This is a genomic window from Gordonia sp. NPDC003422, assembly GCF_053588675.1.
Map to the genome: position 1 here is coordinate 1 of NZ_JBSFQL010000020.1, position 110,938 is coordinate 110,938.

Annotated in this window: 104 protein-coding genes, 1 tRNA gene, 3 pseudogenes and 1 riboswitch; of the genes and pseudogenes, 51 read left to right on the top strand and 57 right to left on the bottom strand. The window is 66.4% G+C overall.

The window, feature by feature from the left end:
* The 3 genes and pseudogenes from ACWDTF_RS16950 to ACWDTF_RS16960 form a co-directional block, all read left to right on the top strand.
* A pseudogene (locus ACWDTF_RS16950) lies at window positions 1-348 on the top strand (hypothetical protein); the annotation flags it as partial.
* 38 nt (window positions 349-386) lie between these two features.
* Entirely contained in the window at window positions 387-635 is a 249-nt protein-coding gene (locus ACWDTF_RS16955) for a hypothetical protein (RefSeq protein WP_449754710.1), read from the top strand.
* 38 nt (window positions 636-673) lie between these two features.
* A complete protein-coding gene (locus ACWDTF_RS16960) occupies window positions 674-829 on the top strand; it encodes a hypothetical protein (protein ID WP_240856074.1) in 156 nt (51 codons plus the stop codon).
* Between the two features lie 23 nt (window positions 830-852).
* Here ACWDTF_RS16960 and ACWDTF_RS16965 read toward each other — a convergent pair whose 3' ends face one another.
* From ACWDTF_RS16965 to ACWDTF_RS16980, 4 genes are all read right to left on the bottom strand, one after another.
* Window positions 853-1,986 (bottom strand): glutamate--cysteine ligase, encoded by a 1,134-nt coding sequence (locus ACWDTF_RS16965; protein ID WP_240856075.1) that lies wholly within the window; start codon window positions 1,984-1,986, stop codon window positions 853-855.
* Window positions 1,987-2,013: 27 nt separating this feature from the next.
* On the bottom strand, window positions 2,014-2,676 hold the full coding sequence (locus tag ACWDTF_RS16970; protein ID WP_240856076.1) for a superoxide dismutase family protein: 663 nt from the start codon (window positions 2,674-2,676) through the stop codon (window positions 2,014-2,016).
* Window positions 2,677-2,760: 84 nt separating this feature from the next.
* Window positions 2,761-3,246 (bottom strand): LytR C-terminal domain-containing protein, encoded by a 486-nt coding sequence (locus tag ACWDTF_RS16975; protein WP_240856077.1) that lies wholly within the window; start codon window positions 3,244-3,246, stop codon window positions 2,761-2,763.
* 89 nt (window positions 3,247-3,335) lie between these two features.
* On the bottom strand, window positions 3,336-3,692 hold the full coding sequence (locus ACWDTF_RS16980; protein WP_012832574.1) for a DUF3263 domain-containing protein: 357 nt from the start codon (window positions 3,690-3,692) through the stop codon (window positions 3,336-3,338).
* 273 nt (window positions 3,693-3,965) lie between these two features.
* Here ACWDTF_RS16980 and ACWDTF_RS16985 point away from each other — a divergent pair, with 273 nt between their 5' ends.
* From ACWDTF_RS16985 to ACWDTF_RS17005, 5 genes are read left to right on the top strand one after another with little or no spacing between them, the layout of a single operon-like run.
* Entirely contained in the window at window positions 3,966-4,571 is a 606-nt protein-coding gene (locus ACWDTF_RS16985; RefSeq protein WP_449754711.1) for a peptide deformylase, read from the top strand.
* 11 nt (window positions 4,572-4,582) lie between these two features.
* Entirely contained in the window at window positions 4,583-5,560 is a 978-nt protein-coding gene (locus ACWDTF_RS16990; protein WP_433257745.1) for an N-acetylglutamate synthase, CG3035 family, read from the top strand.
* Window positions 5,560-6,111, top strand: coding sequence for a ribonuclease domain-containing protein (locus ACWDTF_RS16995; protein ID WP_240856080.1), 552 nt, complete (start codon window positions 5,560-5,562; stop codon window positions 6,109-6,111). Before ACWDTF_RS16990 ends, ACWDTF_RS16995 begins: the two co-directional genes overlap by 1 nt.
* Window positions 6,108-6,596, top strand: a complete 489-nt coding sequence (locus ACWDTF_RS17000; protein ID WP_449754712.1) for a barstar family protein — start codon at window positions 6,108-6,110, stop codon at window positions 6,594-6,596. The genes ACWDTF_RS16995 and ACWDTF_RS17000 overlap by 4 nt, the downstream gene beginning before the upstream one ends.
* 2 nt (window positions 6,597-6,598) lie before the next feature.
* On the top strand, window positions 6,599-7,384 hold the full coding sequence (locus ACWDTF_RS17005; protein WP_240856082.1) for an exodeoxyribonuclease III: 786 nt from the start codon (window positions 6,599-6,601) through the stop codon (window positions 7,382-7,384).
* A 189-nt stretch (window positions 7,385-7,573) separates the two neighbouring features.
* On the opposite strand, the gene ACWDTF_RS17010 is transcribed toward ACWDTF_RS17005, so the two are convergent.
* From ACWDTF_RS17010 to ACWDTF_RS17060, 11 genes are all read right to left on the bottom strand, one after another.
* Window positions 7,574-8,395, bottom strand: coding sequence for an ABC transporter permease (locus ACWDTF_RS17010; RefSeq protein WP_240856083.1), 822 nt, complete (start codon window positions 8,393-8,395; stop codon window positions 7,574-7,576).
* On the bottom strand, window positions 8,392-9,207 hold the full coding sequence (locus ACWDTF_RS17015; protein WP_240856085.1) for an ABC transporter permease: 816 nt from the start codon (window positions 9,205-9,207) through the stop codon (window positions 8,392-8,394). The genes ACWDTF_RS17010 and ACWDTF_RS17015 overlap by 4 nt, the downstream gene beginning before the upstream one ends.
* Window positions 9,204-10,202 (bottom strand): ATP-binding cassette domain-containing protein, encoded by a 999-nt coding sequence (locus ACWDTF_RS17020; protein WP_449754746.1) that lies wholly within the window; start codon window positions 10,200-10,202, stop codon window positions 9,204-9,206. The genes ACWDTF_RS17015 and ACWDTF_RS17020 overlap by 4 nt, the downstream gene beginning before the upstream one ends.
* A gap of 63 nt (window positions 10,203-10,265) precedes the next feature.
* Complete coding sequence (locus ACWDTF_RS17025; protein WP_308221007.1) at window positions 10,266-11,438, bottom strand: acyl-CoA dehydrogenase family protein; 1,173 nt, start codon at window positions 11,436-11,438, stop codon at window positions 10,266-10,268.
* Window positions 11,435-13,081 (bottom strand): long-chain-fatty acid--ACP ligase MbtM, encoded by a 1,647-nt coding sequence (gene mbtM / locus ACWDTF_RS17030; protein WP_449754713.1) that lies wholly within the window; start codon window positions 13,079-13,081, stop codon window positions 11,435-11,437. The genes ACWDTF_RS17025 and mbtM overlap by 4 nt, the downstream gene beginning before the upstream one ends.
* Window positions 13,075-13,845, bottom strand: a complete 771-nt coding sequence (locus tag ACWDTF_RS17035) for an alpha/beta fold hydrolase (RefSeq protein ID WP_449754714.1) — start codon at window positions 13,843-13,845, stop codon at window positions 13,075-13,077. The genes mbtM and ACWDTF_RS17035 overlap by 7 nt, the downstream gene beginning before the upstream one ends.
* Before the next feature lie 6 nt (window positions 13,846-13,851).
* Entirely contained in the window at window positions 13,852-15,039 is a 1,188-nt protein-coding gene (locus tag ACWDTF_RS17040; protein WP_240856088.1) for an acyl-CoA dehydrogenase family protein, read from the bottom strand.
* A 1-nt stretch (window position 15,040) separates the two neighbouring features.
* Window positions 15,041-16,189 (bottom strand): acyl-CoA dehydrogenase family protein, encoded by a 1,149-nt coding sequence (locus ACWDTF_RS17045; RefSeq protein ID WP_449754715.1) that lies wholly within the window; start codon window positions 16,187-16,189, stop codon window positions 15,041-15,043.
* Entirely contained in the window at window positions 16,186-16,473 is a 288-nt protein-coding gene (locus tag ACWDTF_RS17050; protein ID WP_355273064.1) for a phosphopantetheine-binding protein, read from the bottom strand. The genes ACWDTF_RS17045 and ACWDTF_RS17050 overlap by 4 nt, the downstream gene beginning before the upstream one ends.
* A complete protein-coding gene (locus tag ACWDTF_RS17055) occupies window positions 16,470-18,050 on the bottom strand; it encodes an AMP-binding protein (protein WP_449754716.1) in 1,581 nt (526 codons plus the stop codon). The genes ACWDTF_RS17050 and ACWDTF_RS17055 overlap by 4 nt, the downstream gene beginning before the upstream one ends.
* Window positions 18,051-18,075: 25 nt before the next feature.
* Entirely contained in the window at window positions 18,076-19,746 is a 1,671-nt protein-coding gene (locus ACWDTF_RS17060) for a (2,3-dihydroxybenzoyl)adenylate synthase (protein WP_449754717.1), read from the bottom strand.
* 432 nt (window positions 19,747-20,178) lie between these two features.
* On the opposite strand from ACWDTF_RS17060, the gene ACWDTF_RS17065 reads away from it, so the two are divergent.
* From ACWDTF_RS17065 to ACWDTF_RS17115, 11 genes and pseudogenes are all read left to right on the top strand, one after another.
* On the top strand, window positions 20,179-20,793 hold the full coding sequence (locus ACWDTF_RS17065) for a GNAT family N-acetyltransferase (protein WP_449754718.1): 615 nt from the start codon (window positions 20,179-20,181) through the stop codon (window positions 20,791-20,793).
* A complete protein-coding gene (locus ACWDTF_RS17070) occupies window positions 20,790-22,613 on the top strand; it encodes an IucA/IucC family protein (RefSeq protein WP_449754719.1) in 1,824 nt (607 codons plus the stop codon). The genes ACWDTF_RS17065 and ACWDTF_RS17070 overlap by 4 nt, the downstream gene beginning before the upstream one ends.
* Window positions 22,603-24,138, top strand: a complete 1,536-nt coding sequence (locus ACWDTF_RS17075) for a pyridoxal phosphate-dependent decarboxylase family protein (protein ID WP_240856101.1) — start codon at window positions 22,603-22,605, stop codon at window positions 24,136-24,138. Before ACWDTF_RS17070 ends, ACWDTF_RS17075 begins: the two co-directional genes overlap by 11 nt.
* Entirely contained in the window at window positions 24,131-25,558 is a 1,428-nt protein-coding gene (locus ACWDTF_RS17080; protein WP_240856103.1) for a lysine N(6)-hydroxylase/L-ornithine N(5)-oxygenase family protein, read from the top strand. Before ACWDTF_RS17075 ends, ACWDTF_RS17080 begins: the two co-directional genes overlap by 8 nt.
* Before the next feature lies 1 nt (window position 25,559).
* Window positions 25,560-29,075: an amino acid adenylation domain-containing protein gene (locus ACWDTF_RS17085; protein WP_449754720.1), complete on the top strand. Its 3,516-nt coding sequence runs from the start codon at window positions 25,560-25,562 to the stop codon at window positions 29,073-29,075.
* A complete protein-coding gene (locus ACWDTF_RS17090) occupies window positions 29,075-30,520 on the top strand; it encodes a condensation domain-containing protein (protein WP_449754721.1) in 1,446 nt (481 codons plus the stop codon). Before ACWDTF_RS17085 ends, ACWDTF_RS17090 begins: the two co-directional genes overlap by 1 nt.
* Entirely contained in the window at window positions 30,517-32,856 is a 2,340-nt protein-coding gene (locus tag ACWDTF_RS17095; RefSeq protein ID WP_433257723.1) for a penicillin acylase family protein, read from the top strand. The genes ACWDTF_RS17090 and ACWDTF_RS17095 overlap by 4 nt, the downstream gene beginning before the upstream one ends.
* Window positions 32,853-34,340 (top strand): condensation domain-containing protein, encoded by a 1,488-nt coding sequence (locus ACWDTF_RS17100; RefSeq protein WP_449754722.1) that lies wholly within the window; start codon window positions 32,853-32,855, stop codon window positions 34,338-34,340. Before ACWDTF_RS17095 ends, ACWDTF_RS17100 begins: the two co-directional genes overlap by 4 nt.
* Window positions 34,341-34,351: 11 nt before the next feature.
* A pseudogene (locus tag ACWDTF_RS17105) lies at window positions 34,352-34,621 on the top strand (acyl carrier protein); the annotation flags it as partial.
* On the top strand, window positions 34,618-35,940 hold the full coding sequence (locus tag ACWDTF_RS17110) for a wax ester/triacylglycerol synthase domain-containing protein (RefSeq protein WP_355273084.1): 1,323 nt from the start codon (window positions 34,618-34,620) through the stop codon (window positions 35,938-35,940). The pseudogene ACWDTF_RS17105 and the gene ACWDTF_RS17110, both read left to right, overlap by 4 nt.
* Window positions 35,941-35,990: 50 nt before the next feature.
* On the top strand, window positions 35,991-37,016 hold the full coding sequence (locus tag ACWDTF_RS17115) for an ABC transporter substrate-binding protein (protein WP_449754723.1): 1,026 nt from the start codon (window positions 35,991-35,993) through the stop codon (window positions 37,014-37,016).
* 79 nt (window positions 37,017-37,095) lie between these two features.
* Here the strand turns inward: ACWDTF_RS17115 and ACWDTF_RS17120 are convergent.
* Window positions 37,096-37,850 (bottom strand): annotated as a pseudogene (locus tag ACWDTF_RS17120) (siderophore-interacting protein).
* Between the two features lie 255 nt (window positions 37,851-38,105).
* Entirely contained in the window at window positions 38,106-38,453 is a 348-nt protein-coding gene (locus ACWDTF_RS17125) for a GNAT family N-acetyltransferase (RefSeq protein ID WP_355273088.1), read from the bottom strand.
* A gap of 229 nt (window positions 38,454-38,682) precedes the next feature.
* Window positions 38,683-38,796, top strand: a riboswitch (TPP riboswitch).
* Between ACWDTF_RS17125 and thiC the strand changes: the two genes are divergently transcribed.
* The 3 genes from thiC to ACWDTF_RS17140 all read left to right on the top strand — a co-directional run bounded on the left by thiC (window position 38,788) and on the right by ACWDTF_RS17140 (window position 41,701).
* A complete protein-coding gene (gene thiC / locus ACWDTF_RS17130) occupies window positions 38,788-40,476 on the top strand; it encodes a phosphomethylpyrimidine synthase ThiC (protein WP_449754724.1) in 1,689 nt (562 codons plus the stop codon). It overlaps the preceding riboswitch by 9 nt.
* Window positions 40,473-41,327: a bifunctional hydroxymethylpyrimidine kinase/phosphomethylpyrimidine kinase gene (gene thiD / locus ACWDTF_RS17135; RefSeq protein ID WP_449754725.1), complete on the top strand. Its 855-nt coding sequence runs from the start codon at window positions 40,473-40,475 to the stop codon at window positions 41,325-41,327. Before thiC ends, thiD begins: the two co-directional genes overlap by 4 nt.
* Before the next feature lie 29 nt (window positions 41,328-41,356).
* Window positions 41,357-41,701 carry a VOC family protein gene (locus tag ACWDTF_RS17140; RefSeq protein WP_449754726.1) on the top strand — a complete coding sequence of 115 codons (345 nt, stop codon included), beginning with the start codon at window positions 41,357-41,359 and terminating at the stop codon, window positions 41,699-41,701.
* Window positions 41,702-41,711: 10 nt separating this feature from the next.
* On the opposite strand, the gene ACWDTF_RS17145 is transcribed toward ACWDTF_RS17140, so the two are convergent.
* From ACWDTF_RS17145 to ACWDTF_RS17160, 4 genes are read right to left on the bottom strand one after another with little or no spacing between them, the layout of a single operon-like run.
* Window positions 41,712-43,397 (bottom strand): ABC transporter substrate-binding protein, encoded by a 1,686-nt coding sequence (locus ACWDTF_RS17145; protein WP_433257712.1) that lies wholly within the window; start codon window positions 43,395-43,397, stop codon window positions 41,712-41,714.
* The gene (locus tag ACWDTF_RS17150) at window positions 43,394-45,448 is read right to left on the bottom strand and encodes a dipeptide ABC transporter ATP-binding protein (RefSeq protein ID WP_433257710.1); all 2,055 of its coding nucleotides are present in this window, start codon (window positions 45,446-45,448) and stop codon (window positions 43,394-43,396) included. The genes ACWDTF_RS17145 and ACWDTF_RS17150 overlap by 4 nt, the downstream gene beginning before the upstream one ends.
* The gene (locus ACWDTF_RS17155) at window positions 45,445-46,431 is read right to left on the bottom strand and encodes an ABC transporter permease subunit (RefSeq protein ID WP_433257708.1); all 987 of its coding nucleotides are present in this window, start codon (window positions 46,429-46,431) and stop codon (window positions 45,445-45,447) included. Before ACWDTF_RS17155 ends, ACWDTF_RS17150 begins: the two co-directional genes overlap by 4 nt.
* 1 nt (window position 46,432) lies before the next feature.
* Complete coding sequence (locus ACWDTF_RS17160; RefSeq protein ID WP_240856137.1) at window positions 46,433-47,416, bottom strand: ABC transporter permease; 984 nt, start codon at window positions 47,414-47,416, stop codon at window positions 46,433-46,435.
* A 132-nt stretch (window positions 47,417-47,548) separates the two neighbouring features.
* On the opposite strand from ACWDTF_RS17160, the gene ACWDTF_RS17165 reads away from it, so the two are divergent.
* Window positions 47,549-48,343, top strand: a complete 795-nt coding sequence (locus ACWDTF_RS17165; protein WP_240856138.1) for an HAD-IIA family hydrolase — start codon at window positions 47,549-47,551, stop codon at window positions 48,341-48,343.
* 650 nt (window positions 48,344-48,993) lie between these two features.
* On the opposite strand, the gene ACWDTF_RS17170 is transcribed toward ACWDTF_RS17165, so the two are convergent.
* Window positions 48,994-49,374 (bottom strand): SHOCT domain-containing protein, encoded by a 381-nt coding sequence (locus ACWDTF_RS17170; RefSeq protein WP_240856139.1) that lies wholly within the window; start codon window positions 49,372-49,374, stop codon window positions 48,994-48,996.
* 149 nt (window positions 49,375-49,523) lie between these two features.
* Here ACWDTF_RS17170 and ACWDTF_RS17175 point away from each other — a divergent pair, with 149 nt between their 5' ends.
* A complete protein-coding gene (locus ACWDTF_RS17175; protein ID WP_240856140.1) occupies window positions 49,524-50,570 on the top strand; it encodes an LLM class flavin-dependent oxidoreductase in 1,047 nt (348 codons plus the stop codon).
* Here the strand turns inward: ACWDTF_RS17175 and egtD are convergent.
* The 3 genes from egtD to ACWDTF_RS17190 form a co-directional block, all read right to left on the bottom strand.
* Entirely contained in the window at window positions 50,557-51,513 is a 957-nt protein-coding gene (gene egtD / locus ACWDTF_RS17180; protein ID WP_240856141.1) for an L-histidine N(alpha)-methyltransferase, read from the bottom strand. The genes ACWDTF_RS17175 and egtD overlap by 14 nt on opposite strands.
* Window positions 51,510-52,784: an ergothioneine biosynthesis protein EgtB gene (egtB, locus tag ACWDTF_RS17185; protein ID WP_240856142.1), complete on the bottom strand. Its 1,275-nt coding sequence runs from the start codon at window positions 52,782-52,784 to the stop codon at window positions 51,510-51,512. Before egtB ends, egtD begins: the two co-directional genes overlap by 4 nt.
* 200 nt (window positions 52,785-52,984) lie before the next feature.
* Window positions 52,985-53,482 (bottom strand): DUF5709 domain-containing protein, encoded by a 498-nt coding sequence (locus ACWDTF_RS17190; protein WP_449754727.1) that lies wholly within the window; start codon window positions 53,480-53,482, stop codon window positions 52,985-52,987.
* 136 nt (window positions 53,483-53,618) lie between these two features.
* On the opposite strand from ACWDTF_RS17190, the gene ACWDTF_RS17195 reads away from it, so the two are divergent.
* Complete coding sequence (locus ACWDTF_RS17195) at window positions 53,619-54,188, top strand: hypothetical protein (RefSeq protein ID WP_240856144.1); 570 nt, start codon at window positions 53,619-53,621, stop codon at window positions 54,186-54,188.
* A gap of 94 nt (window positions 54,189-54,282) precedes the next feature.
* Here the strand turns inward: ACWDTF_RS17195 and ACWDTF_RS17200 are convergent, their stop codons facing one another.
* The gene (locus ACWDTF_RS17200; RefSeq protein ID WP_449754728.1) at window positions 54,283-54,714 is read right to left on the bottom strand and encodes a DoxX family protein; all 432 of its coding nucleotides are present in this window, start codon (window positions 54,712-54,714) and stop codon (window positions 54,283-54,285) included.
* Window positions 54,715-54,953: 239 nt separating this feature from the next.
* Here ACWDTF_RS17200 and ACWDTF_RS17205 point away from each other — a divergent pair, with 239 nt between their 5' ends.
* Both ACWDTF_RS17205 and ACWDTF_RS17210 read left to right on the top strand, forming a co-directional pair.
* Window positions 54,954-56,324, top strand: a complete 1,371-nt coding sequence (locus tag ACWDTF_RS17205) for a M1 family metallopeptidase (RefSeq protein WP_240856146.1) — start codon at window positions 54,954-54,956, stop codon at window positions 56,322-56,324.
* Between the two features lie 41 nt (window positions 56,325-56,365).
* Window positions 56,366-57,634, top strand: a complete 1,269-nt coding sequence (locus tag ACWDTF_RS17210; protein ID WP_355273120.1) for a lipopolysaccharide biosynthesis protein — start codon at window positions 56,366-56,368, stop codon at window positions 57,632-57,634.
* 3 nt (window positions 57,635-57,637) lie between these two features.
* On the opposite strand, the gene ACWDTF_RS17215 is transcribed toward ACWDTF_RS17210, so the two are convergent.
* Window positions 57,638-58,480: a glycosyltransferase family 2 protein gene (locus ACWDTF_RS17215; protein ID WP_449754729.1), complete on the bottom strand. Its 843-nt coding sequence runs from the start codon at window positions 58,478-58,480 to the stop codon at window positions 57,638-57,640.
* A gap of 44 nt (window positions 58,481-58,524) precedes the next feature.
* Here ACWDTF_RS17215 and ACWDTF_RS17220 point away from each other — a divergent pair, with 44 nt between their 5' ends.
* Both ACWDTF_RS17220 and ACWDTF_RS17225 read left to right on the top strand, forming a co-directional pair.
* The gene (locus ACWDTF_RS17220) at window positions 58,525-59,223 is read left to right on the top strand and encodes a glycosyltransferase family 2 protein (RefSeq protein ID WP_449754730.1); all 699 of its coding nucleotides are present in this window, start codon (window positions 58,525-58,527) and stop codon (window positions 59,221-59,223) included.
* A 4-nt stretch (window positions 59,224-59,227) separates the two neighbouring features.
* Complete coding sequence (locus ACWDTF_RS17225; protein WP_355273129.1) at window positions 59,228-59,581, top strand: DUF2304 domain-containing protein; 354 nt, start codon at window positions 59,228-59,230, stop codon at window positions 59,579-59,581.
* Between the two features lie 114 nt (window positions 59,582-59,695).
* Here ACWDTF_RS17225 and ACWDTF_RS17230 read toward each other — a convergent pair whose 3' ends face one another.
* The 4 genes from ACWDTF_RS17230 to rfbA form a co-directional block, all read right to left on the bottom strand.
* The gene (locus ACWDTF_RS17230) at window positions 59,696-60,001 is read right to left on the bottom strand and encodes a protealysin inhibitor emfourin (RefSeq protein WP_355273132.1); all 306 of its coding nucleotides are present in this window, start codon (window positions 59,999-60,001) and stop codon (window positions 59,696-59,698) included.
* A gap of 15 nt (window positions 60,002-60,016) precedes the next feature.
* Window positions 60,017-61,063 (bottom strand): M4 family metallopeptidase, encoded by a 1,047-nt coding sequence (locus ACWDTF_RS17235; RefSeq protein ID WP_449754731.1) that lies wholly within the window; start codon window positions 61,061-61,063, stop codon window positions 60,017-60,019.
* Window positions 61,064-61,265: 202 nt separating this feature from the next.
* Complete coding sequence (locus ACWDTF_RS17240) at window positions 61,266-61,883, bottom strand: dTDP-4-dehydrorhamnose 3,5-epimerase family protein (protein WP_449754732.1); 618 nt, start codon at window positions 61,881-61,883, stop codon at window positions 61,266-61,268.
* Entirely contained in the window at window positions 61,883-62,758 is an 876-nt protein-coding gene (gene rfbA, locus ACWDTF_RS17245) for a glucose-1-phosphate thymidylyltransferase RfbA (protein ID WP_449754733.1), read from the bottom strand. Before rfbA ends, ACWDTF_RS17240 begins: the two co-directional genes overlap by 1 nt.
* A gap of 37 nt (window positions 62,759-62,795) precedes the next feature.
* On the opposite strand from rfbA, the gene rfbB reads away from it, so the two are divergent.
* Entirely contained in the window at window positions 62,796-63,800 is a 1,005-nt protein-coding gene (gene rfbB / locus ACWDTF_RS17250; RefSeq protein WP_449754734.1) for a dTDP-glucose 4,6-dehydratase, read from the top strand.
* Here the strand turns inward: rfbB and ACWDTF_RS17255 are convergent.
* The gene (locus ACWDTF_RS17255; RefSeq protein ID WP_449754735.1) at window positions 63,790-64,683 is read right to left on the bottom strand and encodes an alpha/beta hydrolase; all 894 of its coding nucleotides are present in this window, start codon (window positions 64,681-64,683) and stop codon (window positions 63,790-63,792) included. The two genes, rfbB and ACWDTF_RS17255, sit on opposite strands and share 11 nt — an antisense overlap.
* 205 nt (window positions 64,684-64,888) lie before the next feature.
* Between ACWDTF_RS17255 and galE the strand changes: the two genes are divergently transcribed.
* Window positions 64,889-65,908, top strand: a complete 1,020-nt coding sequence (gene galE / locus ACWDTF_RS17260) for a UDP-glucose 4-epimerase GalE (protein WP_449754736.1) — start codon at window positions 64,889-64,891, stop codon at window positions 65,906-65,908.
* Between the two features lie 17 nt (window positions 65,909-65,925).
* Here the strand turns inward: galE and ACWDTF_RS17265 are convergent, their stop codons facing one another.
* Complete coding sequence (locus tag ACWDTF_RS17265; protein WP_449754737.1) at window positions 65,926-66,249, bottom strand: cupin domain-containing protein; 324 nt, start codon at window positions 66,247-66,249, stop codon at window positions 65,926-65,928.
* A gap of 148 nt (window positions 66,250-66,397) precedes the next feature.
* Here ACWDTF_RS17265 and ACWDTF_RS17270 point away from each other — a divergent pair, with 148 nt between their 5' ends.
* Entirely contained in the window at window positions 66,398-67,660 is a 1,263-nt protein-coding gene (locus ACWDTF_RS17270; protein ID WP_449754738.1) for a hypothetical protein, read from the top strand.
* Window positions 67,661-67,739: 79 nt separating this feature from the next.
* Here the strand turns inward: ACWDTF_RS17270 and ACWDTF_RS17275 are convergent, their stop codons facing one another.
* Genes ACWDTF_RS17275 through ACWDTF_RS17285 form a run of 3 tightly spaced genes read right to left on the bottom strand, consistent with a single transcriptional unit; the run spans window position 67,740 to window position 71,779 of the window.
* Window positions 67,740-69,827, bottom strand: coding sequence for a DUF6541 family protein (locus tag ACWDTF_RS17275; RefSeq protein WP_449754747.1), 2,088 nt, complete (start codon window positions 69,825-69,827; stop codon window positions 67,740-67,742).
* A gap of 42 nt (window positions 69,828-69,869) precedes the next feature.
* On the bottom strand, window positions 69,870-71,132 hold the full coding sequence (locus tag ACWDTF_RS17280) for an MFS transporter (protein WP_449754739.1): 1,263 nt from the start codon (window positions 71,130-71,132) through the stop codon (window positions 69,870-69,872).
* Window positions 71,129-71,779 carry a GntR family transcriptional regulator gene (locus ACWDTF_RS17285; protein WP_240856310.1) on the bottom strand — a complete coding sequence of 217 codons (651 nt, stop codon included), beginning with the start codon at window positions 71,777-71,779 and terminating at the stop codon, window positions 71,129-71,131. Before ACWDTF_RS17285 ends, ACWDTF_RS17280 begins: the two co-directional genes overlap by 4 nt.
* A gap of 111 nt (window positions 71,780-71,890) precedes the next feature.
* Between ACWDTF_RS17285 and ACWDTF_RS17290 the strand changes: the two genes are divergently transcribed.
* On the top strand, window positions 71,891-73,111 hold the full coding sequence (locus ACWDTF_RS17290) for an NAD(P)-dependent malic enzyme (protein ID WP_449754740.1): 1,221 nt from the start codon (window positions 71,891-71,893) through the stop codon (window positions 73,109-73,111).
* An 88-nt stretch (window positions 73,112-73,199) separates the two neighbouring features.
* On the opposite strand, the gene ACWDTF_RS17295 is transcribed toward ACWDTF_RS17290, so the two are convergent.
* Window positions 73,200-73,871 carry a VOC family protein gene (locus ACWDTF_RS17295; RefSeq protein ID WP_240856160.1) on the bottom strand — a complete coding sequence of 224 codons (672 nt, stop codon included), beginning with the start codon at window positions 73,869-73,871 and terminating at the stop codon, window positions 73,200-73,202.
* A 64-nt stretch (window positions 73,872-73,935) separates the two neighbouring features.
* Between ACWDTF_RS17295 and ACWDTF_RS17300 the strand changes: the two genes are divergently transcribed.
* The 7 genes from ACWDTF_RS17300 (at window position 73,936) to ACWDTF_RS17330 (ending at window position 78,581) form a co-directional block, all read left to right on the top strand.
* Window positions 73,936-74,517 carry a hypothetical protein gene (locus tag ACWDTF_RS17300; RefSeq protein ID WP_449754741.1) on the top strand — a complete coding sequence of 194 codons (582 nt, stop codon included), beginning with the start codon at window positions 73,936-73,938 and terminating at the stop codon, window positions 74,515-74,517.
* Window positions 74,518-74,524: 7 nt separating this feature from the next.
* On the top strand, window positions 74,525-74,980 hold the full coding sequence (locus tag ACWDTF_RS17305) for a helix-turn-helix domain-containing protein (RefSeq protein WP_240856162.1): 456 nt from the start codon (window positions 74,525-74,527) through the stop codon (window positions 74,978-74,980).
* Window positions 74,981-75,040: 60 nt separating this feature from the next.
* A complete protein-coding gene (locus ACWDTF_RS17310; RefSeq protein WP_240856163.1) occupies window positions 75,041-75,472 on the top strand; it encodes a VOC family protein in 432 nt (143 codons plus the stop codon).
* A gap of 351 nt (window positions 75,473-75,823) precedes the next feature.
* A complete protein-coding gene (locus ACWDTF_RS17315) occupies window positions 75,824-76,621 on the top strand; it encodes an esterase/lipase family protein (RefSeq protein WP_449754748.1) in 798 nt (265 codons plus the stop codon).
* Window positions 76,622-76,685: 64 nt separating this feature from the next.
* A tRNA-Thr gene (locus ACWDTF_RS17320) sits at window positions 76,686-76,761 on the top strand.
* 48 nt (window positions 76,762-76,809) lie between these two features.
* Window positions 76,810-78,042 carry a multidrug effflux MFS transporter gene (locus ACWDTF_RS17325; RefSeq protein WP_240856164.1) on the top strand — a complete coding sequence of 411 codons (1,233 nt, stop codon included), beginning with the start codon at window positions 76,810-76,812 and terminating at the stop codon, window positions 78,040-78,042.
* A gap of 38 nt (window positions 78,043-78,080) precedes the next feature.
* Window positions 78,081-78,581 carry a hypothetical protein gene (locus ACWDTF_RS17330; RefSeq protein ID WP_240856165.1) on the top strand — a complete coding sequence of 167 codons (501 nt, stop codon included), beginning with the start codon at window positions 78,081-78,083 and terminating at the stop codon, window positions 78,579-78,581.
* A gap of 4 nt (window positions 78,582-78,585) precedes the next feature.
* Here the strand turns inward: ACWDTF_RS17330 and ACWDTF_RS17335 are convergent, their stop codons facing one another.
* The 3 genes from ACWDTF_RS17335 to ACWDTF_RS17345 all read right to left on the bottom strand — a co-directional run bounded on the left by ACWDTF_RS17335 (window position 78,586) and on the right by ACWDTF_RS17345 (window position 80,974).
* A complete protein-coding gene (locus ACWDTF_RS17335; RefSeq protein ID WP_449754742.1) occupies window positions 78,586-79,494 on the bottom strand; it encodes a cation transporter in 909 nt (302 codons plus the stop codon).
* Window positions 79,495-79,512: 18 nt separating this feature from the next.
* Window positions 79,513-80,550, bottom strand: coding sequence for an alcohol dehydrogenase AdhP (adhP, locus tag ACWDTF_RS17340; protein WP_355273224.1), 1,038 nt, complete (start codon window positions 80,548-80,550; stop codon window positions 79,513-79,515).
* Between the two features lie 97 nt (window positions 80,551-80,647).
* Window positions 80,648-80,974, bottom strand: a complete 327-nt coding sequence (locus ACWDTF_RS17345; RefSeq protein WP_449754750.1) for a hypothetical protein — start codon at window positions 80,972-80,974, stop codon at window positions 80,648-80,650.
* 104 nt (window positions 80,975-81,078) lie between these two features.
* On the opposite strand from ACWDTF_RS17345, the gene ACWDTF_RS17350 reads away from it, so the two are divergent.
* Complete coding sequence (locus ACWDTF_RS17350; protein ID WP_449754743.1) at window positions 81,079-81,993, top strand: LysR family transcriptional regulator; 915 nt, start codon at window positions 81,079-81,081, stop codon at window positions 81,991-81,993.
* Here the strand turns inward: ACWDTF_RS17350 and ACWDTF_RS17355 are convergent.
* A complete protein-coding gene (locus tag ACWDTF_RS17355; protein ID WP_449754744.1) occupies window positions 81,990-83,276 on the bottom strand; it encodes a DNA polymerase III subunit delta' in 1,287 nt (428 codons plus the stop codon). The two genes, ACWDTF_RS17350 and ACWDTF_RS17355, sit on opposite strands and share 4 nt — an antisense overlap.
* A gap of 271 nt (window positions 83,277-83,547) precedes the next feature.
* Here ACWDTF_RS17355 and ACWDTF_RS17360 point away from each other — a divergent pair, with 271 nt between their 5' ends.
* Window positions 83,548-85,008 (top strand): adenylate/guanylate cyclase domain-containing protein, encoded by a 1,461-nt coding sequence (locus ACWDTF_RS17360; RefSeq protein ID WP_449754749.1) that lies wholly within the window; start codon window positions 83,548-83,550, stop codon window positions 85,006-85,008.
* A 29-nt stretch (window positions 85,009-85,037) separates the two neighbouring features.
* Here ACWDTF_RS17360 and topA read toward each other — a convergent pair whose 3' ends face one another.
* The 3 genes from topA to ACWDTF_RS17375 all read right to left on the bottom strand — a co-directional run bounded on the left by topA (window position 85,038) and on the right by ACWDTF_RS17375 (window position 89,217).
* Entirely contained in the window at window positions 85,038-88,061 is a 3,024-nt protein-coding gene (gene topA / locus ACWDTF_RS17365) for a type I DNA topoisomerase (protein ID WP_240856170.1), read from the bottom strand.
* A gap of 282 nt (window positions 88,062-88,343) precedes the next feature.
* Entirely contained in the window at window positions 88,344-88,922 is a 579-nt protein-coding gene (locus ACWDTF_RS17370) for a hypothetical protein (protein ID WP_240856313.1), read from the bottom strand.
* Window positions 88,923-89,013: 91 nt separating this feature from the next.
* The gene (locus ACWDTF_RS17375; protein ID WP_004022110.1) at window positions 89,014-89,217 is read right to left on the bottom strand and encodes a cold-shock protein; all 204 of its coding nucleotides are present in this window, start codon (window positions 89,215-89,217) and stop codon (window positions 89,014-89,016) included.
* A 340-nt stretch (window positions 89,218-89,557) separates the two neighbouring features.
* Here ACWDTF_RS17375 and ACWDTF_RS17380 point away from each other — a divergent pair, with 340 nt between their 5' ends.
* Window positions 89,558-91,885 (top strand): DEAD/DEAH box helicase, encoded by a 2,328-nt coding sequence (locus tag ACWDTF_RS17380; RefSeq protein ID WP_240856171.1) that lies wholly within the window; start codon window positions 89,558-89,560, stop codon window positions 91,883-91,885.
* The gene (locus ACWDTF_RS17385) at window positions 91,878-92,432 is read left to right on the top strand and encodes a hypothetical protein (RefSeq protein ID WP_355279837.1); all 555 of its coding nucleotides are present in this window, start codon (window positions 91,878-91,880) and stop codon (window positions 92,430-92,432) included. The genes ACWDTF_RS17380 and ACWDTF_RS17385 overlap by 8 nt, the downstream gene beginning before the upstream one ends.
* A 6-nt stretch (window positions 92,433-92,438) precedes the next feature.
* On the opposite strand, the gene ACWDTF_RS17390 is transcribed toward ACWDTF_RS17385, so the two are convergent.
* From ACWDTF_RS17390 to ssd, 7 genes are all read right to left on the bottom strand, one after another.
* Window positions 92,439-92,798 (bottom strand): Rv3654c family TadE-like protein, encoded by a 360-nt coding sequence (locus tag ACWDTF_RS17390; RefSeq protein WP_355279839.1) that lies wholly within the window; start codon window positions 92,796-92,798, stop codon window positions 92,439-92,441.
* Entirely contained in the window at window positions 92,795-93,178 is a 384-nt protein-coding gene (locus ACWDTF_RS17395; protein ID WP_355279842.1) for a TadE family type IV pilus minor pilin, read from the bottom strand. Before ACWDTF_RS17395 ends, ACWDTF_RS17390 begins: the two co-directional genes overlap by 4 nt.
* A gap of 65 nt (window positions 93,179-93,243) precedes the next feature.
* The gene (locus tag ACWDTF_RS17400) at window positions 93,244-93,465 is read right to left on the bottom strand and encodes a DUF4244 domain-containing protein (protein WP_240856176.1); all 222 of its coding nucleotides are present in this window, start codon (window positions 93,463-93,465) and stop codon (window positions 93,244-93,246) included.
* Between the two features lie 380 nt (window positions 93,466-93,845).
* Window positions 93,846-94,466, bottom strand: a complete 621-nt coding sequence (locus ACWDTF_RS17405; RefSeq protein ID WP_240856177.1) for a type II secretion system F family protein — start codon at window positions 94,464-94,466, stop codon at window positions 93,846-93,848.
* Window positions 94,463-95,287: a type II secretion system F family protein gene (locus tag ACWDTF_RS17410; RefSeq protein ID WP_240856178.1), complete on the bottom strand. Its 825-nt coding sequence runs from the start codon at window positions 95,285-95,287 to the stop codon at window positions 94,463-94,465. Before ACWDTF_RS17410 ends, ACWDTF_RS17405 begins: the two co-directional genes overlap by 4 nt.
* Entirely contained in the window at window positions 95,284-96,453 is a 1,170-nt protein-coding gene (locus tag ACWDTF_RS17415; RefSeq protein WP_449754745.1) for a TadA family conjugal transfer-associated ATPase, read from the bottom strand. Before ACWDTF_RS17415 ends, ACWDTF_RS17410 begins: the two co-directional genes overlap by 4 nt.
* Window positions 96,450-97,511: a septum site-determining protein Ssd gene (gene ssd, locus ACWDTF_RS17420; RefSeq protein ID WP_355279755.1), complete on the bottom strand. Its 1,062-nt coding sequence runs from the start codon at window positions 97,509-97,511 to the stop codon at window positions 96,450-96,452. Before ssd ends, ACWDTF_RS17415 begins: the two co-directional genes overlap by 4 nt.
* Window positions 97,512-97,930: 419 nt before the next feature.
* Here ssd and ACWDTF_RS17425 point away from each other — a divergent pair, with 419 nt between their 5' ends.
* Window positions 97,931-98,803, top strand: a complete 873-nt coding sequence (locus ACWDTF_RS17425; protein ID WP_374246069.1) for an HAD family hydrolase — start codon at window positions 97,931-97,933, stop codon at window positions 98,801-98,803.
* Between the two features lie 529 nt (window positions 98,804-99,332).
* On the opposite strand, the gene ACWDTF_RS17430 is transcribed toward ACWDTF_RS17425, so the two are convergent.
* The gene (locus tag ACWDTF_RS17430) at window positions 99,333-100,211 is read right to left on the bottom strand and encodes an alpha/beta fold hydrolase (protein WP_240856182.1); all 879 of its coding nucleotides are present in this window, start codon (window positions 100,209-100,211) and stop codon (window positions 99,333-99,335) included.
* 82 nt (window positions 100,212-100,293) lie between these two features.
* Here ACWDTF_RS17430 and ACWDTF_RS17435 point away from each other — a divergent pair, with 82 nt between their 5' ends.
* Entirely contained in the window at window positions 100,294-100,920 is a 627-nt protein-coding gene (locus ACWDTF_RS17435; protein ID WP_355279750.1) for a winged helix-turn-helix transcriptional regulator, read from the top strand.
* A gap of 5 nt (window positions 100,921-100,925) precedes the next feature.
* On the opposite strand, the gene ACWDTF_RS17440 is transcribed toward ACWDTF_RS17435, so the two are convergent.
* Window positions 100,926-101,681, bottom strand: a complete 756-nt coding sequence (locus tag ACWDTF_RS17440) for a Fic family protein (protein ID WP_240856184.1) — start codon at window positions 101,679-101,681, stop codon at window positions 100,926-100,928.
* Window positions 101,682-101,945: 264 nt separating this feature from the next.
* Between ACWDTF_RS17440 and acs the strand changes: the two genes are divergently transcribed.
* The 3 genes from acs to ACWDTF_RS17455 all read left to right on the top strand — a co-directional run bounded on the left by acs (window position 101,946) and on the right by ACWDTF_RS17455 (window position 105,569).
* Window positions 101,946-103,904 carry an acetate--CoA ligase gene (acs, locus tag ACWDTF_RS17445; protein ID WP_240856185.1) on the top strand — a complete coding sequence of 653 codons (1,959 nt, stop codon included), beginning with the start codon at window positions 101,946-101,948 and terminating at the stop codon, window positions 103,902-103,904.
* A 162-nt stretch (window positions 103,905-104,066) separates the two neighbouring features.
* Window positions 104,067-104,558 carry a phage holin family protein gene (locus ACWDTF_RS17450; protein ID WP_240856186.1) on the top strand — a complete coding sequence of 164 codons (492 nt, stop codon included), beginning with the start codon at window positions 104,067-104,069 and terminating at the stop codon, window positions 104,556-104,558.
* A gap of 18 nt (window positions 104,559-104,576) precedes the next feature.
* On the top strand, window positions 104,577-105,569 hold the full coding sequence (locus ACWDTF_RS17455; RefSeq protein ID WP_240856187.1) for an alpha/beta fold hydrolase: 993 nt from the start codon (window positions 104,577-104,579) through the stop codon (window positions 105,567-105,569).
* A gap of 389 nt (window positions 105,570-105,958) precedes the next feature.
* Here the strand turns inward: ACWDTF_RS17455 and ACWDTF_RS17460 are convergent, their stop codons facing one another.
* The 4 genes from ACWDTF_RS17460 to nth are packed head-to-tail and all read right to left on the bottom strand — an operon-like array spanning window position 105,959 to window position 109,417.
* On the bottom strand, window positions 105,959-107,164 hold the full coding sequence (locus ACWDTF_RS17460; RefSeq protein WP_355279396.1) for a MarP family serine protease: 1,206 nt from the start codon (window positions 107,162-107,164) through the stop codon (window positions 105,959-105,961).
* A complete protein-coding gene (locus tag ACWDTF_RS17465) occupies window positions 107,161-107,931 on the bottom strand; it encodes an NUDIX hydrolase (RefSeq protein WP_355279401.1) in 771 nt (256 codons plus the stop codon). Before ACWDTF_RS17465 ends, ACWDTF_RS17460 begins: the two co-directional genes overlap by 4 nt.
* 56 nt (window positions 107,932-107,987) lie before the next feature.
* Window positions 107,988-108,731, bottom strand: a complete 744-nt coding sequence (locus ACWDTF_RS17470; RefSeq protein WP_240856189.1) for a TlpA family protein disulfide reductase — start codon at window positions 108,729-108,731, stop codon at window positions 107,988-107,990.
* On the bottom strand, window positions 108,731-109,417 hold the full coding sequence (nth, locus tag ACWDTF_RS17475) for an endonuclease III (protein WP_240856315.1): 687 nt from the start codon (window positions 109,415-109,417) through the stop codon (window positions 108,731-108,733). Before nth ends, ACWDTF_RS17470 begins: the two co-directional genes overlap by 1 nt.
* A 195-nt stretch (window positions 109,418-109,612) precedes the next feature.
* Here nth and ACWDTF_RS17480 point away from each other — a divergent pair, with 195 nt between their 5' ends.
* Both ACWDTF_RS17480 and ACWDTF_RS17485 read left to right on the top strand, forming a co-directional pair.
* Window positions 109,613-109,906, top strand: a complete 294-nt coding sequence (locus ACWDTF_RS17480; RefSeq protein ID WP_240856190.1) for a hypothetical protein — start codon at window positions 109,613-109,615, stop codon at window positions 109,904-109,906.
* A 182-nt stretch (window positions 109,907-110,088) separates the two neighbouring features.
* Window positions 110,089-110,763 carry a Crp/Fnr family transcriptional regulator gene (locus ACWDTF_RS17485; protein ID WP_240856191.1) on the top strand — a complete coding sequence of 225 codons (675 nt, stop codon included), beginning with the start codon at window positions 110,089-110,091 and terminating at the stop codon, window positions 110,761-110,763.
* Window positions 110,764-110,938 lie beyond the last annotated feature (175 nt).

Consider the following 110,938-nt stretch of genomic DNA (forward strand, 5'->3'; position numbering starts at 1 on the left):
TACGGGGTGATCGACCCCGCCCACGCGCGTGCACTCGCCGAGGATGCCACCTGGACCGGCATGTACCGCGAAAGCCAACGGTTTCTGCATCGCAGTGACCCCACCGACACCGACCCCGATGGTCGGGTCAGCATGTTGCGCGCCGGACGACCCCGCAAGGCCGGCCGTGTTCAGTACCCGCCCACCTGGCCGGCAGCTCGCAGACGGGTTCGGCGCTGGTCCGGGTGCTTTCCCGCCCACCCAACCCGGCGCCGATCGACCCCACCGGACACGGTGGGCTACTCGTACCCCCGGTCGGGGCGTTGGACTACGAACCAACAGACGCACAGCGGCGCGCGATCGCGCTGACTGACCACCACTGCCGCGGACCCTACTGCGGACGACCCGTGGAACAGTGCCAACTCGACCACGTCAAGCCCTACAACCATGCCCACCCGATCGACGGCGGCTGGACCATCACCGACGATCTGATCCCGCTCTGCATCCCCTGCCACCAGTTCAACCCTTCGAGACGCTCGCAAGCTCGCTCCTCAGGGCGGCGCCACCTCGACATCTGGATACCCACCCTGGCCGAAGGCCGCGCAGTCATCTGGCAGCACGCAGCCACCGGCAAAACCATCATCACCTGGCCGTGAAAGCGGATACCTGCAGCGCAGCACTGCATACTCAATACATGAACAAGCACGTTCGGATCGCTTCTGATGACGACGAACCTCGGCAGTCGCAGGCCCGAAAACTGGCTGCCGTCCGAAACGCTCTCACGTACGAGTTTCCGACCGGTGACATCGACCAGATTCTCAGCGAGACCGAGGTTGGCTACCGGGAATGAGCCCCGGCCATGTTGACTGACAACTACGAAACCGGTTGCGCCAGTTCCTCGACCACCGACGCGACCACGTCGCGCATACTGCCGGTGCGTGCGTACACGGCACGCTGGCGCTGATAGCTGGCCCCACGCTCGATGATTCGTGAGACACCCGCCAACTCGTCGACGCACTCGAGGTCGCGTGCGATCGGCGCCAGCCGCTCCAGAACGTTCGATAGGTCCTCGGTCACCAGCCGTTCGGTGCAGTCCGAGTCGAGGATGACGATGGCCTCGAGGCCGTAACGTGCTGCGCGCCACTTGTTCTCCTGAACCAGCCACGGCGCCATCGTCGGCAGCGCCTCTCCCGCGGTCAGCCGCCGATCCAGATCGACGACGAGACAGTGGATCAGCGCGACCACCGCCGACAGGTCGGCCACGTTGGTCATCCCGTCGCACACCCGCACCTCGATGGTGCCCAGATGCGGCGACGGCCGGATGTCCCAACGGATTTCGTTGATGTGGTCGATGATGCCGGTGGTCTTCTGGTCGCCGACGAACGCCTCGAACTCCGACCACGTCGCAAACTGGAAGGGCAGACCCGCCGTCGGCAACTGCTGGAACATCATTGCACGGTTGCTGGCGTAGCTGGTGTCCTGCCCGGCCCACATCGGCGAAGACGCTGAGATCGCCAGCAGGTGCGGATAGTAGTTGAGCAGGGCGTCGAGGATCGGTAACACCTTGTCGCGGTGGCTGATACCGACATGCACGTGCAGACCCCAGATCAACATCTGGCGTCCCCACCACTGGGTCCGCTCGATCAGCTCCGCATACCGGTGCCCCTCGGTGAGCAGCTGCGTCGACCATTCGGCAAACGGATGCGTACCCGCGCCGTACAGGTCGACGCCCAGTTCGTCGGCGATCCTGCGCACCACCGCCAATGTCCCGGTGAGGTCGTCGACCGCCTCGGCTGTGGTCCGACAGATACCGGTCACCAGCTCGACGGTGTTGCGCAGCAACTCCTTGTGGACCTGCCCGGTCCGCTCGGGGTGCTGCTCGGCGACGGCCGCAAACAACGCCGCAGCCGAGTTCGAGAGGTCACCTGTTTGCTTGTCGGTGAGTGCGAACTCCCATTCGACGCCGAGCGACGGGGTCGGGGATCCCTGAAACGGGATGGACGTCACCACGTCTGGCCTCGGGGGTTGGTATCGCTACGCGCCGAGCTCGATGACGCCGCAGGCCAGACGAGCGCCCGCATCGCCGGTCTTGAGGGTGTTGGGGCTCGGGTTGGGCACGTTGCCGAAGTTGTCGGGCTTCTCGTGGATGATGATCGACTTGCCGATGATCTGCTGCAGGGTCACGGCGTCGGTGACGGTCACCGTCTCGCCGGTGCCGTCCTTGAGGATGTTCATCGAGATCAGGTCGCCACTGGACGGATGCGCGTTCGCGTCTCCGACCTGCAGGTGACCGCCCGCCGCGCTGAAGGCCTCACCGTCGGGGCCCGGCGCACACTGGCCGTTGGTGTGGATGTGCATGCCGTGGAATCCCGCCGGGATGTCACCACCGGTGACCTTCACGGTCACGGTCACCGGACCGCCCGCCCCGCGGGCCACGAACGTCGCCTCACCGACCCGGTCGCCGTCCTCGTTCTTGATCTCGGCCTTCGCCTGCTGTCCGGTCGGGACGTTGTCCTGGTTCTCGACCGAGCCCGGAGGCAGTGGGACGTCAGAGATCACCGGGGGCGTGGTGCCCTTCACGTCCGACACCGGCTCGTCGGGGGTACAGCCCGCCAGCACGACGCCGAGCGCACCCGCCGAGGCCAGTGCCGCGGCGATGCGCAGGGTGGTCGGACGAGATTTCCTACTGCCGGTCATGTCACTCCTTGGTCGATCCTGGTGAGGGCTGCGGGCGGCACCGTGGTGCGTGTTCGTATCGGGCCGCAATCGTACCGGGTCCGTTCATTCGGACCGCTCGAAGGCGATGACGGGGATGCCGTCCTCACATCGGCCGGCAAACGCGGGTGCACGTTCTTCCACGACGTAGCTGCCACCGAGTGCCGCGGCGATCTGGTCGGCCTGCGCCTTGGACGCGGCGTCGTCGTAGAAGATGGTGTTCTCGCTGAAGGTGCCGTCGGTGTAGGTCTGCGGCGCACGGGTCTGGAAACCCTTGGCCTTGAGCTCGTTGGTGACCTCGCGGCCGAGACCGTTGATGCCACCGGCGTTGTAGACGCACACAGGCTTTGCGGCGGCCGCCGCCGTGGTCGAGGTGGGTGCCGCCGACGTCGTGGTCTGGGTCTTGTTCGCAGCTTCCAGCGCTGCCTCCGGGTCGTCGGACGACGTCGCTGCCGAATGCCATCCCAGACCGATGAAGACCACGGCGACAGCGAGCAGCAACATGGCCCCGGCACGCAACGGAAGGCGATTGGGCTCACGATCTGCATTCATCAACGACGACCTTAACGCACTTCGCGAGGTGGCCCGGCGTCAGACGTCAGTGATATCCGCGGCACGCATTGAGAGCTCGCAGCCACGCATCACGTGATCTCGAAGCCCAGCCGACGGGCCGCGCGGGCCTTCTGCCGGGAGGCCCGAAGCCGACGCAGGCGCTTGACCAGCATCGGGTCTGCAGCCAGCGCTTCGGGACGGTCGACGAGCGCGTTGAGTACCTGGTAATAGCGGGTCGCCGACAGGCCGAACAGCTCTTTGATGGCTTCTTCCTTGGCTCCCGCGTACTTCCACCACTGACGTTCGAACGCCAGGATGTCGTGTTCGCGCCGCGACAACCCGTCGGCCCCGACCTCATGCGGGTCCACCGCTGACTGGTCGGCGGCAGCGTTCTCGGGGGTGGGTTGATCGCCCTGCTTCTGGCTACGCGCAGCTGCGCCGTCCATCTCGCTCCCTCACGATTCGCCCGTCGATCCAGCCCTACCGTCGATCCGCACAACCATCGTGGTGGGCAGCTCTGCCGGGAACACTTGGCCCGCTCGCTTCGCTCCCGGCGCCGCCGCCAAATCACAATGGTGTGGTTCGTAATCATCTAACCACGCACCCCAACCTCGAACGCGGTGTGACTCGCCCGGTTCGTGCGGCATCAATTCTCTCCCAGGTCGGCGCGATGCGGGCGACGAGAAGGGACTCCGAACCCACCCAGTAATCTGAGCCGCATGGCCATTCTCCCGATCTGCATCATCGGCGAGCCGGTGTTGCACGAGCCCACGGCTCCCGTGGCGCTCGACGATGCCGGCAAGCCGTCGGCCGAGACGATCACCCTGCTCGACGACATGTACGACACGATGGACGCCGCACACGGTGTCGGTCTGGCGGCCAATCAGGTCGGAGTCGGGCAGCGGATGTTCGTCTTCGATTGCCCCGAGGGTGAACGTTACGAAGCCCGACGCCGCCGCGGCGAGGTGATCAACCCGATTCTGGAGACCTCCGAGATCCCGGAGACCATGCCCGACCCGGACGGCAACGACGAGGGCTGCCTGTCGGTCCCCGGCGAACAGTTCCCCACCGGACGCGCCGACTGGGCGCGAGTCACCGGCGTCGACCGCACCGGCGCCGAAGTCGTGGTGGAGGGCACCGGGTTCTTCGCCCGCATGCTGCAGCACGAGGTCGGCCATCTCGACGGCTTTCTGTACGTGGACGTGCTGATCGGGCGCAACGCCCGCGCGGCCAAGAAGTCCATCAAGAAGCACAAGTGGGGTGTGCCCGGTCTGACGTGGATGCCCGGCGAGGTCGAGGATCCGTTCGGCCACGACGACGACTGACCACGCCCACGGTGACCGAGCCAGCCGACCTCTTTGCGGGCGACCGTGTCGTCGTGCGCTATCGGCTCGGCGAGGCCACCCCTGCGGACTGGCGCGGTGATCGGGACGCGGCACGCTCGGATGTGACGGGCTTCCTCGTCGACGACGCGGACCCGCTCGTTCTCGAACGCGACGGCACACGCGAATCCATCCCCCGCTCGGCTGTCACCTCGGTGCGGCTGCTCTCGGCAAAGCCGGTACGCAACAGCGAGATTCGCAACCTCGAGCATGCCGCCGCGCTCGCCTGGCCCGGTGTCGAATCGGCGTGGATCGACGGCTGGCTCCTCCGGGCCGGCGGCGGATTCACTCGACGCGCGAATTCCGCACTGCCACTGGAGCCTTCGGCCCGATCGGCGCAGAGCCTACCGCAGATCGCGGCGTGGTATCGGCGTCGCGACCTGCCGGTCCTGCTGTCGTTGCCGGACCGCCTGATGACCGCCGGGGTGATCGACGGCGAACGCGGCGTCGAGGTGCAGGTCCTGACCGCCGACCTCGAAACATTGCTGGCGCGTGGAGCCTCCATGCCGAACCTCGAGATTCGCCTCGATGACGAACCATCGGATCAGTGGCTGCACGCCTACCGCCCCGACGCCGACGTTGAGCTCGCCCGGAGGGTGACGACGGCCGCCCGCGGACCGGTCAGGTTTGCGACGATCGGCACCGATGACATCTCGGCGATCGGGCGGGCCGCGGTCACCGCTGGGCCCGACGGCGTTGCACGGCTCGGTCTCACCGCGTTGTGGACCGCCCCGGACCGACGACGCTCCGGACTGGCCGGCGCAGTCGCGAGACGTCTGGTCGAGTGGGGTGCCGCAGAGGGCGCCGCGTCGGCCTACGTGCAGGTCGAGACCACCAATCGTGTTGCCGGCGCGTGGTATCGGCGCTGGGGCTTTGCCCTGCACCACACCGCGCACTACCTGACCCCGACCATCGAAGGAAACGCGATCTGATGCCACGATCGGCTCCGACTGCCGCGGCCCGACGACGCCAGGCACTCATCACCGCCATCGCCCTCGTCGTGATCGCAGCGGTCTTCGGTGTCACCTGGCTGATCAACAGACACGACGATTCCACCGCGTCGACAACGACTGCCGCCACGTCCGTGACCAAGTCGTCGGCAGCCAAGACGTCAACAACCAAGACGTCAAGGTCGGCCAAACGGTCCTCCACAGCAGCCGTGTCCACGTCGAGGTCGACGAGCACGTCGTCGCGGGTGCCTGCCCGAGTTCGACAAACCCTGGCGCTCATCGACTCCGGCGACTGGCCAGAAGCCGCCAACGCACCCGGCACACACGGCGGAGATGTGTTCCGCAACAACGAAGGAAAGCTTCCGCGCACCAACCCGGGCGGAACGCGCATCACCTATCGGGAGTGGGATGTGAACCCCAAGAAGCGCGGTCAGAGCCGCGATGCCGAGCGGATCATCACCGGCAGCGACGGTTCGGCCTACTACACCGCCGATCACTACGTCAGCTTTGTCGTCATCCGGAACCGGCGATGAACCCGGAGACGCTGCGCGACTTCCTCGCCGATGCCGGCGGTCACGGACCCGTCGTCGGCATGCTGCGCGACGACGCGCTGACCCGGACCCCGTCGGGCCTGCGAGTACGCAACGTCGACGCCACTGCGGCGACCACGCTCGACGACCTGTTCACCGCGTTCGCTGCGGCCTGGCATTTCCCGGATCATTTCGGCCACAGCAAATCCGCCTTCGACGACTGCATGCGCGATCTCGACGGCTCCGCCGAACCCGGCTCGGCACCCGCCGGATTCCTGACGCTGATCACCGATGCACATATGCTGCTGACCGACGATCCCGACGGATTCGACTGGTTTGCCGAGTCGATGCCGTTCTATCGTGACCACTACCGCGACCACGACAGTCAATCGGTGTTCGCCGTTCTGCTGTGCACGCCTCGGCGCTATCGCGACACGGTCCGAACACGCTGGCGCGCAGCCGGTGTGCGGGTTGCCGAGGTGCGGTGACGATGCGAATCGCCACCTGGAACGTCAACTCCATCCGCGCCCGGTCAGAAGCGGTGGTCGCCTGGATGGACTCCAACGACATCGACGTGCTGGCCATGCAGGAGACCAAGTGCCACGATGACAGCTTTCCCGTGATGAGTTTCCTCGCAAGCGGTTACGACGTCGCACACATAGGTCAGGGGGCCTACAACGGCGTGGCGATCGCATCCCGCGTCGGGCTCGACGAGGTGGAGATCGGCTTCGAAGGGATGCCGACATTCCCCATCGACGGTCGCGAAACCGCCGAAGCGCGAGCGCTGTCCGCACGCTGCGCCGGCGTGCGGGTTTGGAGTCTGTACGTCCCGAACGGCCGAGCCCTCGACGACCCGCACTACCGCTACAAGCTCGATTGGCTCGACGCGCTCGCCGGCATCACGTCACTGCAGCTCGCCCACGACCCCGCCGCGGAGATCATGCTCGCCGGCGATTGGAATGTCGCCCAGCAGGACTCCGATGTCTGGGACCCGGGCTGCTTCGAGGGCAAACCACACGTCTCCGACGCCGAACGATCCGCTGTGCGCGCCTTCCTCACTGCCGGGCTGGCCGATTCGGCACTTCCCTACGCGCCGGGCTACACGTTCTGGGACTACACCGCGCTGAGGTTCCCCCGCAACGAAGGCATGCGCATCGACTACGCACTCTGCTCCCCCGCACTCGACACCCGCGTCATCGGCGCCACCGTCGACCGCAATGCCCGAAAAGGCAAGGGCGCCAGCGATCATGCCCCTGTGATCTTCGACATCACCTGACCGGTCGGGCGCACTGAAAGTAGGGGAAGAAACTTCTTCCCCTACTCTTGGAGTCCTCCCCCAGAAATTACTGGCGGAAGACTCCGAACATAGGGGAGGAAGCTTCTTCCCCTAGATTTTTCTTCGGCACTCCGGTGAGTACGTAGGGTAGAGGACCCGGTCAGAGATGTGGTCGCCGTGCTCGTCGAATCAGATCGACCGCTGTGCGGCTTTGCGATAGCCGCGAACGGCGAGCACACCGAACACGACCGAAAGCCCTACGGTCCAGACAATTGTCAGCGCAAGCGGACGCGCGACGGGACCTCCTTCGGTGAGTCCGCTGAGTGCGTCGACCGCCGGACTCATCGGTTGGTACTCGACGATCGGCTGCAGCCAGCCCGGATACTCCGACAGCGGCGCGAAGCCGGTATTGAAGAACATCATGAACAGGAACGGGATCGCCGTCTCCTCCATCAACGACCGCGGGGCCACGGTCGCGCACGCGATCATGACGAACACGATTCCGGTCCCGGCGATCACCGGAACCAAGAGGGCGGCGACACCCGCGAGCCAGCCCTGAGTGAAGCGGAACCCCATGGGGATTGCCACTGCGAACAGGACCACCGTGGCGATCGTGATCCGCACGACCTCTGCCAGCACCCGGCCCAGAAGGTAGCCCGATCGCGGTACCGGCAGGGTCGACAGGCGGGCGAGCAACCCCGTCTCGCGTTCGCTGATCAGTTGCAGCCCGGTCATGATCGTCCCGAACATCGCGCCGACCAACGCGACCAACCCGGTGTTGCGATAGATGCTGTCGCCCAGACCCAGGTTGGTCGTCGACTGTCCGAGCACGAGGTGGAAGACACCGAGCAGAAATGCCGGGAAGACGAGCGTCTGCACCACCACACCCGGATCGCGAACCCAGGTGCGTAGCAACGCCGAGGCGTGCACGACGGCCTGGGTACCGAGCAGAACCGTCTGGCGCAGGTATGGATCGATGGCCGAATGGGCCGGAACGGCAGTGGCGGTCATCGTGACACCTCCCGACGGTTGGCAAGAACGGAAGCGAACAGTCCCAGTCCGATCAGGATCACCGACCACGCGACGACCGACGTGATGTCGACGTCGGTCCCGGCCGCGAGCGCGCGCATCGCGTCGACGAAGATCGTCACCGGATTGTTGCTCACAAATGGGTGCACCCACTCCGGAAATGACTGCACAGGAACGAGTCCCGTCGAGACGACGACGAGGATCAGCTCCGGGATCATCAGCATCTGCGCGATGCTGTCGGGATGATCGGCCACCGATCCCGCCGCATCCGCCATGAGACTGAGGCTGACGGCAAAGATGACCGCCAGCAACACGAATCCGACGAGATCCCACACAGATCCGTGAAAGCGGAAGCCGAGGGCCGCGCCGAGCGCACAGGTCGACGCCAACGAGATCGTCACGCGTATTGAGGCATTGATCATCCGGCTGATCGGCGGCGCGCTGCGCGCCATCGGCAGCGATGCCAACCGGCCCCGGACCCCGCTCTGCGCGGCCCGACCGGCGATCTCGCACGAGATGATCGAGACGAAGATGGCGGCCTGGATCACGACCAACGGCACGAGGTTTTGGGCATAGTCGATACCCATTCGGTCGAACCGGCTGTGCAGGGGTACATAGAAGCAGATGAAGAAGACGATCGGCGAACCCACGGCGAAGACGAACTGTCCCTCGCGTGCACCGGATTTCAGGCTCTGCCGAGTCAGTTCGCCGATCGCGACCAGCGCCGGGACCGCGGTTCGTATCGCATCACCGCCGACCGAGGCCGGACGAGCGATCAGCGGGGCGACGCTCATTCGGCGCCCTTCCCGGCCATCACCGCGTCGCCCGATTCCGACTCGTCGGCCGATTCCGGTGTCTGCCCGGTCAACTGGAAGAACACCTCGTCGAGAGACGGACGTCGCAAGGCGATGTCGAAGACCGGGATCGACGCCCGCTGCAGAGTGGCAACCACGGTGCCGACCGTTCCCAGTTCGTCGGGCGCAGCGACGGACAGCCGCGGACGCTGGTCGCCACCACCGGTGGCCGCCTCGATCTCCTCGAACTCCCGCAGGGCGGTACGGGTCCGGTCGAGATCTGCGGAGTCGAGCAACGTGATCTCGCACACCGCCGATCCCGCACGCTGTTTCAGCTGCTCGGGAGTGCCCTGCTCGACCACTCGCCCGTGGTCGAGCAGGACGAGATCGTCGGCGAGGCGATCGGCCTCCTCGAGGTACTGCGTGGTCAGCAGCACGGTGATTCCCTCCGTGCGCAGCGTCGACACGGTCTCCCACACCGACGCGCGACTCCGCGGGTCGAGGCCCGTGGTTGGTTCGTCGAGGAAGAGCACCTTGGGCCGGGTGACCAGCGCCGCCGCGATGTCCACGCGTCGTCGCATACCGCCGGAGAGCTCAGAAACCTTGCGATCCATGAATTCCACGAGACCGAAGGTCTCGGCGACCTCCTCGAGCCGCGACCGTGTCTCGCGCCGCGGCAGGCCGGTGAGCCGACCGAACATCGCGATGTTCTCCCGCGTCGTCAGCGACCCCTCGAGCGCCGCATACTGACCGGTGAGCGAGATCAGTTCGCGCACTCTGCCGGCGTCGTCGACGACGTCGTATCCGGCCACCGAACAACGGCCCGCTGTCGGGCGCTGCAGCGTCGACAGGATCGAGACAGTGGTGGTCTTCCCACAACCGTTGGGCCCCAACAGTCCCAGCACCGAACCCTCGGGGATCTCGAAGGAGATGCCGTCGAGCGCGCGGACGTCCCGGTACGACTTGGCCAGATCTTCGACCACGACCAGCGACATTGTGGTCACCCCATCCTTGAATCGTGAGCATAGCTGACGGTATATGGGTCACCCTGACAAACGTCAGGTGATGGAACCAGAGAATTGTTGGTAGGCATCGAAATCCGGCTTCATCGATGCGGCCACGAGCTCCCACAGGACCTCGTCGGTGCCGCCGCCGACGCGCGCGAGCTTCATGTCCCGCCACCACTGCGCGAGCGGGGTCTCACCGGTCAAGAAGCCCGAACCGCCGAAGATGTGCATACATTCGCCGATGACCTCTTCGCCGAGCCGCGCCGCCGACACCTTCATGGCAGCAGCGCTGCGCAGATCGAGCTTGCCTCCCGCTGCGATACCGGTCAGCGCTAGGCGCAGCATGTCGACACGGGAGACGAGGTCGGCCATCCGAAGCCGCAGCGCCTGGTGGTCGATCAGTGTCTTGCCGAACTGGGTGCGCTCGTGCATCCGCGCAAGCGTGACACCCAGGGCCAGTTCGCATGACGCGGCGACCTGCCCGGCAATCGACAGCCGCTCGTGGGCGAGGCCCCAGCTCACCGCCGCCAGACCGGTACCGGCACGCGCGATCAGATGGTCCGCGGACACCACAGTGTCGATCTCCACCGCAGCGGTATCCAGTGGCCCGGCACTGACTTTCGCGTAGGGCGGCATGATCGTCACCTGATCGGTCGGAACCAGGATCAACGCCACGTTTCCGTGCCGGCTCTCGGAGTCACCCTCGACGGTGCGCGCCACCACCAGGATGTAATCGGCGATCGGCGACAGCGAGACGAACTTCTTGCGGCCTTTGACGCGGAATCCGTCGCCCTCGGTGGAGATCTCGGTCTCCACGATCTGCAGATCCGAGCCGCCCGACGATTCCGAGGCTGCCAGGCACAGCACCGCATCGCCGCGGATGGCGCGCTCGGCGACGTCGGTCAGCAGCGGCGAGCGCCCACCGAAGCGACGCAAGATCGCGATGGCCGAATCGTGCAGGCTCACGCCCACACTGATGCCCGCGGAACCCTGGCGACCCAGCGCGTAGGCGAGTTCGACGAGCTTGGCGACGTCGGGCGTCTTTCCGTCGCCCCACTTCTGGGCGAACACACCGGCAGCGCCGAGACGCTCGAGCAGCTTGCGCGGAAATCGCTCTGCGGCTTCGGCTTCGGCGGTCCATCCACGGACCTCGTCGTCGAAGACCGATTCGAGCAACGCCCGATACTCCTCGACGGTGGTCTGTTGCGTGATCGTGGCGGTCACTTCATCTCACCGACCTCGACGAGTCGCTTGGTCTCCAGTCGGCGAATCTTGCCGGAGGTGGTGCGCGGCACCGCGCCGGGAGCCACGAAGATGACATCCGACGGCATGACACCACACTGTGCTGCGACTTCGGCCTTGACGGCGCTCTTCGCGGATTCCTCGTCCTCACCACGGAATTCGGCCACGATCACCAGTCCGGGCCGGGCCGACTGCTCGTTGCGGGCCATCGCAACCACGCAACCGCTGCGCACTCCCGACACCTTGGCCGCGACACGCTCTATCTCGATCGGGAACAGGTTGCGCCCGGCGACGATGACGATCTCCTTGGCCCGGCCGCAGATCACCAGCTTGCCGTCGACGAGGTAGCCGATGTCACCGGTGGGGAACCACTCGCCTGCTGCCAGCGGCGGGTGCCCCAGGTAGCCGTTCATCATCGAGGTGCCTCGGATCTCCACATGTCCGACGGCGCGGTCGTCGATCTGCGGAACCTCACCATCGGCAGGTTCGACGATACGAAGTTGCATTCCCCCCAGCGGTTTACCGAGGATCGCATAGCGGCGGCGGATCGGAACCGACCCGTCACCCGGCGGGGTCACCGTCACCTCGTCGTAGTTGGCGCCGCTACCGACCGACGGAATCGTGACGGCACACGTCGACTCGGCCATGCCGTACGACGGCGCCGCTGCCCCCGGGTCGAAGCCGAATCGTTCTGTGACTTCGAGGAACTTGTCGAAGGCATCGGGATCGATCGGTTCGCCACCGCTGATCGACACACGCAGCGCCGACAGGTCCGCGTCCTTGATGAGCGAGCCGTACTTGCCCAGGATGTCGTAGGCGAAGTTGGGAGCCGCGGTCAAGGTGGCCCGCGACTCGGTGAGCCACTCGAGCCACTTGAACGGTGCCGCAGCAAAGGCCGAGTTCGGCACCAGCCACAGCGGGAAGCCTGCGCCCATCGTGGCGAGCAGGAAGGTCAGGCCCATGTCGTGATACAGCGGAAGCCAACTGAAGCCGATGTCGCGGGTGCGATGCACACCGAGTCGCACGATCAGTTCGGTGGTGTTCGTGTGCACTGCCTTGGTCGACAGGACGGCGGTCTTCGGGTCACCGGTGGAGCCGGCAGTACCCTGCAGCACCGCGGGCGCATCCTCGCCCACGCGACGCGGCTCGAATCCGGTTGTGTCGATGCCGGCGCCGTAGACCGCGACCTGCTCGACGCACATCCAGCCATCGACCTTGGCCAGCAGGTCCAACTGAGGTCCGCTGCCGAGAACCGTGCCGACGCCGATATCGGCGAAGCGCACGTACGTTGTCTGGGCCCAACGCTCTTCGTCTGCTCCTCGGATCGGACCGGGCAGGATCGACACGGCGACGCCGGCGAGCCATGCGCCCAGCACCGCGGCAACCAGGTCGAAGCTCGGGTCGCCGATCAGCCCGACGTGGTGCGGCTCCACGCGCTGGCGATCGGCGAGGATCTGCGCCGCGACCTCCTCGGCCCGGGCGTGTACATCCGACCAGGGCCGGGCATCCCATGTCCCCGTTTCCGGATCGAGGACCGACAGCGAACCGTTTCCGGACAGCATTCCTTCGCTGACCGATTCCGCCAGAATGCTGGCTGTGCCAGCCTCATCGAGCGCCGTTACCATGCCCAGCCTTTCTCTTCGAGCTTTGCGATGAATTCAGTGATCAGGTCGCCGATCTCGTCGGCGTTCTGCAGATGCGGATGATGACCATGCCCGGGCAGTACCCGCCGGGTGACGTCGCCGCCGGCCGCGCCGACGATCCGGTCGAGTTGTGCGACGCTGCCGTACTGGTCGTTCTCACCCTGTACGAGCAACAGCGGCGCACCGATCCGACGACACTGTTCGGTGATGTCGAAGGTTGCGAACTCGTCCGACAGCCACACGCCAGACCATTTGCGGAACAACGCATCCGGGTCGTCGTGGAACAGTGCAAGCGAGGGCCGGACCTTCGTGTCTAGCGACTCGGCGGTCTGCCGGATGCCGTTGAGGGTGACGTCTTCGACGAAGACGTGCGGAGCGATCAGCACCGCGCCGGCCACCGGATACTCGCTCGCATAGATGGCGGCAATCGACGCGCCGTCACTGTGGCCGACGAGAAACGGACGCTCGATTCCGAGTGTCGACAACACCTCCGGCAGGACGGTGAGCGCCTCGCTGTGCAGATAGTCCGGACCCGTCGGCCCGTAGCCCGCCGAACTTCCGTACCCGTGGCGCGAATAGACGAGGGTGGACATCCCGGTACGGGCGCTGATCAGCGCGGGCAGACGACCCCACTGCCCCGCAGAGCCGAGACCCTCGTGCAGGAGGACCACGGTCGGGAAATCTGGGCGATCACCTTCGTACACAAGGTATTCGAGCTCACCTCGGTGGTGTGCGAGAACTGGCATCGCGCCCTACCAACTGTGGTTGGAGACGTCCAGCATGTTCGCACCGAGCTGAGCCCTCCCCACGTAGTTGAGGCAGTCGATCGGCTTGGCCGGCATGATGGAGCAGAACTGCACCTCCCGCAGCAGTCGCTGCATCGGCCCATCCACCGCCATCGACGCCGAGCCGACGAGGGCAACTGCCTGCGCGGCAAGGGATTGTGCAGTCTCACCCAGGTGATACTTGGCGGCATAGACCAGCGAGTTGGTTGCGGTGTCCGAACGGTTGTCGGCGACAGCTCGCGCTGCACCCAAGGTCAGCGCGCGAGCGGCCTGCAGGTCGACGGCCATCGAGCCGAGACGCTGAATGCTCGGCGCGTCGTCGCGGCGGCGCGCGTCGTCGCCGATGCGCTCGCTGGCGAAGTCGACGATCGAGGTCGCAAGTCCCAGGTATGCGCCGAGGTAGCCGGCCGCCATCCAATGCGGTTCGCGGACAGCCTTGAACAAGGACATGCCCTCCACGCCGAGGAACAGGCGATCGAGGGGAATCGGTGTGTCCGCCAAGAACATCTGGGCGGTGGAGGTGCCACGCAAGGCAGTACCGCGCCATTCCTCCGAGAACGACACCCCCGGATCGTCGGCGCGAACCACAAAGTGCGAGACCTCGTAGTCGCCGTCCGCGTCGTCGGGCCGCGCGGTCACGACGTAGTAGTCGGCGACCCCGGCCAGCGATACGAACGACTTGTGTCCAGACAGGACGAACCCGTTGGCCTCACGCCGATAGGTGGTGGCGATCCCGCGCAACCGGGCACCGGTGCTGGGCTCCGAGGCGGCCGAGGCGAACATCCGCTGCCCGTCGACCACCTCTCCGACGACCCAGTCCCGGAACGCAGCACCGGTCGCACCGAGAGCATCACCGTCGGCCTCGAACAGCGAGCCGATGGCGACGTTGTGCATGTTGTAGCCAAGGGCGATGGCGCCGTTGGCCTTGGCCAGTTCGGCGAGCACGGTGGTGTAGCCGGCGAAGTCCAGACCGAGTCCACCCCGGTCCGGCGGCACCATCGCCGCGAGCAGACCGGACTCACGCAGCAGCGCGTACGCCTTGGCCGGCGCCTGGGTTCCCTCGTCGATGGGACCGGCGAGATCGGCGAGCTCCGGCAGGATCTCACCTGCGAGATCGAGTGCCTTCTGCAACGGCTCCGAGGTGGTTGTGTTCATCTCAATTCTCCACTGGTAGACCGAGATCGCGGGCTATCACCACGCGCAGCAAGTCGTTGGTCCCGGCGTAGATCGAGGCGGCGACGGCACTCGAGAAGTTGATGGCGTATCCCGAATCCGCGACCACTGCCCGGGCACCGAACAGCGGTGCCGCAGCGGTCTCGAATGCGACGAGATCCTGTGCACACGAGATCTTCACCTGCGCCGCCTCCGTGGCCAGTGCGCTCAGCGGGGTACCCGCATCGATGCGGCGAGCCATGTCGTAGACCAGCGTGCGAACGCGGTGCTCGATGATCGACAGATCAGAGACCCGAGCCGCGACAAGAGGATTGGAGCCGAGTCCACGGCCGAACTGCTTGCGTTCGCGCAGCCACGTCACAGCCCGCTCCACGGTTGCTCGCATCAGGCCGACCGAGTAACTCATGAGCAGCGCCCGTTCCCAGGCCGTGGTGCTCGACAGGAAGGCCAGGCCGGATCCCTCGGTAGTCACCATGTCCGCGTCGGTGGCGGCCACGTGATTGAAATCGATGGCGCCCATGGGGACCTCGGTGAGTGCGGTCTTGTCGAACGGCTCCGACCGCACCACCCCGGGCCGGTCGGCCGGAATCAGGAAGGCGCTCAACGCAAACGGATGGCGCTGCGCCTCGGTGCGGGCGAAGGCCAGCACGAGATCGGCGGCCGGTGCTGCCGTGACATAGGCCTTGCGGCCGTCGATGCGCAGACTGCCGTCGTCGAGCCGATGCGCCGCGGTGTTCATCGACAGGGGGTCGGACCCGCCGGTCTCTTCGGTGAGTGCGTGGCACAGCAGCATCGAACCGTCGAGAAGACGATCCGCATAGGGCGCCAGCGGCTGCCGAGGCAACGCCGACAACGGCCACTGGATGCCGAAGAGTTGGGAGGCCAGCGCATAGCAGAGACCGGCCGGCACACCGGCTCGTCCGGCTCCTTCCACCACAGCCACCGCATTCTGGACAGCGCCGTCGCCGGTCGTGCCACGCAAGGAATCGGCCATCGCGGACGATACCGATGCAGTGGCCACCAGCCGACGCCAGGCGTCCCGGAACGGCACACCGGTCAGTTCCGGTGCAATCTCCGCGATTTCGGCGGCGGCATTGGCAGCACGGTCCACCGGCGGCGCGACGAGGGTCATCGGGTCGATCCGTCCAGCACCTCGGCAACCGTGGCGTGCAGTTTCGCGGGAGTCCGGAAGTTGCGGGCAACCACGATGTCCTCGGGCAGCTTCTGTCCGATGCGCTGCTCGAGATCGGCGACGATGTTCACGAGGGTCAACGAGTCGAGCAGGCCGGTGAGCAGCAGTTCGCTGTCCGGCGTGACGGCGTCGGCATGACCGTGACGGCGCGCGATCGCCCCGGAGACGATCGTGCAGACGTCCTCGACGGAGACTGGCGCCGTATCGACGTTGTTACTGGTCATGAAGATTCTTTCTCCTCTGTGTGTCCTGGCTGCGCAGCCAATGTCTTCAGGTGCTCGCGGTCGATCTTTCCGCGCCGGTTCGTCGGCAACGGCGAGCAGATGACTATCGAATCCGGTTGTGAGGCAATGGGGAGTAGCGCGCGGATGGCTCCGTCGGTTGCGGTGATCGCGTCGGCCGACTCCGTGGTCTCGGCGCCGGCGCCGGTGTCGAGGAACAGGGTGATCCGGTTGTCGGGCCCGGTGGCCACCGCGGCCGCGGCCAGCACGGACGCCTCTTCGCAGGCGATCGTCTCGATGCCGGCCAAGTCGATGCGATATCCGCGGCGCTTGATCTGGCTGTCGACCCGTCCGGTCAACACCAGTTGACCGTCGGCGTCGCGATAGGCGTGATCGCCGGTGCGATAGGCCCGCCGCACACGACCGTCGGGGAAGGCCAGTGCGACTGTGGGATCGACTACCTCGCCGCCGATCACATAACCCGTCAGCAACGGTGCGCCTGCGACCACCAATTCGCCTGCCTCCGCGGCGTTGCACTCCTCGTCGACGAGGAGGATCTCGACACCCGGCAACGCTGACCCCACCGGGACGGGTTCTCCCGGACGCCAGTTCCGGACATCGGCCGCTGTGCACACGTTGGTCTCGGTGGGCCCATACCAGTTCCGCACGTGGATGCCCGGGAAGGTGTCGAGCAGTTCGCGCAGCGCCGCAGGCGGATAGGGTTCGCCGGCAAAGGCAATCGCACGCAGCGCCGACAACGGTTGTTCCTGGCGTCGAACGGCCGAGACGATCCCACGCAGCAGGCTGGGCACCGCGTAGATCACCGAGATCTCGTTGTCCGCAAGCCATTCGGCGGCATCCTGCGGAAATGCCTTCAGCCACTCGGGCAACTGCACCGCGGTGACTCCGGCGATGGCGGTCGAGAAGATGTCAAAGGTGCTCAGGTCAAAGGTGAGCGCCGCCTGAGCTGCCACCCGTTCTCCCGCACGAAGTTCGAGAGATCTTGCGGCCCACTGCGCGAAGAACGCCACCGCCGACGACGACAGCAACACTCCCTTCGGGAGTCCGGTACTGCCGGACGTGAACAGCAGGTAGCCGGGTTCCGCGGACGGACCGTGGGCGTCGTCCTCGCCGCGTGCCGCCAGCAGCAACCCGTCCTGGGGCAGCTCGACGACGCGGCCGGCCGGGTTCACCCGGTCGATGCCGGTGCGGTCGGAAAGGACGTGGGTGATGCTGGCCTGGTCGAGCAGTGCAGCCGTGCGATCGGGCGGATCGGCCACATCGATCGGTGCGACGACAGCGCCAGTGGCGATGACCGCGTGGATCGCGATCGTGGCCGGTGCGGATCGCGGCAGGTACACCGCGACCGCACTGCCGCCACCCACCCCGGCAGCGCGAAGTCCGGCCGCCAGCTCGGTGACGCGTTCGGACAGTTCCGCATACGACAGCTCACCGAGTTCGGTTCGGATGGCACAGCGGTCGCCGTGTTCGATGGACGCCGCGGTGAGGATGTCGGCAAGCGGATTCGACGCGTCGGCCGTGGTGGTGGCAGACGCGCATGACGTTGACAGTGTGTCCATGGTCCTCAGCCTCGTCGGAGCAGACTCACGCGCCGGCAAGCTGCTGCCGCAACGCGTTCTTGTCCATCTTTCCCAGGGGAGTGAGCGGCATCTCGTCGATGATCCGCACCACATCGGGCGCCTTGTACGCGGCGAAACCTGCTTCGTCACCGAGGAAGTCGGCGAGATCACGCCGGTTGGGCGCGGATTCGGTGCCGCTCTCGACCACCACGAAGGCAACCGAACGTTCGCCGAGGGTTTCGTCGGGCTCGCCGATCAGCGCCACCGCCCGGATTTTCGGGTGCCTCAGCAGCGCACCCTCGATCTCGGTCGCGGCGATCTTCTCGCCGCCCCGGTTGATCTGGTCCTTGATGCGGCCCGACACGATGAGGTGGCCACTCTCGAGACGACGCACCAGATCACCGGTGCAGTAGAAGCCATCAGCGGTGAACGACTTCCGATTGTGCTCCTCGGCGTCGAAATAGCCACGCGGAGTGTACGGTCCGCGGACTGTGAGCTCGCCCACCTCACCGGTCGGCACCTCGTTGCCCTCGGTGTCCACCACTCGAATCTCGTCGTAGACGGAGACCGGTACTCCTTGCGTGGTGGCCAGCAGCTCCGGTTCGTCGTCGAGATGTGTTGCGCAGAACAACCCTTCGGACATACCGAGGATCTGCTGCAGGGTTGCGTCGAACTCGTCGATGATGCGACGCGCTTCGTGATCGGACAGGCGCGCCGATCCGATCTCGATGATGCGCAAGGAACTCAAGTCATTGGAGGTCCATGACCGCTCATCGAGCCACAACGGCGCCAGTTGCGGGTTGATCGCGGTCATGGTGACCCGCTCGCGTTCGATCAGCTCGAAGCAGATCGCCGGATCTTGGTGTGGCGCAAGGACAACCTTGCCTCCGACGCGGAGCGTGGCCAGGATGCCCGGGCAGTTCCAGGTGTAGTTGAAGGCGATCGGCAAGACGGCGAGGTACACGCTGTCCTTGTCGAGCCGGCTCCGCTCGCCGGCCGCGCGCGAGTTGTATTGGTAGTCATCGTGGGTGCGCCCGATCAATTTGGGCATCCCGGTGGTGCCGCCGGAGAGCAGCAGCAGCGCGATGTCCGACGGCTTGGCAACATCTTCGATCGGATCGTCGCCGGCCGTCGACAACGTCGAGTACGGGACAAATCGGTCATCGGAACCGTGGTCGCCGAGATCGCCTGCGACGATGACCGTGCGAAGCGACGGCGACGTATCCAGAATGTCGCGCGCAAGTTCACGGTGATCGAAACGATTGAACACACCCGTTGTCACATAAGCGACCGCGCCCGTGGCCCCCGCCAGGTGCCCGACCTCGGCGTGCCGGTGGCCGGGTTGTGTGTGCACCGGGATCGCCGCAAGTCGCTGAAGAGCGAACCACGTCACGATGAATTCTGCGGAGTTCGGCAACTGGAGCAACACCGCGTCGCCGGCCCGAATCCCAAGACTTCGTAAACCGTTCGCAACTAGCGTTGCTCGATTCGCAAGATCCCGGTACGAAATCCGTTGTTCACCATCGACAATCGCCGTCGAGTCACCATAGGCGGCAGCCCACTCGTCGACCCGGGTACCGAAAGTCTTTCCCTCCCAGAGGCCCAGCTCTCGATACCGCTCGGCGTAGTCGGCCGGCCAATTGGGTATCCGGTCACGGATCGAGGTGGTCGGCGTCTCCAGATTGCTTGTCGTCATGCGCTATCCCTCTACGTGCACTTGAAGTTTGGTTCAGCGGCGCGGTGGCGAACACCACATTCGCAAGAACTCTCCGCGATCCCCCAGAGCGCCTGATCGAGTTCTCTTGGCGCTCAACAGGAGGCCGGTGGTCGGTTCACCGAATATCGTCATTCGGGTGGCCACGGCCTGCTGATGAGGGTACCCTAACATGAGTTGGTCCCCGAATTAAGCCGAGGTTCGAGGCCCCGCCCGGGTATCTGTGCCTGCATTTCACCTCAGCACCGCGATGGGTTAGTGTGTGTAGCCTAACCTAATCTGCGTCGATCCGCGAGAGGGTCCTCTCCATGGTCAAGCCAGGACAACAAAATCCGAACTTGCCCGGCCAGCGCGTCGACCTGCGCCATCGAACTCAAGACGTAAGCACGAATCGCGAATGAAGTGGGTACCGCAATGACCTCACCCTTGACGTCAACTTACCGCCTCGACTCGTTGCGGATCGATCCGCAACGAGATGGCGCCACCGTGCACCAATGGCTCGTGCATCCGAAGGCGAAGTATTGGGACATGTTGGACAGCACGGAGACTCAGGTTCGCGACTTCCTCGCCGACAACATTGCCGAGGCCGGCGACAGCGATTACGGACTCCGGATCGGGTATTGCGACGATGCCCCCGAATTCATGTTCGAGCTCTACAACCCACTCACCAGCGACCTCGCGGCGCCGGGCACCGGATATGTGCACACCGAAGGTGACATCGGGATGCACCTGCTCGTCGCCCACTCCGACCGGCAGCTGTCCGGTTTCACCGGAAATGTGATGCTCTTCATCATGCGCACGGCCTTCTTCGAGGTCGGTGCCGCCCGGGTCGTCGTCGAACCCGATGTCCGCAACACCGCGGTGCAGAACCTCAACGCCGCGGTCGGCTTCCGCGTCGACGGCGACTACCCGGTTGCCGACAAGATCGCCCGCCTGAGTTATTGCACGCGTGAGGATTTCATCACAGTCACCGACAACGGCCGGACGATCGGATCGGCCGCGGCCGGCGAACAAGAGGTTGCACGTTGACCAGTTCACCCGCGCTCGCCACTCGGGGGTTGCGCGACGTCTACGACCGTCGCATCGCGAAGAAGATACTGGCGGAGTTCTGCCACGAGCAGGCCCTGTCGCCCGTCGAGGACTCCGCCGGTCGCTTCGTCGTGACGTCCGACGACCGGCAGACGCTCTACACCTTTGCCGCCGAGGTGCTGGCCCTCGACAACTGGGCGATCGACGAGGAGTCGATTCGACGGGTTCGCGACGGTGTCGAACTTCCCCTTCGCGCTGTCGAATTGATTGTGGATGTCCATGAGACACTGGGCATTCCGACCGAGTCGCTGCCCGAGTACATCGAAGAACTCATCAATACGGTCGCCATCAGCGCGCACCGTTCCGACTCCCGACGCGTCGCCGCGGCTGCGCTGGCGGTGGCGGATTTCCAGACCGTCGAGCGCACCCTCACCGAGGGACACCCGTGCATCGTCGCGAATGCCGGCCGGCTCGGGTTCAGCTCCGACGACGTCGAGCGCTATGCCCCCGAGTCTGCTCGCCCATTCCGACTGACGTGGGTGGCCGTCTGGCGCGATCACTGCGACTTCGCGTCGATGAGCGGGCTCGAGTACATGACGCTCATGCGCGAGGAACTCGGCGACCGGACCCTCGAACGCTTCAGCGACACCCTTGCCGACCTCGGACTCGACCCCGACGACTACTGCTACCTGCCGGTCCACCCGTGGCAGTGGATCGAGAAGATCAGCAAGCTCTACGGTCCCGACATCGCCGACCGCAAGCTGGTGCGACTCGGTGAAGGACCGGATCTCTACCAACCTCAGCAGTCGATTCGCAGCTTGTTCAACATCTCCAATCCCACCCGGCACTACATCAAACTCTCGCTCTCCATTGTCAATATGGGATTCACGCGAGGAATGTCGGCCGACTACATGCGCACCACCCCGCTGATCAACGAGTGGGTCCGCAAGCAGGTTCAGGACGACGAGTACCTCGCGTCCCTCGGCTTCCAGCTGCTCTACGAGGTGGCCGCCATCGGCTACCGCAACCCGACATTCAACGCGATCACGCAGCCGGGTTCGGAGTACCGAAAGTTCTTCTCGGCGCTGTGGCGGGAGAGTCCGGTCCCGCTGACGACCGGGGACGAGCAGCTCATGAGCATGGCTGCGTTGCTTCACGTCGATCACCACGGCGATCCCTTTGTCGCCGCGCTCGTCGAACGGTCCGGACTGAGCGCCGACGAGTGGGTACGTCGATACCTGCGGACCTACCTGCATCCGATCACCTACCTGCTCTACCGCCACGAGCTGAAGTTCTCTCCGCATGGCGAGAACCTGATCCTGGTGATCGACTCCGGCGTTCCGGTGCGCGCCATCCTCAAGGACATCGGCGAGGAGGTCAGCATCTTCGCCGAGCCCGACGACCTACCCGAATCGTGCCGGCGGGCCCTCACCGAGGAACCCGACGAGATTCGTAACCTGGGCATTCTCTCAGACGTGTTCGACGACTTCCTACGTCCCCTGGCTGCCATCGTGCATTCGGCGGGGCTGGTGTCCGACCGGGATTTCTGGGAGTTGGTCGGGGACAGCATCCGCGAATTCATCTCGCAGCAACCGGATCTCGCCGATCGCTTCGCGAAGTGGGATCTGTTCGCGCCGACCTTCGGCGCGGTTCACATGAACGGGCTGCAGCTGGCGAACAACCGACGCATGGTGAACGTGGGGCACTCCTACGCGTCGCTGGTCGCCACCGACCACAAGCTGCTCAACCCCATCGCGCTACCCGCGCGCTCCGAAATAGTCTCTTCTACATCTCATCTGGGGGATCACCTTGCCACATGACCACAACACCTCATGGGGCGGAGCACGATTCGCCCGCCCCGGAAGCGGTTGGACCGATGTCAGCGGCGGCCTCGCGCAACTGGCGGACGCCGTCGAGAACCATCATCATCGTGCGCCACTCCCTCCCGGAGCACCAGAAGAGACGCTGGCCTCGGTTTCGAATTCTCTTGGTCCGGAACAGATTCCCGAGAACGGCGTCGGCGAGTCACGTGCCCTGCAGCACGTGGCCGAACTGATCGCCCGCTACGGGCTCGATCTCACCCACGAACTGACCGCGGCTCATCTGCAGCCACCGCCACTCACGGTGTCGGTGGTCGCCGATGCGCTCGCCAGCGCGTCGAACGCCTCGTTGGACACCTACGACTCGGGGCCTGCGACGCTGGCGATCGAGCAGTGGACGATCGCTGCCCTGGCGCGCCTCGCCGGTTTCCCCGACACCGCGGGCGGGGTCTTCGGTCCCGGCGGCTCGTATTCGAACCTGCTCGCGATGCTCATCGCGCGCGACCACACCGCCGCACAGGTCGGCATCGACACCCGGCAACACGGCGTCGCCACCCTCACGCGTCCGCTCGTGTTCTGCTCACGGGTGGCGCATTTCTCCATCAATCGGGCCTGCGCCACCCTGGGTCTCGGTGAATCCGCGGTGATCCCCGTCGAGGTCGACGAACACCACCGGATGATCCCGGCCGCCCTCGAACGCGCACTGCTCGAGAACGCCGGCACCCCCATCGCGATCGTGGCCACCGCCGGTACCACCGATTTCGGCACCGTCGATCCGCTTCCGCAGATCGCCGACATCGCCGAACGCCACCAGGTGTGGCTGCATGTCGACGCGGCCTACGGGTTCGGGTCGCTGTTCTCCGACAATCTCGCTCGACTCGTCCGCGGCATCGACCGTGCCGACTCGATCACCCTCGACCTGCACAAGATCGGCTGGCAGCCGGCGGCGGCCAGCATCCTGCTGCTCGCCGACGAGGGCGAGTTCGCCTCGCTGAACCGAAATGTGGCCTACCTCAACCCCACCGACGATGTCGAGGCGGGTTTCGGTGGGATGCTGGGCCAGACCCTGCAGACCACCCGGCGACCGGATGTCCTCAAGGTCACCGCCACGTTCCTGGCCTATGGCCGAACGGAATTGGGCCGGATGCTCGACACCTGCCACCAACTCGCCCGCCATGCCGAACAGCGCATCGTCACCGAGCTCCAGCTCGAACTGGTCGCACCCGCCACCCTGACGACCGTCGTGTTCCGCTACCGCTGCGAGCAGCTCGACAAGGTCAACGCCGAGCTCCGTCGCCGCCTGATCAGCAGTGGCAAGGCACTCATCGGACGCACCCGCGTACAGATCGGCGGCAGCGAGGAACCGCAGACCTGCCTCAAGCTCACTCTGCTCAACCCCACCGCACGCGAGTCCGACATCGACGATCTCTTCGACGAACTCCTGCGCATGGCATTGGAAGTGGAGTCCGAGCTGGCCGAGGGCTCAAAGCACAACAGCGAGAACATGGTGAAAGTTCATGAGTGACCAACAAACAGTGGACGTCCTGGCGATCGGTTGCGGCCCGTTCAACCTGAGCCTGGCCGCAATGGCGTCCACCGTCGACGACATCGATGTCCTCGCAGTGGACTCGGTTCCCGAGTTCCGCTGGCATCCGGGAATGATGTTCGACGACGCCACCCTGCAGGTGAGCTTCCTGTCCGACCTCGTCTCGCTGGTGGACCCGACACACCCGTTGTCGTTCCTGGCCTACCTCGCCGACGTCGACCGGCTCTATCCGTTCCTGGTGCGGGAGGACTTCTTTCCCACCCGACGCGAGTACGAGGCGTACCTGCTGTGGGCCATCGACAAGCTCTCCTCGTCCATCCGCTTCGGCACCACCGTCGACGAGGTCCACTGGGATGACCACGCAGAGCACTTCCGCGTGACGCTCACCTCCGGTGGTGTGCAGTCGGAGCTGATCGCCAAGCACGTGGTGATCGGCGTCGGTACCGAGCCGGCAGTGCCGGCGGCCCTCGCGTCGAACTCCCCTGCCGTGGTGCACAGTTCGAGCTATCTCCAACACCAGCCAACCGCCCTCGAGGCGGGCGCGGTGACCGTGATCGGTTCGGGCCAGTCGGGCGCGGAGATCGTCGTCGACCTGCTCGAGGCCAATCTGCGCGGCGGACCGGCGGTCCGATGGTGGACTCGCACACCGTGGTTCGCACCGCTGGACTTCACCAAGCTGTCCCTGGAGATGACCACCCCGGCGTACATGGACTACTTCCACTCGCTGCCGGAGGGCACCCGCGATCGCGTGCGTGGCGGTCACTGGCAGTTCCACAAGGGAATTTCGACCGACACCCTCGACCGCTTGCACGACCTGCTCTACCGCAGGCAACTCTTCGACGGTCTCGCACCCGTCCAGCTGCGCAACGGCGTCGAGATCGAAGGGCTGGACGCGCTCGACGACGGCCGGGTTCGAGTGCGGGCACGGCATCGTGACACCGAGACAGCTCTGGCACACACCGCGGACCTGGTGATCACGGCCACCGGCTACCGGTACCGCGAGCAGCCGTTCCTCGTGGCCATCCAAGACCGCTTGCGCCGTGATTCGCTGGGCCGCTTGGTCATTGCCAACAACCATGCGGTGTCGTCGGACCCGGCACTGGCCGATCGGCTCTTCGTGGCCAACGCCGAGGAGCACGCCCATGGTGTGTCGGCACCCAACCTGGACATCGGTGCGGTGCGCAATGCGCGCATCCTGAACACCGTCGCCGGCCGCGAAGTGTACCGCCTGCCCAAGCACACGGCGTTCACCAGTTTCGGTGTCACCGGAACCGACGCAGAAGATGTAGTACCAGAAGCCGCTGTGCCAGAAGACAAGACATCCATCGACGACTTTCTCGCGAACTCGCCCACGGCGAGTTCCAACACCCAATTGACAGCTCTCGGACTTGAGGAGTGACGTGATTTCCAAGGACCAGATTCGTGCCGACGTCGCAGCTTTGCTCGACGTTGCACCGGAGACAATTGCCGACAACGACGACTTGGTGCGTCACGGACTGCATTCGCTGCTGGTGATGAAACTGACGAACGCCTGGCGTCGCCAGGGCCACCTGATCCAGGCGTCTGCGCTCACGCTCGACCCGACCATCGAGGCATGGGCACGTCTGTTGGGCGCCGACACCGTCGATTCCGCCCCGGCCACGGAAGCTCCTGCGAAGCCGGCCGAGCGGACGCCCGACGTCGCGGTGGCCGACCCCGCCGCCGAAGATCCCGATGCAGAAGAGTTCGGTTTGGCCACAATGCAGCACGCCTACTGGGTGGGCCGCCAGGACGGCCAGGCCCTCGGCGGTGTGGCTGCCCACCTCTTCGCCGAGTTCGACGGTCAGTTCCTCGACGCCGGGCGCCTCGAACGCGCCGTCGCGGCGGTCGTCGCGCGGCACGACATGCTCCGCGCCGCTTTCGACGACGCCGGCCAGCAGCGAATCCTCGCCCAGCCGCCGCGACCGGTGTTCAGTGTCGTCGATCTCCGCGACGCCGACGCAAGCGAGGTCGAGGCCGGTCTCGAGAGCACCCGGCACCGGATGAGTCACCAGTTGCTGGATGTCTCCGAAGGCAGCGTCGTCGAATTCGTGCTGACCCTGCTGCCCGACGGCCGCCACCGCCTGCATCTGGACGTGGACATGCTCGCCGCGGACGCCATGAGCTACCGACGCGTCCTGGACGATCTGGCCACCGCCTACGAGTCCGACGCCACGCTGCCGCCCATCGGATACACCTTCCGGGAGTATCTGGCGCAGTTCCCCGAGCAGATCGTGCCCGCGGAGTACGAGGCGGCTCGCGAGTGGTGGGCGCGCAAGGCTCCGACTCTGCCCGAAACCCCTACCCTGCCTACCATTCCCGAGGCACAACGCGCCGACCCGCTGCGGAGCGTGCGCTACCACCACCAGTTGAACGCGACCCAGAAGGACCGTCTCTACTCCGTCGCCTACGACAACGGTGTCACTCCCGCAGTCACTTTCGCGGCGGTGTTCGGCGAGGTCATCGCGCGGTGGTCCACGCACCAGCGATTCCTGCTCAACGTTCCCCTGTTCAATCGGGAGCCGCTGCACGACAACATCGATCAGGTGGTCGGTGACTTCACCAACTCGGTGCTGATCGACAGCGACGCGAGCGAGACCGAGTCGATGGTCGACCGTGCCCGTCGCCTGCAGAAGGAATTGCACAACTGCGCCGCCCACGCCACCTACGAGGGCCTCGACGTCCTCCGCGACCTGGGCCGGATTCGCGGCTCCGCGGTCACACCGTCGCTGGTCTTCACCTCAGGCCTCGGCTTCGGCGAGTTGTTCTCCGACCGCGTTCGACGTCTGTTCGGCGAGCCCGTGTGGATTCTGTCGCAGGGCCCGCAGGTCGATCTCGACGCACAGGTCGTCGAACTCGACGGTGGCCTGCTGGTCAACTGGGATGTCCGTCGCGACGCACTTCCCGAGGGCGTCATGGAGTCGATGTTCGCCGAATTCCAGCGCATCCTCGACGATTTGGTGGCGCCGGATTCCGACTGGAACCAGCTGCTGGCGATCGAACTCCCCGATGGCCAGCGGACCACACGGGATCGCGTGCAGTCGACCGAGGCCACCTCGACCCCGCGCAGCCTGCACGGCGCGTTCTTCGATCACGCTGCCCGCGCTGCCGAGCGCACCGCGCTGGTGACCGCGCAGGGCCAGGAGCTGAGCTACGGCGACGTCGCCGGTCAGGCACTCTCGGTGGCCCGCTCACTGACGGACGCCGGCGTCGGAGCAGGCGACACCGTCGCACTGATCCTCCCCAAGGGACACCGTCAGGTGATCGGCGTGCTCGGTGTACTGGCGGCCGGCGCGACATACCTACCGATCGCGCTCGATCAGCCGTCCGCTCGCCGCGACCAGATCCTTTCCCGCGGTGCGGTGACGGCCGTGATCTGCGACGCCGCAGGTGATCTGCCCGCAGGGGTCGCAGTCCTCGGCTTCGACGAGGCAACCTCGGGGCCGCGCGCCGACGCCGCGATCGTCGCCGGACCCGACGAACTGGCCTACGTGCTGTTCACCTCGGGTTCCACCGGTGAGCCCAAGGGTGTCGAGGTGAGCCACCGCGCGGCGGCCAACACCGTCGACGCCATCGCCGCCGAGTTCGGTCTCACCGCCGACGATCGCACGATCGGACTGTCGGCGTTGGAGTTCGACCTGTCGGTGTTCGACATCTTCAGCCCGCTGTCCCTCGGTGGCGCGCTGGTGTGCATCGCGTCGGAGGAGACGCGCGACGCCGATTCGTGGGCAGCAGCCATTGCCGCGCACAAGGTCTCGGTTCTCAACGCGGCGCCGGGCCTCATCGGGATGCTGCTGGACGCCGCGAGCGCCGAGCAGTTGCAGTCTCTGCGCGTGATCATCACCGGCGGCGACCGGGTGGATGTCGATCTCGCCCGTCGGGCCCGGTCCGCGGTTTCCGGACTGCGCTTCGCCGGACTCGGCGGAACCACCGAGACCGCCATCCATTCCACGGTTTACGAGGTCGGCGACGACTTCCCCGCCGACTGGACCACGGTTCCCTACGGCCGCCCGATGGGTGGCGTCGCATGCCGCGTCGTCAACGAGCGCGGCGAGGATGCACCCGACTGGGTCACCGGTGAATTGTGGATCGGCGGAACGAGTGTCGCGGACGGCTACCGGGGTGACCCGGACCGCACCGCCGACCGGTTCGTGACGGTCGACGACCTCCGCTGGTACCGCACCGGCGATCTCGCCCGCTACCTGCCGGACGGCACCATCCAGTTCCTCGGCCGAGCCGACCACCAGGTGAAGATCCGCGGGTACCGCGTGGAACTCGGCGAGGTCGAGGCCGCCGCGCGCACCCTGCCGGGTGTCGGCGAGGCAGTCGCAGCCGTCGTCGCCGGCCGCCTGAGCCTCGCCATCACCGCGCCGTCCTCGGGCGCTGTCGCAGACGAGGATGCGGTGACCGCAGGGCTGCGGGATCTGCTGCCGGACTACATGGTTCCGGCCATCGTCCACGTTCTCGATCAGGCCCCGCTGACCACCAACGGCAAGCTCGACCGCAAGGCCATCCGGGCGCTGCTCGAGCGTGAGGTCGCCGGCGTGAATCCCGACGGATACGTCGCGCCGGCGAATGCCGTGGAAGCTGCGGTCGCCTACATCGCCGAACAGGTCCTCGGGGTGCAGGAACTCGGTGTCACCACTGACTTCTTCGACGCCGGAGCCAACTCGATCCTGGCCACCTCGTTCGTGGCGAACGTCCGCGGCCTCCTCGCGGTCGAGGGCGTCGGCATCACGGCCGTGTTCAGTGCACGCACCGTGCGCGGATTCGCCGAATTGCTCGCCGGCCGGGAGCAGGTGCCCGGTCAGCTCGATCAGGTTGCGCGAATCCTGCTGGAAGTCACCGGTATTCCGGTCCCCGAAGACTCGGCCGAGTTGGCGGGGGTTGCCGACTGATGCCGTCTTTGGAAGAACTCCAGGCGCTCATGCGCTCCCGGCTCACCGCCGTCGGCATCAGTGTCGACGGCGGGGTGCCGACCCGGCGCAATCACGACCGGGCCGCGCAGTCCTTCAGTCAGCGCATCGTCTGGGCCCACCAGCAGCGCGTTCCCGACAGCACCGCCAACAACATCTGTCTCGCGTTCACCTTCACCGGTGTGGTCGACGAGACGGCTCTGCGTCGGGCGCTGCTCGGCGTCGTCGAACGTCACGAGATCCTGCGGACCACGTATCACACCGATGACGACGGCTCGTACTATCAGCTGATCCACACCGATCTCCCGATCCGGGTGCAGACGCTCGATCTCGACGACGCACCGGCGTCCACGGAACGGCTGAGCGAACTCATCGCCGAGGCCGCGACGGAACCCTTTGACCTGGCCGGCGAGTCGTCGATCCGGCTGACCTTTGTTCGGCTGACCGCCGACGCCGACGGGCAACCTCGGTTGGCGGTGGTGATCGCGATGCAGCACATCATCTGGGATGGGATGACCTTGCCCGCGATGGCTCGCGACGTCGAGCGGTTCTACGCCCAAGCGATCGCCAAACCCGATGGGGCACTTGAAATCCCACCACTGTCTTCACAGGTGGCCGACTTCGCAGAATGGGAACAGGACCGGTTTGCAGCCGACGACCACGCCAGCGACACCGCGTTCTGGGAAGACCAGTTCCGCGACATCAGCACCACTGTGCTCCCCTACGACCGTCGTCCCGAGAGTGTGTCCGAGCGCAGCGCCCGCATGGACCGGCAGCTGAGCGATCACGCGGAATCCGTTCTGCGATCGCTGAGTTCGGAACTACGAGTGCCACCGTTCTCGGTGTTCCTGGCCGTGTACTACCTGGCATTGCGCCGGATCACCGGACAGCGTGACATCTTGATCGGAACCACCGTCGCCAACCGCGAGGAAGTCGGCATGGAGGCGCTGATCGGCAATTTCAGCAACTCGATCGCGCTGCGAGTCGGCACCGACGGTGCCACTTTCGCGGATCTGGTCGCCGACGTCCGCGCCGTCACGGACTCGGCCTTCGGTCACCGCACCTTCCCGTTCGAACATCTGGTGGAGGTTGCCCGCCGTATCACCGGCGATCCGCAGGCGCAGCCGTTCGACACCCTGGTGCTCTTCATCGACCAGGAGTTGCAAGGTCCGCAACTCCCGGGAGTGTCGTCGACGTGGGAGCTTGCCCACAAAGGTCGCGCGCTGCTGCCGCTCGCGGTGGAGACGTTCATGCATGCCGACCGCACCGAGGTCCAGATCTCCTACCAGATCGACCTTTTCGAGCCCAGCACGGTGGAGCGAATCCACGACAACATCGAGCAGGTGCTCTCCGACGCGACCGCCGATCGCCCCCTATCCGATCTCCTGCCCGCCGACCTCGTGACGTCCGGTGGTGTGCAGGTGTGACCGAACCGATCGTGACAGGCGAGATCGAGGTCATCCGCGATGCCCACGGCATCCCACACATCAAGGCGGACAGCGCATACGGCGCGCTGTACGGTCAGGGCTACGTCACCGGCGTCGACCGCGCTTGGCAGGTCGAGTTCCTGCGTCTGCGCGGCGAGGGACGCACAGCCGAGGTCTTGGGTCCCGACGCCCTCGGCTGGGACGAGTTCGTCCGCCGCGCCCAGGTCGACCGCGTAGCCCGACGGATCTACGAGGCGTCGTCCCCGCGCACGCAAGACCTCCTGCGCGCTTACGCCGAAGGCGTCAGCGCCGGCTTGCTGCACGAGGACACGACGTCGATCGAGCTCACCGAGTTGGGGCATCGACCCACACCATGGCATCCGTGGTCGCCGATCTCGGTGTTCATCGTGCAGCACATCATGTTCGGACGGTTCACCACCAAACTCTTCCGCCTCCACGCCTGCCGGGCGCTCGGCTCGGTCGCGCTGGACTTCTTCGACAGCGAGGGTTTGGACAAGTCGGATCTGCACGTACCCGAGCATCCGTCCGACGACTTCATCGCCGACATGCTCGACCTGGTGTCCGATCGACCCGCGGAGGCGGTCGGGGGTGACGTCTTCCCCCTCGACGACGCCATCATCGGCAGCAACGCGTGGGGAGTCGCCGGCAGCCGCACCGCCGACGGTTCTCCGCTCATTGCCGGTGATCCCCACCGGTTCGTCGAGATCCCCGGGATCTACCAGCAATGCCACCTCAGCTGTCCCGAGTTCGACGTCGTCGGATTCGCATTCGCCGGGGTTCCCGGTGTCCCACATTTCGCGCACACCCGCAGTGCTGCTTGGGGAATCACCAACGCGATGGCCGACTATCAGGACGTCTTTGTCGAGCAACTCGGCCGCGACGGCGCACACGTCGTGGCACGGACATCGGAAGGCACCGAGCCGGTGTCGAGCCGCACGGAACAGATCTCGGTCCGCGATGGCGACCCGGTGGACGTCGAGGTCATCGAAACCCGCAACGGCTCGGTTCTTTTCGGTGGCGCCGACACGCAATGGGCCATCAGCCTGCGCACGCCGATGATGAGTGACGCCGAGGCCACCTTCGACGCAGTGGTCGACCTGCTGTTCGCCCAGACCGTCGCCGACGTCGAAGAGGCACTGACCAGTTGGGTGGAGCCCGCGAATCGCATCGTCATCGCGGACACGAGTGGACGACTGACCAACCACGCCGTGGGGATGGTTCCGCAGCGCGCTCCGGAGAACTACTGGCTTCCGGTTCCCGGTTGGGACGAGCGGTACCGATGGACCGGATACGCACCGGCCTCGGTCACCCTGTCCTCGGTTGCGGGAGAGGACTTCACGGGCGAGGTGACCGACGTGTCCGTCATCGCCAACCAACGCATCGACAGCACACCGCCGCTACAAGCCCTCACCACAGAATGCGCCTCGCCGGCACGGGCCGACCGGATCGGCTCTCTGTTGGCGGACTCACCTGTTGTGTCGGCAGAGGATTGCCGACGCATCCAGGGCGATGTCGACAACCGATCGGCCGGCGTCGTCCTAGACCTGCTCACGCCGCTGACCGGCCTGACTGCGGCCGCCGAGGATCTTCGACGCCGAATCCTCGGCTGGGACAGCGCGATGCACGCCGACAGTGTGGAGGCATACCTGTTCGCCGAGATCCGCACCCGGCTGGTTTCGGCGATCGCCGCCACCCCCGCTCTCGCCGGTCTCGCAGCGCCGCATCCCTTCCCGCGCTGGCTGGACCCATGGTTCTTCGCCGCGACACGCATCGGTGCGGGCTTCTCGTCGGTGGTCGAGCTCTCCGACGCCGTCGGTGTGGACATTCACACACTCGCTTCCGAGGTACTGGAATCGGTGGCCGCCGATACTGCTGCAGCAGAGAGAATTCCGACGTGGGGCGAGGTTCACGTCCTCATCCCGTTCCACCTCTTGGACTTTGCCGGCGTGACCGCCAACCACCCCGAACTGTCCCCACGGGTACGACCGGAGCCACTGCCCCTCGGCGGCGACGCCGAGTGCGTGTTCGCCAACGCCAGCGCGGTCGGATTCGCACACGTGTGCCGTCAGGGACCTGTGGCCCGCTACATATGGGATGTCGCAGACCGCGACGCCGACCAGTGGATCGTCCCGTCCGGAGCCGCCGGGGACGCGCAATCACCGCACTTCTCCGATCAGGGGCCGCTGTGGGCCCGTGGCGAGCTGATCAGCGTCGTCAGTGATTGGTCAGCGCTCCGCGAGGAGGCAACAACCCGGGAGGTAGTGCGTCCCGCCCTCCCCGAGACCAACGTAGTTCTATCCCAAGGAGAATCGTGAACATCCTGAGCGACGCGCAGCGTGAACTCATGCGAAAGAGGCTTGCCGACGCCGGAATCGCCGCCGACGAAGCAGCTCTCGGCACCACGACACCGGAAGCCACACCGCTCCCGACGGACGGCACTCTCGCCACCGCCGAACGGCGTATGTGGAAGATCTACGAACTCGAACCCGGTTCGGACGCCCACAACTTCGCGGTGCTTCTCGAGTTCGGTCCCACATACTCGATCGACACGGTCGTCGCCTCGATGCAACGCCTCGTCGACACCTCGTCGGTGCTCGGTTCGGTCATCGAGGTCAGCGACGACGGCGCCCCGCGCCGCAAGGCGACCACCTGGGAAGGGCGCTGGGTTGTTCCCGGCGAGATCTGGGAGTGGGGCACCACCGACGCGACCTCGAGTCAGACGCAACGTCCGCAGACACGAGACGCCGTTCTCGCCGCTGCCGCCGAGCTCGCCAAACAGCCGTTCGACCTGCGTCGCGAGGCACCCGGCCGCGCACGGATCTACAAGCACGACAACGGGTTGTCGATGATTCTCGTTCTGCACCACCTCGCCGGCGACGAGACCATCCTCCCGCCGGTTATCGGCATTCTCGTGTCCGACGATCCCGAAGCCGGACTCCCGCCGGCGCCCGCCGGCGATCCGTCGGCGCGACCGGAGTCCCTGGTCGGCGCTGCCGTCGACCATGCACGCGCAACCTGGGCCGCCGAGGGTATCCGTTACCCGATCTCCGGCGCGCTGCCGCAGACGAGTCCCGAGGACAGCTGGTTCTCGGTGCTCGGCGAGGGTCCGGGCCGGTTGATCAGCCAGCCGATCGACAGCGACGACGTTGCGGCACTCGAGCGGTTCGCGCGGGAGTCGGGCGCGACATCGAACGCGATGCTCATCGTGGTGTGCGCACTGACCGTCTTCGCGCTGACCGATGCGTCGGACTTCAATCTTCTTGTCCCAGCCGATAACCGGCGGCCGGAGGAGACGATCGATCGCGTCGGGTACAGCGGCAACGTGGTGCCGATGCGCTTCACCTTCGACCCGACCACCCGCGCCGACGAGGCGGTACGCGCCGCGGTCTCGACCGTGTACTCCGCGATGGAGTACTCGTCTGTCGACTACGGCACGATCCTCACCGCGCTGCGCAACAGTGGCGGCCGCTTCCCGGTCGCCGAGGTGATGGCCCTGGCCAAGAACGCCCCGCTGCGCGGTGTCCCCACCCCAGACGGCGCCGAAGTGAGCTGCGAGACGATCTTCAAGGACATCGTGCACTATCCCCTGTCTTTGGCCTTCGAGACCGGCGAGAACGACGATGTGCACCTCGAAATCGAGTACCGCACCGACGTCCTCGGCGAGGACGTCGCACGACGCGCCGCTCAGGTCGCCTCCGCACTCGTCGCCGACCTTCCGAAGAAGTCGCACCTGTCACTGCGAGATCTGTTGACACAGAGTGCGAATGTCAGTGTTGTTCAGGCTGCCGCACGGCAGTAGCAAAGGAGTTACACATGTCCGATTCGATTCACGAGGCGCTGCAGAGCATCCTCGAAGAAGACCTCGACCTCTCGCTCGGTGATGTCACCGAGTCGTCCCTGCTCATCGACGATCTCGGCCTGGACTCGGTGGCGTTCGCCATTGGTGTCGTGGCCATCGAAGAACGTCTCGACGTCGCATTGACCGAGCGTGAGATCTACGAATGCAAAACGGTCGGCGATCTCGAGAACGCGATCCGCGCCAAGATGGGCAGCACGACGATGAGCGGTGCGTCACAATGAGTTCGGCAACAGTTCGGCCCGCTCGCTCCGCTCCCGGCGCCGTTGTCTCCACCGCCCCGGCCGTGACCGACTTCGGTCCGACCGACTTCACCTACCTGCACACCGACACCGATAGTCGCCACGGACACTGGGCGATGGCGCTCGAATTCGAGCCCGGCGACCCGGCGTTGACGCTCGACGCAGTGCGAGCCCGCGTGCGCGAGCGTGTCTCGCTGTTCGATCTGTTCCGGATCGGTGTGCGCGAGGGTCGCGAGCTCGAGCCGGAGATCGTCCTGCACGACGACGTCGATGTCGATCGGCACGTCACCGAGGATCGGTTCACCGACCGCGGCGATCTGTACCGACGGATCGCGGCTCTGCTCGAACAGCCTCTGCCACGGCCGGATCCGTTCTGGAGCGTCACGCTTCTGACCTCGTCGGAGACCGGGGATCAGGTGATCCTGCTGAAGGTCCACCACAGTCTCTCCGACGGGATCGCCGGTGCGGCCTTTGCCGGACTGCTGGCCGATGTCAAGGACGGGGACTTCTCCGAGTTCGAGCGTTTCGCCACGAGCCCGCGCTTCCGCACGGGGCCGATCGATCCGGACCTCTTGCACTCCTCCCGCGTCGCCTTCGAGAAGCAGTGGATGGACGGCGAGGCCGGCCGCGACTGGCCTGCACTGACAGAATCCGGGAAGCGGGAGATCGCGCTGTATCGCGCGTCGACCCGCACGCTGCGTCGGGCCGCCAAGGCGCACGATGCGTCGGTGCACGAGTTCCTCCTCGGCGCGATCGCCAAAACCCTGAGCGTCGCGGCGCCGAATGGCGAAGGGCCGCAATCCGAGAGCATCCGGGTCACACTCCCGGTCACGCTCGACCAGTCCTTCCGGCACACCGGCAACGCGGTCGCGATCTCGCTGCTCAACCTGCTCGGTTCGGAGTCCGACCTGAATCGTCACATCGATCGGGCGCGTGCCGAACTCGCGATCGTCGAATCGTCGCGTATGGAGTTGGCGCTGGTCGCCAACGATCAGGAACCGGCTCCGCCATGGGCGGAGATGCGGGAGATCGTCGCCGCGTCGATGGACCGCATGAGTCCCGACATCCACATCGGCATCAACCCCGGATTCACCCGGGTCCGGTCGGCTTTGGGGCGCAAGATCGCCGCCCTGACACCGCTGTCGCCGTTGGTCGGTTATTCGTTCTCGGTGACGTGCCTGATCCTTGGTGGCACAACCACCTTCGGTATTGTCGCCGATCCCGCGGCGCTGCCGGGTTACGCGGCACGCTTCATCGAAGCGTTCGACGCGGTCATAGCGGAGGCAACACCCGCGCAGTGAGTCTTGCTGCATCGAGATCTGTCCACAACGTCGGGGATTGAGGAAAGTGCATGCCCACAAGTAGAAATCGTCCCAGATCACGCACCCGGACGCTCACACCGATCGCGGCCCTGTTGGCCGCGTTGCTGGCTGCCGGACTGTTCGCGGGATGCAGTGCGCCGGAGGAGAACGACACGCCGGCCAGCGTCTCGCCGGTCACCATCGCCGACCTGCCGGGTCAGAAGCCGGTGGTGATTCCCGCTGTGCCGCAACGGATCGTGGCCGTCGGCACGCAATGGATCGACACCGTACTCGCCTTCGGCGTGACGCCGGTCGGCTATCTGACCGGGCAGACCGATCCGGCGCAGAAGGCGCCCTGGACCAGCGACAAGCTGAACTCGTCGACGGCGATCACCTCGCCGACCGACCCGAGCGCGCAGATCACCCAGATCGCCAAGCTCAACCCCGATCTGATCCTGGTCCCGTCGTACGCCCCGGCCGCGCTGCGCGACCAGTTGGCGGCGTTGGCGCCGACCATCGGCGCGGTCAGTGCCTCGTCGGTGGACCCGTGGGACAAGCTCGTGACCGTGCTCGGCACCGCGCTGCGGGAACCGGAGAAGGCCACCGAGCTCATCAACGGAGTCAACGAGAAGTACTCGTCGGTCAAGACGGCCAACCCGGGGCTGGCCGACAAGACGTACTCGCTTTCGTTCATGTACACGCCGACACAGATCTCGGTTCTCGGCGACCCCAATGACGGTGCGGGACAGATCTTTACCAGCATCGGACTGAAGGTTTCGCCGACGGTGGCGGCCGAGCGCGCTCGCCAGGGCAACGCACCTCGGTTCACCATCGGGCTCGAGAACGTACCCGTCCTCGACGCGAACCTGGTGCTGGCAACCGGTGCGACACCACAGCTCGACCAGCAGTTCCGCAGTCTGCCAGGCTATTCGAACCTCGCTGGAGTGAAGGCCGGCGCCGCGCCGGCGCTCACCTCCGACGAGATCAACGCGCTCAACACGCCGAGCGTCCTGTCGATCCCGTGGGTCCTCGACCGCCTGAACCCGGCCCTGGCCGCGACGGCGAAGCAGAGCTGAACTTCAACACTCAAGGGCGGGGCCGCAATTGCGGTCCCGCCCTTGTGTGTTGCAGCTGCGAGCGCAGATCCCTTCCGGCTCAGCCGAAGGACTTCCCCTCGATCCAGTAGGCCATACCCTTGACGGCCTTCTTACCCAAGTTGAAATCGTTCTTGAAGGCTGCAGTCACAGCCCGTGTACTCGCCGAATCGAGTGCGACCCAACCGAAATGGCCACTCGCGTCAAAGGCGGCCGCCTTCACCGTCTCGACCAGGGCTGCCCCAGAACGCTCGCGGGCGATCCAGTGCACGGTGTCCTGAGCGCGCGATCGCAGCGGCAAATCTTTGTCGGACTCATGCTGGTATTCAAACCAGATGGTGGCCGGCGTTTCCGGCGCCGACGACGCCGAGATCGCGTCGAGAATCGAGTTGATCGCGGCCATCGACGCCGTGTCGCCCGCGATCAGGAATCCCTTCGCGGGCGGGTCGGGCATCTCGAACTTCGACCCCATCACCGTCGCATTGATCGTGTCGCCGGGTTGTGCCTGCTGCGCCCAGCGTGCCGACGCGCCGTCGTGGATGGCGAACTCGATGTGAAAAGTGTCCGACGCCGGATCGGGGTCGACCAGCGTGTAGCCACGCTGATGCAACTTGCCGTTGTCCTCGAACCACATTCGCACCCACATCGTCGGGTGTTGCTTGACCTCCGTCAGCAATCCGCCACCGGTGAATCCGAGGCGCACGTAGTGATCGGTGACGGTTCCGTGCTGGTCACGGTGAACGCGAAGTCGTCGGCACGCAGCAGTTTGAGCACGGCACCTTGCCAGCCACGCCCCTTGGTGGACACCTCTGTCATCATCAGCCTCCCGTCGACAGCAGTTTCGAAATTAGCCTACCCTAACTTGCATTCGACTTCGGTGGCCACCGTCGACCCCGATCCGCCGCCACAAAAGTAGGGGAGGAATCTTCTTCCCCTACCCTTGGAGTCCTCCCCCAGAAAATTCTCGCGGACGACCATGAACCCCGGGGAAGAAGTTCTTCCCCTAGATTTTTCGGGTACGACGCTGACGGATTTGCCCTGGTCAGGAGACCGACTGCTGCACTCGTCGGATCAGGCCGGCGCAAGCGCGACGATCCCCGGATGGGCGTCGACGTAGTGCTTGGTGAACGAACACACCGGCCGCAACCGCGCGTTCTGGTCGCGGACGTATCCGATGACGCACCGCGTCAGCCGGGTCCCGAGACCATGACCGGAATACTCGTCGTAGAGGACGGTGTGCAGCACCGTGACCGTCGTCTGACCGTCGGTCGTCTCGGTCGAATAGCCGAGCACGCCGACCAGGTCGCCGGCCACCCACAACTCGAATCGATCCCGTTCGGGATTGTGCACGACCTGTGAGATCTGCTGGAGAATCGCCTGCGCGGACTGCGGCGGCGGTTGCCGATGTTTCCTGTTCAACGGATTCCCTCCCGGAAATGCTCAGACGACTACGCACGGACCACGGCGTGTGCGCCTGATTCCCCAGCCAGGCGCCTCACGTCACTACTGTGATTCGGGTCACACAGTACCTTACGGAACCGTAGCCCTGCCATGGCTACGGAGGCACAGCAAACAATCCTGTCCGGTCGGATAGGGCGTAGAGTGTCGGACGGTGCGTTCGCACCGCTGGGGTTGACTCACAGCCACAACTCAACATCGCGGGGGCTCTCACGACACCGAGGGCTGAGATGGCGACGGGCGGTCGCCGACCGCCTGAACCTGTCCGGGTAATGCCGGCGTAGGGAGACATCTCATGGGCACTCGTATACCCACATCCGGTTCGCGCACCGACATCACCGTCGACGCCGACCTGCTGACCACCGGCCCGATCGAGGGCAGCATCAAGCACTACTGCGAACTCGACCACCTTCGCGTTCCTCAGCGCCGTATCCACCTCACCAACGGCGAGCACCTCGACGTCTACGACACCTCCGGGCCGTACACCGATTCGACGGCGCACATCGACGTCCAAGCCGGCCTGCCGCCCATCCGCGACGCGTGGCAGCGACCCGACCCCATCGACGGCGCCGCCACCCAGCTCGCGTGGGCACGCGCGGGGATCATCACCGACGAGATGCGCTATATCGCCGCTCGCGAGGGCGTCGACGCCGAGTTGGTCCGCAGCGAGGTCGCGATTGGCCGTGCGGTGATCCCGGTGAATCATCGGCACCCGGAATCGGAACCGATGATCATCGGCAAGGCGTTCGCGGTGAAGGTCAACGCCAACATCGGCAACTCCGCGGTCACCAGTTCCATCGCCGAGGAAGTGGAGAAAATGGTGTGGGCCACGCGCTGGGGGGCCGACACCATCATGGATCTGTCCACCGGCAAGGACATCCACATGACGCGCGAATGGATCCTGCGCAACTCGCCCGTCCCGGTGGGCACGGTGCCGATCTATCAGGCTTTGGAGAAGGTGAACGGCGATCCCACCAAACTGACGTGGGAGATCTACCGCGACACGGTGATCGAGCAGGCCGAGCAGGGCGTCGACTACATGACGGTGCATGCCGGGGTGCTGCTCCGATACGTCCCGCTGACGGCCCGACGGGTCACCGGCATCGTCTCCCGAGGCGGGTCGATCATGGCCGCGTGGTGCCTTGCCCATCATCAGGAGTCGTTCCTGTACACGCACTTTGACGAGCTGTGCAAGATCTTCGCGCGCTACGACATCACCTTCTCGCTCGGCGACGGCCTGCGTCCGGGTTCGATCGCCGATGCCAACGACGAGGCGCAGTTCGCCGAACTCCGAACGCTCGGCGAGCTCACGAAGATCGCGAAATCCCATGGCGTGCAGGTGATGATCGAAGGTCCGGGCCACGTCCCGATGCACAAGATCGCCGAGAACGTGCGGCTCGAGGAAGAGCTCTGCGAGGAGGCGCCGTTCTACACCCTCGGCCCGCTCGCGACCGACATCGCACCAGCCTACGACCACATCACCTCGGCGATCGGCGCCGCGATGATCGCCCAGGCGGGCACCGCCATGCTCTGCTACGTCACGCCGAAAGAACACCTCGGGCTGCCCAACCGCGACGACGTGAAGGTCGGTGTGATCACCTACAAGATCGCCGCGCACTCTGCCGACCTCGCCAAGGGACTGCCGGGTGCACAGTCCCGCGACGACGCACTGTCCAAGGCGCGCTTCGAGTTCCGCTGGACCGACCAGTTCAACCTGGCCCTCGACCCGGACACCGCCCGCGAGTACCACGACGAGACACTGCCCGCCGAACCGGCCAAGACCGCCCACTTCTGTTCCATGTGCGGCCCCAAGTTCTGCTCGATGCGCATCTCCGCCGACGTGCGCGCCTATGCCGAGGAGAACAATCTCGTCACCGCCGAGGACATCGACCGCAAGATCGCGCAGGAGATGGCGGCCAAGTCGGCGGAGTTCGTCGAGGCCGGCAACCGCGTCTATCTACCCCTGGAGGCCACCACCACATGACGGACGTCCCGCTGTTACCCACCGCCGCACCGGGTTCCACCCCGATCCGGGTGATGACCATCGCCGGGTCGGACTCCGGTGGCGGCGCGGGCATCCAGGCCGACTTGCGCACCTTTGCACTACTCGGTCTTCATGCCTGTGTTGCGGTCACCGCGGTCACGGTGCAGAACTCGCTGGGTGTCAGCGGTTTCCAGGAGATCACTCCTGACGTGGTGGCCGCCCAGATGCGTTGCGTGATCGACGACATCGGCATTGGTGCGGCCAAGACCGGCATGCTGGCGTCGGCCCCGATCATCGACGCGGTAGCGGCGCAGTGCCGAGAGTCCGGTCTGGGCCGCGGCTCCGACGTACCGCTCGTCGTCGACCCGGTATGCGCTTCGATGCACGGCGACCCGCTTCTCGCCACCGAGGCCTTGGACACGTTGCGTGACACGCTGATTCCGCTGGCCACCGTGGTGACGCCCAACCTCGACGAGGTGCGGCTCATCACCGGAATCGACGTCGTCGACGATGCCACCCAACGCGATGCGGCCCGGGTTCTGCACGGCCTGGGTGCGCAGTGGGCATTGGTGAAGGGCGGACATCTGCGGAGTTCCGACCGCAGCACCGATCTGCTCTACGACGGCACCGAGTTCCACGAGTTCGACCACGTGCGCATCGACACCCCCCACGACCACGGCGCCGGCGACACCCTCGCCGCGGCCATCACAGCCGCACTCGCACACGGGTATTCGGTACCCGACGCGGTTGCCTTCGCCAAGAGTTGGGTATCGAAGGGTCTCGCTGCGGCGTACCCGCTGGGTGCCGGGCACGGTCCCGTCAACCCTCTGTGGCGCGTGAGCCGGCCGTAACGGCCACCGTCACCGATTATGGTGGCCGAATGAAGCTGTCACGCGCAGTACCCATTCTGACCGTCGACGATATCGCGGCCGCCACCACCGCCTACCGGCAGACCCTCGGCCTCGAGGTGCTGATGGACCATGGCTGGATCGTCACGCTCGGCTCCGGTGACGTCGCCCAGTTCAGTCTGATGACCGAAGATGCGACCGCGTCGTGCAATCCGGTCGCCTCCCTCCAGGTCGAGGACGTCGACGCCGCACACGCGGCCGCCGAGGCCGCCGGGCTCGAGATCGTCCACGCGTTGTCCGACGAGGAGTGGGGCGTTCGCCGATTCTTCTTCCGTGATCCGGCCGGAAACGTCGTCAACGTGCTCAAGCACCGGTGAGGCCGCCCTCCTACTTCTGCCAGCCGATGTCCTCGACCGGGCCGACGAAGAACTGCCCCGCACCGTAGTTCGCGAGTCCCTGCTTCACGGCGACCATGGTGGGCCCGTTGGTGAACGGAAGCATCGCGTACTGCGCGAAGGCGGTGCGCTCCACCTTGTTTCCCGCCGCGATCTGTTCTGCCGGATCGGCGATCTGCCCGACCCGTGCGATCTCGGCGTCCAACTGCGGCGAACCGGCACCACTCTTGTTGAAGGATGACTTCTCGCACCAGATCTGGCAGAAGTACGCCATTCCGAACGGATCACTGGACTGGAAGCCCATCAGGAAGATGTCGAATTCCTTGTTGGTGACGACCTTTGAAAAGTCCGACGACGGACGCTGGATCACGTTGAGGTCGACGCCGATGGTCTTGTACATCGCTTGCAAGGCCCGCACTTGGGCCTGCCCGGTGGGATCGTCGCCGAGCGTCGGCAAGGTCAGCGTCAGCCGCTGACCGTCCTTCGTCCGGGTGCCGTCGCCCCCGACCGTCCAACCCGCCTGGTCGAGAAGCTGTTTGGCCTGGTCGGCATTGAAGTCCACTACGCCGGAGAGGTTGTCCTCATAGCCTTTCTCGAAAGAGTAGAGCAACAACGAGCCGGGGAGTGGCTCCGAGTAATTGAGTCCGTTGAACTCGATCTTCGCCAGCGTCGCCCGGTCGGTGCCGCGCATGATCGCCTCACGAACTCGGACATCGGCGAGGATCGGCGAATCGGTGTTGATCACCATCAGGGATTGAGCCGGCGTGGCCGACGTCCGAATGTCGATGCCACTCATCGATTTCACCTGCGCCAAACGATCTTTGGTGCCCACTCCAGTGGCGTCGATCTCCCCGTTGCGGAAAGCATTGATCGAGGCCTGGGACTCCATCTGCCGGAACACCCGCTGATCGAGCTTCCCTGGATTGCCCCACCACTTGGGATTCCGTTGGAACACGACGGTGCCCTGATTGCGGTCGTAGGACGCGATCGTGTACGGCCCGGCGCCGAGTTCGGGATGGGGTTGCTGGAGATAGGCCTTGTTGTAGAAGTCCGGATTTGCGACCTTTGGGTGCAGAACATTGTTGAACAGCCCGTCGGGCCAGGCGTAGACACCCTTGAAGCGGACGACCACCTGGCGATCGTCGACTCCCCGGGTCACCGAGTCGATCTTGTCGTATCCGTCGGTCGAACTCGTGACGTAGCGGGCATCTCTACCGGAGTTGGCCTGCCAGGTCGTCACGAAGGAGCGGTAATCGAAGGGCGTGCCGTCGTTGTAGGACGCCTTGGGGTTCAGCGTGTAGGTCACCACGGTGTTGCCGTCGACCAGGGTCTTGTCCACCTTCGTCACGAAGTCGGTGTTGGGTCGATACTCGCCGTCGGGTGAGAAATACGCCAGGTTCGGGTTGTACCAACGCCACAACAACTGCGTGTAGGCCGTGCCGTCGGCTTGGAAGGTGTTCCACTGCGGTGAGACCTCCACAAGCGCAGTAGTGAGCGATCCACCCTCGCGGAGGTTGTCGCGCGGTTGTTCGTTGATCTGGGCGCCGGTCACCGAGATGGGAGCGCCGGTGTCGGAGTCACTCCCGCATGCCGACACCAGTGCCACACCCATGCACGCCGCGGCCAGCACGACCAACAGCCGTGTCTTACCCAAGCCGCTCTTGCCCGAACCCCTCATACGCTGACCTCCATGAAATGACAGGACGCTGCGTGGTCGTCGGCGTCACCGATGACGCGCAGCTCCGGGTGATGGCTCCGGCACCGGGTTTGGCGCTCGTCGTCGAGTGTTGCATACAGCGGGCATCGCCCGGTGAAACTGCAGCCCACGATCTCGGCGGTGGGGCTCGGCTGCTCGCCGCTCAGCACGATCGGCGTGCGGGCGCGTTCGGCGGCCGGGTCGGGGATCGGCACCGCCGACAGCAACGCGCGCGTGTAGGGGTGGGCCGGGTTGTCGAAGACGCGATCGGTGTCGCCGACCTCCACGAACTCGCCCAAGTACATCACCGCGACCCGGTCGGCCAAGTGCCGTACCACCGACAGATCGTGTGCGACAACGAGATAGGCAACATCGCCGTCGGACTGCAGTTGCCGGATCAGGTTGACGATGTCGGCCTGCACCGAGACGTCGAGCGCCGACAGCGGCTCGTCGAGGATGATGAGTGACGGATCTGTCGCCAGCGCACGCGCGATGGCGAGTCGTTGACGCTGGCCACCCGAGAACGCGGCCGGGAAGCGATCCGAATGTACCGGGTCCAAGCCCACTCGTCGTAACAGCCCGGCCACTTTGGCCTCGGTGTCGGAACGTGAAGTGCCGAGTGCGCGTAATGGTTCGGCGACGATGTCGTAGGCGGTGAAACGCGGATCGAGAGCTTCGGAAGGGTCCTGGAACACGATCGAGACGTCTTGGCGAAGCGAGCGCGCCGCCCGCTTGCGGACCGACGCCGGATCCACCCCACCGATTCGCACCACGCCGGCGGGCTGCGCGAAGTCCATCACTTCGAGGAGCGTCGTCGACTTCCCGCTGCCGGACTCGCCGACGATGGCCATGCACTCGCCAGCGCGGATGTCGAAGCTCACGCCCTTGACCGCGCGCACCGTGCCGATCCGACGCTTGAGGAGGCCACTGGTGAGCGGGAAGAACTTCCGCATCCCGACGACGTCGAGCACCACGGGTCGATCCTCGCGTGGCACTGCGGATTCCGACGATGACACGTCTGATACCGGAAACACCGGATCGCCGGAAACGGTGCCGGCCCCGGTGATCTCACCCGAGCGCACACACGCCGCATCGTGGCCGTGTGCGGACATCTTCCGCAGCGGCGGCTCGCTGCTCCGGCAATCGTCGATGGCGATCGGGCACCGCGGCGCGAACATGCACTCGTCGAGCGGGTCGATCAGCACTGGCGGCGTACCAGGGATGGGGGTCAGCATCTCGACGCGGCGGTCCACGCGGGGCACCGCGCCGAGAAGCCCGATCGTGTAGGGCATCCGCGGCTCTTGGTAGAGCGTGTCGACGTCGGCGCGTTCGACCGGCCTGCCCGCGTACATCACCACGACGTCGTCGGCCGTGCCGGCCACCACCCCGAGGTCATGCGTGATGAGCAAGACCGCCGCACCGGTCTCGCGCTGCGCGGTCTTCAACAGGTCGAGGATCTGCGCCTGGATCGTGACGTCGAGCGCCGTGGTCGGCTCGTCGGCGATGATGACCGCCGGGTCGTTGGCCATCGCCATCGCGATCATGACGCGCTGTCGCATACCGCCGGAGAGCTCGTGCGGAAAAGCCTTGGCGCGCCTGGCCGGATCGGGGATACCGACCAGGTCGAGCAGCTCCACCGCGCGCGACCACGCCGGCTTCGACGCGATCCGCTGATGTGCCTGCAGAGCCTCGACGATCTGCGATCCGACGGTGAACACCGGCGTCAACGACGACAACGGATCCTGGAAGATCATCGAGATCTCCTGGCCTCGTATCGACGACATGTCCTTGTCGGACAGTCCGATCAGCTCCCGATCGCGCAGCCGTACCGATCCGTCGATGCGCGCTGTGTCAGGCAGCAGCCCGAGGACGGCCATCGCCGACACCGACTTCCCCGAGCCCGACTCGCCCACGATCGCCGTGGTTTTACCCGAACGCAGCTCATACGACAGCCCACGAACGGCCTCCACCCGACCGGCTTCGCTGCCGAAGGACACACGCAGGTCACCCACCTCGAGCACCACGTCGTTCACGAGGCGGCACCCTTGGTGGAGGTGGGGTCGAAGGCGTCGCGCAAGCCATCGGCGATCAGCGCCATCGAAATGGTCAGCAACGCAAGGGCTCCGGCCGGGAACCAGAACAACCACGGCGACGACTCGAGTGAACCACTGCCCGATTGCAGCAGCGAGCCCAACGAGACGTCGGGGATCTTGACGCCGAAACCGAGGAACGACAGGCCCGTCTCGGTCAGCACGGTGGCGACCACCCCGAGCGCGAGATTCAAGACGAGCAACGACGCCATGTTCGGCAGGATATGCCGGACGATGATCACGAGCGCAGGCACACCGAGGTACCGGGCGGCGGTGACGTAGTCGAGTTCCCGCAGCGACAAGGCCATCGAATGGATCACTCGGGCCAGCATCATCCAGCCGAAGGCGATCAGCACCACCACGAGCCATCGCCAGTCGCCGCCGGTGCTGGTCGACACCAACGCCAGGATCAGGAATGACGGCACCACCAGCAGAATGTAGATGGCACCCAGGATGATTCGCTGCGCCCAGCCCCCGAAGTACGCCGACAACCCGCCGAGCAGGGCGGCGATCACCGCGGTCCCGACCGACACACAGATCGCGATGGTCAACGACCGCTGCAGGCCGTGGACCACCTGTGCGTACAGGTCGTTGCCCGCGTTGGTGGTCCCGAACCAGTGCTCCGGCGACGGCGGCAACGCGATCGCGAAGAAGTCGACGTCGGTGTAGGAGTACTTGGCCACCATCCCACCGAACAGCGCGAACAGGACGAGCAGCACGAAGATCACCAGGCCGACCATCGCCGACCGGTTTCGCATGAATCTCTTGGCGAGGATCTTGGTGCGACCCGACCGACGATGCGCGAGCGGGGCCGTCGAGTTGTCGCTCTCGGCGAGCAGGCCGCCGCTCTCGCCCATGATCGGCACGGATGCGGCGTCGTGGCCGCCCGATCCGGTGCGATTCGGTTCCTGGGGAAGATTCGACATGTCAGCTCACCCGCACTCGAGGGTCGAGATACACGACGACGATGTCGGCCAGGATCGCGCCCACAGCCGTCGCCGCGGCACCGAACGCAGCGACCGCCACCACTCCGTTGATGTCACTGGTGTTGATCGAACTGACAAAATACCGCCCCATGCCCTCCCAGGCGAAGATGGTCTCGGTCAAGACAGCACCGGTGAAAACCGCGGGGATCGCAAAGGCGATACCTACCGCGACCGGGATGATCGCGGTCCGCAGTGCGTGCTTGCGCACCGCTTGTCCCCGCGTCAGGCCCTTGGCGCGTGCCGTGCGGACGTAGTCGGAGTTGATGGTGTCGAGCAGCAGCGACCGCTGCAGCAGGTGCAATCCCGCGTAGCCGCCGATCACCAAGGTCAGCGTCGGCAAGATCAGGTGTTGCGCACGGTCGCCCGCGACCGCCCAGAACCCGCTGATCCCCAGACTCTCCGACCCCGATACGTAGACGACGGTGTTTCCGAGTGCCTGGTTGACCGAGATTCCGAGCAGCACGATGCCGAGTCCGAGAACAGGCACCGGCAGGTTGATGGAGGCGAGGGAGACTAACTGCCAGGCACGGTCGGACAGCTTGTACTGCCGCAGAGCCGTGTAGACGCCGACCGCGATACCCAGGAGCGTCGAGAGGATCGTCGCCGCGGCCAGCAACTGTACCGACGACATCATCCGGAAGCTGATCTGCTCGTTGACGCTCAATCCGAGGGGCGTCCTGCCCCAATCCCAGTGGAAGAGGATGCCGCTCAGCCACGTCCACCAGCGTTCGAGAATCGGCACCTTGTCGTTGAGGTTGTAGCCCGACAGTGTCGCGTCGACCTGAGCCTCGGGCAGGGGTGGCCGGCGCGCGGCATAGTTGGATCGCGGGTCGAGCATCGCGTTGGCCAGGAAATACGTCAAGTTGGTGGCCACGAACACAAGCAAGGCCCATACAGCGATGCGCTTGCTCAGGTACGCGATCACATCCGCTCCACGTTGATCATCGGTGGGCGCCGACTCGATCGACCCCCGGACTGACAGACATTGTGTCAGCGCGACGGCGGTTGCGCCCTGTTTCATCCACCGATGCCATAGACGCGACGATAATCGGCTGTCATGGACTGGACTTACTTGATGGACATGGACGGCGTGCTGGTCCGTGAGGAACACCTGATTCCCGGCGCCGACACCTTCCTCGCCGAACTGCGATCCGCCGGCACCCCGTTCACCGTGCTCACCAACAACTCGATCCGCACGCCACGCGATCTACGCGCCCGGCTTCTGCGCTCCGGCCTCGACATTCCCGAGGAGTCCATCTGGACGTCGGCCCTGGCCACGGCCCGGTTCTTGGAATCACAACGACCGGAAGGGACGGCGTACGTGGTCGGCGAATCGGGGCTGACGACCGCGCTGCACGAGATCGGCTACGTCATCACCGACTCCGACCCCGACTACGTGGTGCTCGGCGAGACGCGCACCTACTCGTTCGAGGCGATCACCACGGCCATCCGGCTGGTCGAACGCGGCGCCCGGTTCATCGCGACCAATCCCGACGCGACCGGGCCGTCGACGAGTGGGTCGCTGCCCGCAACCGGTGCGGTCGCCGCGTTGATCACCCGGGCGACCGGCCGCGAACCCTACTACGTCGGGAAGCCCAATCCGTTGATGATGCGGACCGCGATGCGACGCATGGGCGCCCACTCCGAGCATTCGCTGATGATCGGCGACCGCATGGACACCGACGTCATCTCCGGCATGGAAGCCGGCATGCAGACGATCCTGGTGTTGTCCGGAATCTCCACGGCCGCGTCGGTGGAGATGTACCCGTACCGTCCGACGATGGTCATCGAATCCGTCGCCGACCTCGTCGGGCGTACGCAGGATCCGTTCCCGGCGCCACCGACCTGGTGAGAATCCGCCACTCTTGATCCGAAGAGTTAAGCGACCACCGCGCTGACCTGGGGAGACGCAGTCTGCCGCGCGGAGGCGGTCCAGACGCTCTGTGTCCTGTTGGAGAATCTGTGTGCTGCAGCACACAGTTGGGCCGATTCGGCACAGGGTGTGGTCTGAGGGCACCCCGGGGCGCATCACCGGCCAGGTCGGGTGCGGCCTGGGTTTGTGTTTGGTCACGTCCCGCGTCGAGCTGTGAGAACTCGAGTTGAGTTGGAGAATGCGATTGCTGCAGCACTCGCATTCTCCAATTCGGCTCTGGTTGTCGCGGTGCCGGCCGCGCGGAAGCTCCCCAGCCGCATGGGCGGCAACGTTCGTCCCGCCTCCACGATCGCCGACGAGGTCGGCGGGTGGGTCGCTGATCCGGACGAGCTCGTTGCCCCGCGCTTTGAGCTGAATAAACGGATCTGCCCGAAGCGCCCCGCCCGCTGGCTAGGTGCGAGCTTGCTCGCCTCGAAGGGCGTGGTGAGACAACGATGTCATCTCGCCGGGGGCTAATGGCTCGCAGGCTCGCACCTAGCCAGCGGAGGGCAGGCTCGCATGCCAGCCAACGGAGGGCGAAGCAAAGGCGCCCACACATCGAGTGTGCGGGCGCCTTCGGTGAAGCTGGGTCAGCTGAGTGCTTTGGCCTTCAGTGCCTCGAACTCCTCGGGCGTGATCGAACCCGCGTCGAGCAGGGACTTTGCCTCGGAGATCTGCTGTGCGGGCGTAGCGCCGGCAACCGACTGAATGTAGGCATCGGAGGCCTTCTTGGCCTCGGCGTAGGCCTCGCGCTGACGCTCGGCCATCCCCTTGCCCTTGGCGAGGAGATACACGATGGCCGTCAGGTACGGGAAGATGATCAGGAAGATCACCCACGCGGCCTTGGCCCAACCGGAGGACGCCTTGTCACGGAAGAGGTCGGAGATGATGTGCCAGAGGACGATCAGGTAGGCGACGAACGCGAAGATGACGATCGTGTACCAGATGAAGTCCCAGAACGAGTCCCACATTGGGCTAGCTCCTTCTTGCTGAAGAGTCGGGTCGCCAACGAGGCTCGTTGACTGCGGCAACAGCATGTCACACGCTCGGGCACCAGGCGATAGCTGCCCGGCGTAAACAGGGCTTTGTGCCCAGACATTCATCCCGTATAGGTGAGGACATGGCAACTCCAGAGAACGTAGAGCTCGGCCTCGACACCTTCGGCGACGTCACCGTCGACGAGAATGACTCGCTGATCTCCGGTGCGCAGACGCTGCGCAACCTGCTCGACCAGGCAATTCTCGCCGATCAGGTGGGTGTCGACTTCCTCGGCGTCGGGGAGCATCACCGCGACGACTACGCGGTGTCGGCGCCGGAGGTGGTGCTGGGCGCCATCGCCGCCCGCACCCGTCGCATACGTCTCGGTTCGGCGGTCACCGTGCTGTCCTCCGACGACCCCATCCGGGTTTTCGAACGGTTCTCGACGCTCGACGCCCTGTCGTCGGGCCGCGCCGAGGTCATCCTCGGTCGCGGTTCGTTCACCGAGTCGTTTCCGCTGTTCGGGTACGACCTCGCCGACTACGAGGAACTCTTCACCGACAAACTGGCACTGTTCGACGCCTTACGTGGCGGTGGGCCGGTCACCTGGTCGGGTTCGACGCGGGGTCCGCTGCGCGACCAGATTGTCTACCCGCAACTGGAGAACGCACCCCTGCCCACGTGGATCGCGGTCGGCGGGAGTCCCGAATCCGTTGTCCGCGCTGCGAGTTACGGCCTTCCGTTGATGCTCGCGATCATCGGCGGCGACCCGTTGCGGTTCAAGCCGTACGTCGACCTCTATCACCGGGCTCTGCGTGAACTCGAGCACGACGGGCTCCCGGTGGGCGTGCACTCCCCCGGTCACGTCGCCGACACCGATGAGCAGGCCCGTGAAGAACTGTGGCCGCACTACCGGACCTACGTCGCACGTATTGGCCGTGAACGTGGCTGGCCACCGCCGACGCGGATCGAGTTCGACCGCTCCACCGGACCCGGCGGGTCCCTCTACGTCGGGTCACCGGAGACTGTGGCGCGCAAGATCGCGGCCACCGTTTCCGCACTGGGCCTGAGCCGCTTCGACCTGAAGTACTCACACGGCACACTTGGTCATCCCCAACTGATGCGCAGCATCGAACTCTATGGCACACAGGTGATCCCACGTGTGCGCGAGCTACTCAGCGACGGCTGAGCACCAGGAGGAAATCCCCGGCCGGATCGGTCCAGGACGCGACGACCGGCAGGCCCGCGTCGCCCAACTCCGACGCGAGGTCGGCGGCGTCGAACTTGGTGCTGATCTCGGTGAGGATCTCGGTTCCCGCAGAGATCCGCCAGGGCCGTTGCAGCACTTCGAAATACGCAGCGACGTCGCGCCGCGCCCGCAGCCACATCTCGATGCGGTGGTCGACCGGATTCCAGCGTGCGATGTGGTCGAAGTCGTCGGCGTACAGCCCACGGGCGTCGAGTCCGGTGCGCAGCACCTCGATCATGTTCCGGTTGAAATCGGCTGTGACACCGGCCTTGTCGTTGTACGCGGCGACGAGCCGGCCGGTGTCTTTGACGAGATCGGCACCCATGAGGAAGTAGTCGCCGGGCGAGAGTGAGCCGGCCAGCCGCTGATAGAACCGGGCGCGGTCCTCCGGGTAGAAATTGCCGATGGTGCCGCCCAGGAACACCGCGACCCGCGGCCCCGACGCCGCGGGCAGGGGCAGATCCGGTTCGGTGAAGTCTGCGACCACCGGAACCACGTCGACCGACGGGTAGTCGATGGACAGGATCTCCGCTGCCGTGCCCAGGATCTCGTTGCTGACGTCGACGGGGACATAGCGGAGCCGGGTGGTGCACTTCTCCCAGTGCGCGGCGAAGGCGTCGAGCAGCAACCGCGTCTTGGTGGAGGTGCCCGACCCCAGTTCGACCATCATCTCGGCCTGGGTGACCGCCGCGATCTCGGCGGCGCGCGCTGTCAGGATCGCCGTCTCGCGCCGGGTGGGGTAGTACTCCGGGAGTCGGGTGATCTCGTCGAACAGCTTGCTGCCGCGTTCGTCGTACAGCCATTTCACCGGCAGGGTCGGCGGGTCTTGCCATAGACCGGCAAGTGCGTCGGCCGCGAGCGGACTGCCGAGTTCGACGGTCATCGGGCCAGCCGCAGGCCGGAGAACACCCAGCGCGAGGACGCCGGGAAGAAATTGCGGTACGTGATCCGCTCGTGTCCCTTCGGGGTCACCGCGCTCGCGCCGCGCAGAACATGCTGGTCGGACATGAACTTTCCGTTGTACTCGCCGACCGCCCCGTTGGCCGGGACGAATCCCGGGTAGGGCAGGTAGGCGCTCGCGGTCCACTCCCACACGTCGCCGACCATGGTGACCCCGGCCCGCCCCGGGTGGCATCGGGCCGGATCGAGCAGTTGCCCGCGCACCGATCCCGTTGCCGCCGCGGCGATCTCCCACTCGAACTCGGTGGGCAATCGGGCACCCGCCCAACGCGCGTAGGCGTCCGCTTCGTAGAAGGACACGTGCGCCACCGGCTCGTCGAGCACCACCGGGCGTCGGCCCGACAGCGTGAACGTCGACCACTCACCATCGTCGTGATGCCAGTAACCCGGTGCATCCCAACCGGTTTCACGGATGCGGGCCCACCCGTCGGACAGCCAGAACTCGGCCCGGCGGTAGCCGTCGTCGTGCATGAACTCCAGCCAGTCGGCATTGGTCACGGCACGATCGGCGATCTCGAAGTCCTCGAGGAAGACCCGGTGCCGTGGCCCTTCATTATCGTAGGCGAATCCCGTTCCGGCATGGCCGATCTCGTGCACGCCTCCGGCGAACGGACGCCACGACAGCGGATGAGCCGACGACGACTCGTCGGGGGCACGATCGACGTAGACCGGCGCGAACGCATGCGTGGAGAACAGGTGCTTGATGTCCATCAGGATCAGTTCCTGATGCTGCTGTTCGTGATTGCAACCGAGTTCGACGAGATCCAGTGCAGCCGCGTCGAGACGCCCCCGCTCGAGAGCCGACACGATCGCGGCGTCGACATACTCGCGATAGCGCGTGACGTCGGTGACGCCGGGCCGGGTGACCAGGCCGCGGTCGGGACGGGGGTGTCGGGCGCCGACCGCCTCGTAGTAGCTGTTGAAGAGGTAGCGAAAGGTCTCGTCATAGACGACGTAGTCCGGGTCTTGCCGCAGGATGAATTCCTCGAAGAACCACGTGACGTGGGCGCGATGCCATTTGGCCGGGCTCGCGTCGGTCATCGACTGCGGAGTCTGGTCCTCGGGTGAGAGGCTCGCCGTCAGCGCGTCGGTCGTCGACCGCACGTCGAGAAATCGTGAAACGACAGACGGCGTGAGGCCGGGACTGGTCACTCCGTTGGGCGAATCGGTGGAAACGTGCTCGGTAATGCTCATTGGGCATCCTCGGGGTGGCGACGGTTTCAAAGGCGGCGGTACAGGTGATACCGGCGGACTGGCGTCGAGCTCCACCTTCCATCGTGTCCGCGCGGGTGGGACGTGTCAACGACGGTCGTTGCAACGAACGACGCGACACGCACCCATACCCAGTCCACCAGAGACCACCGACAAAACAGCGTCACTGCTGGTCAGGAGCCCTACTGTCGCGCGTCGGGATCGATGTAGTGCACGGCAGCTTCCTCGGCGGAGGCACCTGCCCCGTCGATGCCGGCGTCGGTGGCGAACACGTCGGAGTCGGTGTCGATGCCCGAACCGGCGTCCGGTGCGATCAGCCGTCCCGCGCGGGTCGCGCCCACCTCGTCGTTCTCGGGGAACTCGTCGTCGCTGTCGGATTCGTGTGATTCCCAGTTCGATTCGTCGCGCCGGTCGGCCTCGATGTCGTCGAGCGGATCGGTGGCGCCGACGTCGGGCTCCTCTTCGGCGAGCCGCTCGTCGAGGGTCACGCCCTCACGCATCTCCTGAGCGGTGAGCCCGTGCACGGCACCCTTCGGCGCGAAGTCCGGAGGCGAATATCCCTCGTCGAGGACATCTTCGACGCCGCGGTCGTCGAGAGTGTCGCCCGGTTGCAGCTGATCGTCGTCGTCGAGGCTGTACTCGCCGTCCGAACCTTCTGGTGTGCTGCCGATGTCGTTCATACCTTTCACGATATGCCCGGGGCCCTCGCTGCTCGGCGATACCGCGCCATCAATGTCATGGCGTCCGTCACCCTCGCACAACGATCCCTCATCGGTTCGCCCGAATCGGGGTATCAACCAGGCCCGATCGGCGACAATGCACAGGGTGATCGAGGAAATGCAGGCCGAGGCCCAGGCCTTGCTCTCCGCGGGCGAATACACTCACGCACTGGCCGAGTTCTCGGTGCTGCGGGAGATCCGTGCGCGACGGGAAGGGCCCTATTCACCCAGATATCTGTCGAATCTGCACGACTGCGTGCGATGCACATCCGAACTGCAGATGTGGTCGGATTGCACGCCGCTGTGCAGCGAACTGCACGGCAAGTACGTGCGGACCCACGGACGCGCCGAGGCCGACACCGTCGACGTCGCCAAGCATTGGGCCTGGGCGCTGGTGCACCTGCACGATTACCCACCTGCCCTGCGGCTCTACCTCACCACCGCCGACGCGCTGTGGGACACCGACCCGCAGCAGGCCGCGCGACTGCTGGGCGCCGCCGCGGTCTACCGGCGCGACGCCGACTACAGCGCGATGATCGAACCCGGGCTCATCGACGGCGTGCGCCTGCGCCACAGCGCGGACCTGCTGGCGTCGCTGAACAGCGTGATCGCGGGCCTGCCCGTATCCGACGCCGCGATCACGCGCGAGGGCCTGGCCATCGCCTGAGGCGGACGTCCGGAACGCCTTGTGCCGTAGATCTGAGTCACCAGGTGGCGCAGATCTACGGCACTGACGGTCGGCTTCTATCGCAATCGAAGGATCAGCCGTCGACGGTCGCCCGCGATCGCCGCCTGCGACTCATCACGAGACCGTCCACCGCGGCTCGGCCCGACGGGGCGAAACCGACGGCCAGGAGTCCGGCGATCAGCGCGGCCGGCCATTCCCAGCCGCCGTTGGTTGCCCAGAATCCGTTGTCCCAGTGGACGTAATAGATGGCGCCGAGCATGTCGAGGATCAGCAGGACGGCCACCAGCGGGAGCAGCAGTCCGATGATCAGGAAGATCCCGCCGACCAACTCGACCCACGTCGCGACGTAGGCGGCTGTCGTGGGCATCGGGATATCGCGCGACTTGAAGAACGTCGCGGTGGCATCGATGCCGTTGGTGTGCAGTTTCTGCCAGCCGTGTGCGATGAAGATGACACCGAGAATCAAACGCGCTAGAAACTGCGCGACCGTGCTGAAGCCGACCATGTACGTCTCTCCTTGGGTTCGGTCCCGACCGAATGGTTTAACCGGACCACGGTCCGATTATTCCCCACAGTAGCCATGCGCACCGTCTTCACGCATCCCCGGACCGGTACCGGTGCAACCGGGGGTCGGCGGGTACTCTGAGTCTGGTTGACGGGCGAATCCACTGTGGCGATTCCACACAATCGAGACGCCGCCGGCACAACCGCAATCAACCCGTGACCACCGGAAGAGGAGAATCAGTGCCGGGAAAGTCTGGCTCGGGTTCGCGTGGTGCGTCGGCCCGGCAGCCCGTTCTCGGTACGCCCGCAGACACTCTCGATCCGTATCTGCCGCACAACGGCAACCTCGGGTATCGCATCTCCCGCTACGATCTCGAACTCGAATACAAGGTCGCCAGCAACCGGCTGACCGGCGTGGCCACCCTGACCGCGACGTCCTACGTCGAACTGGCCCGATTCACCCTCGACATGGCCGCGTCGCTGCGCGTCGACCGAGTGACCGTGAACGACAAGCGCGCCCACTACAGCCACCGTCGTCACAAACTCACGATCACTCCCGACAGCGCGGTGCCCGCCGGCGGCGCGCTGACCATCCTCATCCGCTATCACGGTGGACCGCGGCCGATCCGCGGGCCATGGGGCGAGGTCGGCTGGGAGGAACTGTCCGACGGCGCGCTGTGCGCCAACCAGCCCAACGGCGCGGCGTCGTGGTTCCCGTGCGACGACCACCCGAGCGTCAAGGCGCCGTACCGATTCGCCATCACCACGGACAGTCCGTATCACGCCCTCGCCAATGGCGTGCTCGAGTCCAAACGTGCCCGCGCCGGCCAGACCACCTGGGTGTACCAGCAGGTCGAGCCGATGCCCACCTACCTCGCGTCGATCCAGATCGGCCAGTACAAACCGGTTTCGTTGAGTACCAAGCCGATTCCGGTGTCGGCGCTCGTCCCGCCCCGACTGGTGCAAACCTTTCGCCACGACTTCGGCAGGCAGACCGAGATGGTCAACGCCTTTGTCGAGATGTTCGGGCCGTATCCCTTTCCGCAGTACACCGTCGTGGTGACCGACGACGACCTCGAAATCCCCATCGAGGCACAGAGTTTCTCCACCTTCGGCGCCAATCACTGCGACGGTCACCGCACAGCGGAACGCCTCGTCGCACACGAACTCGCCCACCAATGGTTCGGCAACTCGGTCACTCTCGCGCGGTGGCGCGACATCTGGCTGCACGAGGGTTTCGCCTGCTACGCCGAATGGTTGTGGAGTCAGCGGTCGGGCGGACGCAGCGCCGACGAATGGGCACGCCACTACTACGCCAAACTCGCGGCCGCGCCGGTGCGGGTTCCGCTCGCCGACCCCGGTCCGCGAAAGATGTTCGACGACTGGGTGTACAAGCGCGGCGCGATGACCCTGCATGCATTGCGACTGACGATCGGCGACGGCAACTTCTTCGCGCTGTTGCACCGGTGGACCGACAAATACCGCTACGGGTCGGTGACCACCGAGGACTTCATCGCACTCGCCGCGAACTTCTCGACCACCTCGCTCAATCCGCTGTGGGATGCGTGGCTCTTCACTCCTGCGCTGCCGCCGTATCCGGGCCCGGCCTGACGTTCGCCGCGACATGAGAGCCGCACCATGACAGCCGCACCATGAAACAGGACGGAGCCGAAGAAGGGTCGATGGCCGGCACCCTCGGCCGGGTCACCGTCGCCACCATCATCGCCGCGGCATCCGGGTACCTCGTGCTGCTCATCGCGGCACGTCATCTCGGCGCAGCGGGATACGGCGTGTTCGCGGTGTTCTGGGCGGCATACGGCATGGTGACCGGCGCGCAGAACGGGCAGTTGCAGGAGACGACGCGGGCGGTGCGGTCGGCGCTCGGGTCGGCTTCGGATTCGTCGCGTGGCGCGTCCGGGTCACGTCCGCTGAAGGTCAATGTGGCGATCGGACTCGCGCTCGGCGCGCTGGTGGCGATCACTGCTCCACTGTGGAGCGGGCAGGTGTTCGCCACCGACCGCTGGCTCTCGGCGCTGCTCCTGGCCGTCGGCGTGGCCAGTTTCGCGGTGTATGCGCATCTGTGTGGCGTGCTCGCGGGCGCCGCGTCGTGGACGGCCTTCGCGACGCTGCTCTCCGTCGATGCCCTGATCCGGCTGGTCGGCGCGATCCTTGCAGTCGCCCTCGGCTGGGGCATCGTCGCATTTCTGCTCATCACGGTGATCGGATCGGTGTCGTGGTGCCTGCTGCTGCTCGGCTCATCGGCGGCGCGCGGCGCGGTCGGGTTGCCGGGCGACGTCACCGACCGGCGACTGACCACCAACACGCTGACCGCCATGGCCGCCGCCGCCGCGAGCGCGGTCCTGGTGATGGGTTTCCCGGTGCTCATCAAGCTGACCAGCGAGATCGGACTGTTCGACCGCGACACCGACGACGAGCGCGTGGTCGGGGCACTGATCCTCGCTGTCACGCTCACCCGCGCACCACTTCTGGTGCCGCTGAACAGCTTCCAGGGCGTGCTCATCACCCGTTTCGTCGAGGCACGGAACCGGCTGATGGCTTCGTTGGCGGCGCCGCTGGGCGTCGTCGTTGCTGTGGGTGTCATCGGGTCGGCGTTGGCCTGGGTCATCGGGCCGTGGCTGCTGAGTTCGGTCTTCGGTGCCGAGTTCCGACTGGGCGGCGGCGTGGTCGCCGCGCTCACCACGGGTGCGACCCTCCTCGCCATGCTGACCGTGACCGGTGCGTCGACGATCGCTGCCGGCGCCCACCGCTGGTACGCCGCGGGTTGGTGGGTGGCGACGCTGGTGTCGATCGTCGTGCTCACCCTGCCGTTCGACATCTCGGTCCGGGTCGGCGCGGCGCTCGTCGTCGGGCCACTCGTCGGTGTCGGCGTGCACCTCGCGGGTCTCGCAACTCGCCGTTGACGGTCAGCGGCGGAGCCGGGCGACGGTCGCGCCGACTCGCGCCTGGGTGTGATGCAATCTCGACGTGGCGTGCAGCCGTGCGGCGCGCGCCGCACGATTCCAGCCGAGTTCGACGCAGCGTCGGGCCTCGTCGGCGAAGAAGCGGTTCTCCTCGGCAAAGCGTCGACCGTCGACCGCCTGCACCGAACTGACCGACGCCTCGTGGCGGCGGTAGCGGAACACGACGGTCGGGTCGTAGGCCAGCGACGCACCGGTGGCGGCGAGGTCGACGAGGAGTGCGAGGTCGAGCACCACCTCGAGTCCCGGTCGGAACCCGACCGCGCGCACCGCATCTGTTCGCCACAGCAGCGACGGAAAGTACGTCCAGTTGCCGTGGTAGAGGCTTGTCGCCAGGCTCTCGCCCCGCAGAACGGTCGTGTGCGACGGCGCGAGCATTCCTTTTATCCGATCGCCCAAGGGTCGGACCGGACGGTCGTGATCGTCGATCACCTCCACGCCCGGCGCGATCACCGCCGCGTCGGGATTGCCCGCCGCCAACGCGCGAACGCTGCCCAGATACCCGGGCAGCATCACGTCGTCGCAACCCATGACCACGAAGTACTCGTGCTCGACGAGGTCGACGCAGCGCCGGAAGTTGCCGTTGACGCCGAGGTTCGTCTCGTTACGGAGGTAGCGCACGCGCGGGTCGTCCAGGCCGAGCAGCCACTCTCGTGGGGCGTCATCGGGATAGCAGTCGTCGACGACGGTCAGGACCAGATCGGGGTTGTCCTGCGCGAGCACGCTCGTGACGGCCTGCCGAAACTGTGCGACGTCACCGTAGAAGGGCATCATCACGTCGATCGGCACCCGACTAGCCTAGACGTGCCTCGGCGCGGGATAGGGTTACGGCCATGGCTGCGACCACCAACGACGACGTCTGGTTGGTGATACCCGTCTACAACGAGGCGCAGGTGATCCGCGAGGTCGCGACCCATGCCAAGGCGACCTTCCCGAACATCGTGTGCGTCGACGACGGCAGTTCCGACGATTCAGTCGCCGAGATCCGGGCCGCCGGTGTGAGCCTGGTCCGGCACCCGGTCAACCTCGGCCAGGGCGCCGCTATCCAGACCGGCGTCGAATACGCCCGGGCACAACCCGGCGCGCGCTACTTCGTCACCTTCGACGCCGACGGCCAGCACCAGGTCGACGACGTCGCGGCGATGATCGCCCGCCTGCGCACCGAGCCGATCGACATCATCGTGGGCACCCGCTTCGCCGACGGTCGCAGCGAGTCCGTGCCGCCGCTACGACGAATGGCGTTGCGCACCATCGTCTTTCTCAGTCCACGCACCCGTCGGCTGGGCCTCACCGACGCGCACAACGGACTGCGCGCCTTCAACAAGACAGTCGCCGGCCAACTCGACCTCCTGATGAGCGGCATGAGCCACGCGTCGGAGTTCGTCGCCCTGATCGACCACCACCACTGGCGGGTCGCCGAACAACCGGTGACGATCCTCTACACCGAGTATTCGCGCGCCAAGGGGCAGTCGCTGATCAACGGGGTGAACATCGTCGCCGACGGCCTGTTCCACACTCGGATGAGGAAGTGACTCGGTGATCTGGTTCCAGATTCTCGCAATCCTCGGCATCGTCGCCCTGGTCGGCTTCTTCGTCGTCAACCGTGGCACTGCCCGGGCGTCGGCCGGGGTGAAGCTCCTGTTCGTCGCCTTCGTGGTCTTCGGCGCCTACGCGATGCTGCGCCAGGACGACGTGACGTGGGTGGCCAACAAACTGGGCATTCAGCGCGGCCTCGACCTGGTGCTGTTCCTGCTGGTCATCGCGTTCGCCTTCACCACCGTGTCGACGTATCTCCGCTTCCGCGACCTCGAGGTCCGCTACGCCCGACTCGCCCGGGCCATCGCGCTGCAGAATGCCGAACCGCCGCACGACGTCGAATCGCGCGACTGATCGTCGAGCCGCGACCATCGCGGCCTGCGGCAAATCTGTACCTGGCAGCCGAGCCGAGTGCACAGCGCATTTCGTGGGGCGCAGGAGTACAGATTCCCCACGGAGTGGCCGGTGTCAGCGCGGCGGTGCCGGTCGGGCTCGAGCCGCCAGGGCGTCGAGCAACGGCCGGACCGCTTCGGGGACATGGGGATCCTGCCAGCGGTACACGCGGCTCTCCGACCCCTCGGTGAGAGTCAGTTCGTAGCTGTACCCGTCGGGTACGCCGGTCGAGGTGTCGGCCGGGGCGGATTCGTTCGCAATGAGATCCGCTGCGACACCGGCGTACTCGGGGGACAGCTCGTGACTGTCTACGGCAGTTGTCATGTCAATTCCTGCAAGTCCACCCGATCTGCGGTATTCGATGTGTACGGGAGTCGCCATGCTCTCCACCGTAGATCAGTGGAGCGGCACCTTGACCGCGTCCCAACCGGCCTGCACCGCGCCGGCCTCCGAACTCGTGGTTCCGTAGCGGATGCGTGCCTGGTTGAGAGTGATCGCGGCGAACGACGTGAAGGTGGCGTTGGGCTTGAGCCGCGGATTGGTCAGCGCGTCGTACCAGATCTGCCCGGCCGCTTTCCACGCCGGCCCGTCGAGGCTTGTGGCGACCACATGGAACGCCTTGTTGGGGATTCCCGAATTGATGTGCACGCCACCGTTGTCGGCCATGGTCTGTACGTAGGAGCCCATGTCGGCGGGCTGATTGTCGTGCGCGTGCGCGGTTCCGGGAGCCTTCATCGAACGCAGGGCCGGCTGGAGCAGCGGGCCGACGATGTCGGCGCCGATCAACCAGTCGGCCTGATCGGCGCTCTGGCCGAGGTGATACTGCTTGACCAGCGAACCGAAGACGTCGGACATCGACTCGTTGAGCGCCCCGGATTGTCCGGAGTAGATCAGATTGGCCTCGACCTGCGTGACGCCGTGCGTCAGCTCGTGGCCGATCACATCGAGTCCCTGAGTGGTGTCGGTGAGCATGGCGCCACCATCGCCGAAGAACATCGAGCCCTGTCCGTCCCAGAATGCGTTGTCGTAGTCGTTGCCGTAGTGCACCAGCGCTCGGATCGGCATGCCCTGGCCATCGATCGAATCCCGGGAGAAGACTTCCTCGAAGAACTTGTAGGTGAGGCCGAAGTTGTCGTAGGCGGCGTTCACGGACGCGTCGGCGGTCGCCGGGTCACCTTCGGCGCGGACGAGTTTTCCGGGTGTGGTCTGCTGCGAATGAGCCTGGTCGTAGATCGTGCGGTGTGGCACTCCGCCGACCTCGGCGACCGCGGCCATCTGCGTGACGGGACCCTGCCGCCCGGCGATCTCGGCACGCGCCAGACGAAACGATTGGTCGATCTCGAGTGTGCGCAGGATTCGCGCCGAATCCTCGGGCGACGCGTCGCGCGCGACCGCACGCAAGATGTCGGGAGACAGGATGCAGTGCAACGAATTATGGTTCATGACAACAGGTTTCCTCTCGGCTGCCAGCCGAGGGATCTCCGTCGAACCCTACCGTCGACGCGCACCACCGGCCTCGTGAACGCCAACGCTAGGTTCGTGTGCGCGCCGCGGCGCGAGTAGTCGGGTACCCGACATGGGCCCGGGGGCGCCCGCTCGGGCAGCGTCGGATCACCTACCCCGACAGGTCACTGAGTAGTGGCGCCTATTCGGCGAGCGACCGGAGATAGTCGGTGACGTCGTCGTAGGACGGCAGGAGCCCGGAATCACGCGCTTCCGCCAGACTCGGCGCGGCCGTGTCCTTGCCGGACAACTCGTAGGTCAGGGGTGTCCCGTCGCGCCCGAGCGTCGGCCACTCGATGCCGAGTGCGGGGTCGAGCGGGTTGATGCCATGTTCGGCGGACGGGTTGTAGCCGGTCGAGCACAGATAGGTGACGGTCGAGTTGTCGGCCAGTGCACAGATGGCATGCCCGAGACCTTCGGACACGTACACCGCGCGACGATCGACGTCATCGATCAGAACGGTGTCATAAGCTCCGAATGTCGGCGAGCCGACACGAAGGTCGACGACGACGTCCAGGAATGCGCCCGAGGCACAGGACACGTACTTCGCCTGACCCGGCGGGACGTCGGCAAAATGCACGCCGCGCAGCACCCCGGCCGCCGAGACCGACAGGTTGACCTGGGCCAGATCGAAGCGGTGGCCGATGACCTCGGCGAGCAGGTCGGCCTTGAACGCCTCCGCGAACAGCCCTCGCGCATCACCGTGCTGGACCGGGGTCAGCTCCCAGGCGCCGTCGATCGCCAGCGGACGTACCTTCACTAGAAACCCTTTCCGCGTTCGAGCAGTTCGAGCAGGTAATCTCCGTATCCGGACTTGCGCAGCTTCTCCGCGCGCACGCGCAGTTCGTCGTCGTCGATGAATCCGCGACGCCACGCGATCTCCTCGGGGACCGCGATCTTGAGGCCCTGCCGCTGTTCGACGGTGCGCACGAAATTACCGGCGTCGAGCAGCGAGTCGAAGGTTCCGGTGTCGAGCCACGCGGTGCCGCGCGGCAACACCTTGACCGACAACTTGCCGCGCTCCAGGTAATGCGCGTTGACGTCGGTGATCTCGTATTCGCCACGGGCGCTTGGCTTCAGGTTGCGTGCGATCTCGACGACGTCGTTGTCGTAGAAGTAGAGGCCGGGCACGGCGAAATTGGATGTCGGATGCTCCGGCTTCTCCTGAAGTGAGCGGGCAACACCGTTCTCGTCGAAGTCGACCACACCGTACGCGGTCGGGCTGGCCACCCAGTACGCGAAAATCGCACCGCCGTCGACATTTTCGAATCCCTGCAACTGCGAACCGAGGCCCGGGCCGTAGAAGATGTTGTCGCCCAACACTAGTGCCACCGAGTCTTCACCGACGTGGTCGGCACCGAGTACGAACGCCTGCGCGAGACCGTCCGGCGACGCCTGCGTCACATACGACAGATTGATACCGAACTGGTCGCCGTCGCCCAGCAGCCCCTGGAAGGCGGGCGCATCGTGCGGGGTGGTGATGATGAGGACGTCGCGAATACCCGCCAGCATCAGCGTCGACAGCGGGTAATAGATCATCGGCTTGTCGTAGACGGGTACGAGTTGCTTGCTCACACCCTGGGTGATCGGGTGCAGACGACTCCCCGTGCCCCCGGCCAGAATGATTCCGCGCATGATCAACACCCTAATCGCGCCGGTAGAGTGTGGCATCATGCGTGTACTCGTGACCGGCGGCGCCGGCTTCATCGGAGCGAACTTCGTGCTGCGCACGCTGGCAACCCGACCGGACGCGGCGCTGCGCGTGCTCGACAAACTCACCTACGCGGCGAACCCGGAAACGCTGGCCCCGGTGGCGGACCGCGTCGAACTGGTGCAGGGCGATGTCGCCGATGCAGGGCTGGTCGATCGTCTCGTCGCCGAGTCCGATCTGGTGGTTCATTTCGCGGCGGAATCGCACAACGACAATTCGCTGGCCGACCCGTCGGCCTTTGTGCAGACCAACCTCGTCGGGACCTACACGCTGCTGGAAGCGGTTCGCCGACACGGGGTCCGGTATCACCACATCAGCACCGACGAGGTGTACGGCGACCTCGAACTCGACGACCCGGCGCGATTCACCGAACAGACGGCCTACAACCCGTCGAGCCCCTATTCGTCCACCAAGGCAGGCAGCGACCTGCTGGTCCGCGCCTGGGTGCGTTCGTTCGGGGTGGCCGCGACGATCTCCAACTGCTCCAACAACTACGGCCCGTACCAGCACATCGAGAAGTTCATCCCGCGCCAGATCACCAACGTGCTCAGCGGCATTCGGCCCAAGCTCTACGGCGACGGCCGCAACGTCCGTGACTGGATCCACGTCGACGACCACAACGACGCGGTGTGGACGATCATCGATCAGGGTCAGATCGGTGAGACCTACCTGATCGGCGCCGACGGCGAGGTCGACAACCGCACCGTCGTCGAAACGATCCTCGAGTTGTCAGGTCAGCCCGCCGACGCCTTCGATTTCGTCACCGACCGCCCCGGCCACGACCGTCGTTACGCCATCGACTCCACCCGCCTGCGCACCGAACTCGGTTGGCAGCCACAGTATCTCGACTTTCGGAGTGGGTTGTCGGCGACCATCGACTGGTACCGCGACAACGCCGCGTGGTGGCAACCGGGCAAGGAGTCGGTGGAGGCCAACTACGCGGTCACCGAGCGCGTCACCGGCTGATCGGAACCACGTCGCGCAGGAACGCGATCTGGTCGGTGGTCACCTTCTCGAACCCGTTGCCGACGTAGATGTCGAAGTGTCCCTCGTCGTAGCGCCGCAGCCGAACGTTGGGGTTCTGCGACGCATACTTCACGGTCGGCTTGACCGGTGCCACCGTGTCGCGGTCGCACGCACACACCAGCGTCGGACACGTGAGTTTGCGCAGCGAACGCCCAGGGGTGTGCAGCGGGATCGTCAGGCCGACGCGCGCGGCGACGGCGTTGGTGAACGGCAGACCGTCGGGCACCAGCGGCAGGTAGCCGGGCACCACGTCGGATGCGGTCATCAACGCGACCGAACCCGGCTCGCCGGCCAGCGCAACCGTCACCGGCTCCCGCCTGATCACCATCGACGCCACGTCGGCCAGTGCGCGACCGGTCACCCGAACCGAGGCCAACGGTTCCATGGCCAGGGTTGACGCCACACCGCTGGTGAACGGACATTGCGCGATCACCGCGGCGACCGCACCGTCGCGATGACCCGCGACCATCACGTGCCCGCCGCCGAAGGACGTACCCCACAGCACCACCCTCGACCTGTCGACGTTGTCGAGTGAGCGGGCGAAGGCGATGGCGGCGGCCCAGTCGTCGAGCTGGCGTCGGATCGACAGGAGCTGGCGGGGTCGTCCGGCGCTGTCGCCGAAATGCCGGTAGTCGAACACCAGACACGCATAACCTTCGGCGGTGAATCGGTCGGCGAACGCGTCGAGGCGCATCTGCCGCACCGCACCGAGACCGTGCGCCATCACGATGATCGGCGGCGGCTGCGACGACTCGTCCGGTACGTACAGCCAGGCCGCACAGCGGGCCCCACCCGAAACAAACCACACGTCGGTTCGCGACATACTCTCCCACCCGCGTCGTGTTCTATCCATCCGGATCGTCCATCCATGTGACCCGCCCCCACGAGCACCGCAGTACACCCTGCCACTATCGAATCGCGAAGTCACTATTCGTGATATCGAATGTGCAATGCAGGGACGGAAAATGCAGCGCACAACACAGGCTCTGTACGGTCGGCTCCCAGGTTTCCCGCCTACGGTGGTCGCTATGCGTGTTCTTGTGAGTGGCGGTGCCGGATACATCGGCTCGCATACGGTGATCCGGCTGATCGACGCCGGCCACGACGTGGTGATCGTCGACGACTTCAGCAACGCCAAGCCGACCGTCATCGGGCGCCTCGAGGCCCTGACCGACACGTCGATCCCCGTGCATGCGTTCGACCTCGCCGACACCGACAAGACCGAACACTTCTTCGCCCACGAACCGATCGACGCGGTGATCCACTTCGCGGGCTACAAAGCGGTCGGCGAGTCGGTGGCCAAGCCGCTGGACTACTACCAAAACAACCTCGGCACCACGTTCTCGCTGCTGCGGGCGATGCATCGGCACGACGTGCACACGCTGGTCTTCTCGTCCTCGGCCACCGTGTACGGCGCCGAGCCGAAGCTGCCGATGACCGAGGATCTGCCCACGTCGGCGACCAACCCGTATGGCTGGACCAAGGTGATGATCGAGCAGATCCTGGGTGACGTGGCGGCCGCCGACCCCACCCTGCGGATCGCGGCGCTGCGCTACTTCAACCCGGTCGGCGCGCATCCGAGCGGACAGATCGGCGAGGACCCGAGCGGCATCCCGAACAACCTCATGCCCTTCGTCGCGCAGGTCGCGGTGGGTCGGCGCGACAAGTTGTCGGTGTTCGGCGACGACTACGACACCCCCGACGGCACCGGTGTGCGCGACTACATCCACGTCGACGACCTCGCCGCCGGACACGTCGCCGCGCTCGATCGCGTCAGCAATGGCGAACCCGGCATGTCGACGTGGAATCTCGGCACCGGACAAGGTGTTTCGGTCCTCGAGGTGGTCAAGGCCTTCGAACGGGCGAGTGGTCGGGAGATCCCGTTCGAGATCGCACCCCGACGCCCGGGCGACATCGCCGCCTCCTACGCCGACCCGACGCGCGCGAACAGCGAACTCGGTTGGTACGCAACCAAGACCATCGACGACATGTGCACCGACACCTGGCGCTGGCAATCGGGGAACCCGACCGGTTATCCCGACGCCTGAGCGAGACGCGAGCGGGATCAGCCGCCGATCACGGCGTGCTTGGCAGCCGGATCGCTGGGCGCCTTGACCGTGATCGCCTCCACCGTCTCGACAACCTGCGAAACCAGGTCGTTCGGGGTGCCGGGATGAATCAGGATGTAGTCGCCGCCGGCGAGTTTCAGCTCTTGGTCGCCCACGTGAGCGATCACCACGCCCGACAGGATCATCGACCATTCGGTGGTGTCACTGGTCTTTATCCCGTGCTTGGTGTCGCTGCCCTTCTCGTAACTCCAATACTTGACTTCGAGCTGCCCAGTGTGGCGCAGCATGTCCGGGCCGGTTTGCGGAAAGAACGAGCCCACGACCCACCCGTTCCTACCGATCGAGTCCGCGTCGGCTGCCAAATGTCCACACACATACCCTTGGGACAACTCACAAACCTCCCGCATCTCCCTGCTAAGGTTCTGATTTCTTCGCCCCGATGCTACGCGAGTACCCCGAGGAGGTCGCGTGTCCGGCTTGGAGACCACTGGCGTGATCGTCGGCATCGTGGTCGGTGTTGTCGGACTCGGTGTCGCTGCCGTCGCCGTGTGGCTGGCAGTGAAACCGCGTACCACCGCCGCCGTGTCCTCACGAATCGCCGATTTCAAGGACGTGCGCCAGTCCGTGGGCAAGCGTCGGGCCGAACTCACCGCCTTGGCGCTCGAACTGCATGCGGCCGACGTAGACGAAGAACTGCCCACCGTGCTCTCCTCGCCACCGATGAGACCGGAGGTGCCGCTGCGCCTGGACCGACTTCGCGTCGTCATAAGATCGCCGGAGTCCATCCCCACAGGTCTTGGCCTACCCGCTCGCGCGGTGAAGTCGATTCTTCCGCCGAAGGATTCGGGGGCCAGGATCACGCGTTTCTCCGAAGCGATCGAACTCCACGCACGACCGGCCCTGTGGAGCGATCTGCCGACCTACCGGGTCATCGCCGTTGATCTGACGGGCAGCAATCCCGAACTCCAGGTCGGAATGTCTACGTTCTTCCACGGCGTCGACACCTCCGAACTGCTCGGCCATGAATTGGCCGCACGATCGCAGGGCCGCAAGCGATCACGGCTGACCACCTATCCGATTCGCCGCCACCTCGGCGCCCCGTGCGATCTCGGCACCCGTGACGTGCTGACGGCCGTTTCAGCGCTGACTCTGCGGATCGCCGAGGACAAGGCGACATTCTTCCTGCATCAGCGCGATGGCTCGAAGGTTGCGCTCGCCGGCGGCCTGATGCATCTGGCTCCGTCGGGGGTATTTCAGCCGAGCGCGGACGACCCGGCAACGATCGCCCGCGACAAATACCCGTGGCTGACGCTGTGCAGGGAGTTCGCAGAGGAATACCTCGGCGTGGACGAGGCGCAGGGTTTGGCCGGCGCCCAGCTGTCTTACGACGAGGATGAGCCCTACGCGAGCATCAACGGGGCGTACGAGTCGGGCGAACTCCGCGCACATGTGCTCTTCATGGGGCTGGACCCGGTGAGCCAGTGCCCCGAATTGGTGACTGCGGTGACGATGGGCGCGCCCTGCTTCGACCGCGTCTTCGGTTCGATGGTCCGGCAGAACGAGGAGGGCGAGTTCCGCGGCGCACGCATCGCGTCGGGACGGCTCGTCGGCTACGACTTCGATGCCCCCACGGTCGCGTACCTGCGGTCCACCGGTCGACTCACGCCGGCGGCAGAGTCGGCACTCGTGTACGCCTGGAAGCATCGACGACACATCCTGGGCGGCAATTGAGGAACACCCGGAGCGTATCTGTCGCACTCGGCAGATCGATAGCGGCGCACCGGTACCCGCGCGACGTTGGCCACGATCGTCACGACGATGCGGCAGGTGGTGCGAGCACCGAATCGTTGACGCGGAAGATCGTGACATTGCCCTGCCGGAACACCTCGGTGAGCCCGGGCGCACCGTTCTTGCGTAGTGCCAGGAACGGGTCTCCCTGATGTCCCGGGCCGGGAGCGCCGTTCTGGAACGGCCAGTAGCTGGGCGGGGAATCGATCACGTAGTGCACCCGCATGTCTCGGACGATCTGGTCGATCTTGGGGTCGGCCCCGATCGTCGACACCCCCCAGTACAGATCGCGCTGGCGCTGGGAGAAATCGTTGGCGCGGTAGAACGGGAAGAGCGGCGTCAGACCGGTGACCGGATAGATCCAGCCGGTCCCCTGGTCGAGATTGTTGAGGATCACCGAGTTCCAGGCGTCGGGACGGTCGGCGAGCCAGTGGTAGGCGTCGAGATCGTCGGGCCCGATGTACTTGCCGCCGCGCTCCTTGGACGCCAATTGCGCGTGTTGCGGGTACTTCACCACGCCCGCACCGGCGATGAGGACCAGGAGCAGAGCCAGGGTCGCAGATGCCACCACAGCCGGTGAGAACCTCTGCGGCGCATCGCTTTCCGATGAACGCGCGGCAAGTTTTCCCGACACCCAACGCGACAACCACACCGCGGCCGACCCGACCGCCAGACCCGCGGCGGACGCGGAGATCAGCGCAACGACAAACGTCAGACGATGGGGCGAGTTGTAGAAGTAGCCGCCGATCGAACCGAGTGGGTACGACAACACACTGAGCTCGACCACTGCGTTCGCCGTCACCAGCACGAAGACGAGCCATGCGGACAGGCCCGCCCAGCAGCGCATCCAGGCCAGCACGATCAGCCCGAGTGCGGTGAACGCGATGAGTCCCCACAGCGGGTAGTAGTCGGCCAGCGGCACGGTGCCGTTGAATGCGGCCTGCGACAGTCCCTGGGCGACGCCGACCGTCTCGACGCGGAAGTCGAAGAACGGGAGTTCGTTGGTGTCGGACACCTTGAGCGTCCCGTAGATGACCGGTGCGACCAGGATCAACGTGAGCGCCCCGGCCGCCACCAGGGTGAGCAGGTCACGAAGACGGCTCGACACGGGATGCCACAACGCCTCACACAGCCACCACAGGCCGACGATCACGCCGACCACGATCAGGCCCGACGGATGTGTCGCCGTCACACCGGTGACAGCAAGTGCTGCGGGGCCGACGCGGCGTCGATCACGGATGACGCCGATCGTCAGGATCGCCGCCACCGGCGCGAGACTGACGCCCACCGCGTTCGGCACCGACGTCAATTCCACCTCGACGTAGGGCAACGACGGGAACAGCGCGCTCATCGCGGCACCGGCGGCCGCGATGGTGGCCGAGGAGTTCACGTCGAAGCGATGCCGGGCAAACCAGTACGACATCGACGCCACCCCGAGCGGCACGGTGATCGCCAGCACCGCAGGCGAATAGGTGTTGTACAGCTCCACCGGATTGGCGCCGGTGATCGGGAACAGCAACGCCCCCAGCGCATGCCACGTGTTCGGGTAGTAGTTGAACCCGTGGGTGTCGTAGTTCATCAGTTCGCCCATGCGCAGGCCCGAGCCGATGCCGGTCTCGTGAATCCAGCGCAAAGAGCTTGCGTGCCAAAGGGAATCCCACACCTGCGACACGTTGTTCAAGCCGGCGAAGGCCGTGGTCGCGATGGGCCGGATACAGGTGATCGCGATGATGGCACCGCCGACGGCAACACCCGCGGCCACCCGGAGCATGGCGGTGACACCTGCAGGAGGATCGTCGGACCCGGGTTCGTCGGACTCGGGTCCTTCCGGTACGGGCGCCACCCGACGCCCCCAACGGGTGCGCAGGAGTGCGGCGTAGGCCCAGGCCGCGAGCATCGCGAGGACCAGACCGACGAGCGCGCTGATCGCATTCCACTGGAACCCGACCGCCGAGTACAGGACGGTCAACACGCTGACGAGCCCGAACGTGATCGGCGGTCCCGCCGCGAGGGCGACCGGCCACGGCAGCATCATCCGACGGCCGACGAGCGCGCCCGGCACGATCAGGACCACGGCGGTCACCACGACCACCCACGCCCCCAGCAACATCACGCGCGCCCTTCTGCCGGCATCCGACCAAACACCAGCAGGTTACCGGGTGGCGGAATCCAGCTCGTAGGACTCCCGGTCGGGGCCGATCCGCTCGAATTCGATGCGGTCGGCACCTGTCCGATCGCCGATCAGGGTGACCGCGAGGCAGATGACGGCGGCCACGACCCCGAACCCGAACATCGTCGGATATCCGATGCTCACCCAGGTCTCGGAGATCCACGCGAGGATCGCGGGCACGGCGAAGCCGAGGTAGGTGACGCCGTAGAAGACGGCGGTGAGGCCGGCGAGGTCGTCGGGTCCGGCGATGCGTCCGACCTCGAGCAATCCGGCGATCATCGCCATGCCGTAGCCGCAGCCCAGGACGGTTGCCGCGAGCAGTGCGGCCCACACCGTCAGCAGATGGGCGGCGAGCGCGGCCAGCGCCATCCCGACCGCCACGATGACCAGCGCGACCACCACTCCGCGCACGCTCCCGGGCCGATCGATCCGACGGCCGACCGATTGCAGCAAGAAACCGGCGGCCAGTCCCAGCACGCAGCACAATCCCGCGAAGGCGATCGGCATGCCGGAGCTGCGCGTCGACATCAGCGCCGGGATCACCGCATAGGCCGACGCCGCGGCACCGAACACCCATGGCGCGACCGGCAGCACGACGAGCAGGAAGCGTCGATGTCCGGCGGCCGGGATCTTCAGGTCGTCGAGCAGACGGCCGGGCCGGATCTGGCGGGCACGCGTCTCCGGCGAGGCGACGAGGAGCACGGCAGCAAGCGCAGCGATCGAGATGTTGACCAGGTAGGGCAGCACATGCGGCCACGGCCCCCACTGCGCCAGGGCGGCCGCGACACCCGCGCCGATCCCGAAACCTGCGGTCAGGCTCATCGCCGCACGCTTGGCGCCGGTGCCGGCAGGTGCACCGTCGGCGTCGGACAGTTCCTTGATCCAGCTACCACCGACAGCCATGGAGAGCCCCAGCGCGACACCGCTGAGGACGCGGCCGGACGCGAGCATCGTCGCCGAACCGGCACCGGCGGCGAGGATCGCCGAACCGAGCGCCGCGAAGACGGGAGCCGGAAGCATCAGGGGCCGTCGGCCCAGGCGGTCGGAGAGCGGTCCGCCGATGAGCAGTGCGGGGACGATGCCGAGCACGTAGGCGAACAGCAAGGCGTCGACCGTGACCGCAGACATGTCCCCGGACTGGCGGTACATGACGAGCAGAGGGGTGAACTCGTTGCCACCCCACGCGGTGGCGAACACCGCGAGGGCGACCGCGGGCCAACCCAGCGTCGAGATCCGGCGCGTCATCGGCTTCCACCCCGGAGGTCGTGCACTGCGGCGAGATGGTCGGCGAGCAGTGCGGCGTAGGCCGACGCGTCGCCTGACGCGATGGCCTCCACGAGCGCGGCATGGTCACCCAGGATCAGGTCGGGGATGGACGCGTCGCGATGCACACTGCTCGTCGTCATCCGCCGATGCCGTTCACCGAGGCCGACGAAGAATCCCGCCAGGATCGCGTTGTCGCCGGCGGCGACGATCAGCTGATGAAACTCGGCGTCGATCCGGGCGAACTCGGCGACATCGTCCGACGGCACCGCTCGGTGGGCGTCGACGTTTGCCCGCAGCTGTTCGACGAGTTGGTCGCGAGCCCGGTCGCGGCCCGTCAACGATCCCACCGCATGGCTCTCCAACAGGATCCGGGCGTCGACCACGTCGCGCGCTTCCCGGTCGCCGATCGGGACCACCAGAGCGCCGCGTTTCGGGTACAGCCGCATCCATCCCTCGGCCTCCAGACGAAGGAAGGCCTCGCGGACCGGAGTACGGCTGACCGCGCACTGCGTGGCGACCTCACCCTCGCTGATCAGCTCACCGCCGGCGATCTCGTTTGTGAGAATCTGCTCCTTGACCACGCCATATACACGCTCAGCAGCAGATTCCGGGTGCGCATGCGACATAGACACAAGATGTACCCTAACACGGTCCGCCCACCGGCCACCCTGCTTGATCGCTCGTTCGGTGCGGTGGGACACTTGGGCAACTACGCACCAGGGCCCAGGAGGACAACCGTGACGAGCACGGACGGGGGCGCACGCACCGGCGACGCCCCGTACACCGAACCGACCATCGCCGATCAGCCGATCACCGACGAGGAGATCTTCCTCTCGCACGTCGGCGGCAAACTGTCGGTCGAGTTGCGTTCGCCCATCGACACCCAGCGCGACCTGTCGATCGCCTACACACCGGGCGTCGCACAGGTGTCCCGGGCGATCGACGCCGACGCCGACCTGGTGAACAAGTACACCTGGACCGACCGGCTGGTCGCGGTGGTCAGCGACGGCACGGCCGTGCTGGGTCTCGGCGACATCGGTCCGCGTGCGTCGCTGCCGGTCATGGAGGGCAAGTCCGCACTGTTCCGGACGTTCGCCGGACTCAACTCGATCCCGATCGTCCTCGACACCAAGGATCCCGACGAGATCGTCGAGACGTTGATCCGTCTGCGCCCGAGCTTCGGTGCGGTCAACCTCGAGGACATCTCCGCACCGCGGTGCTTCGAGATCGAACAGCGCGTCATCGAGGCCCTCGACTGCCCGGTGATGCACGACGACCAGCACGGCACCGCGATCGTCGTCCTTGCAGCCCTTCGCGGCGCGACCAAGGTTCTGGAGCGCGACATCACCAAGCTGCGTGTCATCATCTCCGGTGCCGGAGCGGCCGGTGTCGCGTGCGCGAAGATCCTTCATGCCGCCGGTATCGAGGACATCGTGGTGCTCGACTCCAAGGGCATCGTCAGCTTCCACCGCGACGACTTGAACGAGGTCAAGCAGGAGCTCGCCGAATTCACCAACCCCCGTGCCATCTCCGGTGGTCCGGCCGAGGCGTTCTCGGGTGCCGACGTGTTCGTCGGCGTCTCGGCGGGCAAGATCGCCGAGGAACTCGTCGCCACCATGGCGGCCGACCCGATCATCTTCGCCATGTCGAACCCGGACCCCGAGATCCACCCCGAGGTCGCCGCCAAGTACGCCACCGTGGTCGCCACCGGCCGCAGCGATTTCCCGAACCAGATCAACAACGTGCTCGCGTTCCCCGGCGTGTTCAAGGGTGCGCTCGACGCCGGCGCCAACCGGATCACCGAGCGGATGAAGCTCGCCGCGGCCGACGCCATCTTCTCGGTCGTCGCCGACGAATTGGCCGCCGACAAGATCGTCCCGAGTCCGCTCGACGACCGGGTCGCCCCCGCGGTGGCCGAGGCCGTCGCACAAGCAGCTCGGGCGGAGGGCCTGCACTAGTCACTCGTGACACTCTGTGTCGAGTCGGGAAACCTGTGTGCTGCAACACCCGGGTTCTCCGATTAGGCACAGAGTGTTTCTCGCACCCTCAGTCGGCGCGCTCCTGCCAGGTACACAGGCACACCTCGTTGCCCTCGGCATCGGCGAGGACCCAGAACGACGGCGCATACTCGTCGGTGAGCAGCCGACCACCCGCTTCCAGCGCGGATTGCAGGCGGTGCTCCAGTTCGTCGTGCGGTACCCACAGGTCGACGTGCATTCGGCTGCGTTGCGGTCGGGCTTCGTCCATCTGTTGAAACCACACCCCCGGCAAACGGCCATCGGGATCGACGAGGTCGATCGGCTGGTGCTCGGCCGCATCTTTGTAACCGAACACGGCCGCCCAGAACGGTCGTATCGCGGCGATGTCGAGGGCGTCGATCGCGAGATCGAACTGGGTCATCGGCGTCGGTGCGGGTTCGATACCCAGGTCCACAGCGATTGCTGCGATCGTGTTCGCCAGCGCGACATCCGCCTCGGTGAGTGCGTGCGCGCTGTGCGTGGTGAGCACCAGATGCACTGTGCCGTAACGGAGGTCGATGTCGGGGTGATGCCCGGCCACCTCTGCGGCGTCGATGATCTTGGCGACGAACTCACCCCCACGGACCATCGACCCGGTCTTGTAGGCGGCGACCAGTTTGTCGGCGAGGACCCGCCAAGGATCGGAGACGACCTCGGTGGCGGCGGCCGCGGTGACTGGTGTTCCACTGGACCCGGTCATACCTTCGACCGTACGTCGCATCCGAACCCTTTTGTAGCCGCATCGCCAGGTCTACCGTCGAAGGGTGCTGTTACCGAGGCCGATCGCTCAAGGAGTCGCCGACGGCTCCGTCGACCTTGCGTTCCGACGCTGGGCCGACTCCCGGGTCAAGGTCGGTTCCACGTTCGTGACTGCGGCCGGGGTCATCGAGATCACCTCGGTGCGCAGCGTCGACCCCGAGAAGATCACCGATCGCGACGCCAAGCGCGCCGGATTCCCGAACGCCGACAACGCACGCGCACGTCTGCGCGGACCCGACGAGTACCCAACCTTCCGCATCGGGTTGCGTTGGCACGGTGAGGATCCGCGGATCGCGTTGCGCGCCGACGCCGAGCTGTCGGACGAGGACATCGCCGACCTCACCAAGCGCCTCGACCGGTTGGACAGTCGGTCGAGTCACGGGCCGTGGACGCGACAGGTGCTGGCTCTCATCGGACGTCGGCCGGCGGTGGTCTCGACCGAATTGGCCGCCGAACTCGGCAGGGAGAGGCCCGATTTCAAACTCGACGTACGAAAGCTGAAGGCACTCGGCCTGACCAGGAGCCTCGACGTGGGTTATGAGCTGTCGCCACGAGGGCGCGCCTTTCTCGACGCCGATGGGCGATAATCACCTAATGACCAGCACGCATCCCACCCGACACCTGTTGCGGGCGAAGGATCTCGTCGACGTGCGGTTCGCCGAGCCACTCACCGTCGACGACATGGCCGCGGCTGCCAAGCTGTCCCGAGCCCACTTCACCCGGGCGTTCACGGCGGCGTTCGGCGAGTCGCCGCACGCCTATCTGCAGACCCGACGACTCGAACGCGCGGCCGCGATGCTGCGCTCCACCGACAGATCGGTCGCCGACATCTGCATGTCGGTGGGGCTCTCGAGTGTCGGGTCGTTCACCACCAGTTTCGCCCGATCTTTCGGCAAGACCCCGACCGCCTACCGCGCGTCCTTCCCGCCCGCCTCGACCTACGCCCACGTGCCCGCGTGCGTGCTGCGCGTGTACTCGCGGCCGGGCCCTTCGAGCAGGGTGGACAAGACAGCACACGGGGAGAAGACCACCATCGAGCCGTCGGCGTAGCTTCGTTGTCACAAGCTCCCCGAGATTTTCGACGGAGATCGACTTCGAAAGGTGGACAACATGATTCGCATCGCATGCGCGCAACTCTGGGTACACGACCAGGACGAGGCGCTCGAATTCTGGACGACCAAGATCGGCATGGAGGTTCGGTCGGACGTCACCATGCCGGAGATGGGCGGCTTCCGTTGGCTCACCGTCGGTCCGCCCGGGCAAGAGGACGTCAGCATCGTGCTCATGGACATCCCCGGACCGCCGATGATCGACGCCAAGGTCAAGGGCGAGATCGACAGTCTGATGTCGAAAGGCTTTGCCGGAACGGTCTTTTTGACCACCGACGACTGTCAGGCATCGTACGAGGAGCTGGCCGCCCGCGGTGTCGAGTTCACCGAGACCCCCGAGCAGCGCCCGTACGGCATCGACGCCGGGTTCCGCGACCCGTCCGGCAACAGCGTCCGGCTCACCCAACTCGCGGAGAATTTCGCGCAGGTGTGAGCCTCCCGCTGATCGAGCCGCCCCACGCTGATCGAGCCGCCCCACGCTGATCGAGCCGGGACCGAGCCCCTGGGCGAGGACCCGTGTCGAGATCCGCCGGATCGAGCCGGGACCGAGGCGCCAGCCGAGGACCCGTGTCGAGATCCGCCGGATCGAGCCAGGACCGAGGCGCCAGCCGAGGACCCGTGTCGAGATCCGCCGGATCGAGCCGGGACCGAGGCGCCAGCCGAGGACCCGTGTCGAGATCACCGCCGCAACCAGCCCACCCGCTGACACCACCCAGTGCAGAATGACGACATGACTCACCGTCGTGTCGTCATTCTGCTGTCCATCGCCGTCGGCATCGTGGCCATGTTGGTGACGAGCCCCGGCTCCGCCCACGCGGCTCCCTATCCGGTGACCAGCGACCCCGCACGCGCGATCGCCACCGGTTACGGGAAGCCGGCCACCGCCTCACCCCTGGGGTCGAATCGCTTCGGCTGCAAGGACCGACTCGGCCGCGACCCGGTGATCCTGCTGCATGGGACGGCGCTCAACCAGTACGCCGACTGGGCGTACCTGGCGCCGACGCTGGCCAACGCCGGGTACTGCGTGTTCAGCGTGACCTATGGGCAGACGAGTTGGAGCGGCAACATCGGTGGTCTCGGCAACAAAGATCGGTCGGCGCGGCAGGTGGCAGCGTTCGCCGACCGTGTGTTGCGCGCGACCGGGGCCCGCAAGGTCGATTTCGTCGGGCATTCCCAGGGCGGTGCGATCGCGCAGCTGTTCACGCAGCTGCCCGGTCGTGCCGCCCAGGTCGACACCATCGTCGGCCTGTCGTCGCCCAACCGTGGCCACTCGCGCACCGGCTCGATCACCGACCGCCTCCCCGCCCGCGCCCCCGGCGAGAACAACTGGGGTCCGACGCACCCGACGATCCGCTACGTCAACCTCGCCACCCGCTACGACGAGATCTCCACGCCCTACCCGGTCACCCTCATGCCACCTGGGCCGAACATCACGAACACGCTGGTCCAGGACGTATGCCCGAAGTCGACGATCGGGCACGTCGGCATGGCCTACTCCCCTACCGTCGCCGCGCTCACGCGCAACGCGCTCGATCCCACGCGCCGCGTCGCCGTGCCGTGCGGTGAGGACTTCCCGGCGTAGTGATACTGGTTTTTGTTCGATAGCCGGTAGTCGTTACACTCGTGGGCGCTGCCTCGCGCAGCACGCCGCCCTAGCTCAGTCGGTAGAGCAATTCACTCGTAATGAATAGGTCAGGGGTTCGATTCCCCTGGGCGGCTCCACCGCAACCGCACAATTCGCATGATCTGACGCGCGATATCGTCAGCCCGGTGACCACACCGCCGCCCACCGACCGCGAGGGCCTCGGCGCTCGGCTTCTCTTCGTGCTGGCGCTGCTCTCGGCGACCGCCCCGATCGCCACCGACCTGTACCTGCCATCGTTCCCGGAAGTGCAGGAGTCCCTGCACACCTCGACGACTATGGTGCAGCTCACCTTGACGGCCTTCCTGGTGGGCGTCGGCGTCGGCCAGGTGGTGTGGGGGCCGCTGTCCGACCGCTACGGCAGACGTCGGCCCCTGATCATCGGGTCAGGTGTCGCGGTGCTCGCCGGGATCGTGGTGGTGTTCGCACCCACCATCGAGGTGCTCATCGCGGCGCGCTTCGTGCAGGCTTTCGCGGCGGCTGCGGGCATGGTCACCGCCCGGGCGGTGATCGCCGACCTGCTGCGCGGCTTCGCGGGCGCCCGGTCGATGACGCTCATGATGACCATCCAAAGCCTTGCGCCGGTGATCGCCCCGGTCATCGGCGGGCTGCTCGCCGGGCAGGTGTCGTGGCGATGGGTCTTCGGCGTGATCCTGGCCGCGACCGTCCTGCAGTTCATCGGCGCCGTGACAACGGTCCCGGAGAGCCTGGTCGAGGCGAACCGGAAGGCCACACTCGGGCTGGGCGATCTCCTCGGCCGCTTCCGGCACCCGATCTTCCTCGCCTACGTGCTGACGCAGGCCTTCGCCCTCGGGACGCTGATGGCCTACATCTCGAGTTCGTCGTTCGTGTACCAGAAGGTCATCGGCACCTCGAGCACCATCTACGGGCTCGGGTTCGCCGTCAATGCACTGGGTCTCACGATCGGCGGCCTGGTCTCGGCGCGACTGTCCCGACGACACGTCCACCCGGCACATGTCGTGGGAATCGCCCTGCCGTTGATGATCGTCGGAGCGGTTGTCGTACTCCTCGCCGCGTCGTCGGCAAATCCGTCGCTGCTGGTGATACCGCTGTTTTTCACGGTGCTCTGTTTCGGCTTCGTCGCCGGCAACAGCGCAGCACTCGCCATGGAACACAGCCGCGACGCGGCGGGTGCGGGCAGCGCGGTGCTCGGCGGCGTGATGTTCCTCGTCGCCGGAATCGTCTCGCCGTTGGGCGGATTGGCGGGCGACGACACCGCCGTTCCCATGGGCGTGGTCATGTGCGGATCGGCAGTGCTGGCGACGCTGTGCTTCTTCGTCGCCCGCTTCTACGTCGGCCGGCACCCGGAGTCGGAGAGCGCATTCGCCCGACAATTTTAGCTTTGGTAACGAATCCTTGCCCGACGCAGACATGCTCTGTGAGTGAACTCGTGTCGTCGTGCAACCAGGAGAAGACCATGCGCAACCATCGGATTGTCCTCACGCTCGCCTCCATTGCCGTCGCCGCGGCATTGTCCATCGGATTCGGCAGCCGAGCCGACGCCGCGCCCGCACGCCCGTATCAGAGTTTCGACCTCGGCAATGCCTTCGCCGTCGGCGACAACTGCGTCGGCAAGGCGATGGGGGGAATCAACGTCTCGCCGGGACGCGGTACGGCGTGGGTCAGCGGAGGCTGGTTCGCCTGGACACCAAAGGTTCTCGGGCCGTGCTCGAATGTCGTCACCATCGCCTGGTACAACTTCGCCACCCATCGCAGCGGCAAACTCGTACGCCGACTCACCGACCGCGGGATGTTCAGCTACGACAACAGCATCGGCGCAACCCTGCGCGTCGGGTCGGGTCCCGTGCGCTTCAGGTTGGGTATCGGTGGTCGGTTGCTGACCGCGCCGCCGAAGCCGGTCACCGTGATCATGCCGTGACCCGTCAGTCCTCGATCAGCGTCGGATCGGTGGACAGTTCCACGTTCGCCCACACCTCGTGGTCGGTCGAGTCCAGTCGGTCGACGATGAAGCGCCGCACTCGATCTTCGTCCTCGACCCGCCAATCGCCCTGTCGCACAAGGAAGTCGACTTCGACGTAGAGGCGTCGTCCCAATCGCGTCGCGCGCACGATGGGCTTGGACAGCCCGTACTCGACGGCCGCATCGGCGGCGGCCGCAGCGATGACCTCGTTCAGTTCGCCCGCCGGCGCCGCCTCCATCAGCTCACGTATTCCCTGTCTCAGCAACGCAATCGCCATGGGCGCGATCGACGCCGACGCGATCAGGACCAGGATCGGATCGACATACGACGCGGCCGCCGCCGACCCGCGGCGATCGAGCACGACGGCCACCAGACCGCCGACCGCGACCATCAGACTCAGCAGCGCCCCGGCCCGCCAGCTCACCAGTTCGGCGCGCGCCAGTTGCGACACCCGCGCCGGCCGGTGCAGCACGACGATGACCAGGCCGGACGCCACCGCCGACACGACGCCATAGGCGACGACGCTGCCCGCCGCCGCACCGGAGCCTCCGTTAAGGATGACCGATACTGCGTCGGCGGCGCCGTAGACGAGCGTCGCCAGCAGCGCCGCCCCCTGCAGGCCGACGGCCAGCGGGGTCGCGCCGTGACGACCGAACGGGAACTCGGGCGTCGGCGCGGTGCTTGCTGCTCTGGCGGCCAGCAGTGACACGCCGACCAGCACGATGCCCGCGAGCATGTAGATGCCGTCGAACAGGATGACGCTCGCGCCGCTGAGGATGCCCCACAGCACCGCACCTGTGCCCAAGACCGCCGTGGCGATCAGGCTCAACACCCGCGCACGGCGCTCACCCGAGTCGGAGCCAACGGTCACGCTGTGAGCTTAGTGCTCTCAGCGGTAGTCGATGACGATGCGACCCTCGATCTTGCCCTCTTCCATCTGCCGGAACACGTCGTTGATGTCCTCGAGACGCGTCGTGGCGACGGTGGGTTTGACCAGGCCACGCGCATAGAAATCCAGCGCCTCCACCATGTCCTGGCGGGTCCCGACAATCGAGCCACGAATGGTGAGACCTTTGAGCACGACGTCGAAGATGGGTGCCGGGAAGTCGCCGGGCGGGAGTCCGACGAAGACGATCGTCCCGCCGCGACGTGCCATGCCGATCGCCTGTCCGAACGCCTCCGGATGCACGGCGGTGACCAGCACACCGTGCGCGCCACCGGTCTGTTCCTGGATCGCGGCTGCGACGTCGGGGGTCGACGCGGCGTTGACGGTGACCTCGGCACCGAGCTCGCGGGCGAGGTCTAGTTTGTCGTCACCGATGTCGACGGCGGCGACGCGCATGCCCATCGCCCGCGCGTATTGCACGGCCACATGCCCGAGTCCGCCGATCCCGGAGATCACGATCCATTGTCCGGGTTTGGTCTCCGACACCTTCAGACCCTTGTAGACGGTGACGCCGGCGCACAGGATCGGCGCCACCTCCACCGGGTCGCAGCCGTCGGGAATCCGCGCCGCGAAACGTTCGTCGACCAGCATGTAGGTCCCGAAGGATCCGTCGAGTGAGTAGCCGCCGTTCTGCTGTCGCTCACACAGCGTCTCCCACCCGGTCCGGCAATACTCGCAATGCCCGCACGCCGACCACAGCCAGGCATTGCCGACCTTGTCGCCGACGGCGATCTCGGTGACACCGGGCCCGACGGACACCACGGTGCCGTATCCCTCGTGGCCCGGAACAAAGGGCGGCGACGGTTTGACCGGCCAATCACCGTGCGCCGCATGAAGATCGGTGTGGCACACCCCCGAGGTCTCCAGCTTCACCAGCGCCTGACCGTACCCGGGTTGGGGCAGCGGGCGTTGGTCGATGGTCAGGGGTTCACCGAATGCCGTCACCACTGCCGCGGTGTAGGTCGAATCGGTACCGGTCATGTCACTCACCTCGTCGTCGAAGAATTGCGCATTGAAGAGCGGTACCCCTCATTGTCTGCGCATTCCGACGACGCGGTGGCCGTTCGGGCCGGTCGGATCAGGCCTTCTCGCCCAGTTCTTCCGAACCCGTCTCGGGCGGTGTCGCATCGGACCTGGCCACGCCGTCATCGTCGGCGCCCGCGTCGTCGCTGCCGGCATCGTCGCCGGGATGGCCCACTCCGGTGCCACCCTTGCCGGACTCCGCAGCACCCGATTCCTCGGCACCCGATTCCTCGGCGCCCGATTCCTCTGCGCCCGATTCCTCTGCGTCCCGATGGGCCAACGGGTCGTAACCGTCGACGCCCTCCAACACGGTCAGCTCGTTGTCGATCGCCGCCGAGACGGCCCGCGCCTCGTCCTTGACCTTCTTGATGAAGTCCGACATCGCACTCTCCCTGCACCTGTGTGGATGACCCCACTATAGATCCGGAGCCGACGCGCACCGGGACCGGTTGTGGCTCGACGTGTGGCGCGCATACCGTGTCAGCCATGGTGGCGCGCCGACTTCCCGATCTCGCCGCGCTCGAGGTGGTCGTCACCGTCGGCCGGCTCGGCAGCATGGGTGCCGCGGCGCGCGAACTCGGCATGAGCCAGCAGGCGGTCAGTGCGCGGGTCCGATCGGTGGAACATGAGCTCGGCGTCGAGTTGTTCGCGCGTTCCCCGACGGGTGTGGAGGCGACCGCGAACGGCGTCGTGGTCCTGGAGTGGGCCAACGCACTGGTGGAGCGAGCGGTCGAGTTCACTGCCGGCGTCGACTCCCTGGTTGCGGCCCGTCAGGCAACACTGATCGTCGCCGCGTCGAAAACCGTTGCGGAATACCTTGTTCCGTCCTGGATCGTGACACTGGCCGGCCGCACCGACGCCAAACTGTCGGTGCGGCCGATGAATTCGACCGAGGTGCTCGACGCCGTGCGCGCCGACGACGCGCATCTCGGCTTCATCGAGATCCCCGGTCCCACCAAGGATCTCGAGTCCGCACTGGTGTCGATGGACGAGCTGCTGGTTGTGTGCGCACCCGGCCACCCCTGGGCCCGAACCGGCCGGATCGGTGCCGACGAACTCGCCGCGACCCCGCTGATTCAGCGCGAACCCGGATCCGGCACACGACTCACCTTCGAAGAGGCGTTGGCGCAGAAGGGTTTACAAGCAACTGATCCCCTGATCGAGTTGCGCTCGGTCACCGCGATCCGCGCGTCCGTGCTCAGCTCGCCGGCCGCGACCGTCCTGTCCCGGCTGTCGGTGGCAGAAGACATCACCGCCGGGCGACTGGTGCACGTCGAGGTCGACGGATTGCAGATGATCCGCCCACTGCGTGCGGTGTGGTCGCCGCGCATCACACTGCGTGGGCCGGCGCGAGAGTTGCTCGAGGTGGCGACGACGCGCGCAGGCCCAACGCGACGCTAGCGCTTGCGCATCGACAACCCGATGGTGGCGACCATCGCGTCGACCGCGAACTTGGGTTTGACGTTCATGTCGAGCGCCTCGCGGCAGGCGAGGACCGCCTCCAGACAGTTGAGCAGTTGTTCGGGCCGGGCGTAGGCGGCCATCGGGATCACGATGTCGTCGGTCTTGTCTGGATGCATCGCGGTCACCTTGGCTCCGACCCCCACCACGAGTGCATCACGGAACAGCGCGGCGAGGTCGACGAGCGCGCGGTCGAGGACGTCACGCCCGACGCGGGTCTCGCGAGACTTCTGTCTCTTCTCCAGGTCCTTGATGGCACCGACCGTCCCGCGAGGTGCGCGTGCGGCACCCTTGCCTGTTCCGCCCGCACCGAGAGCGGTCTTCATCTCCTCGATCTCGGGCTCGTTGAGCTCGGCGGCGATCGCCTTGGCAGCGGCATCGGCTGTGCGCACCAGATTCTCGGCCGCCGCATAAGCGGTCTTCTCGCGGTTGGCATCGCGAGCCAGCGCGAGTGCCATCTCGCGCTGCTCGCGGGCCTCGGGATCGCTCGCCAGTCGGCGTGCACGGCCGATGTGGCCACCGCAGACCGACGCGGCCCAGCGCGCCTGGTCGGGGTCGATGCCGTCACGTTCGGCCAAGACACGTTCGATGTCGTGCGCCGACGGTGTCGCAAGTGCCACATGGCGGCAGCGCGATCGTAGAGTCACCGCGATGTCTTCGGGGTCCACGGACGGCGCGCACAGCAGGAACACCGTGCGCGACGGCGGTTCCTCGACAACCTTGAGCAATGCGTTGGCCGCCTGCTCGGTGAGCCGGTCGGCGTCTTCGACGATGACGATCTGCCAGCGTCCGGTACCCGGGCGACGCGCGGCCGCCTGCACGATCTCCCGCATCTCCTTGACCGCGAGGCTCAACCCTTCGGGCACCACGTGCCGGACGTCGGCGTGGGTGCGACTCATCACCGTGGTGCACGCGCGGCATTCCCCACACCCGATGTTCGACGCGTCCTCGTGCTGACATTGCAGCGCGGCCGCGAAACAGGTCGCGGCCACCGACCGCCCACTGCCCGGTGGGCCGGTGAACAGCCACGCATGGGTCATCGACGCGCGGGCGGCCGAGTCGAAAGCGTCACCGGTCTGTTCGTCGGGCTCCCCGAACATCGACATCGCACCCGCGTCGCCCTCGTCGAGCCGGTTTGCCAAGCTGCGGGCGGCACGCGCTGCGGCGCGCAGATCGTCGGCGACGGCGTCCTGGCCGGTCAACCGATCGAAGACATTGGTCACAGCCACAGCCTAATTGGCTGCCCCGACAGGACGGCCGACAGCTTCGCCCGCAAGTGCCCGGCAAGGACATTTGTCACAGGTCAGACGGGCAAAAGCCCACCACCACGCGTTTTGGGGGCCCACGACGACGAACCCCTGTGCATTGTTGTTTAACAATTGCAAGCAGCCAGCTACCGTAGTTGGCGTGGTACGTCAGCGGTCGCAATGGTCGAAGGGCGTGCATCTCGCCCGTTGGCTGGTGCACACGCCCTGGCCGATCCTTGCCCTCGACATGCTGCGTGCCAACCTCATCGGCGCACTGTTCACCTTTGCGTTCTTGCGGTTCGGCATGCCCCTGCAGGATTCCATCAGTCTCGACGAGATCACCGCGCTGAATCAGGTGATCTTCGCCTTCTACCTGATCATCGCGATGCTGGTGGGCGGCTTCCTCAGTATCCAGCTCTCTCTGCCGGTACTCGTGTGGCATCGACGACGAACGCGGCTCGACAACGAGTCGGCCCGCCGTCGAGCGTTGGCACTCCCGATGTTGTTGTCTGCGGTGAACGCCGGACTCTGGCTGGTCGGCGGCGTGCTGTTCACACTCGTCAACCTGACGGTGTCCAACAAGAACGCCTTCATCGTCGCGATCGCGAGCTTCATCGGCGCGATGGTCACCTGCGCGCTGAGCTTCATGCAGGCCGAGAAGGTCCTGCGCCCGATCACCGTCGCGGCGATGGCCAACGACCCCGACAGCGCAACCGCGCCGAGCGTGACCACCCGCATCACCGTGTTCTGGGTGATCAGCGCGGTGGCCCCGATGCTGGTGATCGTCGGCCTGATCGTCTTGCACCGGCTCGGATTCATCGACTCCGACTCGACCGGTTTGGAGCGTCCGATCCTGTGGATGGCGCTGTCGGCGTTGGCGTTCAGCCTGCTGGCCATCTTCCGGGTGGTGTCGGCGATCAACGACCCCATCAAGCAGCTGCGTCGCGCGCAGAGCGAGGTCAGTGCGGGCAATCTCGACGTCGCCGTGAAGATCTACGACGGCAGCGACCTCGGTCTGCTGCAAGCCGGGTTCAACGACATGGTCGCCGACCTGCGTGAACGCCAGCAACTCCGCAACCTGTTCGGCCGCTACGTCGGCGAAGACGTGGCCCGCAAGGCCATCGAGACCGGCACCGAACTCGGCGGTGAGGAACGCTACGTCGGCGTCCTGTTCGTCGACATCGTCGGGTCGACGCGGCTGGCCGTCAACCGGCCGCCGCGAGAGATCGTCGAGCTGCTCAACGAGTTCTTCCGTGTGGTGGTCGCAGTGGTCGGACGCCACGGCGGGTTCGTCAACAAGTTCCAGGGCGACGCGGCACTGGCCATCTTCGGCGCACCGCTGGACCTCGACGACTTCGCCGGCCGCGCACTGGCGTCGGCGCGCGAACTGCGCGCCGAACTCTACGAGACCCTGGGCGACACCGACATCGGCATCGGCATCTCGGCAGGCAAGGCGATCGCCGGCCACATCGGCGCCGAACAGCGCCTCGAGTACACCGTCATCGGCGACCCGGTCAACGAGGCCGCCCGACTCACCGAACTCGCCAAGGACGAGCCGACCCGCGTCCTCGGATCGGCGCGCGCCGTGTTCCTCGCCTCACGCGAGGAAGCCGAGCATTGGGACATCGGTGAGGGCGTCGAACTACGCGGACGCGGGATCGAGACGCTGCTCGCCCGACCGCTCATGGCGCCATACCGGCAGGACTGACTCGTCGAGCGTCAGAGCGCGGTGGAGGGTCAGCTCTCGTCGGTCTTCTTCGCCGGTGCCTTCTTGGCTGCCGTCTTCTCCGCAGCCGTCTTCTTCGCAGCCGTCTTCTTTGCGGTGGCCTTCTTGGCTGCCGTCTTCTTCGCAGCAGCCTTCTTCGCGGGCGCCTTCTTGGTGGTCTTCTTGGCCGCCTTCTTCGCCGGGCCGCGGGCTCGACGGTCGGCGAGCAGTTCCATGGCGCGTTCGGGCGTGATCGACGCGACGTCGTCGCCCTTGCGCAGGCTGGCGTTGGTCTCGCCGTCGGTGACGTACGGCCCGAACCGGCCGTCCTTGATGACCATCGGCTTGTCGGAGACCTCGTCGTTCTTCTCGAGGTCACGCAGCGGTGGGGCCGCGGCCTGGCGTCCGCGCCGCTTGGGCTCGGAGTAGATCTTCAGCGCCTCGTCGAGGGTGATCTCGAAGAGCTGTTCCTCGCTGGTCAGCGACCGCGAGTCGGTGCCCTTCTTGAGGTAGGGACCGTAGCGACCGTTCTGCGCGGTGATCTCGTCGCCGGATCCCGGGTCGACGCCGACCACACGCGGCAACGACAGCAACCGCAGCGCGTCCTCGAGGGTCACCGACGCGATGTCCATCGTCTTGAACAACGACCCCGTGCGTGGTTTGGGACCGGCCTTCTTGGCGGCCTTCTTAGCGGTCTTCTTGGCCACGGTCTTGGTGGCCGTGCCGCCGCCGCTCGGGGTGTCGAGCGGAACGACCTCGGCGTCGGAACCCGAACCACCGCCGTTGGGCGTCGGACCTGCGGGAACGGTGGCCGGTGAGCCGCCGTCGTCATCGTCGTCGGAGGGCAGGATCTCGGTGACGTACGGCCCAAAGCGGCCTTCCTTGGCGACGATCTCGTGCCCGGTCGCCGGGTCGACGCCCAGCGAACGTCCCTCCTGCGGCGTCGAGAAGAGTTTCTCGGCGACCGCGAGTGTCAGTTCGTCGGGGGTGATGTCGGCGGGCAGATTGGCGCGCTGCAAGTCTGGCTCGGCGTCCGGCGCCGCGACGTTTCGCTCCAGGTACGGCCCGAATCGGCCGACGCGGACGTAGACTGTGCGTCCCTGCTCGTCGTCGAAGAGCCGGATCGAGTTGACCTCGCGGGCGTCGATCTCCTCGAGGTTCACGCCGACCAGCTTCTTCAGGCCACCATGCTTGGCGACCTCCGAACCGGCTATTTCCGCGTCGTGCTCGGCGTTGGGAGCCGCGTCACCGAAGTAGAACTCGGTCAGCCAACGGGTGCGGTTCTCCCGACCGCTGGCGATCTCGTCGAGGTCGTCTTCCAGGGAGGCGGTGAAGTCGTAGTCGACGAGGCTCTGGAAGTACGCCTCCAGCAGCCCGACCACCGCGAACGCGATCCACGACGGCACCAGGGCATTGCCCTTTTTCACGACGTAGCCGCGGTCCTGGATGGTGCCGATGATCGACGCGTAGGTCGACGGCCGGCCGATGCCGAGCTCCTCGAGCACCTTGACCAGCGACGCCTCGGTGAACCGGGCGGGCGGGTTGGTGGAGTGACCGTCGGCCGAGAGCTCGGTGGCGGTGAGTGCCTGCCCTTCGCGCAGCTGCGGTAGCCGGTTCTCGGCGTCGTCGGCCTGACCGCCCGCCTGATCGTCGACCGTCTCCACATACGCAGACAGGAAGCCGGGGAAGGTGATGGTGCGACCCGACGCGGCGAAGGTGCAGCGCTCGCCGCTCGCCGCGGTGCCGGAGATGCGCAGACTCAGCGTGGTGCCCTTGGCGTCGGCCATCTGCGATGCGACCGTGCGCTGCCAGATCAGCTCGTAGAGCCGGAATTCGTCGGTCTCCAGCTGACCCGCGACCTGACCCGGTGTCCGGAAGCTCTCGCCGGCCGGACGGATCGCCTCGTGCGCCTCCTGCGCGTTCTTCACCTTGCGGGTGTACTGACGCGGAGTCGGGTGAACGTAGTTGTCGCCGTACAGTTCCCGAGCCTGCGCGCGGGCGGCGTTGATGGCCGACTCGCTCAGCGTCGTCGAGTCGGTACGCATGTAGGTGATGAAGCCGTTCTCGTACAGACGCTGCGCGATGCGCATGGTCCGGTCGGAGCTGAACCGCAGCTTGCGGCCGGCCTCCTGCTGCAGCGTCGACGTCATGAACGGCGCATACGGACGACGGGTGTAGGGCTTCTCCTCCACCGACGTCACCGACATCGCCGCACCGCGCAGTCCCGCGGCAAGCGCCTCGGCACGGTCGGCGTCGAGCACGACGACGCCGTCGGAACGCTTCAGCTTGCCGGTCGACTCGAAGTCACGGCCGGCCGCGACGCGAGCGTCGTCGACCGAGACCAGTCGGGCGCCGAACGTGCGCGGCGACGCCTGCTCACCGGCGTCGAGGGTGGCGGCGATATCCCAGTAGTCGGCGGACACGAAGGCCATGCGTTCGCGTTCACGTTCGACGATGATCCGGGTGGCCACCGACTGCACGCGGCCTGCCGACAGCTTCGGCATGACCTTCTTCCACAGCACCGGGGACACCTCGTAGCCGTAGAGGCGGTCGAGGATGCGTCGGGTTTCCTGGGCGTCGACGAGGTCGATGTCGAGGTCGCGGGGATTCTCCGCGGCGGCGCGGATGGCGGGCTCGGTGATCTCGTGGAAGACCATCCGCTTCACCGGGATCTTGGGCTTGAGGGTCTCGAGGAGATGCCAGGCGATCGCCTCGCCCTCGCGGTCACCGTCGGTGGCGAGGTAGAGCTCGTCGACGTCCTTCATCAACGACTTCAGCTCGGTCACGGTGGATTTCTTGTCCGGCGACACCACGTAGAGCGGCTCGAAGTTGTCGTCGACGTTGACGCCGAGTCGGGCCCAGGACTGGCCCTTGTACTTGGCGGGCACGTCGGCCGCGCCGCGCGGTAGGTCGCGGATGTGCCCGCGGGACGACTCCACCACATAGTTGGACCCCAGGTAGCCGGCGATCTTGCGTGCCTTGGTCGGGGACTCGACGATCACGAGTCGTCGCAGTGCCCGCCCACTCGTGGGGGTTGCGGTGCTGGTATCGGCCACCGGCGGTCCTTCGTTGTCTGAGCTCGGTTACGAACTTCTGCGTGCCGCGGATCGAAACATCGAGCACGCCTGTTCGACTGGTTTGTACCTTATGTATAGCGCTATTTGCACATCCGAATTCCGCCGACCACCCTCCGATGTGACCAACGACGCTTCCCGGAGACACGGAAAGGGCTGGTCAGCCACCAGTTCGACGATCGGCCGACACGTTTGCGCAACTGGTGCTCACACAGCTGACGGGCAGTCGGCAGCGCTTGTCGGGCCGCGTCCGACGTAGGCCGGTCACACAGCCGACGGCCAGTCGGTGACTGCGTCGGCCGACGGTGGACCGCCGACGTACTCGACCAGTCGCGTCAGGCGCCGGCGCCCGGCGATGCGCAGGGCGGGCGCGTTGCCGCGTGTGCCGACCAGCGTCGGCGCGATTCCGACCCGCATCAGGGCGGTGGCCAGCACCCCGTGCGTCTCGGGGGCGTGCGGGTCGAGTCCGAGGAGGTAGCGCTCGCCGTCTTTGTGTCCGGCGGCCAGAACCCACAGGCGCAGGACTCGCGGGGTGGGCGTCCAGCCGATGGGCATCGCCTTGACCGCACCGGCCGACCACGCGCGATGAAGGGCATCGAGCTCATGACACGACGCCGTCCGCGCCAGCGGTGTCCCCTCTTCGGAGGACGTGACCTCCGCGGCGAGCCCGGCTGACCGCATCTCGTCGGCGATGGAGTCGGCCCGCCACTGATCGGGCACGACGATCGAGACCCGCGTACCGGAATCCGACCTCACCGATTGCCCGTGCGCAGCCAGCAATCCCGCGAGGTCGTCACACGCGGGCTGTTCGGTCTCCGCCGAGAAGAACGACAACTGGCCCACGTGATCGAGATTACTCATGGAGAGACAAACCCGCCCCCGGCTTGGCCGGGGGCGGGTTGAAGCTGCGTCGTGCGCAGTGCGCGAGCTCGTCTCAGACGGCGCGAACACCGGTGGCCTGCGGGCCCTTGGTGCCCTGGCCGACCTCGAACTCGACTCGCTGGTTCTCTTCGAGAGTGCGGAAACCGGATCCCTGGATCTCGGAGTAGTGGACGAACACGTCGTCGGACCCCTCATCAGGTGCGATGAAGCCGAAGCCCTTTTCCGCGTTGAACCACTTCACAGTTCCCTGTGCCATTACTGCAATCCTTTACATGAACGTGTCGCGACACGATGGTCACCGTGCCGTGGCCGGTCTGACCGCCATACCTCAAAGAGCCCCGCGAAGGTCAATGCTGACCCGCCAAACTAACCTCAGTACCACGGCTGCAACTCGATCTCGCTGTTCACCACCGTCGGTGATAGGCGAAAGCTTGCGGCCGCACCTAGTCAATCATGTTCGGTCCCGCCGCGATAGTCGCACCAACCAATGAGAGCAAAAACCTGGCAGATTTCAGCCAAACGACATCACCAAGTAACATCTGCGCCCGCTCAGTGGAAGTCGGACGTGCTGCCACCGGAGAAGATTCACGTCACCAATGCATAAGTCGACCTACGGCACCGAGCTCCTCCGACGGTCGCTCGCCGGCTCCGATCACGATCCGTCACCCGTCACCCATGTCGAGGTGATTCCCTCCGCCGCACCGTCTTTCGCGCCCTGGCCGGAGTGGCTCCCACCTGCACTGATCGAGGCATTCGGCGACGACGGAGTCGAGCAACCGTGGCTCCACCAGGCCGCTGCGGCGCACGCTGCCCGGCGTGGTGAGCACGTGGTGATCTGCACCGGCACAGCATCTGGCAAATCGCTCGCTTACCAAATGCCAATTCTCACCGAACTACTTGAACATAGGAATTCCACAGCGCTATATCTCTCCCCGACAAAGGCATTGGGCGCCGATCAGATCAGATCAGTCACTCGACTCATTGCCGGGCGTGAAGAATATTCCCATTTGCAACCATGTGCTTATGACGGCGACACCGACCCGGAGATTCGCCAGTGGGCCCGCGCACACTCGCGGTGGATCTTCACCAATCCGGACATGCTGCACATCGGCATCCTGTCGGGACACCCGCGGTGGCGCCAGTTCTTTCGGCATTTGAAGTTCGTCGTGGTCGACGAATGCCACCACTACCGTGGGGTGTTCGGCGCGCACACGTCGCTCGTCCTACGACGCCTCTTGCGCATCGCGCGCGCCGCGGGCGGTAACCCGGTGGTGATCGGCGCCAGCGCAACGGTCGCCGATCCGGCAGAGTCGTTGGGCCGCTTGATCGGTGAGCCGGCGGTCGCCGTCACCGAGGACTCATCACCGCGGGGCGAACGGACCGTCGCGCTGTGGGAGCCCGACTTCTTACCCGCGGTGACCGGTGAGAACGGCGCACCGGTACGACGGTCGGCTGGTGCCGAATCGGCGCGCCTGCTGGCGGATTTCGTGGTCGAGGGCGCGCGGACCCTGTGTTTCGCACGGAGCCGACGAGGGGTGGAACTCACCGCGCTGAGCGCTCAACGGCTTCTGCAGGAGAGCGCCCCGAATCTCGTCGAGCGAGTGGCCGCCTACCGAGCCGGGTACCTCGCCGACGATCGCCGACGCCTCGAGCGCGCCATCAACGACGGTTCGCTCGTCGGCGTCGCGACCACCAACGCGCTCGAATTGGGTGTCGACATCAGCGGATTGGACGCCGTGATCGTCAGCGGCTACCCCGGAACCGTTGCGTCGTTCTGGCAGCAGGCCGGTCGCGCAGGCCGCCAACGCGAGTCGGGCGACTCGCTTGTGGTGCTGGTGGCCCGCGACGATCCGCTCGACACCTACCTCGTCCATCACCCCGAAGCCCTGCTCGGCACGCCGGTCGAGGCGACGGTCTTCGATCCGACCAACCCGTACGTGCTCGGCCCGCACCTGCTGTGCGCTGCGGCCGAGGCGCCGTTGTCGGACAAGGAGATCGACAAGTGGGACGCCCGTCCAGTGGCCGAACAGTTGCAGGCCGACGGGTTACTGCGCCGACGGAAGGCCGGCTGGTATGTGGCGCCGGGCGTGGAACCGCACGCCGACATCGACATTCGCGGCGGCATCGGCGGGCAGGTCCTGATCGTCGATGCGACGACGTCGCAGTTGCTCGGGACAGTCGACTCCGGGCGCGCCCCCGCGTCGGTGCATCCCGGCGCAGTGCACATTCATCAGGGACGGACGTACCTGATCGACGAACTCGACCTCGACGACGGGCTCGCGCTCGCGCATCCGGAGGATCCCGACTGGACCACCTCGGCCCGCGACATCACCGATGTGACCATCACCAGCGTGGTGCGCAGCGACATCGTCGGTCCGCTCACCGTCGCGCTGGTCGAGGTGGACGTGACGCATCAGGTGGTCGGGTATCTGCGGACGCTGCTGACCGGCGAGGTGCTCGACGCCGTCGAACTCGACATGCCTGCACAGACGCTGCACACCCGGGCGGTGATGTACACGCTCACTCCCGAGGCCCTGGGCGCGGCCGGGATCGACGCCACCCGCATGCCGGGTGCCCTGCACGCCGCCGAGCACGCCGCGATCGGTCTACTGCCGTTGGTGGCCACCTGCGATCGCTGGGACATCGGCGGCCTGTCGACCGATCTCCATCCCGACACCGGGCTGCCGACCGTGTTCGTCTACGACGGCTACATGGGTGGCGCCGGCTTCGCCGACCGGGGGTACGAGGCGTTCGGCACGTGGATCGAGGCGACGCGCGCGGCGGTGGCCAGCTGTGCCTGCGAGGCCGGTTGCCCGTCGTGCGTGCAGAGCCCCAAATGCGGCAACGGCAACGAACCACTGGACAAATCCGGCGCTCTACTCGTCTTGGAGCTGCTCGGTCGGCAATACTTGACACATGCCTGACGATGCGTCCCATCACGGGATCGACGCTCCCCGCCTGATCACCCGTCAGACACAAGTGTTCTTCCTGCTCGCCCGCCCGACCCAGAACACCGACAATCTCCCCTCCTCCATCGGCGAACACGACGTGTTCTTCTCCGAAGCACAAGCTCTCGACGCGCTCGACGTGCATTACGCCTGGTGTGCAGCGCGCTCGGGTGGTTTCACACCCGTGGTGACCTCCGCGCAGTGGTACCTGCAGACCGCACTGGTAGGTCCGCGGATCGCGCCCGCCCTCGGCGAGGTGTATCTGGCCGCGACCGACAACCACTCGGGTGAGACGTGGGCCGCCGCCGGCGGCTTCCTCACCGAGGGCGAGCTCATCCACTGGTCGGCATTCGTCCGGGCCGTCCGGCCGTGGATTCCCACGCCCGGGAGCGCGGAGGTCTTCGAACTCGCCTACCGCGGCGACACCTCCGTGCACTTTCACCAATTGTGGTTTGCACCTATGAAATCCGTGCGCGTGTACCCGAAACCGATCGTCGTCGACAGCGACGCCGGCGAGGACTGACCGGCGTCACACCGGCCCCGCCCGCGCCTGCGCGGTCGCGTCCCGAATCCCGAGACCGCCGAGTTCGACGGGTATCCGGGCCCGCACCACCACATCGTCACCGTCGAGTCGACACTCGGCCAACACGGCCGGCGGGCGTTGTGCCGACGCCAGATCCCGGGCCGCCGCACAGGGTTCTCCGTCGGCTCCGGCATGTGCGATCGCTGCGGCCAGCGCCGCGAGGTCGGCCGCCGATTGGGCACGGTGCCGTGCGACCACCGCGGCCCCGAGATAGAGCACAAGGACGATGATCGACGTCAGTGCCGCGATGGCGAAGGCCGCCAGGATGGTCGCGTTGCCCCGATCATCCGCCAGGAAGCGATTCATGGGTCCACCCCGGCGCCGGCCTGAATCGGCCCGCTCACTTCGTTCCCGGCGCCGGGAGCGAAGTCGACCTGATCCTCGCCACGCGGCTCCTTGACCGCGATCGCGGTTGCAGACACCGACAGCCCCGGCAGGAACAGCACCCGCGACCGGACAACGGCCGAAATACGTTCGGCGTCTTCGGAAATCGTCACGTCGACATCACCGCCGATCTGCTCTCCCGCCTCCCGTGCCGAATCGTCGCCGGCCGCGGCGAGTCGCGCGACCTCCCGAGCCGCATCCGTGCACCGGATCTGGGCAACCATGCCGGCCACTGCACCGACGACGATCAGCGCGGTCACGACGATCGCCGCGATCGCGTACGCGGCCTCCACGGTCACCATCCCCGACTCGTCGGCAAGACTCGCGCGCAGACGCTTTCGCGTCCGGGCGCATCTGCGGCGTCGGATCATCCGACCGAGGTGCTCAACGCCTTGCCGATGATCCCGGTCAGCGCACTGACGATATTGTCACCGGTGACGACGGTGTAGAGAATCGCGCCGAAGGCCGCGGCAGCAATAGTGCCGATGGCGTACTCGGCCGTTGACATTCCGTCCTCGTCGGTGATGATCTGCAAGGCGTGCGTGTTGATCCGATCGATCGCGGCACGGCAGGTGTTGAGCGGTGACATTGTTTCCTCCCAGGCGGTTTCGGGCTCGGTGAGCCCTCTACATACTTGGACGCAGCGGCGGCGAGTTTGGATCCATCGGAGTACCACGAATGACCTACGCGGCATTCTCCTGTTCCCTGGTGGTCACGCAGACGATCAACGCCGCAGATCTGGGCGGATTCCCGCACGCCGACCAGCCTGGTCCTCACAGAAAGTAGGGGAAGGAGTTTCTTCCCCGACCCTTGGAGTCCTCCCCCCAAATTTTCGCGGGGATGACTTGGAACTTAGGGGACGAAGTTCTTCCCCTAGATTTTAGGGGGCACGGCGCAAGCGGACTTGCCCAGGTCATCGAACTCTTCGAGCCAGGCAGCGGTGGGTCACCTCAGAGAGATTGATCGAATTCACATGCCGCCCAACACCGTTGATGCCAGGCCGATCACAACCGGCACGATGCCCAGGCAGATGAAGGCGGGCAGGAAGCACAGGCCCAGTGGTCCGCTGATCGCAACACCGGCACGCTCGGCCGCGGCGGTGGCAGCGTCGTGTGCCTGTCGTCGGGTGTCGTCGGCCAACTCGACGAGACCCGCGGCCAACGACGAACCGGCGCGGGAACTGCGGCGGGCCATCGACGCCAGCGCATCCAGATGCTGCTGCGCGGCACCGTGTTTCCCGGAATCGTGAAGAACGTTCAGCACCGACCACGCCGAGTCGGGGTCGGCGCCGAGGTCGAGCAGATCGGCGACCTCGCTCAATGGCCCCGCCAGCGAGGTCGGCGCCGAACCTGCCACGGTTCGGGCGGCGCCGCCGATCGGCAGGCCCGCCCGCAAACACACCGCGAACAGGTCGAACGCTGCGGCCACCGCGAACGGATCGTCCGACGCCGATCGCACACCGAGCCAGCGTGCTTCACGTCCGCGTGGTGGCGGCATCTCGACCACGCGGTACAGCGACCACCCCGGCCCCGGCCAGATGACCACGGCGAGCGCAGCCACCGCCAACCCCAGCGCAAGAGGCGGATTCACGGCGTCAGCACCCGAGCGGTGAGTCGCTCTGCCCAGACGAGCCCCGCCGCGACCAGCCCCGTCCCGACCACCAGCAGAATCCCGCCGAGCCCGCCACCGCTGAGGACCTGCAGCGGCCGGGCGCCCGTGGCCTGCCCGAGCGCGATGCCCAACACCGGCAGACCGGCAAGGACGACGGCGGTGGCGCGCGGTCCTGCGAGACCTGCGCGGGTGCGATCGATGAAAGCCCTGCGCGCCAGCAGATCCGATCGCAGCGCCCCCAGCAGATCGGCCATCGGCAGGCCGTGCCGCTCGGAGGTCTGCCATGCGACCCCGACGCGTTGCCACGACACCGGCCCCCACGCCGCGTCCCCCGCAGGTAGCGGGTCGACCACCGCACCGCCGAGTTCGGCGCGGCAGGCCATCGCCTCGAGGCCATCGGCAACCTCCGACCGGCCAACGCCTATCCGGAGTTCGGACACCGCGACCAAGCATGCCCGTGTCGGCGGCGTCCCGACCGACATCTCGGCGGTGATCGTCGACAATGCGCGCACCATGTCGTCGATCCGTGCCTCGACCGCACGCTCAGCTGCACGGCGACGACGCCGCCACCAGATCACCGACACCACGATCGTGGCGGCGACACCCGCAGCCACCCCTCCGATCATCAGGGCAGCCAACGGAATCGCAGCAATCAGTACGGCCCGAACATCGACCGACCGCGCACGCGGCGCTGCGTCCACGTGGACAGAGAGTCGATGTTCGACGCGACTCGCCGGCCACCACAGCACTGCCAACGCTGCGGCCACGAAGGCCGGACACCACCACACCGCCTCGGTCATCGAGCCGCCAGCATTTCATCGAGATGGACTCTCCCACTGGTGAACCCGGATGTCCGCAACCACACCGGCAGAATCCGCACCAGGCCGTCGTCGTCGCGGGTGACGACGCCGACCTCGGCAAGCCCACGCCGGCCATCGCCGCCCCGTGCCACGCCCAGCACAACCTGGAGCGCGGCCGCCAACTGGCTGTGCAGAGCCGCACGATTCATCCCACCCAATGCGGCGAGCGCCTCCATCCGCGCCGGCAGTTCGGCGGTCGAGTTCGCGTGCACAGTACCAGCACTGCCGTCGTGTCCGGTGTTCAACGCCGTCAGCAGATCGATCACCTCGGCGCCGCGTACCTCACCGACCACGATCCGGTCGGGCCGCATCCGCAGCGCCTGCCGTACCAATGCCCGTACCGGGACGTCGCCCACCCCTTCGACATTCGGAGCACGAGCAACCAGGCGCACCACTTGCGGATGCTGTGGCGCGAGTTCGAGCGCATCCTCCACACACAGCACACGCTCGGCCGGGTTCATCGCCCCGATCAGGGCGTTGAGCAGTGTGGTCTTGCCCGACCCGGTACCGCCGACGATGAGGAAGGCCAGCCGCGCCCGCAGCAGGTCCGTCACCAGTGGAACCACCTCGGGCGGGATCGCGCCCGACGCGACGAGAGAGTCGAGATCCTTGGTGGCCGAACGCAACACCCGCAGCGAGATGCAGGTGCCGTCGGCCGACAGCGGCGGGATGATCGCGTGCAAACGCACGGTGTAACCGCGTCGGCCGACGTTCGACAGCTGGCCGTCGACCCAGGGCTGAGCATCGTCGAGCCTACGTCCGGCCCCGAGTGCGAGGCGGCCGGCCAGACGCCGCACCGACGCCTCGTCGGCGAAGGTGATGGGTGCGCGTTGCAGACCGTGACCGCGGTCGACCCACACGTGCCGGGGTCCGGCCACCAAGATGTCGGCGATGTCGGGCTCGGCCAGCAGTTGTTCCAGCTTGCCCGCGCCGGTCAGCTCCGTCTGCAGAAACCGCAGTGCAGCAAGAAGATCGGTGTCGCCCAGGACGCCACCGGACTCCGCACGGATGGCCGCTGCGATCACCTCGGCGGTGGGTTCGGCGGCGTCGGTGGCCAATCGGGACCGTACTCGGTCGAGCAGTTCCTCGTCCGTCCGCGCACTCACGCCGCGATCCTTTCGCCGGGCGAGACGCGACCATAGATGGCCTGCGCCGCCCGCCCGAGGGGGCTGCGCGGACTGATATGAGGACGTCCGGACTCCAGGTGTGCGGGCAAGCGCGGATCGGGACGGTAGGACGCCAACAGCGGCAGACCCACCGCGTCGGCAACCTGGCAGGCACGCAGTCCGCCGGGCGACGGCCCGCGCACGCACAGCGCTACCTGCACGTCGCCGGTGAGCAAGCGCTTCGCGGTGCGTCGGGCGGCGGCACACCCCACCACCGTCGGCGTTGTCACCAGCACCACCAGGTCTGTCGACTCGATCGCCGCCACAACCGCGGGATGGGACTCGCGGGGTAGGTCGAGCACCACCAGATCGCCGTTACCTCGGCCGGCATCGATGACTGCGCTGACCGCGTCCGCACGAAGGGCCGTGCAGTCATCACCCCGCGACGCCAGCACCGACAGGCGATCCTCCGCCTTGGGCAGTGCGTGGTGAAGCGCGGGCGCGGAGACCGCCCCACCTTCCAGCGACAGATCCTGCCACCGCAGGCCGGGACGATCCTCGATCCCCAGCAGAAGATCGGCGCCGGGACCGCCTTCGTCGAGATCGAGCAGAAGCGTGTGAGATCCGGCCCGGGCCGCCGTCAGCGCCACCGCGAGCGACAGCACCGACGCACCGGCACCGCCATGTGCCGGTAGCAAAGCCACTGCGCCCACGGGGTTTCGGCGAGGCGCCCGAATCACACTGAGGGCACGGACGAGCCGCCCGTCATCGGCGGGCAGGGACACAGCGTCGTCGGCACCGAGATCGAGGGCCAGACGCCAGCTGCGGGCCGGCGGTTCACCGTTGGCGACCAGGATGACACCGGCGCGACGCGGTTGGCCGGCGGTCGCCAGCACGTCGAGGGCATCGGGATCGACGAGCACCGCGCGGGAGGTCAGCCACGGCCTGCGACAGTCGCGAGGATCGGCCGTCACCATGCGGTAGCCCGCCGCGGCCGCACAGCGCGCGACATCGTCGTGCAGATCGGGAGACAGGAGGGCGAGCAGTTCGTCGGGCATGGCGTCGATGATGGATGTCGCGACGGCCGACGGACCGAGCGCACACAGGGAGCCAGTGCGATCTGTGGACAGAGCCGCGCCTGTGGAAAATCGATCGGGACTCGGGGCCACAGACGGTCATACTGACTGCGACGTCCGGGGAACCTACCCCAGAAAGAGGACAACCCCGGCCAGGGGGGGAGGAGGCCGGGGTCGTCGCGTTTCAGCCCCGGGGGGTCGGGCTGAAAGGCACCGGTTAATAACCGGGTAAGACCGACTATACACACGCCGTTCGAATCATTGCAACTACAACAAAGGAACTTTGCCAGGTCACGTTTTCATATCGGACCTGCGGTTTTCTTACCGTTGCGTAGGTTATGGCCCGACCAGTACATGCCTATCGATCGAACATGTGCTCGCGGGGCCGTACCCTGGGGAATGTGACAGACACCGCGTCGGCGGAGCCTCCTGCAGAGCAGAACGGCGAGGCGCCTGGGTCGCCTGCCACCGAGCCCGACGCCGCCCGCCCGCCCAGAATCGCGGCATTCTTCGATCTGGACAAGACGGTCATCGCCAAGTCGAGCGCCCTCGCGTTCTCCCGACCGTTTTACGACGGCGGCCTGATCAATCGCCGGTCGGTGCTCAAGTCCAGTTACGCGCACTTCGTCTTCCTCCTCACCGCCGCCGACCACGACCAGGTGGAGCAACTACGCCGCCACGTCATGGACATGTGCCGCGGCTGGGACGTCGATCAGGTCAGCGCCATCGTGCGCGAGACACTCGACGAGGTGGTGCAGCCGCTCGTCTTCGCCGAGGCCGCAGATCTGATCGCCGATCACCATCGGCGCGGCCACGACGTGGTGCTCGTCTCGGCGTCCGGACGGGAGGTGGTGGAGCCGATCGGCGAGCTCGTCGGCGCCGACCACGTCCGCGCCAGCCGGATGAAGGTGGTGGACGGCCGCTACTCGGGAGAGCTCGAATTCTATTGCCACGGAGAGGAAAAGGCCGTCGCGATGAACGAGATGGCAGACACCTACGGCTACCGGCTCGCCGACTGCTACGCCTACTCCGACTCGATCACCGACCTGCCCATGCTGGCGGCGGTCGGGCATCCGGTCGCGGTCAACCCCGACCGCGCGCTTCGCAAACACGCAACCGAGCACGGCTGGGGCGTGATGGCGTTCGGCCGGCCGATACCCGCCCGCGAGCGCCTGACCAGCACCGGGCCGGCGCTCGCGATGGGTGCCGCGGTCTCGGCAGCGGCGGTCGTCGTCGGCGCTGTTGTATTGCGCCACTTGCGCTCTGGCTCGTGACGCGGCCGCCGAGCGCGCTCGACACAGCCGGCGGACCACGCAGTTTGTGCAAGAGGACAACGTCGGGCCAAGTTTGGTCCATTCGACCCTTGATGTGACCGCGGTCACGGTGTACAAAAGGGGTACGGAATCTCGGAAGGCAAAGTTCGACCCGGAAGAGAAGGATCGAACCCCCACGCCGAGCACTTCCCAGCACGGGCGGCAAGCACCCACGCGGAGCGCGCCGCACAGAGGCAGAAGCGTTGTGCGCCTGCGACATTGCGGTCAGCAAGCAGAACATCACCAGATAGCGCCACATCGGGCACTCCGCCCTCGGGCATCCAAGTTCGAGAACAGCCCGGGTGGAGAAGGCAGCGACCGGCAGCATCGGTGATGGTCACAGTGACCTGGCTCGTAATCCCTCGCCGAGGCGATCACCACAACCCACTTTGCACGCTTGGTAACTTGGGTCCGTGCTTATGCGGGCGGCAACCTCGCCGGAGACGGCAGGGAGGCCGCCCGCAGTGCTGTGCAGGGAAAGATACTTCCGTCAGATCATCCAGTTGCGAATGCCCGCAACGAATTCCTCCGGGGCGTCGGACTCCGGATAGGTGCCGGCCCCCTCGATGATCACCGTCTGTGATTCGGGGAATTCACGCTCGAGACGTTCCCGTTCTTTCGTGCGGAAGGCGATGTCGGCGTCGCCCCAGATGATCAGCGTCGGGAGATGCCTGACGCTGTCGAGGCCGTTCTCGATCCCGGCAAAGAACTCACCACTGGCCAGTACGCGTCTGGGCAGCACCGCCGCCGCCTGCCGACGCGCGGGCGTGTCTTGCGCCCGGAGATAGTGGTCGAGCTCCGCCGAGGTGACCTTTCGCAGTCGGTGGCCGGTGGGGATGAACGCTCGTACGAGCATGTTGAGGCGTCGAACGAGAAGGGCCGTCACCGGGTTGCCCATCACGCGGCTGAACGCTTGGAAGTGAAGCTCGCCGTTGACGGGCCACGCCCAGGTGTTCGCGAGGACCAAACGACTGAACAGTTTCGGGTGTCGTTGTGCGACAGCCAGTCCGATCGGGCCGCCCCAGTCCTGGCCGACGAGTGTCAGCCCGGTGAGGCCGAGTGCGTCGACGAAACCGGCGACCACGTCGGCGTGCTCCTCGGGCAGGAATCGATACCCGGGAGCGGGAACGGACAGCCCGAATCCGGGGTAGTCGAGGGCGATGCACCGGAAACCGGCCCGCAGCTCGCGAATCACGTCGCGGAAGAGGAACGACCACGTCGGGTTCCCGTGCAGGAACAGCAGCGTGGGCCCCGATCCTTCGTCGACGTAGTGGACGGTGTGGCCGTCGATCTCGACGAATCGGCTCTGGAACGGGAACATCTCGTCGTCGACCCAGGTCGGCCGCACGTGGACGCCGGTTTCAGTCATGTCATGACCCTCTCACGTGTACTTGAGTTTATAAAGTACGATTGAAAGTATCACGCAGCTGGACCGATGGCAGGAGATACGGATGCGTAGTTACGGGCAGTACTGCGGACTCGCGCGATCCCTCGAGGTCGTCGGAGATCGGTGGAACCTGCTGATCGTCCGCCAACTCCTCATGGCCCCGGCCCGCTACCGCGATCTGGCGGACGGCCTTCCCGGGATCGCGACCAACCTGCTGGCCGATCGGCTCCGCGACCTCGAGACCGCAGGCGTCGTCGAGCGGCGCCTGGCCGGGACCGGCAGCGTGGTGGAGTACGCGCTCACGCCGTGGGGTGCCGAACTTCGCGAGCCCATCAATGGACTGATCCGCTGGTCGACGCCACTGATGATCCGCGGCCCCGAGGGCGACATCTTCCGTCTCGAATGGCTGATGCTCGCGCTTCCCGCCCTCCTCGACAAGCGCGTCACATCCCGACCCACGGAAGCGATCGGACTCGCGATCGACGAGACGACACTTCGACTACGGGCGACGCGCTACGGGTTCGAGGTGGGTCCGCGCGACGAACGCGCCCTGGCGGGCACCGTGCGGGCGGAACCGATGTGCATCCTCGGCCTCGCCGCCGGCGCACTCGACTTCGACGACGCCGCCGCGCTCGGACTCATCGAGATCGAAGGCGACGAGGCGAGCGTCCGCGCGATGTTCGGGTCTTGATCCGGCTATCCCGCGCGTGCGGCGTCGGCGATCGAACGTGCCTCTCCCGCACCGGCTTCCAACGCCTCGCAGCAGAAGACGATCCAGGCGGCCAAACCGTCGGGTGCCCCGGACGCAAACCCCTGCGCCAGTGAGCGGTAGTCCCCGATTCTTCTGAGCCAGGTCACCTCGGGGACCCCGAGGTTGTGCGGGTCGAGTCCCGTCGCGGTACTCACGAGCCGCGACGCCGCACGCGCGAGGACCCCGTTCGCGGTCGGGAAGGCCCGCACGCCGAGCAGTTCGCCGTGCACCACGGCCGCCAGCACCGGCGCCGGGACCGATGACGCGCCGGTGATCAGCTGGCCGAGCAGATCGAGGCGAGCCGCGACATCGTCACCCGCCCGCGGCCGGCCCAGTTGGTCGGGGTCGTCGACGAGATCGGCGGCCGCCAGCATGTGCAGCCGTGCGAAGGCCTGCGCCGGTGCGCGGCGAAAGATCGCGGTCAGTCCGTCGAGCGAATCGCCGTCGAGCGCCTGCGCCACCCGCATCGCACCCGCGAGGATGGGATCGTCGAAGTCGCCGTCGCGCCGCAGTTCCACGCTGCCGCCGTCGATGGCGGCCGACGACCGTCCCGCGCGCCACGAGGCCTCGGTGGCCGTCTTGTCCCAACCACGCAGGTTGGCCGGATGCCGATGCACCGCCGAGAGCGCATCGCGCGCCTTGTCGGCGGCGTCGCGGACACCCGGCAGGTCGAGCAGTGGCGCCAACGGGTCCGAACTCACAAGGTCGACCCTAGTGGTCTCGAGATGCGTCGGGCTCGCGAGCTCGCACGTCGCTCCTCGACCAGCGGGGGTTCACCAACGTCCGCACGCGCCGCTCGTCGCGGCTGTGACACCGCTCACCGCGAATACCCGACGCTCGGTCCGACAGGCACCTGCAACGAGATTCCAACGTGACTACCCTCACAATAAGTGCCCGTCACGACGCCTCGTCACCACGCCGGTGACGCGGGCGAGTCGCCGAGAGTGAAAGGCTCACGCCAGACCATGTCCTCCGCATCCCAGTCCACCGCTTCGCCCACCACCTATCCCCCGTCGGAGGAGTTCGCGGCACAGGCCAACGCGACCGCCGCACTGTACGACCGCGCCGACGCCGACCGGCTGGAATTCTGGGCCGAGCAAGCCCGCCGACTGGACTGGGACACCGACTTCGACCAGGTCCTCGACTGGTCGGACGCACCGTTCGCGAAGTGGTTCGTCGGCGGCAAACTCAACGTCGCCTACAACTGCGTCGACCGGCATGTCGCAGCGGGCAAGGGCGACCGGGTGGCCATCCACTGGGTCGGCGAACCGGGCGACTCCCGCGACATCACCTACAGCCGGCTCAAGGACGAGGTGTCCAAGGCGGCCAACTACTTCGCCTCGATCGGTTTGCAGACCGGCGACCGTGTGGCCATCTATATGCCGATGGTCCCCGAAGCCCTGATCTCGATGCTCGCGTGTGCCCGCCTCGGGCTCACCCACTCGGTGGTGTTCGCCGGATTCTCCTCCGGCGCACTGCGTTCCCGCGTCGACGACGCATCCGCCAAACTCGTCATCACCACTGACGGCCAGTACCGGCGCGGCAAGCCGGCACCGCTGAAGACGCAGGTCGACGACGCGCTCGGCACCGGCGACGACGCCGCCGAGTCCGTCGAGAAGGTCCTCGTGGTGCGTCGCACCAACCACGACCCGAACATGAACTGGGTGCAGGGCCGCGACGTGTGGTGGGAAGACACCGTCGACGAGCAGTCCACCGAACACGAACCCGAGGCGTTCGACGCCGAGCACCCACTGTTCCTGCTGTACACCTCCGGCACCACCGGCAAGCCCAAGGGCATCGTGCATTCCTCGGGCGGCTACCTCACCCAGGCCAGCTACACCTTCCACTACGTCTTCGACCACAAGGAAGGCCACGACGTCTTCTGGTGCGGCGCCGACATCGGCTGGGTGACCGGACACTCCTACCTCGTCTACGGTCCGCTCTCCAACGGCGCCACCGAGGTGGTCTACGAGGGCACCCCGAACTCGCCCAACGAACACCGCCACTTCGAGATCATCGAAAAGTACGGCGTCACCATCTATTACATCGCGCCGACCCTGGTCCGCACCTTCATGAAGTGGGGACGTGAGATCCCCGACGCTCACGATCTGTCGTCGGTCCGCCTGCTCGGATCGGTGGGCGAACCCATCAACCCCGAGGCCTGGAAGTGGTACCGCGAGGTCATCGGCGGCAACACGGCACCCATCGTCGACACCTGGTGGCAGACCGAGACCGGCGCCATCATGATCGCCCCGCTGCCCGGCGTCACCGCCACCAAACCCGGCTCGGCCATGAAGCCGCTGCCCGGCATCTCGGCCAACATCGTCGACGACCAGGGCAACCCGGTCGGGGCCGGCGAGCAGGGCTACCTCGTGCTCGACGAGCCGTGGCCGTCGATGCTGCGTGGCATCTGGGGCGACGAGGAACGCTTCCGCGACACCTACTGGTCGCGGTTCGCCGAGCAGGGCTGGTACTTCGCCGGCGACGGCGCCCGCTACGACGACGACCACGCCCTGTGGGTCCTCGGCCGCGTCGACGACGTCATGAACATCTCCGGGCACCGCATCTCGACCGCCGAGGTCGAATCGGCGCTCGTCGGACACTCCGGGGTCGCCGAGGCCGCCGTCATCGGCGCCGCCGACGAGACCACCGGCCAAGGCATCGTCGCCTTCGTCATCCTGCGCGAGGGTGTGGAAGACACCGGGGACACCCTTATTGCCGAACTGCGCCAACAGGTGTCGGTCGAGATCTCCCCGATCGCCAAACCACGCGAGATCAACGTCGTCCCCGAACTGCCCAAGACACGCTCGGGCAAGATCATGCGACGCCTCCTCAAGGACGTCGCCGAGGGCCGCGAACTCGGCGACACCTCCACCCTCGTCGACCCGTCGGTCTTCGAGGCCATCCGCGCACGCAAGGCCTGACCCACCCGACACCCGCGCCGCCGGGTCCCAGACAGGTGCGCCGCCGGAAGCCCCCATCCGGCGGCGCACCGCCCGCTTCGACACATTCGAGTGGGTGGTCCGCAACCCGCGCGGAGTTCGCATGGCAACATATGGGCCATCACCCGATCAACGGAGGACGCTGTGAGCCTGCCCGACCCTGCCAAGGATTCGGTCCCATCGATCCCGCTGTCCGACGCCAATCTCGGCCCGAGTGGTGAACCGAGCATCGGCAGCCTGGTCAAGGACGCCAGCGCCAGCGTGTCCACCCTGTTCCGGTCCGAGGTCGCGCTTGCGAAGGCCGAGCTCATGGGCGAGGCCAAGAAGGCGGGTGCGGGCGGCGCACTGCTCGCCGGCGCCGGACTCCTCCTCCTCTACACGAGTTTCTTCTTCTTCATCTTCCTCGCGGTGCTGCTCGACATCTGGCTGCCGCAGTGGGCCGCGTACCTGATCGTGCTGGTCCTGCTGATCATCATCACAACGGCCGCCGCGTTCGTCGGCTACCTGTTCTTCAAGCGGGTGCGCGGACCGGCCAAGACGATCGAGACCGTCAAGGAGGTACCGACGGTGTTGCCGCACCGCGGCGCCGACAAGGCGGTGGCACATCCACAGATCCCGGCCGCTCGTGAGGGCTGAGTTCGCCGGCGCACGTCGGTGACCGCGCCGCCGGATCCGTCGAGTGTGCGGATCGAGGGCGACTGGCACCATTTCGATGTCCGCGCCAACGGCGTGCGGTTTCATGCAGTCGAAGCGAAGCGAAGCAGGTCGGTCGAAGCGGAGCGAAGCAGGTCGGTCGAAGCCGCCGAAACGAGCGGCATCGCCGACCGCCCACTGGTGTTGCTGCTGCACGGCTTCGGCGAGTTCTGGTGGAGTTGGCGTCACCAGATCGTCGCGCTGACCGACGCCGGTTATCGGGCGGTGGCCGTCGACCTCCGCGGATACGGCGACACCGACAAACCACCGCGCGGATACGACGGCTGGACGCTCGCCGGCGACACCAACGGGCTGGTGCGCGCGCTGGGACACAGCACGGCCACACTGGTCGGTCACGCCGACGGCGGGCTGGTCTGCTGGGCCACCGCGACGCTGCACCCACGCGTCGTCGACCGAATCGCGGTGATCGCCTCGCCACATCCACGTGCGTTGCGCCACAACGTGTTACGCGAGCGCGATCAACGGTCGGAGTTCCTGGGCGGCTTCCTGCGCAACCAGCTGCCGAAGCTCGGCGAACGTGAGCTGACCCGCGACGACGGCGCGTTCGTCGCCGGCTACTTCGCGACCCGATCGTCGGCCGCGTGGCAGGAGACCGAGGACTACGCCGACACCGTCGCGCGCAACCGGTCGGCGATCCAGATCCCCTACGTCGCCCACTGCAGTCTGGAGTACCGCCGCTGGGCGTTCCGCTCGCAGTTCCGGCCCGACGGGTTCCGCTTCATGGAGCTGATGAACCAGCGCCTGCACATCCCCGTACTCGCCCTGCGCGGCCGCGACGACCCGTTCATCCTCAGCGACGTCATGACCGCGAGCGGCCGGTGGGCTGCTCACATGGAGTACCGGACGATCGAGCGCAGCGCCCACTTCGCCCATCAGGAGCAGCCCGCCGACGTCACCGACCACCTCGTCGAACTCCTGCGGCGCGAGGTCTGACGCGAAGAGTCTGGTGACCGCCGCTCTGACCTGGGTAAATGCCGAGGAACCAGCCGTGGTCGTCCCACCAAAAATAGGGGAGGAAGTTTCTTCCGCGAGGTTCGTAGTCTTCCGCGAGAATTTTCGCGGGGAGGACACCAAGGGTAGGGGAAGAGAGTTCTTCCCCTACTTTTTGTGGGCGCGTGTGCCTGGCATCGAGTTCGGCGGAACGCGACGACCGACAAGCGGTGACTGAGATCGGGCCCGTCAGCGTCCGCTTCCGGGACATTCCCGGAGGACCACCCTCAGGGGCCCGATCTTGGCCACCGGCCCGACCCGCCTTCCCGCCTCCACGATCGCCGACGAGGTCGGCGGGTGGGTCGCTGACTCGAAGAGCAGCCCGCCGACGATCAGCCGCCCGGTTCGAGGTGCACGCACGACTGCGTGCTGACCCGGTTGTTGGGGCCATTCTCGGAGCGGGCGAAGTCGGTCTGGACCTGCGCCGCGGTCAACGCGAAACCGGTCTCGTCGGCGGGGTCCTCGGCCGCACCGAACACGACACCCAGCACGTCGCCGTCCGAATTCAGCAGCGGACCACCGGAATTGCCCTGTCGAATGACACCGCGCACCGCATATACCTCGCGTGTCACGTTCCCGGTCTGGTAGATGTTCTCGCCGGTGTGCATGAACACCTTGCGGACACGCAGGGGGCTGACGTTGAAGGGGCCGGCTTCGGGGAAGCCGAGTGCGACCGCGTCGTCGCCGGGTTGCGCCGGGCGCTCGGCGAACTTGAGCGCCGGCGCCCGAAGTCCCGAGACGTCGAGGACGGCGATGTCGTTCTGGGGATCGAACAGCACGACCTTCGCCCGCAACTTCTCACCCTCGGACGTTTCGACCTCGAGGCGCGTCGTACCCGCGACGACGTGGGCGTTGGTCATCACCCGCTCCGCCGACACCACGAAGCCGCTGCCCTCGAGCGCCTGACGGCAACTGGGGGCGACCCCCTCGATCTTCACCACACTGGGCCTGGCCTGGGAGACCGCCGGTAGCTGCAGCAGCGCGGGGTCGGGCGGATCGACGTTGCCGGTGGTGCTCAGGTACGGGATCTTGGGAATCCCGGAGCTCTCGACCAGCGCCTTGAAGTCGCTCGGCAGATCCTTGACCCATTGCGGCGAGAGGACCTCCACCCCGCCGAGCACCTTCGAATCGTCGACCGCCTGGGCGATCGTGGGTTCGGCGGATTCACGCAACGGGATGGCGAGCAGTCCGGCTGCCAGAAGCACCGCCACCACCTGAAGTAACGATCCGACACCACTGTCGACAGCGCGTGCTCCCGGTGAGCGAATCCCGCTGCGTGCGGCGCGGCCGAGCACCATCCCGGCAACCTCGCCGACGATCACCAGCACGAGGATGAGCGCCACCCCGACCACCAGGCGCACCTGTACGTCGACGAAACGCGACATCAGATGCGGCGCGAGCAGCAGTCCCGCGACAGCGCCGAGCGCTACGCCGATGAACGCCAGCGCCGACGCCACCGCACCGTGGCGGTAGCCGCTCGCGGCGGCCAGGAGCGCCACCACGATCAAGATGAGGTCGACCCAGCCGGATCCGGTCATCGCGTTCCGCCCGTCGGACCGTCCGGTGTGTGCCCGAGCCACTCCGGATGTACCGCCGAAAAGCCCGACTGCTGACGGCTGCCGGCCAGTTCGATCATCTCGTCGAGCGGTCGGACGTCGTCGGTGTCCCAGGGCACGTCCCAGCCGGCCGCGTCGCTGATGGCCGCGATCAGACCGCCGGTGAAGCCCCAGACGAGCAGGCCGTCGACAAAGAACGCGGGCCCTTGATACACCCGTCCGCCCAGGATGGACCGTCGAACCTGGAACCGGTTGTGCGGCGCGAGCATCTCGCGAATGTTGACCCGTGCGACCCGCGCTGTCTCACCCTCGTCGACGACGCGCACCTCGCTCGGCTCGCGCCAGTACGCGACGACCGGCATCACGTCGAAACCCGACGGCGGCACGGGGAAGGTCGGCAGATTGGCGACGACGTGGACGCCGGACGCGTCGAGCCCGGTCTCCTCGGTGGCCTCGCGCAGCGCGGTGCCGACCGGGAACTCGTCTCCGGGGTCGGCGGCGCCACCCGGGAAGGCCACCTGACCGCTGTGCTGACGCAGGGTCGGGGCCCGCTCGGTCAGCAGCACCTCCGCGTCGTGCGGTAGGCCCCCGGCGCGGGTGGGGTCGGGGTCCCAGCTGCCGGAGAACAGCACCAACACCGCGGCCGAGCGCCGGTTGCGGTTGAACATGGCCGCCCACCGGGTGCGATCACCGCCGCGGTTGAGGACGCTCTCACTCACCTTGTCCACATCGCCGGTCAGCGCTCGCATCCACGGCGGGATCTCCGCGTCGTCGACGAGCGCCCCGATCTGCGGCTCCGGGCCGGTCACACCGTCACCCCGAGATAACGGGAGACGGCCGCGGCGATCTCGTCGGGGCTGTGGAACAGGATCGGGAGGATCCCCGCCACGGTGCCGTCGGGACGCACCAAGATCGTCGACGGAAAGACCGGCGGCGCCCCGAGCGCGGCCGACACCTTGCCATCGGTGTCCAGCACGCTCGGCAGGTGAATGCCGTTCTCGCTCAGATACTTCAAGATCAGTACCTGACTGCTCGCGCCTTGCTGGGCGTGCACACCCATCACGTCGACGCGGTCTCCCGCGCGTCGGGTGAACTGCTCGAAGTACGGCAGTTCCTTGCGGCACGGCAGACACCAGGTCGCCCAGATGTTGATGACCAGCGGCTTCTGGGCGGTCGCGGCTCCGACGTCGATGGGGGTGCCGTCGGCAAGGCACGGCGCGACGACACCGGCCAGCACGGCGTCGGGTCCCGGCGCCGCATCCGACGTCGGACATGGGTCGATGGCCGCGTCCTGTCGGGCCCGCGCAAGTTCGGCATCGCTGACCGGGGCGTCGGTGGCACGGGGTCCGGTGGCAGTCGGCGTGGTGTTCTTCGCGGGTTCCGGGTCTTCGCCGCGCGGCCAGATGGCGACGATCAACGCGAGCATGACGACGACGAAGACCAGCGTCCAGCGGGCTGCGGGCGGGAACCGCGATGGCCGTCGGGTTTCGCCATCGTGGGGAGGTTCGGTCGCCGAGCCCGGCTCGGGTGTGGTCGAGGTGTCGTTCACTACGCCGACAGTCCCGCCAGTTCGAGGAGGTGGTCGGTCTCCGGCCCCTTCACCAGCGCGGCCGCTTCGGCCTTGTCCATGGGCCCGGCACCCACCGACGGGCAATCCCGGGCGAGGATGCAGATCCCACACGCGGGTTTGCGCGCATGACACACCCGACGACCGTGGAAGATCACCCGATGCGAGAGGTCCGTCCACTCCTTGCGTTCGATGAGTTCGCCGACGGCGTGCTCGACCTTCACCGGATCGGTCTCCTCGGTCCACTCCCACCGACGGACAAGGCGCCCGAAGTGGGTGTCGACGGTGATCCCGGGAACACCGAACGCGTTGCCGAGCACCACGTTGGCCGTCTTGCGCCCGAACCCGGGCAGCGTGACCAGCTCTTTCAGGGTCGACGGGACCTCGCCGTCGAACCGCTCCAGCAACCCCTGGCCGAGTCCGATGATCGAATTCGCCTTGTTGCGGTAGAAGCCGGTGGTCCGGATCATCTCTTCGAGTTCGGTGCGGTCGGCGCCGGCGTAGTCGGCGGCGGTGCGGTACTTCGCGAACAGCGCTGGTGTGACCATGTTGACCCGCACATCGGTGCACTGGGCAGAGAGGATCGTGGCGACCGACAGTTCCAGCGGAGTGGTGAAGTCGAGTTCGCAGTAGACGTGCGGAAACGCCACCTTCAGCGTCCGATTCATCCGCCGCGCACGACGGACGAGACCCAGGTGGGTTTCCGTCTTACGTGCGCTCACATCGTTCAGGTTAGCCGGGTCTCGTTGGAGGACCACCGTCGCGACTCCTGCGCGCGGCGGACTCGAACGGTAGGTAACAACTCAGTGACTTCCGCCTCCTCAATGCCGAGCTTGTCGGGCGCATTGTGTTTACTGGTGCCCATGCAAGGTCTAGCCGCGCTCTTGTTCCCGGCCGTCCTCATGCTTTTCGCCATGGCGATGGACAAGGTGCAGGCACGCCTCGATCGCCTGAACGTCACCCGCGACGATGTCGAGGAGTTCCTCGAGACGGCCGACGCCGCCGACCTCGACACCCTGGCCAGGGAGGGTTTCCCCGCAGCTCACGACGAGCTTCGCAATCGTCGTGTCACCAAGCATGAGACCGCCACCGGTCAGCTCGACGCCGACGAAGCCGAAATCGACGAACCCCGCCGCTCGTCGCAACGCGCCAGCTAATCTCCTCAGGCGAGCGACGCTCCCGACCGGTCACAGCATCAAACTCGGTGGACACACCTGCCGCGTCACCGCAAGTGACCCATTCAACACCTATGCTGGGGGCGAGAGTAGCGTTGCTCGACGTGTGCGGTCGCAATCTGACCCACACGTGATCTATGGACAAGATGAGAAAGGCTCCCTAGGTGGAAGAAGTACTGGCGCGGGCAGGCATTTTCCAGGGCGTCGAGCCCTCTGCCGTCGCGGCGCTGACCAAGCAGCTGCAGCCTGTCGACTTTCCTCGCGGGCATGTGATCTTCCACGAGGGTGAGCCGGGCGACCGTCTGTACATCATCTTGTCCGGCAAGGTGAAGGTCGGCCGACGCTCGGCGGATGGTCGCGAGAACCTGCTGACGATCATGGGTCCGTCCGACATGTTCGGCGAGCTCTCCATCTTCGACCCCGGCCCACGTACATCGTCGGCGACGACGGTGACCGAGGTCCGCGCCGTGTCGATGGACCGCGACGACCTGCGCGCCTGGATCAAGGACCGCCCGGAGATCGCCGAACAGCTCCTTCGCGTCCTGGCCCGCCGCCTGCGCCGCACCAACAACAACCTGGCCGACCTCATCTTCACCGACGTCCCCGGACGTGTCGCCAAGCAGCTCCTGCAGCTCGCCCAGCGCTTCGGCACCCAGGAGGGTGGCGCACTGCGCGTCACCCACGACCTCACCCAGGAAGAGATCGCTCAGCTCGTCGGCGCCTCGCGCGAGACCGTCAACAAGGCACTCGCCGACTTCGCTCAGCGCGGCTGGCTGCGCCTAGAGGGCAAGAGCGTCCTGATCGCCGACTCCGAACGACTGGCTCGTCGCGCGCGCTGACGCACTGGCACAAAAGGTAGGGGAAGAACCGCTTCCCTACTTTCGGTGTCTTCCCCGCGAATTTGCTAGGGGAGGACTCCGAACCTCGGGGCGGATTCAGGCGGTGGATGCAACAGGACCTGATTCGGATCCTGACGGTGGTGAGTTTAGTAGCTCGTCGAGTTTTTCGGCGGGG

Bases quoted from the DNA above. Each gene is read 5' to 3' on its own strand.
- ACWDTF_RS17055 (WP_449754716.1), bottom strand. From the start codon at position 18,050: ATGGACACACTGTCAACGTCATGCGCGTCTGCCACCACCACGGCCGAC.
- ACWDTF_RS17110 (WP_355273084.1), top strand. From the start codon at position 34,618: ATGAGTTCGGCAACAGTTCGGCCCGCTCGCTCCGCTCCCGGCGCCGTT.
- ACWDTF_RS17385 (WP_355279837.1), top strand. From the start codon at position 91,878: ATGCCTGACGATGCGTCCCATCACGGGATCGACGCTCCCCGCCTGATC.
- egtD (WP_240856141.1), bottom strand. From the start codon at position 51,513: ATGACCGTCGAACTCGGCAGTCCGCTCGCGGCCGACGCACTTGCCGGT.
- ACWDTF_RS17010 (WP_240856083.1), bottom strand. From the start codon at position 8,395: ATGACCGCCACTGCCGTTCCGGCCCATTCGGCCATCGATCCATACCTG.
- ACWDTF_RS17460 (WP_355279396.1), bottom strand. From the start codon at position 107,164: ATGACCGGATCCGGCTGGGTCGACCTCATCTTGATCGTGGTGGCGCTC.
- ACWDTF_RS17280 (WP_449754739.1), bottom strand. From the start codon at position 71,132: ATGACGCGCCGGATCTCGACGCTGGGTTGGCCCGCGGTCGCCCTCGCG.
- ACWDTF_RS17380 (WP_240856171.1), top strand. From the start codon at position 89,558: ATGCATAAGTCGACCTACGGCACCGAGCTCCTCCGACGGTCGCTCGCC.
- ACWDTF_RS17410 (WP_240856178.1), bottom strand. From the start codon at position 95,287: ATGACCGAGGCGGTGTGGTGGTGTCCGGCCTTCGTGGCCGCAGCGTTG.
- acs (WP_240856185.1), top strand. From the start codon at position 101,946: ATGTCCTCCGCATCCCAGTCCACCGCTTCGCCCACCACCTATCCCCCG.
- ACWDTF_RS17140 (WP_449754726.1), top strand. From the start codon at position 41,357: ATGAAGCTGTCACGCGCAGTACCCATTCTGACCGTCGACGATATCGCG.
- ACWDTF_RS17190 (WP_449754727.1), bottom strand. From the start codon at position 53,482: ATGAACGACATCGGCAGCACACCAGAAGGTTCGGACGGCGAGTACAGC.
- ACWDTF_RS17305 (WP_240856162.1), top strand. From the start codon at position 74,525: ATGACCAGCACGCATCCCACCCGACACCTGTTGCGGGCGAAGGATCTC.
- ACWDTF_RS16995 (WP_240856080.1), top strand. From the start codon at position 5,560: ATGCCACGATCGGCTCCGACTGCCGCGGCCCGACGACGCCAGGCACTC.
- ACWDTF_RS17315 (WP_449754748.1), top strand. From the start codon at position 75,824: ATGTTGGTGACGAGCCCCGGCTCCGCCCACGCGGCTCCCTATCCGGTG.
- ACWDTF_RS17015 (WP_240856085.1), bottom strand. From the start codon at position 9,207: ATGAGCGTCGCCCCGCTGATCGCTCGTCCGGCCTCGGTCGGCGGTGAT.
- ACWDTF_RS17020 (WP_449754746.1), bottom strand. From the start codon at position 10,202: ATGTCGCTGGTCGTGGTCGAAGATCTGGCCAAGTCGTACCGGGACGTC.
- ACWDTF_RS17230 (WP_355273132.1), bottom strand. From the start codon at position 60,001: ATGGCGACTCCCGTACACATCGAATACCGCAGATCGGGTGGACTTGCA.
- ACWDTF_RS17480 (WP_240856190.1), top strand. From the start codon at position 109,613: ATGCAAGGTCTAGCCGCGCTCTTGTTCCCGGCCGTCCTCATGCTTTTC.
- nth (WP_240856315.1), bottom strand. From the start codon at position 109,417: ATGAATCGGACGCTGAAGGTGGCGTTTCCGCACGTCTACTGCGAACTC.
- ACWDTF_RS17255 (WP_449754735.1), bottom strand. From the start codon at position 64,683: ATGTCGCGAACCGACGTGTGGTTTGTTTCGGGTGGGGCCCGCTGTGCG.
- ACWDTF_RS17035 (WP_449754714.1), bottom strand. From the start codon at position 13,845: ATGCCAGTTCTCGCACACCACCGAGGTGAGCTCGAATACCTTGTGTAC.
- rfbA (WP_449754733.1), bottom strand. From the start codon at position 62,758: ATGCGCGGAATCATTCTGGCCGGGGGCACGGGGAGTCGTCTGCACCCG.
- ACWDTF_RS17175 (WP_240856140.1), top strand. From the start codon at position 49,524: ATGGCAACTCCAGAGAACGTAGAGCTCGGCCTCGACACCTTCGGCGAC.
- thiC (WP_449754724.1), top strand. From the start codon at position 38,788: ATGGGCACTCGTATACCCACATCCGGTTCGCGCACCGACATCACCGTC.
- ACWDTF_RS17350 (WP_449754743.1), top strand. From the start codon at position 81,079: ATGGTGGCGCGCCGACTTCCCGATCTCGCCGCGCTCGAGGTGGTCGTC.
- ACWDTF_RS17435 (WP_355279750.1), top strand. From the start codon at position 100,294: ATGCGTAGTTACGGGCAGTACTGCGGACTCGCGCGATCCCTCGAGGTC.
- ACWDTF_RS17005 (WP_240856082.1), top strand. From the start codon at position 6,599: ATGCGAATCGCCACCTGGAACGTCAACTCCATCCGCGCCCGGTCAGAA.
- ssd (WP_355279755.1), bottom strand. From the start codon at position 97,511: ATGCCCGACGAACTGCTCGCCCTCCTGTCTCCCGATCTGCACGACGAT.
- ACWDTF_RS17310 (WP_240856163.1), top strand. From the start codon at position 75,041: ATGATTCGCATCGCATGCGCGCAACTCTGGGTACACGACCAGGACGAG.
- ACWDTF_RS16970 (WP_240856076.1), bottom strand. From the start codon at position 2,676: ATGACCGGCAGTAGGAAATCTCGTCCGACCACCCTGCGCATCGCCGCG.
- ACWDTF_RS17115 (WP_449754723.1), top strand. From the start codon at position 35,991: ATGCCCACAAGTAGAAATCGTCCCAGATCACGCACCCGGACGCTCACA.
- ACWDTF_RS17360 (WP_449754749.1), top strand. From the start codon at position 83,548: ATGCTGCGTGCCAACCTCATCGGCGCACTGTTCACCTTTGCGTTCTTG.
- ACWDTF_RS17195 (WP_240856144.1), top strand. From the start codon at position 53,619: ATGCACAGGGTGATCGAGGAAATGCAGGCCGAGGCCCAGGCCTTGCTC.
- ACWDTF_RS17090 (WP_449754721.1), top strand. From the start codon at position 29,075: ATGCCGTCTTTGGAAGAACTCCAGGCGCTCATGCGCTCCCGGCTCACC.
- ACWDTF_RS17285 (WP_240856310.1), bottom strand. From the start codon at position 71,779: ATGTCGCATGCGCACCCGGAATCTGCTGCTGAGCGTGTATATGGCGTG.
- ACWDTF_RS17275 (WP_449754747.1), bottom strand. From the start codon at position 69,827: ATGTTGCTGGGGGCGTGGGTGGTCGTGGTGACCGCCGTGGTCCTGATC.
- ACWDTF_RS17165 (WP_240856138.1), top strand. From the start codon at position 47,549: ATGGACTGGACTTACTTGATGGACATGGACGGCGTGCTGGTCCGTGAG.
- ACWDTF_RS17235 (WP_449754731.1), bottom strand. From the start codon at position 61,063: ATGAACCATAATTCGTTGCACTGCATCCTGTCTCCCGACATCTTGCGT.
- mbtM (WP_449754713.1), bottom strand. From the start codon at position 13,081: ATGGTAACGGCGCTCGATGAGGCTGGCACAGCCAGCATTCTGGCGGAA.
- ACWDTF_RS16975 (WP_240856077.1), bottom strand. From the start codon at position 3,246: ATGAATGCAGATCGTGAGCCCAATCGCCTTCCGTTGCGTGCCGGGGCC.
- ACWDTF_RS17200 (WP_449754728.1), bottom strand. From the start codon at position 54,714: ATGGTCGGCTTCAGCACGGTCGCGCAGTTTCTAGCGCGTTTGATTCTC.
- ACWDTF_RS17050 (WP_355273064.1), bottom strand. From the start codon at position 16,473: ATGACCAGTAACAACGTCGATACGGCGCCAGTCTCCGTCGAGGACGTC.
- ACWDTF_RS17465 (WP_355279401.1), bottom strand. From the start codon at position 107,931: ATGCGAGCGCTGACCGGCGATGTGGACAAGGTGAGTGAGAGCGTCCTC.
- ACWDTF_RS17040 (WP_240856088.1), bottom strand. From the start codon at position 15,039: ATGAACACAACCACCTCGGAGCCGTTGCAGAAGGCACTCGATCTCGCA.
- ACWDTF_RS17170 (WP_240856139.1), bottom strand. From the start codon at position 49,374: ATGTGGGACTCGTTCTGGGACTTCATCTGGTACACGATCGTCATCTTC.
- ACWDTF_RS17375 (WP_004022110.1), bottom strand. From the start codon at position 89,217: ATGGCACAGGGAACTGTGAAGTGGTTCAACGCGGAAAAGGGCTTCGGC.
- ACWDTF_RS17145 (WP_433257712.1), bottom strand. From the start codon at position 43,397: ATGAGGGGTTCGGGCAAGAGCGGCTTGGGTAAGACACGGCTGTTGGTC.
- ACWDTF_RS17430 (WP_240856182.1), bottom strand. From the start codon at position 100,211: ATGACTGAAACCGGCGTCCACGTGCGGCCGACCTGGGTCGACGACGAG.
- ACWDTF_RS17395 (WP_355279842.1), bottom strand. From the start codon at position 93,178: ATGGTGACCGTGGAGGCCGCGTACGCGATCGCGGCGATCGTCGTGACC.
- ACWDTF_RS17345 (WP_449754750.1), bottom strand. From the start codon at position 80,974: ATGTCGGACTTCATCAAGAAGGTCAAGGACGAGGCGCGGGCCGTCTCG.
- galE (WP_449754736.1), top strand. From the start codon at position 64,889: ATGCGTGTTCTTGTGAGTGGCGGTGCCGGATACATCGGCTCGCATACG.
- ACWDTF_RS16960 (WP_240856074.1), top strand. From the start codon at position 674: ATGAACAAGCACGTTCGGATCGCTTCTGATGACGACGAACCTCGGCAG.
- ACWDTF_RS17210 (WP_355273120.1), top strand. From the start codon at position 56,366: ATGAAACAGGACGGAGCCGAAGAAGGGTCGATGGCCGGCACCCTCGGC.
- ACWDTF_RS17295 (WP_240856160.1), bottom strand. From the start codon at position 73,871: ATGACCGGGTCCAGTGGAACACCAGTCACCGCGGCCGCCGCCACCGAG.
- ACWDTF_RS17060 (WP_449754717.1), bottom strand. From the start codon at position 19,746: ATGACGACAAGCAATCTGGAGACGCCGACCACCTCGATCCGTGACCGG.
- rfbB (WP_449754734.1), top strand. From the start codon at position 62,796: ATGCGTGTACTCGTGACCGGCGGCGCCGGCTTCATCGGAGCGAACTTC.
- ACWDTF_RS17220 (WP_449754730.1), top strand. From the start codon at position 58,525: ATGGCTGCGACCACCAACGACGACGTCTGGTTGGTGATACCCGTCTAC.
- ACWDTF_RS17400 (WP_240856176.1), bottom strand. From the start codon at position 93,465: ATGTCACCGCTCAACACCTGCCGTGCCGCGATCGATCGGATCAACACG.
- egtB (WP_240856142.1), bottom strand. From the start codon at position 52,784: ATGAGCATTACCGAGCACGTTTCCACCGATTCGCCCAACGGAGTGACC.
- ACWDTF_RS17155 (WP_433257708.1), bottom strand. From the start codon at position 46,431: ATGTCGAATCTTCCCCAGGAACCGAATCGCACCGGATCGGGCGGCCAC.
- ACWDTF_RS17080 (WP_240856103.1), top strand. From the start codon at position 24,131: ATGAGTGACCAACAAACAGTGGACGTCCTGGCGATCGGTTGCGGCCCG.
- ACWDTF_RS17045 (WP_449754715.1), bottom strand. From the start codon at position 16,189: ATGACCCTCGTCGCGCCGCCGGTGGACCGTGCTGCCAATGCCGCCGCC.
- thiD (WP_449754725.1), top strand. From the start codon at position 40,473: ATGACGGACGTCCCGCTGTTACCCACCGCCGCACCGGGTTCCACCCCG.
- ACWDTF_RS16980 (WP_012832574.1), bottom strand. From the start codon at position 3,692: ATGGACGGCGCAGCTGCGCGTAGCCAGAAGCAGGGCGATCAACCCACC.
- ACWDTF_RS17390 (WP_355279839.1), bottom strand. From the start codon at position 92,798: ATGAATCGCTTCCTGGCGGATGATCGGGGCAACGCGACCATCCTGGCG.
- adhP (WP_355273224.1), bottom strand. From the start codon at position 80,550: ATGACCGGTACCGATTCGACCTACACCGCGGCAGTGGTGACGGCATTC.
- ACWDTF_RS17000 (WP_449754712.1), top strand. From the start codon at position 6,108: ATGAACCCGGAGACGCTGCGCGACTTCCTCGCCGATGCCGGCGGTCAC.
- ACWDTF_RS16985 (WP_449754711.1), top strand. From the start codon at position 3,966: ATGGCCATTCTCCCGATCTGCATCATCGGCGAGCCGGTGTTGCACGAG.
- ACWDTF_RS17065 (WP_449754718.1), top strand. From the start codon at position 20,179: ATGACCTCACCCTTGACGTCAACTTACCGCCTCGACTCGTTGCGGATC.